This is a genomic window from Achromobacter aloeverae (assembly GCF_004121055.1).
GTDB lineage: Bacteria > Pseudomonadota > Gammaproteobacteria > Burkholderiales > Burkholderiaceae_B > Bordetella_C > Bordetella_C aloeverae.
The window spans coordinates 56,532-169,103 of record NZ_PYAL01000010.1 but is presented as its reverse complement, the minus strand read 5'-3'; the positions used below and the strand labels follow the sequence as shown (position 1 = coordinate 169,103).

General features: G+C 67.1%; 105 protein-coding genes, 1 pseudogene and 1 riboswitch (2 of these 107 running past the window's edge). Of the genes and pseudogenes, 53 read left to right on the top strand and 53 right to left on the bottom strand.

Going from position 1 to position 112,572, the window contains the following annotated elements:
• The 4 genes from C7R54_RS28105 to C7R54_RS28090 form a co-directional block, all read right to left on the bottom strand.
• Positions 1 to 694, bottom strand: partial view of a Bug family tripartite tricarboxylate transporter substrate binding protein gene (locus tag C7R54_RS28105; RefSeq protein ID WP_129154220.1) — the 5' portion only. It extends 272 nt beyond the left edge of the window; the window shows 694 of its 966 coding nt (coding positions 1-694); it begins with the start codon at positions 692 to 694; its stop codon lies beyond the left edge, outside the window.
• A 228-nt stretch (positions 695 to 922) separates the two neighbouring features.
• On the bottom strand, positions 923 to 1,255 hold the full coding sequence (locus C7R54_RS28100) for a four-helix bundle copper-binding protein (RefSeq protein WP_129154219.1): 333 nt from the start codon (positions 1,253 to 1,255) through the stop codon (positions 923 to 925).
• Positions 1,256 to 1,288: 33 nt separating this feature from the next.
• Positions 1,289 to 1,780, bottom strand: a complete 492-nt coding sequence (locus tag C7R54_RS28095; protein WP_129154218.1) for a YciE/YciF ferroxidase family protein — start codon at positions 1,778 to 1,780, stop codon at positions 1,289 to 1,291.
• Positions 1,781 to 1,919: 139 nt separating this feature from the next.
• Positions 1,920 to 2,513 (bottom strand): diguanylate cyclase, encoded by a 594-nt coding sequence (locus C7R54_RS28090; RefSeq protein ID WP_129154217.1) that lies wholly within the window; start codon positions 2,511 to 2,513, stop codon positions 1,920 to 1,922.
• Positions 2,514 to 2,646: 133 nt separating this feature from the next.
• On the opposite strand from C7R54_RS28090, the gene C7R54_RS28085 reads away from it, so the two are divergent.
• On the top strand, positions 2,647 to 3,228 hold the full coding sequence (locus C7R54_RS28085; RefSeq protein WP_158021291.1) for a DUF4142 domain-containing protein: 582 nt from the start codon (positions 2,647 to 2,649) through the stop codon (positions 3,226 to 3,228).
• 13 nt (positions 3,229 to 3,241) lie between these two features.
• Here C7R54_RS28085 and C7R54_RS28080 read toward each other — a convergent pair whose 3' ends face one another.
• The 11 genes and pseudogenes from C7R54_RS28080 to C7R54_RS28030 form a co-directional block, all read right to left on the bottom strand.
• Positions 3,242 to 3,430, bottom strand: a complete 189-nt coding sequence (locus C7R54_RS28080) for a hypothetical protein (protein WP_129154215.1) — start codon at positions 3,428 to 3,430, stop codon at positions 3,242 to 3,244.
• A 114-nt stretch (positions 3,431 to 3,544) separates the two neighbouring features.
• Positions 3,545 to 5,353 (bottom strand): chloride channel protein, encoded by a 1,809-nt coding sequence (locus tag C7R54_RS28075; protein WP_129154214.1) that lies wholly within the window; start codon positions 5,351 to 5,353, stop codon positions 3,545 to 3,547.
• 20 nt (positions 5,354 to 5,373) lie between these two features.
• Positions 5,374 to 5,784 carry a MarR family winged helix-turn-helix transcriptional regulator gene (locus tag C7R54_RS28070; RefSeq protein ID WP_129154213.1) on the bottom strand — a complete coding sequence of 137 codons (411 nt, stop codon included), beginning with the start codon at positions 5,782 to 5,784 and terminating at the stop codon, positions 5,374 to 5,376.
• Between the two features lie 131 nt (positions 5,785 to 5,915).
• Positions 5,916 to 7,073, bottom strand: a complete 1,158-nt coding sequence (locus C7R54_RS28065; protein WP_129154212.1) for a thiolase — start codon at positions 7,071 to 7,073, stop codon at positions 5,916 to 5,918.
• Position 7,074: 1 nt separating this feature from the next.
• Positions 7,075 to 7,476, bottom strand: coding sequence for a Zn-ribbon domain-containing OB-fold protein (locus tag C7R54_RS28060; protein ID WP_129154211.1), 402 nt, complete (start codon positions 7,474 to 7,476; stop codon positions 7,075 to 7,077).
• On the bottom strand, positions 7,473 to 7,943 hold the full coding sequence (locus tag C7R54_RS28055) for a MaoC family dehydratase (RefSeq protein ID WP_192903758.1): 471 nt from the start codon (positions 7,941 to 7,943) through the stop codon (positions 7,473 to 7,475). The genes C7R54_RS28060 and C7R54_RS28055 overlap by 4 nt, the downstream gene beginning before the upstream one ends.
• A gap of 14 nt (positions 7,944 to 7,957) precedes the next feature.
• Positions 7,958 to 8,929: an NAD(P)H-dependent flavin oxidoreductase gene (locus C7R54_RS28050; protein WP_129154210.1), complete on the bottom strand. Its 972-nt coding sequence runs from the start codon at positions 8,927 to 8,929 to the stop codon at positions 7,958 to 7,960.
• 125 nt (positions 8,930 to 9,054) lie between these two features.
• Positions 9,055 to 9,726: pseudogene (locus tag C7R54_RS28045) on the bottom strand (3-oxoacid CoA-transferase subunit B); the annotation flags it as partial.
• The gene (locus C7R54_RS28040; RefSeq protein WP_129154208.1) at positions 9,723 to 10,391 is read right to left on the bottom strand and encodes a 3-oxoacid CoA-transferase subunit A; all 669 of its coding nucleotides are present in this window, start codon (positions 10,389 to 10,391) and stop codon (positions 9,723 to 9,725) included. The gene C7R54_RS28040 and the pseudogene C7R54_RS28045, both read right to left, overlap by 4 nt.
• A gap of 3 nt (positions 10,392 to 10,394) precedes the next feature.
• The gene (locus C7R54_RS28035) at positions 10,395 to 11,294 is read right to left on the bottom strand and encodes an SDR family oxidoreductase (protein ID WP_129154207.1); all 900 of its coding nucleotides are present in this window, start codon (positions 11,292 to 11,294) and stop codon (positions 10,395 to 10,397) included.
• Positions 11,295 to 11,465: 171 nt separating this feature from the next.
• Positions 11,466 to 12,437, bottom strand: a complete 972-nt coding sequence (locus tag C7R54_RS28030; protein ID WP_240039756.1) for an enoyl-CoA hydratase-related protein — start codon at positions 12,435 to 12,437, stop codon at positions 11,466 to 11,468.
• A gap of 302 nt (positions 12,438 to 12,739) precedes the next feature.
• Here C7R54_RS28030 and C7R54_RS28025 point away from each other — a divergent pair, with 302 nt between their 5' ends.
• Both C7R54_RS28025 and C7R54_RS28020 read left to right on the top strand, forming a co-directional pair.
• Positions 12,740 to 13,615, top strand: a complete 876-nt coding sequence (locus C7R54_RS28025) for an IclR family transcriptional regulator (protein WP_129154206.1) — start codon at positions 12,740 to 12,742, stop codon at positions 13,613 to 13,615.
• A gap of 91 nt (positions 13,616 to 13,706) precedes the next feature.
• The gene (locus tag C7R54_RS28020) at positions 13,707 to 14,687 is read left to right on the top strand and encodes a Bug family tripartite tricarboxylate transporter substrate binding protein (RefSeq protein WP_129154205.1); all 981 of its coding nucleotides are present in this window, start codon (positions 13,707 to 13,709) and stop codon (positions 14,685 to 14,687) included.
• Between the two features lie 70 nt (positions 14,688 to 14,757).
• Here the strand turns inward: C7R54_RS28020 and C7R54_RS28015 are convergent, their stop codons facing one another.
• Positions 14,758 to 15,072: a hypothetical protein gene (locus tag C7R54_RS28015; RefSeq protein WP_192903757.1), complete on the bottom strand. Its 315-nt coding sequence runs from the start codon at positions 15,070 to 15,072 to the stop codon at positions 14,758 to 14,760.
• A 104-nt stretch (positions 15,073 to 15,176) separates the two neighbouring features.
• On the opposite strand from C7R54_RS28015, the gene C7R54_RS28010 reads away from it, so the two are divergent.
• From C7R54_RS28010 to C7R54_RS27980, 7 genes are all read left to right on the top strand, one after another.
• Positions 15,177 to 16,145 carry an aldose 1-epimerase gene (locus tag C7R54_RS28010; protein ID WP_158021290.1) on the top strand — a complete coding sequence of 323 codons (969 nt, stop codon included), beginning with the start codon at positions 15,177 to 15,179 and terminating at the stop codon, positions 16,143 to 16,145.
• 17 nt (positions 16,146 to 16,162) lie between these two features.
• Positions 16,163 to 16,786: a DUF2946 family protein gene (locus C7R54_RS28005; protein WP_129154203.1), complete on the top strand. Its 624-nt coding sequence runs from the start codon at positions 16,163 to 16,165 to the stop codon at positions 16,784 to 16,786.
• 30 nt (positions 16,787 to 16,816) lie between these two features.
• Entirely contained in the window at positions 16,817 to 17,731 is a 915-nt protein-coding gene (locus tag C7R54_RS28000; protein WP_129154202.1) for a LysR family transcriptional regulator, read from the top strand.
• Positions 17,728 to 18,306, top strand: coding sequence for an NUDIX hydrolase (locus C7R54_RS27995; protein WP_129154201.1), 579 nt, complete (start codon positions 17,728 to 17,730; stop codon positions 18,304 to 18,306). Before C7R54_RS28000 ends, C7R54_RS27995 begins: the two co-directional genes overlap by 4 nt.
• Complete coding sequence (aat, locus tag C7R54_RS27990; protein ID WP_129154200.1) at positions 18,303 to 19,067, top strand: leucyl/phenylalanyl-tRNA--protein transferase; 765 nt, start codon at positions 18,303 to 18,305, stop codon at positions 19,065 to 19,067. The genes C7R54_RS27995 and aat overlap by 4 nt, the downstream gene beginning before the upstream one ends.
• Positions 19,068 to 19,116: 49 nt before the next feature.
• On the top strand, positions 19,117 to 19,863 hold the full coding sequence (locus tag C7R54_RS27985) for an arginyltransferase (protein ID WP_129154199.1): 747 nt from the start codon (positions 19,117 to 19,119) through the stop codon (positions 19,861 to 19,863).
• Positions 19,864 to 20,039: 176 nt separating this feature from the next.
• Positions 20,040 to 21,089 carry a quinone-dependent dihydroorotate dehydrogenase gene (locus C7R54_RS27980; RefSeq protein WP_129154198.1) on the top strand — a complete coding sequence of 350 codons (1,050 nt, stop codon included), beginning with the start codon at positions 20,040 to 20,042 and terminating at the stop codon, positions 21,087 to 21,089.
• A gap of 225 nt (positions 21,090 to 21,314) precedes the next feature.
• Here the strand turns inward: C7R54_RS27980 and phaP are convergent, their stop codons facing one another.
• On the bottom strand, positions 21,315 to 21,905 hold the full coding sequence (phaP, locus tag C7R54_RS27975; RefSeq protein ID WP_129154197.1) for a TIGR01841 family phasin: 591 nt from the start codon (positions 21,903 to 21,905) through the stop codon (positions 21,315 to 21,317).
• 474 nt (positions 21,906 to 22,379) lie between these two features.
• Between phaP and C7R54_RS27970 the strand changes: the two genes are divergently transcribed.
• Positions 22,380 to 23,360: a tripartite tricarboxylate transporter substrate-binding protein gene (locus C7R54_RS27970; RefSeq protein ID WP_129154196.1), complete on the top strand. Its 981-nt coding sequence runs from the start codon at positions 22,380 to 22,382 to the stop codon at positions 23,358 to 23,360.
• A gap of 84 nt (positions 23,361 to 23,444) precedes the next feature.
• Here C7R54_RS27970 and C7R54_RS27965 read toward each other — a convergent pair whose 3' ends face one another.
• The 3 genes from C7R54_RS27965 to C7R54_RS27955 all read right to left on the bottom strand — a co-directional run bounded on the left by C7R54_RS27965 (position 23,445) and on the right by C7R54_RS27955 (position 26,141).
• Complete coding sequence (locus C7R54_RS27965) at positions 23,445 to 24,302, bottom strand: IclR family transcriptional regulator (RefSeq protein ID WP_129154195.1); 858 nt, start codon at positions 24,300 to 24,302, stop codon at positions 23,445 to 23,447.
• A gap of 108 nt (positions 24,303 to 24,410) precedes the next feature.
• A complete protein-coding gene (locus C7R54_RS27960) occupies positions 24,411 to 25,217 on the bottom strand; it encodes a competence/damage-inducible protein A (protein WP_129154194.1) in 807 nt (268 codons plus the stop codon).
• A gap of 114 nt (positions 25,218 to 25,331) precedes the next feature.
• Positions 25,332 to 26,141, bottom strand: a complete 810-nt coding sequence (locus C7R54_RS27955) for an EI24 domain-containing protein (protein WP_129154193.1) — start codon at positions 26,139 to 26,141, stop codon at positions 25,332 to 25,334.
• Between the two features lie 166 nt (positions 26,142 to 26,307).
• Here C7R54_RS27955 and C7R54_RS27950 point away from each other — a divergent pair, with 166 nt between their 5' ends.
• The gene (locus C7R54_RS27950) at positions 26,308 to 26,727 is read left to right on the top strand and encodes a thioredoxin family protein (RefSeq protein WP_129154192.1); all 420 of its coding nucleotides are present in this window, start codon (positions 26,308 to 26,310) and stop codon (positions 26,725 to 26,727) included.
• 11 nt (positions 26,728 to 26,738) lie between these two features.
• On the opposite strand, the gene C7R54_RS27945 is transcribed toward C7R54_RS27950, so the two are convergent.
• The 3 genes from C7R54_RS27945 to C7R54_RS27935 form a co-directional block, all read right to left on the bottom strand.
• Positions 26,739 to 28,223: a DEAD/DEAH box helicase gene (locus C7R54_RS27945; protein WP_129154191.1), complete on the bottom strand. Its 1,485-nt coding sequence runs from the start codon at positions 28,221 to 28,223 to the stop codon at positions 26,739 to 26,741.
• A 136-nt stretch (positions 28,224 to 28,359) separates the two neighbouring features.
• Entirely contained in the window at positions 28,360 to 28,722 is a 363-nt protein-coding gene (locus tag C7R54_RS27940) for an AzlD domain-containing protein (RefSeq protein ID WP_240039755.1), read from the bottom strand.
• Positions 28,722 to 29,402: an AzlC family ABC transporter permease gene (locus C7R54_RS27935; protein ID WP_192903764.1), complete on the bottom strand. Its 681-nt coding sequence runs from the start codon at positions 29,400 to 29,402 to the stop codon at positions 28,722 to 28,724. The genes C7R54_RS27940 and C7R54_RS27935 overlap by 1 nt, the downstream gene beginning before the upstream one ends.
• 209 nt (positions 29,403 to 29,611) lie before the next feature.
• Here C7R54_RS27935 and C7R54_RS27930 point away from each other — a divergent pair, with 209 nt between their 5' ends.
• The 4 genes from C7R54_RS27930 to C7R54_RS27915 all read left to right on the top strand — a co-directional run bounded on the left by C7R54_RS27930 (position 29,612) and on the right by C7R54_RS27915 (position 32,441).
• A complete protein-coding gene (locus tag C7R54_RS27930) occupies positions 29,612 to 30,532 on the top strand; it encodes a branched-chain amino acid transaminase (RefSeq protein WP_129154190.1) in 921 nt (306 codons plus the stop codon).
• Positions 30,533 to 30,620: 88 nt separating this feature from the next.
• Positions 30,621 to 30,836, top strand: coding sequence for a zinc-finger domain-containing protein (locus tag C7R54_RS27925; protein WP_088599889.1), 216 nt, complete (start codon positions 30,621 to 30,623; stop codon positions 30,834 to 30,836).
• Positions 30,837 to 30,901: 65 nt separating this feature from the next.
• Positions 30,902 to 31,324: a YybH family protein gene (locus tag C7R54_RS27920; RefSeq protein ID WP_129154189.1), complete on the top strand. Its 423-nt coding sequence runs from the start codon at positions 30,902 to 30,904 to the stop codon at positions 31,322 to 31,324.
• A 16-nt stretch (positions 31,325 to 31,340) separates the two neighbouring features.
• Complete coding sequence (locus C7R54_RS27915; RefSeq protein ID WP_129154188.1) at positions 31,341 to 32,441, top strand: YheT family hydrolase; 1,101 nt, start codon at positions 31,341 to 31,343, stop codon at positions 32,439 to 32,441.
• 413 nt (positions 32,442 to 32,854) lie between these two features.
• On the opposite strand, the gene C7R54_RS27910 is transcribed toward C7R54_RS27915, so the two are convergent.
• Positions 32,855 to 34,372, bottom strand: coding sequence for a beta-barrel assembly-enhancing protease (locus C7R54_RS27910; protein ID WP_129154187.1), 1,518 nt, complete (start codon positions 34,370 to 34,372; stop codon positions 32,855 to 32,857).
• 72 nt (positions 34,373 to 34,444) lie between these two features.
• Between C7R54_RS27910 and galU the strand changes: the two genes are divergently transcribed.
• The gene (galU, locus tag C7R54_RS27905; protein WP_129154186.1) at positions 34,445 to 35,290 is read left to right on the top strand and encodes a UTP--glucose-1-phosphate uridylyltransferase GalU; all 846 of its coding nucleotides are present in this window, start codon (positions 34,445 to 34,447) and stop codon (positions 35,288 to 35,290) included.
• Positions 35,291 to 35,408: 118 nt separating this feature from the next.
• Here the strand turns inward: galU and C7R54_RS27900 are convergent, their stop codons facing one another.
• The 4 genes from C7R54_RS27900 to C7R54_RS27885 form a co-directional block, all read right to left on the bottom strand.
• Positions 35,409 to 36,281 carry a cytochrome c oxidase assembly protein gene (locus C7R54_RS27900; protein ID WP_129154185.1) on the bottom strand — a complete coding sequence of 291 codons (873 nt, stop codon included), beginning with the start codon at positions 36,279 to 36,281 and terminating at the stop codon, positions 35,409 to 35,411.
• 123 nt (positions 36,282 to 36,404) lie between these two features.
• Complete coding sequence (locus tag C7R54_RS27895) at positions 36,405 to 37,418, bottom strand: porin (protein WP_240039754.1); 1,014 nt, start codon at positions 37,416 to 37,418, stop codon at positions 36,405 to 36,407.
• Positions 37,419 to 37,603: 185 nt separating this feature from the next.
• Positions 37,604 to 37,939: a hypothetical protein gene (locus tag C7R54_RS27890; RefSeq protein WP_129154184.1), complete on the bottom strand. Its 336-nt coding sequence runs from the start codon at positions 37,937 to 37,939 to the stop codon at positions 37,604 to 37,606.
• 512 nt (positions 37,940 to 38,451) lie between these two features.
• Complete coding sequence (locus C7R54_RS27885; RefSeq protein WP_129154183.1) at positions 38,452 to 39,462, bottom strand: sodium:calcium antiporter; 1,011 nt, start codon at positions 39,460 to 39,462, stop codon at positions 38,452 to 38,454.
• A 96-nt stretch (positions 39,463 to 39,558) separates the two neighbouring features.
• A riboswitch (yybP-ykoY riboswitch) is annotated at positions 39,559 to 39,685 on the bottom strand.
• Between the two features lie 333 nt (positions 39,686 to 40,018).
• Between C7R54_RS27885 and C7R54_RS27875 the strand changes: the two genes are divergently transcribed.
• The gene (locus tag C7R54_RS27875; RefSeq protein WP_129154182.1) at positions 40,019 to 41,365 is read left to right on the top strand and encodes an aminopeptidase P N-terminal domain-containing protein; all 1,347 of its coding nucleotides are present in this window, start codon (positions 40,019 to 40,021) and stop codon (positions 41,363 to 41,365) included.
• A 36-nt stretch (positions 41,366 to 41,401) separates the two neighbouring features.
• Here the strand turns inward: C7R54_RS27875 and C7R54_RS27870 are convergent, their stop codons facing one another.
• On the bottom strand, positions 41,402 to 41,851 hold the full coding sequence (locus tag C7R54_RS27870; protein WP_129154181.1) for a hypothetical protein: 450 nt from the start codon (positions 41,849 to 41,851) through the stop codon (positions 41,402 to 41,404).
• A gap of 250 nt (positions 41,852 to 42,101) precedes the next feature.
• On the opposite strand from C7R54_RS27870, the gene C7R54_RS27865 reads away from it, so the two are divergent.
• From C7R54_RS27865 to ruvA, 11 genes are all read left to right on the top strand, one after another.
• Positions 42,102 to 43,385 carry an FAD-dependent monooxygenase gene (locus C7R54_RS27865; RefSeq protein ID WP_129154180.1) on the top strand — a complete coding sequence of 428 codons (1,284 nt, stop codon included), beginning with the start codon at positions 42,102 to 42,104 and terminating at the stop codon, positions 43,383 to 43,385.
• 164 nt (positions 43,386 to 43,549) lie between these two features.
• Positions 43,550 to 44,575 (top strand): tRNA dihydrouridine synthase DusB, encoded by a 1,026-nt coding sequence (gene dusB / locus C7R54_RS27860; protein WP_129154179.1) that lies wholly within the window; start codon positions 43,550 to 43,552, stop codon positions 44,573 to 44,575.
• A 47-nt stretch (positions 44,576 to 44,622) separates the two neighbouring features.
• Complete coding sequence (locus tag C7R54_RS27855; protein ID WP_057656244.1) at positions 44,623 to 44,862, top strand: helix-turn-helix domain-containing protein; 240 nt, start codon at positions 44,623 to 44,625, stop codon at positions 44,860 to 44,862.
• A gap of 61 nt (positions 44,863 to 44,923) precedes the next feature.
• Entirely contained in the window at positions 44,924 to 46,513 is a 1,590-nt protein-coding gene (gene purH / locus C7R54_RS27850) for a bifunctional phosphoribosylaminoimidazolecarboxamide formyltransferase/IMP cyclohydrolase (RefSeq protein WP_129154178.1), read from the top strand.
• On the top strand, positions 46,513 to 47,058 hold the full coding sequence (gene ruvC, locus C7R54_RS27845; RefSeq protein ID WP_129154177.1) for a crossover junction endodeoxyribonuclease RuvC: 546 nt from the start codon (positions 46,513 to 46,515) through the stop codon (positions 47,056 to 47,058). The genes purH and ruvC overlap by 1 nt, the downstream gene beginning before the upstream one ends.
• 284 nt (positions 47,059 to 47,342) lie before the next feature.
• A complete protein-coding gene (locus C7R54_RS27840; protein ID WP_129154176.1) occupies positions 47,343 to 48,206 on the top strand; it encodes an STAS domain-containing protein in 864 nt (287 codons plus the stop codon).
• 4 nt (positions 48,207 to 48,210) lie between these two features.
• The gene (locus tag C7R54_RS27835) at positions 48,211 to 48,594 is read left to right on the top strand and encodes an STAS domain-containing protein (protein WP_129154175.1); all 384 of its coding nucleotides are present in this window, start codon (positions 48,211 to 48,213) and stop codon (positions 48,592 to 48,594) included.
• On the top strand, positions 48,594 to 49,007 hold the full coding sequence (locus tag C7R54_RS27830) for an anti-sigma regulatory factor (RefSeq protein ID WP_129154174.1): 414 nt from the start codon (positions 48,594 to 48,596) through the stop codon (positions 49,005 to 49,007). Before C7R54_RS27835 ends, C7R54_RS27830 begins: the two co-directional genes overlap by 1 nt.
• Positions 48,992 to 50,005, top strand: coding sequence for a SpoIIE family protein phosphatase (locus C7R54_RS27825; RefSeq protein WP_129154173.1), 1,014 nt, complete (start codon positions 48,992 to 48,994; stop codon positions 50,003 to 50,005). Before C7R54_RS27830 ends, C7R54_RS27825 begins: the two co-directional genes overlap by 16 nt.
• Positions 50,002 to 51,687: an ATP-binding protein gene (locus C7R54_RS27820; protein ID WP_129154172.1), complete on the top strand. Its 1,686-nt coding sequence runs from the start codon at positions 50,002 to 50,004 to the stop codon at positions 51,685 to 51,687. Before C7R54_RS27825 ends, C7R54_RS27820 begins: the two co-directional genes overlap by 4 nt.
• A 164-nt stretch (positions 51,688 to 51,851) precedes the next feature.
• Positions 51,852 to 52,424 (top strand): Holliday junction branch migration protein RuvA, encoded by a 573-nt coding sequence (ruvA, locus tag C7R54_RS27815; protein WP_129154171.1) that lies wholly within the window; start codon positions 51,852 to 51,854, stop codon positions 52,422 to 52,424.
• Here the strand turns inward: ruvA and C7R54_RS27810 are convergent.
• Both C7R54_RS27810 and C7R54_RS27805 read right to left on the bottom strand, forming a co-directional pair.
• Positions 52,421 to 53,350, bottom strand: a complete 930-nt coding sequence (locus C7R54_RS27810) for a complex I NDUFA9 subunit family protein (protein ID WP_129154170.1) — start codon at positions 53,348 to 53,350, stop codon at positions 52,421 to 52,423. The two genes, ruvA and C7R54_RS27810, sit on opposite strands and share 4 nt — an antisense overlap.
• Positions 53,351 to 53,439: 89 nt before the next feature.
• On the bottom strand, positions 53,440 to 54,405 hold the full coding sequence (locus tag C7R54_RS27805) for a threo-3-hydroxy-L-aspartate ammonia-lyase (RefSeq protein WP_129154169.1): 966 nt from the start codon (positions 54,403 to 54,405) through the stop codon (positions 53,440 to 53,442).
• A gap of 212 nt (positions 54,406 to 54,617) precedes the next feature.
• On the opposite strand from C7R54_RS27805, the gene ruvB reads away from it, so the two are divergent.
• Positions 54,618 to 55,685, top strand: coding sequence for a Holliday junction branch migration DNA helicase RuvB (gene ruvB, locus C7R54_RS27800; protein ID WP_129154307.1), 1,068 nt, complete (start codon positions 54,618 to 54,620; stop codon positions 55,683 to 55,685).
• A 135-nt stretch (positions 55,686 to 55,820) separates the two neighbouring features.
• Here ruvB and recQ read toward each other — a convergent pair whose 3' ends face one another.
• Both recQ and C7R54_RS27790 read right to left on the bottom strand, forming a co-directional pair.
• Positions 55,821 to 57,647, bottom strand: coding sequence for a DNA helicase RecQ (gene recQ / locus C7R54_RS27795; protein WP_129154168.1), 1,827 nt, complete (start codon positions 57,645 to 57,647; stop codon positions 55,821 to 55,823).
• Positions 57,648 to 57,750: 103 nt separating this feature from the next.
• On the bottom strand, positions 57,751 to 59,214 hold the full coding sequence (locus C7R54_RS27790; protein ID WP_129154167.1) for a fimbria/pilus outer membrane usher protein: 1,464 nt from the start codon (positions 59,212 to 59,214) through the stop codon (positions 57,751 to 57,753).
• A gap of 297 nt (positions 59,215 to 59,511) precedes the next feature.
• Between C7R54_RS27790 and C7R54_RS27785 the strand changes: the two genes are divergently transcribed.
• Together C7R54_RS27785 and C7R54_RS27780 are read left to right on the top strand one after the other, a co-directional pair.
• A complete protein-coding gene (locus C7R54_RS27785) occupies positions 59,512 to 60,219 on the top strand; it encodes a response regulator (protein ID WP_129154166.1) in 708 nt (235 codons plus the stop codon).
• Between the two features lie 61 nt (positions 60,220 to 60,280).
• A complete protein-coding gene (locus C7R54_RS27780) occupies positions 60,281 to 61,891 on the top strand; it encodes an ATP-binding protein (protein ID WP_129154165.1) in 1,611 nt (536 codons plus the stop codon).
• 32 nt (positions 61,892 to 61,923) lie between these two features.
• On the opposite strand, the gene C7R54_RS27775 is transcribed toward C7R54_RS27780, so the two are convergent.
• Together C7R54_RS27775 and C7R54_RS27770 are read right to left on the bottom strand one after the other, a co-directional pair.
• The gene (locus C7R54_RS27775; protein ID WP_129154164.1) at positions 61,924 to 63,069 is read right to left on the bottom strand and encodes a cytochrome d ubiquinol oxidase subunit II; all 1,146 of its coding nucleotides are present in this window, start codon (positions 63,067 to 63,069) and stop codon (positions 61,924 to 61,926) included.
• Positions 63,066 to 64,409 carry a cytochrome ubiquinol oxidase subunit I gene (locus tag C7R54_RS27770; protein ID WP_129154163.1) on the bottom strand — a complete coding sequence of 448 codons (1,344 nt, stop codon included), beginning with the start codon at positions 64,407 to 64,409 and terminating at the stop codon, positions 63,066 to 63,068. Before C7R54_RS27770 ends, C7R54_RS27775 begins: the two co-directional genes overlap by 4 nt.
• Positions 64,410 to 64,654: 245 nt before the next feature.
• On the opposite strand from C7R54_RS27770, the gene C7R54_RS27765 reads away from it, so the two are divergent.
• Positions 64,655 to 66,421, top strand: a complete 1,767-nt coding sequence (locus C7R54_RS27765) for a glutamine--tRNA ligase/YqeY domain fusion protein (RefSeq protein WP_129154162.1) — start codon at positions 64,655 to 64,657, stop codon at positions 66,419 to 66,421.
• Between the two features lie 28 nt (positions 66,422 to 66,449).
• On the opposite strand, the gene C7R54_RS27760 is transcribed toward C7R54_RS27765, so the two are convergent.
• The gene (locus C7R54_RS27760; RefSeq protein WP_129154161.1) at positions 66,450 to 66,716 is read right to left on the bottom strand and encodes a hypothetical protein; all 267 of its coding nucleotides are present in this window, start codon (positions 66,714 to 66,716) and stop codon (positions 66,450 to 66,452) included.
• A gap of 150 nt (positions 66,717 to 66,866) precedes the next feature.
• On the opposite strand from C7R54_RS27760, the gene minC reads away from it, so the two are divergent.
• From minC to minE, 3 genes are all read left to right on the top strand, one after another.
• Positions 66,867 to 67,919, top strand: a complete 1,053-nt coding sequence (gene minC, locus C7R54_RS27755) for a septum site-determining protein MinC (RefSeq protein ID WP_129154160.1) — start codon at positions 66,867 to 66,869, stop codon at positions 67,917 to 67,919.
• Between the two features lie 131 nt (positions 67,920 to 68,050).
• Positions 68,051 to 68,866, top strand: a complete 816-nt coding sequence (gene minD / locus C7R54_RS27750; protein ID WP_129154159.1) for a septum site-determining protein MinD — start codon at positions 68,051 to 68,053, stop codon at positions 68,864 to 68,866.
• 3 nt (positions 68,867 to 68,869) lie between these two features.
• Positions 68,870 to 69,127, top strand: a complete 258-nt coding sequence (gene minE, locus C7R54_RS27745) for a cell division topological specificity factor MinE (RefSeq protein WP_129154158.1) — start codon at positions 68,870 to 68,872, stop codon at positions 69,125 to 69,127.
• Between the two features lie 441 nt (positions 69,128 to 69,568).
• On the opposite strand, the gene C7R54_RS27740 is transcribed toward minE, so the two are convergent.
• The gene (locus C7R54_RS27740) at positions 69,569 to 69,790 is read right to left on the bottom strand and encodes a glycine zipper 2TM domain-containing protein (protein ID WP_129154157.1); all 222 of its coding nucleotides are present in this window, start codon (positions 69,788 to 69,790) and stop codon (positions 69,569 to 69,571) included.
• Between the two features lie 720 nt (positions 69,791 to 70,510).
• Positions 70,511 to 72,184 carry an energy-dependent translational throttle protein EttA gene (gene ettA / locus C7R54_RS27735; RefSeq protein WP_129154156.1) on the bottom strand — a complete coding sequence of 558 codons (1,674 nt, stop codon included), beginning with the start codon at positions 72,182 to 72,184 and terminating at the stop codon, positions 70,511 to 70,513.
• Positions 72,185 to 72,379: 195 nt separating this feature from the next.
• Here ettA and C7R54_RS27730 point away from each other — a divergent pair, with 195 nt between their 5' ends.
• The 4 genes from C7R54_RS27730 to C7R54_RS27715 all read left to right on the top strand — a co-directional run bounded on the left by C7R54_RS27730 (position 72,380) and on the right by C7R54_RS27715 (position 77,140).
• A complete protein-coding gene (locus tag C7R54_RS27730) occupies positions 72,380 to 72,913 on the top strand; it encodes a hypothetical protein (protein WP_129154155.1) in 534 nt (177 codons plus the stop codon).
• 131 nt (positions 72,914 to 73,044) lie between these two features.
• Positions 73,045 to 74,190 (top strand): ABC transporter substrate-binding protein, encoded by a 1,146-nt coding sequence (locus tag C7R54_RS27725; RefSeq protein WP_129154154.1) that lies wholly within the window; start codon positions 73,045 to 73,047, stop codon positions 74,188 to 74,190.
• A 67-nt stretch (positions 74,191 to 74,257) separates the two neighbouring features.
• A complete protein-coding gene (locus C7R54_RS27720; protein WP_240039753.1) occupies positions 74,258 to 76,126 on the top strand; it encodes a branched-chain amino acid ABC transporter ATP-binding protein/permease in 1,869 nt (622 codons plus the stop codon).
• Between the two features lie 78 nt (positions 76,127 to 76,204).
• Positions 76,205 to 77,140 carry a LysR family transcriptional regulator gene (locus tag C7R54_RS27715; protein ID WP_129154153.1) on the top strand — a complete coding sequence of 312 codons (936 nt, stop codon included), beginning with the start codon at positions 76,205 to 76,207 and terminating at the stop codon, positions 77,138 to 77,140.
• A 261-nt stretch (positions 77,141 to 77,401) separates the two neighbouring features.
• On the opposite strand, the gene C7R54_RS29405 is transcribed toward C7R54_RS27715, so the two are convergent.
• From C7R54_RS29405 to C7R54_RS27700, 4 genes are all read right to left on the bottom strand, one after another.
• On the bottom strand, positions 77,402 to 77,530 hold the full coding sequence (locus C7R54_RS29405; protein WP_255361982.1) for a hypothetical protein: 129 nt from the start codon (positions 77,528 to 77,530) through the stop codon (positions 77,402 to 77,404).
• 203 nt (positions 77,531 to 77,733) lie between these two features.
• Entirely contained in the window at positions 77,734 to 78,660 is a 927-nt protein-coding gene (locus C7R54_RS27710) for a sugar kinase (RefSeq protein ID WP_129154152.1), read from the bottom strand.
• Positions 78,653 to 79,306, bottom strand: a complete 654-nt coding sequence (locus tag C7R54_RS27705) for a bifunctional 4-hydroxy-2-oxoglutarate aldolase/2-dehydro-3-deoxy-phosphogluconate aldolase (protein WP_129154151.1) — start codon at positions 79,304 to 79,306, stop codon at positions 78,653 to 78,655. The genes C7R54_RS27710 and C7R54_RS27705 overlap by 8 nt, the downstream gene beginning before the upstream one ends.
• Positions 79,307 to 79,364: 58 nt before the next feature.
• Positions 79,365 to 80,135: an IclR family transcriptional regulator gene (locus tag C7R54_RS27700; RefSeq protein ID WP_129154305.1), complete on the bottom strand. Its 771-nt coding sequence runs from the start codon at positions 80,133 to 80,135 to the stop codon at positions 79,365 to 79,367.
• Between the two features lie 217 nt (positions 80,136 to 80,352).
• Between C7R54_RS27700 and uvrA the strand changes: the two genes are divergently transcribed.
• The 3 genes from uvrA to C7R54_RS27680 are packed head-to-tail and all read left to right on the top strand — an operon-like array spanning position 80,353 to position 88,207.
• The gene (gene uvrA / locus C7R54_RS27695; protein WP_129154150.1) at positions 80,353 to 86,118 is read left to right on the top strand and encodes an excinuclease ABC subunit UvrA; all 5,766 of its coding nucleotides are present in this window, start codon (positions 80,353 to 80,355) and stop codon (positions 86,116 to 86,118) included.
• A 28-nt stretch (positions 86,119 to 86,146) separates the two neighbouring features.
• Positions 86,147 to 87,487: an aminodeoxychorismate synthase component I gene (gene pabB, locus C7R54_RS27685; RefSeq protein WP_240039752.1), complete on the top strand. Its 1,341-nt coding sequence runs from the start codon at positions 86,147 to 86,149 to the stop codon at positions 87,485 to 87,487.
• 45 nt (positions 87,488 to 87,532) lie between these two features.
• On the top strand, positions 87,533 to 88,207 hold the full coding sequence (locus tag C7R54_RS27680) for an aminotransferase class IV family protein (protein ID WP_240039751.1): 675 nt from the start codon (positions 87,533 to 87,535) through the stop codon (positions 88,205 to 88,207).
• A gap of 11 nt (positions 88,208 to 88,218) precedes the next feature.
• Here the strand turns inward: C7R54_RS27680 and C7R54_RS27675 are convergent, their stop codons facing one another.
• From C7R54_RS27675 to baeS, 8 genes are all read right to left on the bottom strand, one after another.
• Positions 88,219 to 88,875, bottom strand: coding sequence for a thiopurine S-methyltransferase (locus C7R54_RS27675; RefSeq protein WP_129154149.1), 657 nt, complete (start codon positions 88,873 to 88,875; stop codon positions 88,219 to 88,221).
• Positions 88,876 to 88,880: 5 nt separating this feature from the next.
• Positions 88,881 to 90,185 (bottom strand): UDP-N-acetylglucosamine 1-carboxyvinyltransferase, encoded by a 1,305-nt coding sequence (locus C7R54_RS27670; protein WP_129154148.1) that lies wholly within the window; start codon positions 90,183 to 90,185, stop codon positions 88,881 to 88,883.
• Positions 90,186 to 90,266: 81 nt separating this feature from the next.
• Complete coding sequence (locus tag C7R54_RS27665; RefSeq protein WP_129154147.1) at positions 90,267 to 90,974, bottom strand: GntR family transcriptional regulator; 708 nt, start codon at positions 90,972 to 90,974, stop codon at positions 90,267 to 90,269.
• A gap of 29 nt (positions 90,975 to 91,003) precedes the next feature.
• Entirely contained in the window at positions 91,004 to 91,993 is a 990-nt protein-coding gene (locus C7R54_RS27660; protein WP_129154146.1) for a Bug family tripartite tricarboxylate transporter substrate binding protein, read from the bottom strand.
• A gap of 131 nt (positions 91,994 to 92,124) precedes the next feature.
• Complete coding sequence (locus C7R54_RS27655; protein WP_129154145.1) at positions 92,125 to 92,883, bottom strand: class II aldolase/adducin family protein; 759 nt, start codon at positions 92,881 to 92,883, stop codon at positions 92,125 to 92,127.
• Positions 92,884 to 93,082: 199 nt separating this feature from the next.
• On the bottom strand, positions 93,083 to 93,931 hold the full coding sequence (locus C7R54_RS27650) for a tRNA threonylcarbamoyladenosine dehydratase (protein WP_129154144.1): 849 nt from the start codon (positions 93,929 to 93,931) through the stop codon (positions 93,083 to 93,085).
• Positions 93,932 to 93,986: 55 nt separating this feature from the next.
• A complete protein-coding gene (locus C7R54_RS27645) occupies positions 93,987 to 94,655 on the bottom strand; it encodes a response regulator (RefSeq protein WP_129154143.1) in 669 nt (222 codons plus the stop codon).
• The gene (baeS, locus tag C7R54_RS27640; protein ID WP_129154142.1) at positions 94,652 to 96,217 is read right to left on the bottom strand and encodes a sensor histidine kinase efflux regulator BaeS; all 1,566 of its coding nucleotides are present in this window, start codon (positions 96,215 to 96,217) and stop codon (positions 94,652 to 94,654) included. Before baeS ends, C7R54_RS27645 begins: the two co-directional genes overlap by 4 nt.
• Before the next feature lie 312 nt (positions 96,218 to 96,529).
• Here baeS and C7R54_RS27635 point away from each other — a divergent pair, with 312 nt between their 5' ends.
• The 5 genes from C7R54_RS27635 (at position 96,530) to purU (ending at position 100,615) form a co-directional block, all read left to right on the top strand.
• A complete protein-coding gene (locus tag C7R54_RS27635) occupies positions 96,530 to 97,726 on the top strand; it encodes an MFS transporter (protein WP_377812924.1) in 1,197 nt (398 codons plus the stop codon).
• Between the two features lie 35 nt (positions 97,727 to 97,761).
• Positions 97,762 to 98,412, top strand: a complete 651-nt coding sequence (locus C7R54_RS27630) for a gamma-glutamylcyclotransferase (protein WP_240039750.1) — start codon at positions 97,762 to 97,764, stop codon at positions 98,410 to 98,412.
• Positions 98,413 to 98,549: 137 nt separating this feature from the next.
• Positions 98,550 to 99,179, top strand: coding sequence for a pyridoxamine 5'-phosphate oxidase (gene pdxH / locus C7R54_RS27625; RefSeq protein ID WP_129154140.1), 630 nt, complete (start codon positions 98,550 to 98,552; stop codon positions 99,177 to 99,179).
• 49 nt (positions 99,180 to 99,228) lie between these two features.
• Positions 99,229 to 99,741 carry a flavin reductase family protein gene (locus C7R54_RS27620; RefSeq protein WP_129154139.1) on the top strand — a complete coding sequence of 171 codons (513 nt, stop codon included), beginning with the start codon at positions 99,229 to 99,231 and terminating at the stop codon, positions 99,739 to 99,741.
• Positions 99,742 to 99,760: 19 nt separating this feature from the next.
• A complete protein-coding gene (purU, locus tag C7R54_RS27615; protein ID WP_129154138.1) occupies positions 99,761 to 100,615 on the top strand; it encodes a formyltetrahydrofolate deformylase in 855 nt (284 codons plus the stop codon).
• Between the two features lie 205 nt (positions 100,616 to 100,820).
• On the opposite strand, the gene C7R54_RS27610 is transcribed toward purU, so the two are convergent.
• The 3 genes from C7R54_RS27610 to C7R54_RS27600 form a co-directional block, all read right to left on the bottom strand.
• The gene (locus tag C7R54_RS27610; protein ID WP_129154137.1) at positions 100,821 to 101,123 is read right to left on the bottom strand and encodes a DUF4148 domain-containing protein; all 303 of its coding nucleotides are present in this window, start codon (positions 101,121 to 101,123) and stop codon (positions 100,821 to 100,823) included.
• A gap of 273 nt (positions 101,124 to 101,396) precedes the next feature.
• Positions 101,397 to 102,134, bottom strand: a complete 738-nt coding sequence (locus C7R54_RS27605; RefSeq protein WP_129154136.1) for an amino acid ABC transporter ATP-binding protein — start codon at positions 102,132 to 102,134, stop codon at positions 101,397 to 101,399.
• A gap of 257 nt (positions 102,135 to 102,391) precedes the next feature.
• Positions 102,392 to 103,294 (bottom strand): LysR substrate-binding domain-containing protein, encoded by a 903-nt coding sequence (locus C7R54_RS27600; RefSeq protein WP_129154135.1) that lies wholly within the window; start codon positions 103,292 to 103,294, stop codon positions 102,392 to 102,394.
• A 258-nt stretch (positions 103,295 to 103,552) separates the two neighbouring features.
• Between C7R54_RS27600 and C7R54_RS27595 the strand changes: the two genes are divergently transcribed.
• The 5 genes from C7R54_RS27595 to C7R54_RS27575 form a co-directional block, all read left to right on the top strand.
• Positions 103,553 to 105,238, top strand: coding sequence for a thiamine pyrophosphate-binding protein (locus C7R54_RS27595; protein ID WP_129154134.1), 1,686 nt, complete (start codon positions 103,553 to 103,555; stop codon positions 105,236 to 105,238).
• A 150-nt stretch (positions 105,239 to 105,388) separates the two neighbouring features.
• A complete protein-coding gene (locus C7R54_RS27590) occupies positions 105,389 to 106,582 on the top strand; it encodes an acyl-CoA dehydrogenase (protein ID WP_129154133.1) in 1,194 nt (397 codons plus the stop codon).
• A 277-nt stretch (positions 106,583 to 106,859) separates the two neighbouring features.
• Complete coding sequence (locus C7R54_RS27585; RefSeq protein ID WP_129154132.1) at positions 106,860 to 108,440, top strand: hypothetical protein; 1,581 nt, start codon at positions 106,860 to 106,862, stop codon at positions 108,438 to 108,440.
• Between the two features lie 127 nt (positions 108,441 to 108,567).
• The gene (locus tag C7R54_RS27580; RefSeq protein ID WP_129154131.1) at positions 108,568 to 109,401 is read left to right on the top strand and encodes a hypothetical protein; all 834 of its coding nucleotides are present in this window, start codon (positions 108,568 to 108,570) and stop codon (positions 109,399 to 109,401) included.
• 137 nt (positions 109,402 to 109,538) lie between these two features.
• Positions 109,539 to 112,572, top strand: partial view of an autotransporter outer membrane beta-barrel domain-containing protein gene (locus tag C7R54_RS27575; protein WP_158021289.1) — the 5' portion only. The gene runs 155 nt beyond the window's last position; only the first 3,034 of its 3,189 coding nucleotides appear in the window; its start codon is at positions 109,539 to 109,541; the stop codon falls past the right edge of the window.

The following is a 112,572-nucleotide window of genomic DNA, read 5'->3' as shown; positions in this document are numbered from 1 at the left end:
AGGCGCTGGGCTGGGGGCTGCTCACCGCGAGGGCCTTGACGCTGTGGGCACGCACGGGCCCGAGCACGATGCCGCTGGGCGGCATCGCAACCTCCAGCCGCCCGCCCAGCAGGTCGGTGAGCATGGGTTCGTCGCCCTTGTAAGGCACGTGCTCCATCTTGATGCCGGCGCTGCGGGCGAACAGTTCCATCGACAGGTGATCGGTGCTGCCTATGCCGGCGGAGCCGAAGTTGACCTCGCCAGGATGCGTCTTGGCATACTGGATCAACTCCGGAACGGAGTTGACGGGGAAGGCGGAATTGGCGATCAGGACATGCGGCAAGGAGGCCACGGTGGTGACGGGGACAAAATCCTTGATGAAATCGTAGGCCAGCGTGTCGTAGATGGCCGGCGCGATGGTGTGCGCCGTCGTGGCCAGGAACAGCGTGTAGCCGTCCGGCTTGGCGCGCGCGACATAGGCCGCGCCCAGCGTGCCGCCGGCCCCGGCGCGGTTGTCGACGACCACGGTCTGGTTCAGTTGCTTGCCCAGGGTGGAGGCCAGCAACCGGCCTATCATGTCGGTGGATCCGCCGGGCGGAAAGGGGACGACCAGGGTAATCGGCCGGTCGCCCGGCCATCCGGCCTGCGCGGCAGGGCCATGTGACAGACCCAGGCAGGCGAAGAGGCCCGCCGCCAGCAAATGCGGAAATTTCATTTTTGTCTCGCTCCGCCTTCAGGCTGTTTTTAGCGTGGTCGCGGACGCGTCCGTGGCCATCCTGCTCCCTGGTAACGCGGCATCGCGCCGGGGAGCAGACAGCGCTTCCGAAGTATTGATTCGGAAGGAAGCGAGGACAATTTCCTTGCGGTAATAGGTTTATAGCGGCCCGGAATGAATGCCGGCAGCGGGAAGACGCCCCGCAGGGGCGTCCCCCAACCCCGTGGTTCACACCGCGGCCATGGCGGAACACAGCGCCGCGCAAGCGCGGCAGGCTTGCGCGCACTGCTTGCAATGATCCTCGGCATGCCGCCCACACTCGGCGCCGCAAGCATTGCAGACTTCAGCGCACAGCGCGCAGGCGCGCTCCGCATACTCGGTGCCGCGGGCCATCACGCCGGCCGCGTACCGGCAACTCGCGCCGCACTCGATATCGAGTGCGACGCAGCGCGCCATCTCGGCGGCATGCCCTTCGGCCAGGCAAGCCGCCGCGCAACGGTCGCAAGCCTCCGCGCAGGCGTAGCAAGCGCGTATGCATTCACCAAAGCGACGATCGGTCATCGGCGTATCTCCCGGGATCTGGTCCCCATGCCGCTATGCGTTCAGGGCCTCGGCGTTCACCGATTCGGCAAGCTTCGAAAGTTTCTCGTCCGTCGATTTCTCTTCCGCCAGTGTCGCCTTCAACAGCTCCACCGCCTTCGGCTTTTTCAGCAACTTGCCCAGCACGCACAGCGTTCCGTATGTGGCGATTTCGTAGTGCTCGACCTTCTGCGCGGCGGCAATCAAGGCGGCATCCAGGACCGGACCCTTCTCGATTTCCTCGATCACTTCCTTGCCCTCTTCCACCAGGCCCTCCATTGCCGCGCATTTCATGCGTTTGAGCTTGAGGCCGGTTTCCTCGACCACCTGGTCGATGCGCTCGATCTGGCCTTGGGTTTCCTCCAGATGCTGGGTGAATGCTTCGGCCAGCTGGGGATCGGTAGCCGCGCGGCGTAGCCCCGGCAAGGCCTTCACGATCTGTTTCTCCGCGCTATACACATCCGATAGGGCATGCACGAAAAGGTCTTCTAGGGTTTTGGCAGTCATACAAATCTCCTGGTCAATGGGAGTATGCGAGAGGCACAAGGGTGCGATGAACAGCCGGAGGAATTCCGCGGCTCGGTGCGGGGTCAGCAACCAGTATGCCGCGGCGGAGCATGCACGCCGTGTAACGTCCGTCGGCCCCTCAGCCGGGCGCGGCCCCGCGCCGACGGGCGCCCCGGCCTGCCTGCCATCCCCGCCACAACTCCTCCAGGTAGGGAATGATCTCCATCACGACCGCGGCGGCCAGGATGCCTATGACTTCCGCCGCGGGCAGGGGATCGGCCTTCATCCGAAGACGCCATTCGGCGGTCTCCTGTCCCAGCCCCCACATGGCGAGGAACTGGCCCCAATGCCGGACCGCGAGCAACAGCGTGGCCGCCAACGGCAGGATTTCCAGGAAACTGTGGACGTGCTGCTCGAAGGTCGTGATGCGCCGCCGGCGTCCCGCATAGCTGACGTCCCATAAGGCCGTCGCCTCATGCAGAAAAAAACACACCACGATCAGCAGGAATACCGACGCGTTGATTTCCAGGAACAGGCAGGCCAATAGCGGCACGGCAATTTCACTGAACATGAGAAGGTGCAGCAGCGATTCGCGCATACCGGCCGTGTGAGCGATATCGCTGCGACGGTGGCACAACCAATCCGCGAAGCCCGCCAGCAACCATAGCGGCAGCACCAGATACAGCAGAAGCGCAAGAACGGGGTCGTTGGCAAGCGTTGCACTGTCGGACATTTCTGTCTCCCTCGTGGATACTGCCGCTGGAAGAAAGCGACGGGAAGGGCCAGGAACGCAACTACTCATGCATGGCACCTCCCTTGCGCGGCCCAGGGCGACCCCCATGGGCAACGTTCCCAGGAGATACGCCATGCGCATCACGCCCGCCGGCCTGATATTGCTCGCTTGCTACCTACTTGCACCGGCGCCCTCGCCCGCGCTCGCCCAGCTGCCGCCCGGCAGCGCCAAGCCGCAACATACCCAGCTCGACAAGGACGACCAGGGTTTCCTGGAGAACGCCATGCGTTCCGGCCTGTTCGAAATCCAGGCAGCCAAGATGGCCCCGCAGAAATCACGCAGCCCGGACATCAAGGCCTATGCCGACAAGATGATCCAGGATCATGCCGCGATCAACGCGGCGCTCACCAGGCTGGCCGTCACCAAGGGCTACGATCTGCCCAGCGAGCCATCCATCGAGCAGAAGTTCGAGTTGAAGACGCTAGACGTGTCGGACACCAGTTTCGACAGCAAGTACATACAGCGCATGGGCGCCACGGCGAACCACGACGCGGTCAACCTGTTCGACCAGGCCACCAAGCGGTCCAAGGATCAGGACGTCAAGGACTTCGCCACGGAAACATTGCCCAAGCTGGAAGCGCATTTGAGCGAGGGCCGGGCCCTCGAAGCGCGGGTGATGCGCGCGCCGGCCGGACGTCCGGACACGCCTCGTTGAACGGCGCCGGCGATCACGCCAGATCGATCGGGCCGATATTCTTTGCCTTCTGCTCATCCACGTCCTCCTTCGGGGGAGGATTTTCCTTGTCCGCGGGGTAGACGTCGGGGTCCTCCGGCAACGGATCGGGCATCATGCCGGGAACGATAGGATCAGTACCCAATACATCCGGGTTGTCGGGTTTGCGATGCTGGGCAGCCATGACAGCCTCCTTGGAAGTTGCACTTTTTGGGGTCGCGTTTTCGCGGTAACCGCGCCGCCAATGGCGGCACCTTCGCCCGCTCCGCAATCCCGGTGCCCGACAATGGCGCCCGCGTCACTTGCCTTTCGGCGTCATCGCGTAATCGTTCCTGGCGACGATGGCGGCATGCTTGCGCCGCAGCCAGAAGCGCTCCCGCTTGTGCTCCTCGTCGAAATGGCTGGCGGATGGCTTGAGCAGGTCGCTGCGCGTGACGATGCCCAGCAGGCGGCGGCTGACCAGGTCGTCGACCACGGCGACGCGCTCCAGCCCGCGCGACGCGAGCCGCGTGGCCACCTGGCGGCAGGTCTCCTGCGGCAGGGCCAGCGCAAGGTCGCGCGGCTCCAGCACGTCGCCGATACGTTGGCCCAGGCCGTCCAGGCCCACCCGCGCCTGGATGGCCAGCACCGCCGCGCGATCCACCAGTCCCAGCACGACGCCGTCCGCCATCACCGGATAGGCGCGCCACTGCTGGGTCGCGCCGAATGGGCCTGCCATCACCTCGCGCAGGGTCATCGACGCATCGATGGCGGCCGGGTCCGCGGTCATGACCTCGTCCACGTGGTGACGCTCCAAGGGATCCACGCCGTACTCGCGAAAAATATGATGTCCGCGGCGCGCGATTTTCTCGGTCATGATGGAACGGCGCATCGTCACGGTGACGAAGCCGTGGGCCGCCAAGGTCGCCGTCAGGAGCGGCAGGAAGGCATTGCCGTCATGCGTCACGCCAAAGGCGAAGACGATGGCCGTCAGGGGCGCGCCCAGCGTGGCGCCCAGCGTGGCGGCCATGCACACCAGCGGCCACAGCGTGGCGTCGCCGCCGGGCAGGATGGGGCTGAGCACCACCCCCAGGCCCGCGCCCAGCATCAGCAGCGGCGCCAGCACGCCACCGGACGTCCCGGACCCCAGGGCGACGACCCAGATCACGGCCTTCACCGCCAGCAGCGCCAGGGCCGTCCGCAACACGATATGCTGGTGCAGCAGGTCGTTGATGACGTCGTAGCCCACGCCCAACGCGCGCGGTTCCAGCAGGCCGCCGACGCCGATTACCACGCCGGCCAGCGCGGGCCACCACATCCAGTGCACATGAAGGCGGCCGAACGTATCCTCGGTCTTGTACAGGGCCAGCGACAAGCCCGCAGCCAGCGCGCCGGACAGCAGGCCCGCCACCAGGCAGGACAGCAGCGCCGTGGCGCCGGGCATGGCGGTCTGCAAGGCGAATAGCGGCTCGGAACCGAACACCAGCATGCGCGCGAAACCCGCCACGGCGCAGGCCAGGGCCACCGGCAAGAGGCTGCGCGGACGCCATTCGAACAGCAGCAGTTCCACCGCCAGCAGCACCGCCGCCACCGGCGTGCCGAAGACCGCGGTCATTCCCGCCGTCGCGCCCGCCACCAGCAAGGTCTTGCGCTCGGCCGCCGTCAGCGCCACGCATTGGCCGATCAGCGATCCCAGCGCGCCTCCCGTCATGATGATGGGGCCCTCCGCGCCGAAAGGTCCGCCGCTGCCGATCGCCACGCCGGAGGACAAGGGCTTGAGTATCGCCACCTTGGGCGACATGCGGCTCTTGCCGAACAGGATGGATTCGATGGCTTCCGGGATGCCATGCCCACGGATCTTGTCGGAGCCGAAGCGCGCCATCAGGCCCACGATGAGGCCGCCGGCCACCGGCACCAGGACGACCCAGCCGCCCAGGGTGTTCAATGCCGGCGAGCGCTCGGCGAAGGAGAAGGTGCCGTAGAAGAATAGGTTGGTGCACAGATGGATCAGGGACAGCAGCACGAATGCCGCCCCGGTGGCCAGCGCGCCGATCAGCACGGCCAGGCCCATCATCAAGGGCAGCCGGCCGTTGACGGCGAAATCACGTTTATGGGTATGGGAGTTCATGATGGACCGACGATTGCGGATCAAAGATCGAGCTGCGGCACCGAGAACGTGCCGCTCAAGGATTTGAGTTCGGCGCGATGCAGCGCCGCCAGCCGGACGAGCAGGCGCTCTCCCGCCTCAAGCAGGTGCACTTCGACCTGGCGGCGATCGTGCGCCCCCGGCCGGCGCTCGACCAGTTTGTGGCCTTCGCAGCGCGTGACCAGCGCCACCACGCCATGGTGCTGCGCCTGCAGGCGTTCCGCCAGTTCTCCCACGGTCGCCCAGTCGCGGCCCGGGAAGCCCTTGATATGCAGCAGAAGGAGATATTGCAGCGGCGTAATCCCGGCGTCCTGCGCCGCCCGCTCCGAAAAACGTTCGAAGCGGCGCATCTGGTAGCGGAATTCGGACAACTGTTCGAAGTCGGCCTTGCGTAGCGTGGGCGGGGCGGTCATGAGGCGGGGCAGCGGGAGCGCCGGTTCCGGTCGAAACGACGAATATATCACAACGTGATATATATTTCCCACCGGCGCGTAGGCCCGCCGGACTGGATGGGCGGACGGGCGCGCAATGGCGCCGTTGACCGCTAGACGGTATCCGCGCCGCCGAGGATCACCGTGTACTGTGAGGACAACACCCCGCCGTTGCCATGCGCCAGGGCGATCTCCGCGTCCGCCACCTGGCGCGCCCCGCATTCCCCCCGCAACTGGCGCACGGCCTCGATCAACAGGAACAAGCCGTACATGCCTGGATGGCAGTAGGAGAGCCCGCCGCCATTGGTATTGACGGGAAGTCCGCCTCCCGGCGCGATATGACCCCCGCTGACAAAGGCGCCGCCCTCCCCCTTGGCGCAAAACCCCAGGTCCTCCAGGAACAGGATCGTATTGATCGTAAAAGCGTCGTAGACCCCAACCACATCGACATCGCGCGGGCCGATGCCCGCCTGCGCATAGGCCAGTTCGCCAGCGCGGCCGGCGCCCGTGCGCACCAGGTCCGGCATGTTGGAGATCGCCAGGTGCGTCGTCGCGTGCCCGGCGCCCAGCAGGTGTACGCCCGCCTTGCGCAGGCCGCGCGCCCGCTGCGCCGCGGTGATCACCAGCGCGCCGCCGCCATCGCTCACCAGGCAGCAGTCGCGTATCGTCAAGGGATGGCTGACCATGCGCGAGGCCAGCACGTCCTGGACCGTCAACGGCGCCTTCTCCCAGGCCACGGGGTTGAGCAAGGCCCATTGCCGCGCGGCGACGGCCACTTCCGCCAGTTGTTCGCGCGTGGTGCCGAACTCGTGCATGTGGCGGGCGGCAGCCAGCGCGTAGGCGGTCGGCGGCAGGAAGGGCTTGAAGGGCGCTTCATAAGGATTGCGTTCGCCTGGACTGGTGTTCTTGCGCCCCAGGGAGCGCTGCGTGCTGCCGTAGGCAACCACGGCCACCTGGCAGACGCCCGCCTCCACCGCCTGCACGGCGCGCGCCAGGTGCCCCATGAAGGACGATCCGCCCGTGGACGTGGAATCGATATAGGCCTCGGGCAGGCGCAGGTACTCCGCCAAGGCCAGCCCGGCCATCCGGCTTTGCGTGGTGGCGCAGAACAGGCCGTCCACGTCCCGCAGGGACAGGCCGCAGTCGGCCAGGGCGCGCTGCACGCCCTGCGCCATCAGGTCGATAGGTGAAAATCCCGGGCCGACCTCGCCCAGGTCGGACTCGGCCACGCCGACGATGGCCGCACGGCCGCGTTGCAGGGATAGCGTCATGTCACTCCGCCGGAATGAATACAGGATAGGGGTCGTCGTCTTCGGTGTCGGGAGCGTGCACGCGCAAGCGCACGCGCAGGCCGATGGCGACATCGGTGGCGGGCACGCCTTCGACGCGGCTCATCAGGCGAAAGCCTTCATCGCAATCGACCAGCGCGACGTTGTAGGGATCGCCCTTGCGGGGATACACGACCGACGTGCTGTACACCGTCCCCATGCCGGCGCTGATACGCCAGTCCAGGCAGTCCTCGCCGGTATACGGGCACAGCACGCGCGGAAAGAACACCGCCTTGCCCGCGGCGCGGCTGTACTGATAAGCCAGCCTCCCCGCGCGCAGGTGCTCGACGTAGACGGAGTAAGGAGACCGCCCGCCGGCGCCTCCACCCTGGGCCGGCGCCATCATGCCGGCTCCGTCTTCGCGTACATCACCGAAATCGTCTCGGCCACCATCGCCGGGCGCGCCTCGCCTTCGATCTCGATGCGATTGCCAAAGGTCAGCCGCGCGCCTCCCTCGACGGGGTCGTAGGCCTCCAGGGTGCGATGCAGGCGTATGCGCGCGCCGCAGGGCACCGGCGCCGTGAAGCGCACCTTGTTGGACCCATAGTTGATGCCGCGCGAACGCTGCCGCACGCGGCAGATCTTCCCGCCAAGAAAAGTGACCAGCGACAACGTCAACAGGCCATGCGCGATGGTCTTGCCGCCCGGCAGTTCACGCCGCGCGCGCTCCACGTCGACGTGGATCCAGTTGTCGTCGCCCGAGACCTGCGCAAACGCGTCGATGCGCGCCTGGTCGATCTCCAGCCAGTCGCTCGTGCCCAGCAACTGGCCCACGTAGCCTTGCAGATCGTAGGGTGTGTCCACTTCCAGCATGATGCTCCTCCTCGTTATCGGTCCACGAGCGCGAGCAAGCGCTCGCGCACCAGGTTTTCGGCCTGGCTCATGATGCGCGCCACCAGGGCCTCGCAGGTCGGCACGTCGTCGATCAGGCCCTGCACCATGCCCACGGTCCAGATGCCCTCCTCGACATCGCCTTCCTCATAGACGCGCCGCCCCTTGCCGCCCGCCACCTTGGGCCCGATCTCCGCGATGCCCAGGCCGGCCTGCTCCATCTCCACCACGCTGCGCGCCAGGGACGTGCGGGCCACGCGGCTGCTGTTGCGCAGGCTGCGTAGGATCAGGATGGTGTCGGCCTCGGTGTTGGCGACGATGGTCTGCTTGATGTTGTCGTGCACGGGCGACTCCCGCGTGCACATGAAGCGGGTTCCCATGTTGATGCCTTCCGCGCCCAGCGCCAGCGCCGCCACCAGGCCGCGCGCATCGCCGAAGCCGCCCGATGCGATCACCGGAATGCCGACCTGGGCCACCGTGGCCGGAATCAGGATGAGGCCGGGGATGTCGTCCTCGCCGACATGGCCCGCGCACTCGAAGCCGTCGATGCTGACGGCGTCCACGCCGATCTGCTCGGCCTTGCGGGCATGACGCGGCGTGGTGCACTTGTGGATGACCTTGATGCCCGCCGCCTTGAACGCCGGCATGTGCCCCACCGGATTGTTGCCGGCCGTCTCGACGATCTTGACGCCGCTGTCGATGATGACGTCGCGGTAGGCCTCGTAAGGAACAGGCTTGAGCGTGGGCAGCATCGTCAGGTTGACGGCAAAGGGCCGGTCCGTCATCGACCGCACGCGGGCGATCTCCTTGGCCAACGCTTCCGGCGTGGGCTGGGTCAGGGCAGTCAACACGCCCAGTGCGCCCGCATTGGAAACCGCGGCCACGAGCTCCGCGCGCGCGACCCACTGCATGCCGCCCTGCACGATGGGATGCTCGATGCCGAGCAATCGGGTAATCGCGGTCTTCAACGGCCGCCTCCTTGATCATGATGTCCGGCCGCGGCCGGACGATTTCCTTCTTCATGGCGTGCAATGCGCGCCCCACTGTCCAAGCCCGGCGGCACGGAGGCCGGCTCATACGGACCGCAATCCGGCGCCAGCGACAGCCGCGCCCCGGTCACGGCCTGCAACGACGCCAGGTCCATGCCCTCCAGCAGGCGGCTGACCACCAGCCCGCCCGGCGTCACATCGATCACCGCCAGGTCGGTATAGATCCGGTCCACGCAGCCGGCCGCGGTCAAGGGATACGTGCAGCGATCCAGGATGCGCGGCTCGCCCGATTTCTGCACATGCTCCATCAACACCCAGACGCGGGCCGCGCCGGCGGCCAGGTCCATGGCGCCGCCCACGCCGGGGATCTGGCCCTCGGCGCCGGTGCTCCAGTTGGCCAGGTCGCCATTGGCGGCGACCTGGAAGGCGCCCAGGCAGGCGATATCGATGTGGCCGCCGCGCACCATCAGGAAGGAATCGCTGTGGCTGAATACCGATGCGCCCGGCAGCAGCGTCACGAACTGCTTGCCGGCGTTGAGCACGTCCGGGTCCTCCTCGCCCGGCCCTGGCGCCGGTCCCAGGCCCAGCAGGCCCTGCTCGCTGTGCAACAGCAGTTCGCGGCCGGCCGGGACGTAGTCGGCGATAAGCGTCGGTACGCCTATGCCCAGGTTCACGCAGCTGCCTTCCGGAATGTCGTGCGCGGCGACACGCGCCATGTCCTGGCGGCTCAGGCCCTTGCGCCCGGCCACCGCGTCTTTTGCATGGTCTGTCCTCATGACCGGACCTCCACCAGGCGATCGATGAAATTGGCGGGCGTCACGATGTGCTCGGGATCCAGCGCGCCCAGTTCGACAACTTCGCTGACCTGGGCAATGGCCAGCTTCGCCGCGCCCGCCATGACGGGATTGTTGATGCGCGCGCCACGGTGATAGACCAGGTTGCCCCAGCGGTCGCCGCGCAGCGCCTTGATCAAGGCCGCGTCGCCGCGCAGGGGTTTTTCGAACACGTATTCCTGGCCGTCGATGATGCGCGTCTCCTTGCCCTCGGCCAGGCGCGTGCCGGCGGCGGTGCGCGTGAAGAACCCGCCGATGCCGGCAGCGCCGGCGCGGATGCGTTCGGCCAGCGTGCCTTGCGGCACCAGCTCCAGTTCTATCTTGCCGGCGGCGTAGAGCTCGTCGAAGATCGTCTTGCCTTGCAGGCCGCGCGGAAAGGAACACACCATCTTGCGGATGCGACCCGCCCGCATCAGGTCGCCGACGATGTCCTGTCCGATGGTCGCGTTATTGGCCACGATGGTGAGATCGCGCACGCCCAGTTCCAGCACGCCCTGCATCAGTTCCGCCGGCCGTCCCGAGGTCCCGAAGCCGCCCACCAGCAGCACGTCGCCATCCTTGATGCCTGCCACCGCCTCGGCGATGGCTTTCATGCGTTTGTCTATCATCGTTCAATCCAGGTCGTGTCCCTTCATGTCGGCATTGCGGCGGGCGCGCCGCGCCAGGTCCAGCAGGACGGGACCGATGCGCTCGGGGTCGTCCACCGGCGCGGCCTCCGGCCCGCGATGCCAGCCCTCCATCGCCGACAGGTGGCCGCCGCCCACCTCGAACACCCGGCCGGTCACCTCGGCGCTGGCGGTGCTGGCCAGCCAGACCACCACGGGCGCGATCCAGCGGGGATGCCGCGCGGCGATCTCCTCCGGGGTACGCTCGCGCAGGTTTTCCGTCATGCGGGTCTGCGCATGCGGCGAGATGGCGTTGACCGTCACGCCATAGCGCTTGAGCTCGCGCGCCGCGATGACGGTCAACGCGGCGATGCCGGCCTTGGCCGCGCCGTAGTTGGCCTGGCCGATGTTGCCGTAGAGGCCGGACGACGACGATGTATTGATGATGCGCGCATCGACCGGCTCCCCCGACAGCTTCTGCAGGCTGCGCCAGTGGACGGCGGCATGGTGCGCCGGCGCGAACGTGCCCTTGAGGTGCACATTGATCACGGCGTCCCATTCGCCCTCTTCCATGTTGACCAGCATGCGGTCGCGCAGGATGCCGGCGTTATTCACCAAGGCATGCAGGGCGCCGTAGTGCGCCACCGTGCTTTCGATCATGTGGCGGGCGCCCTCCCAGTCCGCTACGTCGTCGCCGTTGACCATCGCCTCGCCGCCGGCGGCGTGGATTTCATCGACCACGGATTGCGCCGCCGACAGGTCGCGGCCCATGCCGTCGCGCGACACGCCCAGGTCGTTGACCACCACCTTGGCGCCGTGCGCCGCCAGCGCCAGCGCGTACTCGCGGCCGATGCCGCGGCCGGCGCCCGTCACGATGACGACACGGCCGTCACATAGCTTGCTCATTCCTTCCTCCTGGAAAATTCATGGTTGTCCTGCACGGACACGGTCCGTGGAATGCGTTCATGCCCTTGCGGTCCAGGGCTTTTGGTTGAGAGCTTTTGGGTGAGTGCCTTTTGGTTTTCGTTCTGCGCGTGACCGTTCTGCGCATGCCCGTTCGGTGCATGCCCGTTCGGTTCAGGTTCCTTCCGGCGCCCCGAACCGGGGCGGCCGCTTTTCCACGAAGGCCGCCACGGCCTCGCGGTGGTCGACGGTCTGGGTACAGCGCACATGGCGCCAGCACTCGCGATCCAGCATCTCCGGCAGGGACAGGCTGGCGGCGTCGTTCAGGTTCGCCTTCATATGCGCGATGGCGGTGCGCGGCCCGTCGGCCAGTCGACGCGCGATGGCCATCGTCCGATCCGCCAGCGCAGCCCCGTCGAACACGGCGGTGACGAGTCCCAGCGCCAGCGCCGCTTGCGCGTCCAGCATGGGCGAGGTCAGGTACAGCTCGCGCGCCTTGGCCATGCCGACCAGCCGCGGCAGGAAATAGTGGCCGCCGAAATCGCCGGACAAGCCGACATCGATGAAACCGGTGCGCATGCGCGCCGTCGTATCGGCGTAGCGCAGGTCGCAGGCCAGCGCCAGGCTCAAGCCCGCGCCCACCGCCGGGCCGCGCATCATCGCGATGGTGGGTTTGGGCATGGCGTGCAACAGTTCGCAGATGCCCGTGCGCTGGCGCAGGCCGGCCATCTTCTGTTCGAAGGACAGCGGCGTCGCCGCGTCAGTAGCCTTGCCGGCGTCCGCCATGCGCGAGACATCGCCGCCCGCGCAAAAAGCCGTCCCCGCGCCCGTCAGCACCACCGCCCCCACGCTGTCGTCGATGGCCGCCGCGCCCAGCGCGCGCAGCAGCGCGGCATAAAGTCCGGGGCTGAGCGCATTGCGGCGCGCCGGCCGGTTCAAGGTCAGGACGAGAAGACGCCCCTCATGCGTTTGCAGGAGCTCCCCGCTGTCCGCCGCATCGACCTGAGCGGGGCCCGCGTCGCGGCCCGCCGTAACGGCCTGGCCGGATCCTGCATCGTCGCCCGCCGCAAGGGCCCGGCCGGATTCCGCATCGCCGCCCGCCGTGGCGCGCCTAGCGTCGGCCTCCCTGTCCTTGGTGTGATTCACATCGTCTCCCTGCCCTGTTGTGTCTTCGTACCGCGCATGCCCCCCGTCCGAATCGCCGAGACGTGGAAGCGCACCGCCGCCGCAGACGCGGCGCAATGCATGGGGTCTTTTTTTATCCTAGGGGAAGACGCCGATGGCGTGCACGGCGGCGACGCATTTAAACGTCCACATATCGAGATATCGCCCCTCGCCCCTCCGCCACCACGCGGAATTCCGGCTAAAAATCACACCAGGCCGGCCGTTGGCCGAGTCCAACATATAGAAGAAGCGCATCGCCATCGTCGCGGGCGCGGAGACAAATCATGAGTCCCAGCATTCCCACGCCCTCGGCCAGCGCGGCCGCCGGCACCCAGACCCTGCATCGCGCGGTCTCGCTGCTGCGCCTGATCACCGCCAACAATCGCAGCGGCAGCCGCCTGGTCGACCTGTACCGCCGCACGGGCCTGGAGCGCCCGACCGCGCACCGCATTCTGCAAGGGATGATCGCCGAACAGCTGATCCGCCAGGACAGCCGCAGCAAGCGCTACTACCTGGGGTCGCTGCTGTACGAGATGGGGCTGGCCGCCGCCCCCAAGCTGGCCTTGCGCGACATCTGCCATCCCTACCTGGAGACGCTTGCCGAACAGACCGGGGACACCGTCTTCATGACCGTGCGATCCGGCTTCGACGGGGTCTGCGTCGCTCGCGCGGATGGCTCCTTCCCGATCAAGATGTTCGTGCTGGATGTGGGCCGCCACCGCCCCTTGAATGTCGGCGCGGGAGGCCTTGCGGTGCTGAGCGCGCTACCCGACGACGAGATCCAGCGCATCTGCCGCGTCAACGTGGCGCGCACCCAGCGCAAGAATCCACGCTTCACCGACGCACAGCTGCGCGCCAGCATCGCCGCCACGCGGCGCCGGGGCTATGCCAGCAACAAGGTCATGGACAACCCGCCCGTGCATTCCGTCGGCCTGGTGGTCCGCTATCCGGACGGTTCACCCGCGGCGGGCATCAGCGTCTCGACCTTGGCGTCACGCCTGGGCAAGGACCGCCTGGAAATGGTCGTGCGCTGCCTTGGCGACGCGGTGGAGTCTATCGAGGCCGACTTGCGCAGGCACCTTGCGCGCGAGGGAAAAGTCCAGTTTATGGACTTGAATTTGCCCCCCGAACCGCGGCCCCCCGTTCGCGGCCGGTCGTAACTCCTTAGACTTTTTTCGAGCCCCGCCGCCGCGGGAACGAAGCCCATACCCAAAAGAAGATACCGCCCCTTGGGGGCGGTGGAGGACGACTATGACACCCCTTATTTCCCGACGCTGGGTCCGCGTGGCCGCGAGCGTGGCCCTGGCCTTGTGCGGCGCGGCCGCGCACGCCGAGTATCCCGACCACCCCATCCAGGCCGTATCGCCCTATGCCGCCGGCGGCGCCAACGACTTCCTCACCCGGCTGATGGCGCAGCATATGGGCACGGCGCTGAAGACCACCATCGTCGTCGAGAACAAGGCGGGCGCCAATGGCATCGTCGGCGCCGGCTTCGTCGCCAAATCGGCGCCGGACGGCTACACCCTGCTCATGGGCAATAGCGCGACGCATGGCACCAACCCGACGCTTTACAAGCAGATGCCCTACGACCCCGACAAGGACTTCGCGCCGGTGGGCATGGTGGCATCGGTCCCCATCGTCCTGGCCGTCAACGCCAAGCTGGGCATCAACAATATCGAGGAGCTGCTGGCGTACGCAAAGTCACATCCGGGCAAGCTGGCCTTCGGCAGCAGCGGCGTGGGCGGCACCGGCCATTTGTGCGGCGAGGCCTTCAAGGCGGAGACGGGACTGGACATGGTCCACGTTCCCTACAAGGGCGATGCGCCGGCCGTCGCCGACGCCATGGGCGGGCAGGTGCCAATGGCCTTCGTCGGCGTCGCCTCGGCGGCGCCGCTGCTGGCATCGGGCAAGATCAGGATCCTGGCCGTGGCCAGCGCCCACCGCTCTGGCTCGCTGCCCAATGTGCCGACCATGGCCGAGGCCGGATACAAGGACATCCAGTTTGCCCAGTGGTATGCGCTGGTCACCCGAGCCGGAACGCCGGCGCCGGTGATCGCGAAACTGAACGAGGCGACCAAGGTCGCCCTGGCGCGCGACGATGTGAAGAAGAGCCTGGCGACGCAGGGCGCCGATCCGGAGTACATGACGCCCGAGCAATTGCGCGCTTTCTACCAGTCCGAGATCAAGCGCTTCGCGGAAATCATCACGCGCCTGGGCATCACCGCGGAATAAGCCATCCGCTAGATGAGAGGGCAGGCGGCCGGGCCAGGATGCGTGCGCCCCGGGGCACGGCGCGCACGCCTCAACCTTGCCGTTGGGCCCCCGCACCGTGCTCCAGGCGCGCGAGCACTCCGCTCATCGGCAAGGCGGCAAGTCGGGACAATCGCCGCGCCAGGCGCCGCATCCGCACCGGCCGAGGGTCCGCGGGCGGATCGCCGGCAGGCGGCTCGCCGGGCGGCGGATCGCCCTCCGGCGGCGGCGTGTCATCCGGGTCGGGCGGCGGACTCTGCGGACCGCCGGGCGGCGGCACGCCGGGGTCGGTGCCGGGCGGTTCGGGCGTGATATGGGCGTAACGCGGGACGGACGGGGGGTCGGCGGGTAGCAGCAGGCTCATCATTGCGGGCAAGGATCCGGTCGGGCAGCGTTTTGTCGTTGCGGACCCGCGGCGGAGCAAGCGCCATGCCGCCGCGCCTTCCCCGCGCCTATCCCTATAATCCAGCGATGACCGATACCGCTGCTCCCCTGCGCCTGACCACAGGCCCCGCCATGCTGGAATTGCTGCCCGCGCTGGGCGGCACGATCCTGCGCTACGACTGGCACGGCGTCCCCGTGCTGCGCCCCACCGAAGGCATGCCCACGGCAGCGCGGGTGACGGCCTGCTATCCCCTGGTTCCTTACTCCAATCGCATCGCGGACGGGCGGCTGGCCTTCGGCGGCAAGTCATGGCCCATCGCGCGCACCGCGGACAACCATCCGCTTCCCATCCACGGCCTGGCTTGGCAGCGCCCCTGGACCGTCACGCGCCAGGACGCGACGCACGTGCTGATGGAACAGCGCTACGAGGTCCCCGAAGCCCTGGCGCCGGAGGCTGCCGTGCCCTGGCCTTTCCCTTTTCATGCGACGCAATCCTTCGAGCTGGGTGAGGATGTCTTGCGCATGACGCTCACGCTGCGCAATACCGGAACCACGGAACAGCCGGCCGGGCTGGGCTGGCATCCCTATTTCCCGCGTACGCCGCAAACCCGCGTGCGCGCGCAGGTCAGCCATATGTGGATCAACGACGACCAGAGCCTGCCCCGGGAACGCATCGATACCGGGGGCGCCGTGGACGACGGCTTGCCCGTGGCCCAGGTCGACCTGGACAACGTCTTCGACGGCTTTGCGGGAACGGCCAGCGTCGCGTGGCCGGAACGGGGCATGGCGGTGGACATGGAGGCACATGCGCCGCTGGGCCACCTGGTGATCTTCACGCCGCCGGGCAAGCCCCATCTCGCGGTGGAACCCGTCAGCAACATGACCGACGCCTTCAATCGCTACGCCCTGGCCACGGCCGCGGCCCATGAGCAGGCCCATGAGCTGGCCGACCTCGCGCCCGGCGTGCGCCAGGACCGCGCCACCGGCACCCTGCTCCTGGCCCCGGGCGCGCAGGCTGCCGCGACGCTGACCCTGCGGCCGCGCCGCCTGCGCTGACCGCAGGGGGACCACGCATGGACGACGCCGTTCTCGCCGCGATCAAGCGCTGGCCCGATGTGCCGGCCGTTTCGGGCTGGCTGTCGCTGGACGAGCGCGGCCGCTGGCGGCTGCACCCCAACGGCGACGCCGACCAGGGCGGCCCGGGCGAGGGCATAGGCAGCGACGCGATCCTGGGTTTCATCGACCGCAACTATGCGCGCGACGACGACGGCCGCTGGTTTTTCCAGAATGGCCCCCAGCGCGTCTATGTGCGGCTTGATGCCGCGCCCTACATCCTGCGCGTGGGCGCCGACGGCGCCGGGCTGCAGACCCATACGGGGCTGGCGGTGCGCCGGGTGGCCGCCTGGTGGCTGGACGAGGACGGCCGGCTCTATGCCGATACCGACGCGGGCCCCGGCATGGTAGCCGGACGCGACATGCCGCGCGTGCTCGACGCCCTGGTGCTGGAGGACGGCAGCCCGGCCCTGGATAGCCTGGCGGCCCTGCCCGCCGGCGCCACGCTGGCGGTGTCCTACCAGCCGCCAGGGCATGCCCGGGCCGGGCTCCTGGCCCCTGTCCCGCTGACACCGCCGACACCGCTGACCCACGCCACCCGTGCCCGCATCGCCCAGGCGCTGGGCTACGCCACGGGCCGCTGAGCCGCGCCCGCCTCCGGACCAAGGACATCCATGGACACGCACAGCGCGATGCGCACTTTCGCCAAGGTGGTCGAACTGGGCTCGTTCGCCGCGGCCGCGGCCAAGCTGGACCAGGCCCGCTCCGCTGTCACGCGCCAGGTGGCCTTCCTCGAACAGCACTATGGCGTGCGCCTGCTCAACCGCACCACGCGCAAGCTGGGGCTGACCGACGCGGGCCAGGCTTTCTACGACCGCATCCGCCCCATCCTGGCCGACCTGGACGACCTGGAGCAGGCGCTCCAGGCCGAGGACCGCCGCCCCAGCGGCCGCCTGCGCGTGGCCGCACCGGTGTCCTTCGGGGTGCGCCACCTGGGGCCCACCATTGCCGACTATATCGCCGCCTATCCCGATGTCTTCATCGACCTGGACCTCAACGACCGCGTCGTCGACCTGGTGGAGGAAGGCTACGACGTCGCCGTGCGCATCGGCACCCTGCCGGACTCCACGCTGGTGGCGCGGCCGCTGGCGCCGCAGGCCCTGAAGGTCTGCGCGTCGCCCGCCTATCTGGCGGCCCACGGGGAGCCCCTGCATCCGGAGGACCTCAAGCGCCATCGCTGCCTGCAATATGCTTATTCCCGCAACGGCAACGAATGGCGCTTCGAGAAAGATGGGCAGACCCATGCCGTGCGGGTGCCCACGTCCCTGCGCGCCAACAATGGCGACATCCTGCGCACGGCGGCCGTGGCCGGCCATGGCATCGTCCTGCAACCGGGTTTCCTGGTCGACGCCGATATCGACGCCGGCCTGCTGGTGCCGCTGCTGCGCGACTACACCCACGCCCCCATCACCATGTACGCCGTCTACCCGCACCGGCGCTACCTGGCGGCCAAGGTGCGCACCTTTGTCGCCTTCCTGGAGGCGCGTTTCACCGCGCCGCGCGCCACCCCGTTAGAATCGGCACCATGAGTGCAAAGCCCATCACCTATTTCCCCGCCCCGCGCCTTGCGCGCTACTGTAGCCAGTGCGGCACGCCTGTCGTCCGGCGCGTGCCCGAAGGCGACAACCGCGAACGCGATGTCTGCGACAACTGCGGCGCCATCCACTACCAGAATCCGCGCGTGGTGGTCGGCACCGTTCCCGTATGGGAAGGCCGCATCCTGCTGTGCCGCCGCGCCATCGAGCCGCGCTACGACACATGGACGCTGCCGGCGGGTTTCATGGAGCTGGGCGAGACCACCGCACAGGGCGCGACGCGCGAAACCCTGGAAGAATCCGGCGCGCGGGTCAAGCTGGGCGGTATCTACACCATCATCGATGTGCCGCAAGTGGACCAGGTGCACATCTATCACCTTGCCGAGGCGCTCGGCCCAGAACTCGATCCCGGTCCGGAAAGCCTGGAAGCGCGCTACTACGACGAGGCCGAGATCCCCTGGGACAATCTCTCCTTCCGTACCGTGGTGACCACCCTGCGGCACTACCTGGAAGACCGTCGGCGCGGCGGATTCGGGCCGCATTACTATTCGCTCGACACCCCGCATTGAAACTGCCCTGGCTGGAACCCGATACGCCGCTGCCGCCCGCCGCGTCCGCCCTGCGCGAACCCGACGGCCTGCTGGCGGCAGGCGCCGACCTGTCCGTGGCGCGCCTGCGGGAAGCCTATGGCAAGGGCATTTTCCCCTGGTATTCCGATGGCGAGCCGGTGCTCTGGTGGAGCCCCGATCCGCGCATGGTGCTGGCCTGCGCCGACTTCGTCGAATCGCATTCCCTGGCCAAGCGCCTGCGGCGGATGGCGCGCGAGGAAGGCACGCCCGCGGCGACCGTCGAGGTCCGCGTCGACACGGCCTTTGAAAAGGTGCTGCTGGCCTGCGCCGCCCCGCGCGGGCAGCAGGGCGGCACCTGGATCACGCCGGAAATGCGGGAAACCTACCTGGCCTGGCATCGCGACGGCGCCGCGCATAGCATCGAAACGTGGATCGACGGGCAGCTGGGCGCCGGCCTGTACGGCATCAGCCTGGGCGCGATGTTTTTCGGCGAGTCGATGTTCACGCACGTCACCGACGGCTCGAAAATCGCGCTCGCCCACCTGGTGCGCTTCCTGCGGCGCCACGACGTCCCCTGGATCGACTGCCAGCAGCAGACCCGCCATCTCGCCAGCCTGGGCGCGCGCGCCATCCCCCGAGACCGCTTCGTCAGCGAAGTGCAACGGTTGACGGGCCTGGCCCAGCCGCCGTGGCGGCCGGGACGCCTCGACACGCTAGGCCGGTTACATCCGTACTCCGCGCCTGCGGGCACCCTCGTTTAGGCGTTATCATGTCCGCTCGCCTTCCGCTACAAGCCGATGGCGACCGCACATGAGCCAGCTCAAGGAACTCCCGTTTTCCACCCTGCAGTTCTATGCGACAGCGCCCTATCCGTGCAGTTATCTGTCCGGACGCCAGGCCCGCTCGCAGGTGGCCGCCCCTGGCCACCTGATCAATGCCGGCACCTATTCCCAACTGGTTGAGCAGGGGTTCCGCCGCAGCGGCCTGTTTACCTACCGACCGCATTGCGACGGCTGCAACGCCTGCATTCCGGTACGCATAGACACCGCGGGGTTCGCGCCGAACCGCAGCCAGCGACGCGCCTGGCGCGACCATGGCGACCTGCAATCCTTCGTGGCCGAGCTGGCCTGGTCGCCGGAGCACTACGCCCTGTACACGCGCTATCAACAGGGTCGCCACCCAGGCGGCGGCATGGATGAGGACAGCCGTACCCAGTACGCGCAGTTCCTGTTGACCAGCCGCGTCAACACCCGGCTGGTGGAGTTCCGCACGCCGGCCGGCCATCTGGCGATGGTCTCCATCATCGACGTGCTGGATGAAGGCCTGTCCTCGGTCTATACCTTCTACGATCCCGACATACGGGGCAGCCTGGGCACCTACAGCATCCTGTGGCAGATCGAGCAATGCCGCAAGCTGGACCTGCCCTGGCTTTATCTGGGCTACTGGATCGAGGCCAGCCGCAAAATGGCGTACAAGGCCAATTTCCAGCCCGCCGAGCTGCTGCGCGGCGGGCTGTGGCAGCCGGCTCGGGAAGAGGACGACGCACCGAGGGCATAGTTCCATGGTTCAACGCCCTGAACCGCGGCGGCGAAACCGGGTGCCGAAGCCGGGCCCCGAATCTCAGCCCCGAATCTCAGCACCGGATCTCAGCACCGGATCTCAGCCTCGAATCCCAGCGCGGAATCGCGGCCGTGGCTCGCCGAGATCGCGCTCTGCCTCTACAATTCGCCCCCATGTCTATCCTCTTTCACGCCTACCCCCTGGCCCGCGCGGCGCTGTTCGCCATGGACGCGGAAACCGCGCATGAAGTGACCTTGAAGTCGCTGCAACGCGCCTACGAATGCGGCGCCACGCGGTCGCTGCTGCATGCCGCCCCGCTGGCGCCCGTCGACCTGATGGGGCTGCGTCTCAGCAACCCCGTCGGCCTCGCCGCGGGCCTGGACAAGAACGGCGCGTATGTGGACGCGCTGGGCAACCTGGGCTTCGGTTTCATCGAAGTCGGCACGGTGACGCCACGTGCCCAGCCGGGCAATCCCAAGCCGCGCCTGTTCCGCCTGCCGCGCGCCGAGGCGCTGATCAATCGGCTGGGATTCAACAACCAGGGCCTGGAGGCCTTCATCGCCAACGTCACGCGCAGCAAATGGCGCGCGGATGGCGGCATCCTGGGCCTGAATATCGGCAAGAACGCCGACACGCCCATCGAGCGCGCCGCCGACGACTACCTGATCGGCCTGTCGGGCGTCTACCCGCATGCGGATTATGTGACGGTGAATATTTCGTCGCCCAATACCAAGAACCTGCGCGCCCTGCAGAGCAGCGACGAACTGGGCGGCCTGTTGGCGCAACTGCAGGAACGCCGCAAGCAGTTGGCGGACACGCACGGTCGCCACGTGCCATTGGCCGTCAAGATCGCGCCGGACCTGACAACCGAGCAAGCCGACGCCATCGCCGACGTGCTGCCCCGCCACGGCGTGGATGGCGTCATCGCCACCAACACCACCCTTTCCCGCGAGGCCGTAGCCGGCCAGCCACACGCGCAGGAAGCGGGCGGCCTGTCGGGGCCGCCGGTGCATGAGCTGTCCCTGGCGGTCATCTCCCGCCTGCGCGAGCGGCTGGGCAAGGACTTCGCCATCATCGGCGTGGGCGGCATCGTCTCCGGCCGCCAGGCCCGCGAAAAAATGGCAGCGGGCGCCAACGCGGTGCAGATCTACACCGGCCTGATCTACAAAGGCCCCGCCCTGGTCCGCGAATGTGTCCAGGCCGTCGCCGTGGGCGGCGCCTGAATCCGGACACCAGGAAGGGGAAAGCAGGGGGTCGGGAGCTGTAAACGCTTTTACCTTGGACCCTCGCAAGGCCATGGGCCCCCGAGATTATGGGTCCCCGAGGCAAAAAAGGGGCCGCCCTAAGGCGGCCCAATTTCCAGCTCTGCTCAAACTGTAGAAAGCATACCCCTGCTTAAGCGTCCGGCCAAGCGCGGATGACCCCTACCCGGCCGGTGTAAACCCTGCTTAAGCTGCGGCGGCAGCACGGCGGCTGCGGGGCGTGGCGACCTTGTTGGCGGCGTCGGCGGCATCCGAGGCGGCCTTGAAAGTCGCGTTGGCGGCGGCATTCAGGTTGGACTCGGCCACTTCGGCAGCCTGCTTGGCGGCCTTGGTGAGCGAATCGTAGGCGCTGGTCGCGGTGGCCAGCGAGGACTTGATCAGGGCGACAGCGCCTTCCGAACCCGTCGGAGCGTTCTTGGACCACTGGTCGATGGCGTCCGAAATCTGCGTCTGGCTTTCGGCGATCTGCTCTTCGCCCAGCTTGACCAGCTCGGTCTGCACGCCGGCGACGATGTCATAAACATGCTTGCCGTAGGCCAGGGCTTTTTCCGCGCCCGGTTGCACCAGGCCGGTCGAGAAGGCAACGGCTTCCTGGGCGTCCTTGACGTCACTGGCTTGCTGCGAACGCAGGGCCACTTCGTCCAAGCTGGCCTTGACGACCTTCAGGTTCAGATCGACCAGCTTTTCAAAACCCGAAAACAGCGCGGTTTGCGCCGCGATGAAGGTGTTCAGCTGAGCTTTCTGGCGGGCCAGAACTTGTTGCGGAATGGCGGTCATGAGCGAATCTCCTGAGTGGGACACTTGGGTCCCTAATGGGTGTAGGTGGCGTCTTGGTTCGCGTGTAGGGCACACAAACAAAATCCAGACAAAACAACTACTTGGGTACTACGTAGCCATCGAGGGGTGGCACCCCGTGACCCGCGCCCTACTGCCGGCGGAGCCGTCTGCTGCACTGCACAATTGCCATTTTAAGCAGCTTCGATTTGATGTCAAGCACATTTTGTGCGGCGCAACAAAAGAAACAACACCGCTGTGCAGGCTATTCCCGCACGCTTGAGGTTACGCGGGGTTTGTTACGGCTCTGATGCAACATGGGGAAACACCTGGGATGACGCCGTTGCCTTTCTTACTTAGACTCCGGCATCGGTACTAAATATAAAAAGCGAACCAGGCAGGCCGGCATGACGGAGACGACTCCGGCATGGACGGTCCGCCCGCAGCGAACAACGATATAACCCCGAGGAGACGTCAATGGTTTTTCGTGCCCGTCCGGTTTCCGCGCTGCTTGCGGCGGCTGCTTTCTGTTGCATGGCTGGCGCGGCGCATGCCGCCTATCCGGATCACGTCGTCAACATGGTTGTTCCATTCGCCGCGGGCGGCCCCACGGATAACGTGGCGCGGTCGCTGGCCGAAGCCATGCGTCCCACGCTGGGGCAGACGGTGATCGTTGAAAACAAGGGTGGCGCGGGCGGCACCATCGGGACGACCTACGTGGCTCGCGCCGAAGCGGACGGATACACCGTGCTGTTGATGCACGTGGGCTTTTCCACCGCGCCGTCGCTGTACAAGAACCCGGGCTACGACGCGCTGAAGAGCTTCGAGCCCATCGGGCTGGTGGTGGACGTGCCGATGACCGTCATCGCACGTGACAATTTTCCGCCCAACACCATCCAGGAGCTGGCCAAGTACGTCAAGGAAAACAAGGACAGCGTCACGCTGGCCAATGCCGGCATCGGCGCCGCCAGCCACCTGTGCGGCACGATGCTCAGCGAGGCCTTCGGGGTGCAGCTGCTGACCGTGCCGTACAAAGGCACCGCGCCGGCGATGAACGACCTCTTGGGCAAGCAGGTCGACCTGATGTGCGACCAGACCACCAACACCACGCAGCAGATCGCCGCCAAGAAGGTCAAGGCCTATGCCGTGACCAGCCTGCAGCGGGTACCCACCCTGCCCAACATGCCCACCATGAACGAGTCCGGCTACAAGGGCTTCGAGGTGGGGATCTGGCACGGCATGTGGGTACCGAAGGGCACGCCCAAGCCGGTCGTCGACAAGCTGGTGCAGAGCCTGCAGGCGGCGGTGAAGGATCCCAAGTTCCAGGAACGCATGAACGGCCTGGGCGCCACCGTCCTCGTCAAGGATGCCAATCCGAAGGCGCTGGAAGACAAGGTCAAGCAACAGGTGCCGCAATGGGCGGAGCTGTTCAAGAAAGCGGGTGTAGAAAAACAATAAACCCGATCAACGGCCCTTCACCGGGCCGTGTGGAAAGCCCGGCCTCGCCGGGCTTTTTTTTGGGGCGCAGCGTGGGGGCAACAATCACGCCGCTTGCGCGCCGTTGGAGGCCAGCGCCAGGTCCGCGGGGCCGGCCGTGGCCGCTTCGAAACCCAGGGACTCGGAAATCTGGGCGGCGGTGTCCTTCAGCCGCTGTATCCACTCATCCTGCAAGCGCTCGGCCGGCGCCGAAATCGACAGGCCGGCCACCAGCTTGCCGGTGTCGTCATAGATACCCGCGGCGATGCAGCGCACGCCCAGTTCCAGCTCCTCGTTGTCCCGCGCATAACCATGCCGGCGCACCAGCGCCAGTTCGCGCTCCAGTTGGTCCAGCTCCGTCAGGCTGTTGCGGGTATGGCCCGCCAGTCCCGTACGCAGCGCATAAGCGCGCACCTGGCGCGCATCGATGGTGGACAAAAACAACTTGCCCGTGGACGTGAGGTGCAGCGGCGCGCGGCCGCCGATGGCACGCACCACCTGCATGCCGGAACGCTCGCTCCAGGCACGATCGATATAGACGATTTCATCACCCTGCTGCACCGACAGGTTGACCGTCTGCCCGGTCAGCCGGTGCAGCGCACGCATGGGCGACAGCGCGGCCTCCCGCACGTTCAACCGTCCCTTGACCAGCGAACCCAACTCAAGCAGGCGCATGCCCAATTGATAGACGCCGTTATCCACGCGCTCCACATAGCGCCCGACGACCAGGTCGTTGAGTATGCGGTGCGCGGTGGACGCGTGCAGCCCGGTCGTGGCCGCCAGTTCCTTCAGGCTTACCGGCTCCGGTTGGGCCGCCAGGGCGTCGAGCAGGGACATGGCCCGCTCCAGAACCTGGATGGCAATAGTGGTATGGACGCCCGCCACGGGCGCCGTCCCGGTGCTATCAGTCAAAGAACGCCTCATGGAGTCCACACTCTTCTTACGCGGAGATCACCACAAAGGGATTTTGCGGCGTCGCAGCATTTTTATCGTTCCCGTATTGTGAAATACGAACGGGCTTTTGACAACCGCTCAATCCGGGGCGGTCATCTGTCCCCCAAGGCGTTGCGCTTCGCTGCGCAGGAAAGCCAGGGCCTGCGCCGCCGCAGCCGGTTCCCCCTTCACGCCCAATTCGATATGCGGGCGCTGGCCGCGCTCGCCCACGCTGGGCAGGCTGAACGCGCGCACCTGGGGCCACCGGGCCTGCACGGCCTCCATGGCGGGCGTGATGCGGGATTCCGGCAGGCCATAGACCAGGAAAGAATGCTCGGCATGGCTGACCTGGTGGTGCAGGTCGCGATAGCGGTTGTCCAGGGTCCATTCCAGCATGGGCCACGCCATGACCGGGAACCCGGGGACGAAGGTGTGGTCGCGGATGAAAAAGCCCGGAATGCGGTTATAGGGATTGGGCACGATTTCGCTGCCGGCGGGGAATACGCCCATCTGCAGCCGCTGCTGGTTTTCCGGCGTGCTCATGTCGGCGCTGCCGCGCCCCTCCGCCGCCATGTCGGCGCAGCGCAGGGCTATCTGCTCGGCGGCCTCGGGATGCAGTTCCAGGGGAACGTCCAGCGCGGCGGCGGCCGCCTGGCGGGTGTGATCGTCCGGGGTGCCGCCGATGCCGCCGCAGGAAAAGACGATGTCGCCGGTTGCGAAGCTGTGCCGGTACGCAGCCACCAGGGCGTCTCGGTCGTCGGACAGGATCTGCGCCCAGGCCAGCTTCAGGCCACGCGCCGACAGCAGTTCGACGACCTTGGAAAAGTGCTTGTCCTGGCGCCTTCCGGAAAGGATTTCATCGCCGACGATGATCAGTCCGATGCGCCGCGCGCTTGCTGTCGCCATGTGAGTACCCCGAAGTAAGGACGCGAAGTTGGAGCCAACTAAAAATTAGAGAGCCGAAGACGAGAGAGCCGAAGACAGGAGAACCGAAGGACGCAAGTCCGAATGGACCGATGCTCAGCCCTCGATATCGACGACGCTTTCCTGCCGCAGCCGTTGTAGCGCATCCAGTCCGTAGTGGGCGAACACCAGCGCGGAAAACACGGGCAGGAATACCCATGCCGGCGGCAGCAGGTTGATCAGCGCGCAGATGAAGCCCAGCGACCAGAATCCCAGGTTGTGACGCCCCAGCAGCAGGCGGCGCTCCGTGGGCGTGGCGTGCTCGACGATGGCGTCGATGCGCATCATGCGGGAAAAGGCAAAGGCCCACCAGAAGATGTGCAGCAGCAGCGCCATCGGCGGCACCAGCCACAACGGCAGGGTCAGTACCCAGCCCACGCCGAAGGCCACGCTGACCCACAAGGCGTTCCATACGCTGACGGCAGTGGCATGGCGGCCTTGATGCGCCACCGCCTTGTACTCGCGCGCGCCGACATGGCGCAACACCAGGGGCATGACGAAGACCGCGGCGATCGCCAGCCCCAGGATGCCGGACACCGGCAGCAATATGGCCGCGGCGAGCACCGGGACCAGGTAGACCTTCAGCGAGAACAGGCCGACGCTGATCAGCCAGTTGTCGACGCTGTTGATCACGCTCCATTGCGACGCCTCCTGGCGCAGCCAGTCGGTCAAGGGCGTCCAGCCGAACCACAGCAGCAGGATCGCACCGGCGAGCGTGATAAGGAAAGGCAGCAGGACCGCGAAGAGCATGCTGGGATGGCATTGCGACACCGCGGCGCGCTTGAAAGCGCGCGCGACCCCGGCCATGCCGGCGCTGGGCGCCGGCGCGCCAAGGCGGACGGGCACGGGGGATGAGGGTCGGGTCATAGGGGCTGGGTCACTGGCTGGGTCATGGACAGGTCACGAACGGCTCACGAACAGTTCATGAAGGATTATGGGCGGGATCACGATCAGCGTGGGCGCCGGGCCGGCGCACGGCAAGCCTCGCCGGAGATCGCGGGTATGATAGGCCAAGCTTCGAACCCTTGCCGATATGTCCGTTCACCCGACCTCCACCGCCCCCCTGCCCGCCCCGGCCAGCCTGGCCCACGAACCGGACCATCCGTCGTTGCGCGAACGGCTGCGGGACGACGGTGTCGGCCTGGTTGCCTGCTTCTGCGCCGCCTGGTGCGATACCTGCCGGGAATACCGGCCCAAGCTGGATGAGCTGGCGGCGCTATGGCCGCAATTCGCCTTCGCCTGGATCGATATCGAGGATCACGCCGACCTGCTCGGCGACGAGGATGTGGAGAATTTCCCGACGATACTGGTCCAGATCGGCGGACGAACCGTCTTCTACGGACCGATGCTGCCGCATATCGGTCACCTGGAACGCCTGCTGGGCACGCTGGACGCCGGCAGCCCGGTGGTGCCGACCCAACTGCCCGACGTACGCGCGCTGCTGGGGCGCTGAACCGCCGTCCCTCAGGACGGCTTGCGACTGCCGCCCAACAGCACGGCCACCTTGCGCTTGGGCGCCGCCGTGCGTTCGTCGGCCTCCGGCTTGGCGGCGTCGGCCTGCAGGGCCGCGGGACTGGGCTCGTAGGGGCGGAAAAAGAAATCATCCACCGGCGGCCGCGCCGGCGCATCGTTGTACCGGCGCCGGCCGGACGAGCCGCGGCTATCCCGGTCTTCGTACCGGTCGCGGCTGCCGCGACGTTCCCGCCCGCTGCTTTCCGGTTCGCCGCCCCGGCCGTGGCTGCGCGCCAGCAGGTCGGCCGGCACGTCCAGATGGCCGCGCGGCACCTGGCGCTTGATCAGCTTTTCGATATCCAGCAGGAATTTTTCCTCGCTGGGCGTGTACAGGGCAATGGCCTCGCCCGACGCGCCGGCGCGCCCCGTGCGGCCGATGCGGTGCACGTAGTCTTCCGCGTTGTACGGCAGGTCGTAATTGATGACGCAGGGTACGCCGGCCACGTCCAGGCCGCGCGCGGCGACGTCGGTGGCGACCAGCACTTCCAGCTCGCCGGCCTTGAAGGCTTCCAGCGCCTTCATGCGGTCGGCCTGGCTCTTGTCGCCATGTATCGATTCGGCGCGCACGCCATCGCGCTCCAGCTGGCGCGCCAGGCGGGCGGTGCCGATCTTGGTGTTGGAGAACACGATGACCTGGCTCAGGTTGCGCGATTTCACCAGGTGCACCACGGCTGCGCGCTTGCCTTCCGAGGTCATCGGATAGGCGATCTGCGTAACCGTGTCGGCCGTGGCGTTGCGCGCCGCGACTTCGATTTCCACCGGATTGTTCTGGAAGGAACGCGCCAGCTTGCGGATATCGTTGCTGAAGGTGGCCGAGAACAGCAGGTTCTGGCGCGCCTGGGGCAGCAGGCGGATGATGCGCTCCAGATCGGGCAGGAAGCCCATGTCCAGCATGCGATCCGCCTCGTCGAGCACCAGCACGGAGACCTGGCCCAGGTTGACGTTCTTCTGTTCGACGTGGTCGAGCAGACGGCCGGGCGTGGCCACCAGCACCTCGCAGCCGTTGCGCAGCGCTTCCTTCTGCGGGCCGATATCGACGCCGCCGAAGACGACCGCCGCGCGCAGCGGCGTGCGCGCGCTGTAGCGCTTGACGTTTTCGAAGACCTGGTCGGCCAGTTCGCGCGTGGGGGTGAGCATCAACGCCCGCACCGGATGGCGCGCTGGCGAGGCGCTGGTGTTGGCCTGCGGCATCAGGCGATGCAGGATGGGCAGCGTGAACGCGGCCGTCTTGCCCGTGCCGGTCTGCGCGGCGCCCATGACGTCCCGGCCCGACACGACCACTGGAATGGCCTCCGCCTGGATGGGCGTGGGCGTGGTGTAGCCCGTGTCGGCGATGGACTGCAACAACATCGGGTGCAGGCCGAAGTCCGAGAAAGTGGGCGCGGGCGTGGCCGCGTCTGCCGGCGTAGGCGCGGCGGGAGAGGTGGATTCAGTCATTAGGGATAGGCGATACCGGGCCACGTGCAAGGCACGAAACTGGCAACAGGTCAGGCCCGGATTGCTGTGGAATGCGTAATTTTAGCGCAGGTGGGCGTTTCTGCCGCGCCGGGGGGTCCGGACCGGGGTTCCGGCCCTATCCCGCCACCCAGCGCAGCCCCCACAGGGCCAGCATGCCGCTGATGATCACCAGCACCGCGCTGCGCGTGCGGAAATAGACCAGGACGGCGATGACCGCCGCAAGCAGGCGGACGTCGAACCGGGGGCCCTCCCCGGGCGCCCAGGGCAGGATTTCCGGCACGATGATAGCGGTCAGCGCCGCCACCGGCGCGAAACGCAAGGCCCGCCGCAGGCTGTCGGGCAGGGGCAGATAATCGCCAAATACGGCGAAACCGGCACGCGTCACCAGGCTGCAGACGGTCAGCAGCCCGATCGCGGAGTAGACGTACAACTCGTAGGGCGACAGGCCCAACCACAGGTCCAACGACAGGTCCGGCATTACGTCCGCCTCCGCAGATGGCGTTCCGCCAGCATGCCGGCCGCCACGCCCGCGATCACCGCCAGGGCCAGGCCCAGGCGCAGGGGCAGCACCTGGCCGCACCAGGCCACCACCCCGGCGGCCAGCATGGCCACCAGCATCGGCCGGGCGCCGGCCAGGGGGATGGTCACCGCCAGCAGGGCCAGCACGGCGGCGAAATCCAGCGACCAGTTCGTCGGGACCATGGCGCCCAGGTAGATACCCACGATCGACGCGAACTGCCAGGATATCCAGCCTGGGGCGATGACGCCGATGAAGAACCAGAGCTGTTCCCGCGTGCCCCTTTCGGTGGCGTCGCCATAACGGGGCATGAACAGGACGAACCCCATGTCGGTGGTGAAATAGCCCAGCGCCAGGCGGCGCGGCCAGCTCAGGTGGCGGATATAGGGCTGCAGGGCGGCGCCGAAAATGACGAAACGCAGGTTGACCACGCAGCCGGCGGCGAAAATCAGCCACAACGGGGCATGGGTGGCGATCAGCGGCAGGGACGTGAGCTGCGCCGAGCCGGCATAGAGCAGCAGGGTCATGGCCAGGGCCATGGACTCGGTCAGCCCGGCCTTGACCATGGCCACCCCGGTCACCAGCCCCCAGGTCCCCGTGGCGATCAGCGACGGCATGACGGCGCGCACGCCCTCCCGCATGGCCGCCAGCCGCTCTTGTCGGATCAGCGCGATGTCAGGGTCGGAAAACACCGGTTCGGAGGACAACTGACTACCCGTGGCAGGAGGAATTCCGCCTCGTGCGGAATATGATCGAGATGGTGCATGGGCGTGCAAGCGTGCACCGGAACAGGGCGTATTGTAGCCGCGCCAGTTGATACAATACGGCCCATTCTTTGTGGAGAGCTACCATGTCGATGGCGGACCGAGACGGTTTCATCTGGTATGACGGCAAGCTGGTGCCCTGGCGCGACGCCACCACCCACGTACTGACCCACTCCCTCCATTACGGCCTGTCGGTCTTCGAAGGCGTGCGCGCCTACAAGACGGACGAAGGCACCGCCATCTTCCGCCTCAAGGAACACACGCGCCGGCTGTTCAACTCGGCGCATATCTACCAGATCCCCATGCCGTACGACCAGGCCACCATCGAGGCCGCGCAATGCGAGGTCGTGCGCGCCAACAATTTGGAGTCCTGCTACCTGCGGCCGCTGGTCTTCTTCGGCGCGGAAAAACTGGGGATATCGCCCAAGGGCGCCAAGGTGCACGTGGCCATCGCGGCCTGGCCCTGGGGCGCCTACCTGGGCGAGGAAGCCCTGGCCCAGGGCATACGGGTCAAGGTCTCGTCCTTCGCGCGCCAGCACGTCAACGTGACCATGCCGCGCGCCAAGGTCGCCACCACCTATGCCAACTCCATCATCGCCAATGCCGAAGCCTTGCAGGACGGCTATGACGAGGCGCTGCTGCTGGATACCGAAGGCTTCGTGGCCGAAGGCGCCGGCGAAAACGTCTTCATCGTGCGCGATGGCGTGCTGTGCGAACCGGAAATCGCTTCAGCGCTGACCGGCATCACGCGCTCCACCATCCATGCGCTGGCCGCCGACCTGGGCATCCCGGTCCGGACCAGCCGCCTGACGCGCGACGACATCTATATCGCCGACGAAGCCTTTTTCACCGGCACCGCCGCCGAGGTCACGCCCATCCGCGAAGTCGACAACCGCAAGATAGGCAACGGCCGCCGCGGCCCCATCACCGAACGCTTGCAGAAGGCCTTCTTCGACGTCGTCCAGGGGCGCGATCCCAAGCACAAGGACTGGCTCACCAAAATCTGACCTGGCGGCCCGCCCATGGGCCGCCTTCTTGAACCGGCGCGCGTCGCGCGCCCCACAACGGCTTTGCCTTTACCACTCAGGAAACATCATGACCGCCGCCGCCGCAACCGCCCGCCAGCACGAAACCATCGAGGTCGGTGCGGAAGACCTGCCCGTCTTCTGTCCCGGCCCCAAGGCCCCGTTGTGGAGCATGCATCCGCGCGTCTTCCTCGACGTCGCGCACACCGGCAGCGCCCGCTGCCCCTACTGCGGCGCCGAATACCGTGTCAAGCCCGGCACGGTGCTGACCGGCCACGGCCACTGATTCGTTCACCGGAGCACTGGACGACGCGCGCCGCGCGCCCCGCGGCCCATTGTTTTGGATAGCTCATGTTCGCCACGCCCGACGAAGCTGAACACGCATTCTATGAAGCCCTGGAGCAGGCGGACCCCGTGCGCCTGATGCAGGTGTGGGCCGACGACGAGGAAATCGTCTGCATCCATCCCGGCGGTTTGCGCGTGGTGGGCCACGATGCGGTGCAGGAGTCGTGGCAACAGATTCTGTCCTCCGGGCCGCTGCGGGTGCGTCCGATGCGGCCGCTCGTCCTGCTTAGCATGATGAGCGCCGTGCACGTGCTGATCGAACAGATCGCCACATCGGGACACCCGGGCGCATCGTTCGCGAACTGCTACGTGACGAATATCTATCACAAGGGCCCCACCGGCTGGCGCATGGTCATGCACCATGCCTCGCCGGCGCCCGCCGAGGCCGGCGTGCTTGACCTGCACGACGTCCCGGACATGCTGCACTAGACGAACGGAATCGCCATTGGCAAACGCTCGCCTGGACACGACGCCCTGCCCGGTGCCCGCCTGGCTGCCCGACGGGCATAGCCAGACCCTCTACGCCGCCACGCTGGCCCAGTACCACCGTATCGCCTTCGTACGCGAGCGGGTGGAGACGCCGGACGGCGACTTCGTCGATTTCGACTGGACGGGGCCTGGCCTGTTTCCCCACAAGGCCCCGGACAGCCCCGGCGGCATCGCCACGCCCCCCGTGGCCAGCGTGCCCACCGCCGCGGCCCGCTGGATCACCGAGTCGGACTGGGCCTCGCTGCCGCAGACCCCGGGCACGCCGGCGCTGGTGTTGTTCCACGGATTGGAAGGCGGCAGCATGAGCCGCTACGCCCAGTCGATTTCGCATCACTTCCGCGCGCGCGGCTGGATCGTCGCCATCGCCCATTTCCGGGGCTGCTCGGGCGTGCCCAATCGCCTGGCGCGGGCGTACTACTCCGGCGACTCGGACGAAGTGGGCTTCATGCTGGACAGCGTGCGCGCCCGCGTGCCGCACGCGCGCTGGCATGCCGCGGGCGTGTCGCTGGGCGGCAATGCCCTGCTCAAGTACATCGGCGAACAACAGCAGCAGGTTGGGTGGCTGGCCGCGTGCGCGGGGATTTCGGTGCCGCTGGACCTGGTGGCGGGCGGCAAGAGCCTGTCCAAGGGGTTCATCAATCGCCGCATCTACAGCGCCTACTTCCTGCGCACCATGAAGCACAAGGTGCTGGAGAAGGCGCGGCGTTTCCCGGGTTCGATCGACGTCATGCGTATTGCGCACGCGCGCGACCTGCGCGACTTCGACGACGCCTATACCGCGCCGATGCATGGTTTTCGCAATGCGCTGGACTACTGGACGCGGGCGTCGAGCAAGCCGTGGCTGGCCAGCGTCGCCGTACCGACCCTGGTCCTGAACGCGCGCAACGACCCTTTCTTCCCGGAACCGGCGCTGCCGGGACCGGCCGACTGCTCGCCCCTGGTGCTGCTGCACCAGCCGGCCACGGGTGGACACGCGGGCTTTCCGTCCGGCGCGTTCCCGGGGCACCTGGGTTGGCTGCCCCAACGCCTGGGCCGTTTCTTCGAAACAGGGCAATAGAGGCCCCCCCCCTACCGCGCGGAGCGCGGCCCCCCAGGGGGCGAAACCGGCGGACCGGGGGACCCGGATCCGCGGTTTCCTCGATCGGGCCGAGGTTTTTAAGGACGTCTTTTGGTTGTGCGGAGCGCGGCCCCCCACGGGGCGAAACCGGCGGACCGGAAGGAGGACCCACCCCAGCCACGCTACGCGTGGCTCCCTCAAGGGGCGAAACCAGCGGACCGGAAGGAGGACCCACCCCGGCCACGCTACGCGTGGCTCCCCTCAAGGGGCGAAACCAGCGGACCGGGGGACCCGGATCCGCGGTTTCCGCGATGGGGCCCGAGGTTCTTGAGGGCGTCTTTTGGTTGCGCGAACGCGGCGCGCAGGCGGCTGCCTGCCCGCGTGAGGGCGATACCTTGGGTGCTTACCGGGGGCTAGCCCTTGAAGCGCTGGAGGAGGCGGCGTTGCTCTTCCAGGCTGTCGCGGACCTCCTTGATCTGGACGTCGATCTGCGACTGCTCGTAGAAATCGCGGGAGATGTCGCGCGCCTGGCGCAGTTGCGCCTCGGCCGCGGGCAAGGCGCCGATGGCCACGTAGTAGCGCGCCATTTCACGACGCGCCCCCACCCGGTCGCCAGTGCTTTCCTCACTCTGCGCCAGCATCTGATAGAAGGCCGGCTCGCCGACACCCCATTGCTTGATGCGGTCGCGCAGGAACGCCTGCGCCTGGTCGTGGCGCCCGGCATTCTGCAGTGCCTGCACATAAACCATGCCGATCGCGTAACGGTCCGGATACTTTTTCCACGCCGCCTCCGCCAGGGATAGCGCGCGCGGCGCATCCTTTTGCGCCACCGCCAGGTCTATGGCCAGCTTGGCCAGCTCCGGCGACGAACGTCCATCGGCACTGGCCTGGTCCAGGTTCCTGGCGGCCGACGCCAGGTTGCCGCGCTGCAGGTCGCCATAGGCCAGCCCATAAAAGGCCGCCGACTGCCGCACTCCCGTCAGCGTCCTCGATTCGTCCTGCAGCAGTTGCGTGGCCGTACGCAGGCTGGTCGCGTCGCGCCCCTGCACCACCCGCATCTTGGCGCGCAGATACCAATAATCGTCGCTATCCACATGACGCACGGCAGGCAGGCCGCGCACCCGGTTCTGGATATCGGACATACGCTCGATGGACAAGGGGTGGGTCGACGCCCACGCCCCGCCGCCCGTCCCCTCGTTCAGGCGAGAGGCATTCATCAACCGGCCGAACATGCGCGACATACCCGCCGGATCGAAACCGGCGCCAGTCAGCATCTGGAAACCCGCGCGGTCCGCCTCGCGCTCCGCATCGCGCGAGAAGCCCAATTGGCGATCGATGGCGGCCGCCTGGCCGAACGCGGCCACGCCCATCGCCAGGTTGCCGCCACCGCCGGCAAGGGCCGCAAGCAGGGCGGCGGCGACCGATGCCATCGCGATGGCGCCGCTCTGGCTCTGCTGTGTCATGCCGCGCGCGATGTGACGCTGGACCACGTGGCCGATTTCATGGCCCAGCACCGCGGCCAGTTCAGACTCGCTGTCCGTGGCGACGATCAGGCCGGTATTCACGCCGATATAACCGCCAGGCATGGCGAATGCATTGATCTCGGGATCGCGCACGCCAAACAGTTCGATGTCCGGCACCGAGCCCGGTGAATATTGAGCGAGCTTGCGACCCAGCGAGGTCAGGTATTGGTTCAGCTCGGCGTCATTAATGTAGGTGGGATCACGCCGTCCCTCCGCCATGATGGCCTGGCCCAGCTGTTTTTCGACATAGGGGGAAAGGTCGGCGGCCGATGCGGCGCCCATCGAGGGCAAGCCGACAGGCTGGGCACATACGGCCGTGACCGAACCGACCGCGACTGATGCACTAAGCAACAGGATTAACGGCTTGAATGCCCAACGAAGGGTCGATGTTTTATCCCAGCGTCTCATGCGATTATCATAGTCGAGCCAATCAATATACCGCTTTCCTTTAACAGATCGGATTATCACTTCGAGGTTCCAATGCGCCCTATTAAAAAAGCCGTGTTTCCCGTTGCAGGGATGGGCACGCGTTTCCTGCCGGCAACCAAGGCCATGCCCAAGGAAATGCTGCCGGTCGTCGATAAGCCGCTCATCCAATACGCCGTCGAGGAAGCCGTCGCAGCGGGCATCACTGACCTGATTTTTGTGACCGGGCGAAACAAGCGCGCCATCGAAGATCACTTCGATTCCGCGCCCGAACTCGAATCCGACCTGGAAAAGAAGGGCAAGGTCGAGTTGTTGAATATGGTGCGCGGCATTCTGCCGGCCGGGGTCAATTGCATTTATATCCGCCAATCGGCGCCGCTGGGCCTGGGCCACGCCGTGCTCACGGCCGCCCCGGCGGTGGGCAACGAGCCCTTCGTGGTGGTGCTGGCCGATGACCTGATCGACGCCGACACCCCCGTGCTCAAGCAATTGGTCAACACCGCCATCAAGTACGACGGCAGCGTGCTGGGCGTCCAGGACGTGCCGCGCGAAGAGACCAAGAAGTACGGCATCGTGGCTGCCACGCGCGTGGACGACCGTACCGAGCGTGTCGACCATATCGTCGAAAAGCCCGAACCCGCCGATGCCCCGTCGACCCTCGCCGTGGTGGGCCGCTACGTGCTGGAAGCCGAAATCTTCGACCACTTGCGTTCGACCAAGATGGGCGCCGGCAATGAGATCCAGCTGACCGACGGCATCGCTTCGCTGATGCGCGAGCGCGCGGTGTTCGCCCATCGCTACGAAGGCACCCGCTACGACTGCGGCAACAAGTCCGGCATGTTCCAGGCCACCGTGGCGCTGGGCCGCAAGTACCATGGCCTGACGCCCGACGACAAGTAAGCCCGCTGCGGCAGGTGTAGGCAACGCGGCGGAGCGCCCGCCCGGACGCTCAGGCGCGTTGTCTTGCGCATGCCCGCCGCATTGCCTCCTGCGCGCCCACTGGGCGCAGTGGGTTCTACTACGCGCCCGCCGGGCGCGTTGTCTTTTTTCCGGCCGGCTGCCGTACGGGGCGGCGTTTGCGTTCCGGCAAGCGGTGCTTGCCCGACAGCCGCATCAGGGTACCCAGGGCGATCAGCAGGCCCACCACCTCGACCAGCGCGGCCGGGATCCACATGGTCAGGCCTCCTATGCTCTGGTCCATCAGGGCCGGCATGGGAAGCGCGCGGCCGCACAGGTCGAACAAGGGATAGAGATCCCGCCCGGTCAAGGCGATATAGGCGCCCGCCACCATCTGCGGCGCCATGGTGAACACAGGCGAGAGCACCCGCCCGCCTGGGGACATGCGAGCGGGCGGGCTGGGGCGGCGGTCCAGGATCAGGTTCCAATACAGGAACCCGCTGACCACCACGGACCAGTTCATCAGCCGGTAAAGGCGCCAATCCAGCATGGAATAGAACTGCACCGCGGGCAACAGCCAGACCAGCACCAGGAAGACGAACAGGACGGGGATCAGGTATTTGTGCGTCAGGACGGCGACCAGCGCACGGCCCATGGGTCCGGCATTGAAGCGGCGCAATGCCGCGCGCCAGGCCAGCGGCAGTCCGGCGCGCATGGCCGATCCCGGATAGGCCCCCATCAATAACAACGGCCCCAGGTGATGCAGCACCAGATGCTGGGCGCGATGAATGAAGAACATCCGTTCGGCGTAGTAGTCCAGGCGCGTGTGCAGGGACAGGTAAAGCAGGACCCAGCCGGTCCAGAACAAGGCCTTGCGCGCGACGGTGACACGATGCACGCGTCCGCCGCGCACGAACAGCACCGCGGCGACCAGGAACAAGGCCACCAGCGTGGGGGAAAACTCCCAGGGCACCAGCCAGTCCAGCAATTCCATGAAGATCCTTGCCGATCGGGCGGCGAACCGCCGCCACCCCGAGCCGGGGCGACGCCGGACCACCCAGGCGGCCCGCAAGACGCGGTCCGCTGCCGGACGATTGTAGACCGGGCGCCGCCGCGATCAGAAGCGATGCTGCATGCCGACGACGACGCGGGTGGTGTGCGACCCGTCCGGATCGAACTGGTTATCCACCGTGTAGCGCGACGCATAGCCCACGAAACCGTACAGGCTGGTGCGTGGGGACAACACGTGGATATAACCCAGCGTGCCCAACTGGGCGTTGCGGGCGCGTTGCCCGTTGTCCCAGGTCCAGGACGGCCGCATCGGCGACCATTGCAGCACGATGCTGTCCTGGCCCACCGGCACGGTCACCCCCAGGAACCAGGCATCGACATGGCCGCCGTCGACAAAGGGCCGCGGCCCGGCCGCCACCCCCAGGTCATCCGGGTCCGCCCCGTCCAGGCCGACATAACCATTGCTCTGCCGCGACCAGGCCAGCGCCACCTTGGCGACCTCGAAGTCGTAGGACACGCCCAGTTGCACGGCACGCGGCCGTGCCTGCGTGGGTACGGCACTGCCCAGCCGCATCTGGTCCCAGGTGGCCACGGCCAGCCACGGACCCTGCTCATACTTGAGACCGGCGCTGACGGCCCGGTTGTTGGCATTGGTGGCGTAGCTGTCCGGTTTGGCGGCGTCGAAGGAATACCCCACGCCCAGCGTCCATCCGCCGACGGACGGCGACACATAGTTCACCAGGTTGTCGAACTGGAAGTTGTCCGACGCCTTGAACGTGGCGCCCAAGCCCATTTCCTTCCAGCCCGCCTGTTCCAGCTGGTTGCCGAAGGACTGCCCGATGGTGTACTGCCGGCCAAAGGTGAGGCGCCCGTACGCGTCATGGGCCAGGCCCACCCACGACTGGTAGTTGAACAGCCGGCCGTCCTGGTCGTCCACCTGGCCATTGCTGGGCGTGAAGCCGGTTTCCAGCTTGAACAGCGTGCGCCAGCCTTCGCCCAGGTCTTCCTGCCCGCGCAGTCCCCAGACGGAATCGGTGTTCCCGCCATTGACCAGGCCGTTGTGGGTGCCGGTTCCCGACACGTGCGTGGTGCCCACGCCCAGGTCGATGATGCCGTACATCGTCACGCCGGGTCCATCGTCGGCGCGGGCATGGCCGCAGGCAAAAAAAACCGCTCCGCAAAAAAGCGGAGCGATCTGTCGAACGTGTCGAACGGACTTTCGTTTGGACGGCTTGGACAATCTGGCGTTAGGCAATTCGGCGGCTCCGTGAGCGGCGCCTCGTCACATGAACAATCACCTGAACGTCATGCAAGGGCGCCGCGTTGATCTCCGAAACGTACGGAACGGATTGCCGGATTGTCTCTCAACTGCCTGGCTTGCGACATGAGGACTTGGCGCATGTCCGCCGGGCAATTCACGGTAATGCAAGCCGAAGCCAGCGCCCGGTCATGTCCATGATCCACCTGCATCTGCGCGACGCTCAGGCCGGCCGCCTTGAAATCGAGGCAGATTTGCTTGCGCACGGCGCCCAAGGCATCCCGCGCGCAAACCACGGTCAGCCTGGAGCTCGCGCGCCGTCCGGCCAGCGTGGCCGGACGATCGACGCCGGCACGACGAAGAAACAAGTCGAATATACGCATGATGACCTCCTCTCGCACGAGCGGGATGGCATACGTCAATAACCAGCCTGGCCTGACTGGAGGACGTCGCGCGCGCAAGGCATGCGGGACCGGCAGGCGGGCAAGGCGGAAACTCAGGCGGAATGGCGCGGAGGAAGTGGTCGCGAAACGTTGTCTGGCTGCGCGCGCATGGCTACGCGCGCGGCTTCGCATACGACTTTAAAGACACCGCACCCTGCGAAACAGGGCGCGGCAGAGGTGAATCTGCGTAAACCCTGTCAGGCAGCGACGTCGACCCTAGGTCGACTATTACTGTCGCCGGAATCGGTATTCACGTAGCAACCCCTGGATATGAAGAAGCCAGCAGTTTACGCGGGTTTATCCCTACAAACAAGACAGATGCGGATTAAAAGCATGAAAAAACAAGGTCATACAACACATGACGCAACATGACGCGCCACGGCCCAACGCGTCCGGTGGCATGCGGCGCCGGGCGCTCCTTGCCGGGAGGCACGGCCCCGCGCATGGATAGGTCAAGGATGCAAGTGCCAGCCCACGTACCCGGCGAATATCGCATACAGGCCGCCCACCGCGGACAGGGCCCTCAGGTTCATGGTCTCGCGGCGGAAGCGCAACCACAGCAGGCCGATCGACAGCATGGTGACCAGGCCAGCCACGAGCAGCGTATCGTCCAGCATCCAGGGGGTCATCATGATCCCCATGGCGCTGGGTATGGTGGCCTGGATCATCATGGCGCCCGAGATATTGGCCAGGGCCAGCCTTTCCTTGCCCTGCCGCACCCAGATCAGCGCATTCATGATCTCCGGCAGCTCGGTGGCCACGGGCGCCAGCAGCAGCGCCGCCACGTGGGGGGTCAAGCCCAGCATCGTCCCGATGCCCTCGATCTGCGTCACGAAGACTCGGGATGCGCCGGCGATCACGGCCAGGGCCAGCAGCGTCTGCAGGCAGGCCCAGCCCATGCCGGGCTCGGCGGTGCGCGGGCGCAGCTTGAGCGGCTCCAGGTCCTCGGCGTCGGCGCGATCGTCGTCGGCCAGCAATTCGCGCCTCACGTAGAGGCCGTAGGCGGCCAGGAAGGCCAGCCCCAGCCAGGGCTTCCAGGCGAACGCGACCACCCCGAGTGCCAGCTTGAAGATGAATATCCCCATGAACCAGCCCTGGTCGCGGGCCAGCTTGCGCTGGTCCGCGTTCATACAGGTCACGCACTCCGCCGCGGGCTGGCGCCGGCGCTGCCGTATCAAGCCCAGTCCCACCACCGCGTAGGCGACCGTGGCGAGCACCAGCGGGCCGCCCATGGCGGCGCCCACCCCGATATCCCTCTGGTCCGGCGTGCCGCCAAAAGCGACGGCCATGAAGGTCACGGCGCTTTCGGGCAAGGCCGTGCCGAAGGCCGCCAGCACGGTGCCGACGGCGGTCGCGCCCAGGTTCAGGCGCTGGCCAACCCATTCGACGCCGTTGACGAAATATTCGCAGGCCAGGTAGATGATGGCGGCCGAGGCGAAGAACAGCAGCAATGTAGACAACATGGAAATAACAGCAGCCGGACGAGCGGATTACCCATGGCGCGACGACGCGGCTCGCCCGGCTGGGTAGCGCGTCGTGGCCAAAGGTCTCGCCTGGCTGGGCCGGCCGCGGACGGGGAAAGTCCCGTAGCGGATGGCTGCCGTTTGCGCCATGGGGTCTAGGACCGCCAAGTATGTTGACGCAAACTCCTGGGGATAAGGATGGCTACTCCCCAATGAACACGGCGCGCATTGTAAACAGCCCCGTTAGGACGCGTCCAGGGAAAATTGCCCCACGCCGAGCGGCTGCGCCGCTTGCTGCCCCCCGTGGGGGCCGCCTTTTTGCCTTGGGGCGGCCCGGCGGAAGGGAGTGCCCCCACGCCGCGCGGCTGCGCCGCTTGCTGCCCCCCGTGGGGGCCGCCTTTTTGCCTTGGGACGGCCCGGCGGAAGGGAGTGCCCCCACGCCGCGCGGCTGCGCCGCTTGCTGCCCCCCGTGGGGGCCGCCTTTTTGCCTTGGGGCGGCCCGACGGCAAAAAAACAGATAAAGTTACCCCACCCCTTCTTTTGCCGCGTCCACGACATGAGCCTACCTCCCGTCGACCTCACGCCCCATATCGAACGGCGCCAGCGCCTGCAGGACTATATGCGCTCGCTCGGCGGCGGCATCGCCGTGCTGTCGACGGCGCCGGAAACGGTGCGCAGCCGCGACTCGGAATTCCCCTATCGCTTCGACAGCGATTTCTTCTACCTGACCGGATTCACCGAGCCCGAGGCCTGGCTGGTAGTGCTGGCCGGCGAGCGCGAGGCCAGCATCCTGTTCTGCCGCGAACGCCACGAGGAACAGGAAACCTGGACCGGCCACCGCTGCGGCCCCGACGCCGCCGCGGCTCGCTTCGGCTTCGACGAAGCCTATGCCGTGGAACGCCTGGACGACCTGTTGCCGGCCCTGCTGCTGAACCAGCCCACGCTCTTCGCCCCGCTGCAGGCAGGCGGCGCCCTGGGCGAACGGCTGGCCCGCGCCCAGGAAACAGCCCGTCAACAAGCGCGCGGACAGCACCAGCTGCCCACCCGCCAGCGCGATCCGCGGCCCCAGCTGGCCGACATGCGGCTGGTCAAGGACGCGACCGAAATCGCCCTGATGCGCCGCGCCGCCCGCATTTCCGCCGGCGCCCACGCGCGCGCCATGCGCCACGTGCGCCCCGGCATGCACGAGTACGAGATCGAGGCCGAACTGCTGCATGAATTCCGCCGCCATGGGGCGCAATCGGTGGCCTACAACAGCATCGTCGCCGCCGGCGCCAACGCCTGCACGCTGCACTACCCGGCCGGCGACGCCGTCCTGCGCGACGGCCAGCTCCTGCTGATCGACGCCGGCTGCGAGTACGACGGCTATGCCGCGGACATCACCCGCACGTTTCCCGTCAACGGCCGCTACACCGGGCCGCAGCGCGCCCTATACGACCTGACGGTGGCCGCGCAGGACGCGGCGTGCGCCGCCATCCGGCCGGGCGCCAGCTTCAACGACGGCCACGAAGCCGCCGTGCGCGTGCTCGCGCAAGGCATGATCGACGAAGGCCTGCTGCAAGGCTCGCTGGACGGCGTGCTGGAATCGAAGTCCTACAGCCGCTTCTATATGCATCGCACGGGCCATTGGCTGGGCCTGGACGTGCACGACGTCGGCGACTACCGCCAGCCGGACAGCACGGGCATCGAAGGCGAGCGTCCCTGGCGCACGCTGGAACGCGGCATGATCCTGACGGTGGAGCCCGGCATCTACGTGCGCGGGGCCGCCGACGTGCCAGAGGCCTTCTGGGATATCGGCATCCGCACCGAGGACGACGCGCTGGTCACCGACGAAGGTTGCGAACTGATCACGCGCGGCGTGCCGGTGCATGCCACGGAGATCGAGGCATTGATGCGGGAGTGAGCGCGCAGCGCGGCCGCGGCATGGCTGCGGCCAGGGCTACAACACGTAGCCGTCCAGCCACCCCATCGCGGACCATACATACACCACCACCATGGCGATGCCGAACATGGAGCAGATCGCCCCGACCAGGGTGGCGGCGATGGCAAGCAGCACTTCGCGCCAGCCCGTCCGCGACGATGGCGCCAACCCCGGGTTGTAGGCGCGGTCGAAATTTTCGTCACTGCGCAGGCAGAACACGACACTCTCGATGAACCCGTCGATCATGGGGATGAACAGCAGGAAGAAGGCCGGATTGTCGTACCACTTGGGAAACAGCCCCGTGGCGGCCAGGCAGGCCAGCGCATAGGCGGTCACCCACGCCGCGCCGCGCCGGCCCAGGTACCACCAGTGCGCCCCCAGGAACCCCAGCAACAACGCCAGGGTAGCGGCGCGCACCTTGGTGCGCGGACGGGGAGCGGGCGCACGCAGCGCGATCTCGTCGGTCATGGTCGGTTCCGATACTGGAGCACAGGAAATACGGTGTCGTTGCAGGCGGAGCATTGCACCAGGTCCCGCGCCTGGAAGAGGTTGGCACGAATGACGTAGCGCGAGGCACCGCCAGCGCGGCGTACAGGGCCGGCGAATGCGGGCGCCACGCGCGCTCCGCGGGCAGGCAATGACGGACGCCTCGCCGGGAAATCCGCGCGCCGCCGCCAACCGTGCGTGGAGTGTAGAGCCGCGGCGCTAGAATCGCCACATGAGCAAACCCGATTTCTCCATTGCCATCCTTGGGGCCGGCCCCGTGGGCTGCGCGCTGGCGCTGATGCTGGCGCGCCATGCCGCCGATCCGGCCGACATCCTGCTGGTTCGCGGCGCGCCGCCCGCCGGCCGCGCCGCACCGTCAGCGCCGGGGATCACGCCGCCCCCGGCGTCGGTGATCGCGCCCATTCCGGCGCCCGCCACCGCGCCGCTCGCCGCGCCCGCGGTGCCCGCCCTGCCGGCCCGCCCCCGGGCGGCGGCGCCGGAGGCCGACGTCCGCGTCCTGGCCATGAACCACGGCAGCCGCGTGCTGCTGGAATCGCTTGGCGCCTGGCCGCGCGGGACCGCCAGCATCCATACCATCCACGTATCCCAGCGCGGACGGCTGGGTCGCACGCTGATCCGCGACACCGATTTCGACGTGCCCCAGTTGGGCGCCGTCACGGCGTACGCCGCCTTGCATGCCGCGCTGATGCGGCAAGTGGAGCAGGCCGGCATCACGGTGCGCGCCCTGCCCGGCGCGCGCCTGGCGGCCCAGGACGCCGACGGCGTCACGCTGGCCGATGCCGACGGCGACAGCCTGCGTTGCGGCGTGGCGGTGCAGTCGGACGGCGCCGGCGCCGACGACATCCGCCGCGAATATGGCCAGCATGCGGTGCTGGCCACCGTGCGGGCCGCGCTGCCCCGCGACGGCTGGGCGTTCGAGCGTTTTACCCGCGAAGGGCCGCTGGCCCTGTTGCCGCACCCCGCCGCCCCGGACACCTATGCCGTGGTCTGGTGCTGCGCGCCCGAGCGCGCCCAGGCCCTGGCCGCGCTGGACCAGGCCGCTTTCTCCACGGCGCTGCTGGAAGCCTTCGGCGACCGCCTGGGCATGCTGGCCTGCCTCGCGCCGCGCCATGTTTTCCCGCTCTTCCTCAGCGCCCGCCGCGCCCTCGTGCATGGCCGCACCGTGGCGGTGGGCAATGCCGCGCAGACCTTGCACCCGGTCGCGGGCCAGGGGCTGAACCTGGGCCTGCGCGATGCCGCGCGGCTCGCGCAGTCGCTGGCCTCATGGCTGGGGCGGCCCGCCGGCGCCCCCACCGAAGCGCTGGCTGCCTACACCCGCGCGCGACGCGGCGATCGCTGGCTGACGGCCGGCTTGACGGACCTGATGCCCCGCGCCTTCGCCACGGGCCTGGCGCCGCTGGAACATGCGGGCGGGCTGGCGCTGCTGGGCCTGGACCTGCTGCAGCCCCTGAGGGCGCCGCTGGCACGACATCTATTGCAAGGGCTGCGCGCCTGAGCGGCCGGCCCGGCGGAGCCGGGCGGCGCCAGTACGACGTCCAGTACGACGTCCGGTACGACGTCCGGTACGTATGCCCGATACGACGTCGAATACGACGGTTTTCATACGGCTTTGACACCTCCTAATATGGGGTCGGATCGGGGCGGTTAAAATCCCGCCCCATGCGCATCGGCCCCTGGACTCTTCCCAATAACGTGCTGGTCGCGCCCATGGCGGGCGTGACGGACCGGCCTTTCCGGCAGCTTTGCAAGCGGCTGGGGGCCGGCTATGCCGTCTCGGAAATGGCCGCCAGCAATCCGCGCCTGTGGGACAGCGTCAAGACCTCGCGCCGCCTGAACCATGAGGGCGAAATCGCCCCGGTCGCGGTGCAGATCGCCGGCGCGGACCCCGCCATGATGGCCGAGGCCGCCGTTTTCAACGCCTCCAAGGGCGCGCGCATCATCGATATCAACATGGGTTGTCCGGTCAAGAAGGTGTGCAATGTCGCATCGGGCTCGGCCCTGCTGCGCCATGAAGACCTCATCGCGCGCATCCTCGAAGCCGTGGTGCGGGCCTGTCTTCCGCTGGGCGTGCCGGTGACGCTGAAGACCCGCACCGGCTGGGACCGCGAGCACCGCAACGCCCTGCGCATCGCCCGCCTGGCCCAGGACAGCGGCATCGCCGCCCTGACCTTGCACGGGCGGACCCGGGCTGACATGTATACCGGCCAGGCCGAATACGACACCATCCGGGAAGTCAAGGCCGCCATCGACATTCCGGTGGTCGCCAACGGCGATATCGACAGCCCGGAGAAAGCCCGGCGCGTTCTCGACTACACTGGCGCCGACGCCGTCATGGTCGGCCGCGCGGCTCAGGGCCGGCCGTGGATTTTCCGCGAGATTGACTACTACCTGCGTACGGGCGATAAACTTCCGCCCCCGACCTACGGCGAAATGCGCGACCTGCTGCTGGAACACCTGGACGACCACTACCGGTTCTACGGGGAGCACACCGGCGTACGAACGGCGCGCAAGCACATCGGATGGTATATCGACGGCCTGCCTGGCGCCGACGCCTTCCGCGCTCACATGAACCAGATCGACGGCACCGGCGCGCAAGCAAGCGCCGTGGCCACCTGGTTCGATCATTTCGCCCGCGATGCCCGGCCCGCCGAGACCTTCGGCGAGCCAGCCTTGCTGGCGGCCTGATCGAACCCTATCCCGCCGTTTCACATAAACAAAAAAAGTTGTGCATGATGAGTAAAAAAGATGTCCTGGAAGAATGCGTGCGCGCCAGCCTGGAGCGCTACTTCGAAGACCTGGGCGATTCCGAGCCCCACGATATGTGGGAGATGGTGATGCGCTGCGTTGAACGCCCGGTCCTCGAAGTCGCGCTGCAACGCGCGGGCGGCAACCAGTCGCGCGCATCGGAAATGCTGGGCATCACCCGCAATACGCTGCGCAAGAAGCTGCTTGCGCATAACATCCAGGTCTGAACCGCTTTCCACCCATCCTTGTAACGGATCCGCCGCGGCTCGCCGCGCGCCCCGCCCGACCATGAAAATCGAAACCGCCCTGCTCTCGGTCTCCGACAAGACCGGTATTGTTGAATTCGCCCGCGCCCTGGCTACGCGCGGCGTGCGCCTGCTGTCCACCGGCGGCACCGCGAAGCTGCTGGCCGAATCCGGCCTGACCGTGACCGAAGTGGCGGCGCATACCGGCTCGCCGGAAATCCTCGATGGCCGCGTCAAGACCCTCCATCCGAAGATCCACGGCGGCCTGCTGGCGCGCCGCGACAGCGCGGAACACCTGGACACCATCGCCAAGCATGGCATCGACCGCATCGACATGCTGGTGGTCAACCTCTACCCCTTCCGTGAAACGGTGGCCAAGCCCGACTGCACCTTCGCCGACGCGGTGGAGAACATCGACATCGGCGGCCCGGCGATGCTGCGCGCGGCCGCCAAGAACCACGGAACCGAAGCCGGCGGCGTAACGGTGGTCATCGACCCCGCCGACTATCCCCGCGTGCTGGCCGAACTGGACGCCACCGGCAGCACCTCCTACGCCCTGCGCCTGAACCTGGCGACCAAGGTGTACGCCCACACGGCCTCCTACGACGGCGCCATCGCCGCCTACCTGAGCAGCCTCGCCGAGGCCGCCCCGGCCCAGGACGCGACGCCGGCGCGCAAGGAATGGCCCGATACGCTGACCATCCAGATCAAGCAGGAACAAGCCCTGCGCTATGGCGAGAACCCGCACCAGACCGCGGCCTTCTACGTCGACCCGCAGCGCCAGGCCGGCCTGCTGGGCAACTACCGCCAGTTGCAGGGCAAGGAACTGTCCTACAACAACATCGCGGACGCCGACGCGGCATGGGAGTGCGTGCGCAGCTTCGACAGCGCCGCGTGCGTCATCGTCAAGCATGCCAACCCCTGCGGCGTTGCCGTGGCGCCGCATGCGCTGGACGCCTATCGACAGGCCTTCAAGACCGATCCCACGTCGGCCTTCGGCGGCATCATCGCCTTCAACCGTCCGGTCGACCTGGCCACGGCCGAGGCCGTCAGCGAGCAATTCCTGGAAGTACTGCTGGCGCCTGCCTATGACGGCGCGGCCCTGGCGCTGCTGGCCAAGAAGAAGAACGTGCGCGTGCTGGAAGTGCCCGCCGGCGTCGGCCAGAACGCCTTCGACGTCAAGCGCGTGGGCGGCGGCTGGCTGGTGCAGTCGCCCGACACCGGCAGCCTCACCGAGGCGGACCTGAAGGTCGTCACCAAGAAGCAGCCCACCGAGCAGCAGCTCAAGGACCTGCTGTTCGCCTGGAAGGTGGCCAAGTACGTCAAGTCCAACGCCATCGTGTTCTGCGCCGACGGCATGACCCTGGGCGTCGGCGCCGGCCAGATGAGCCGCATCGACTCCGCCCGCATCGCCTCGATCAAGGCCGAGAACGCCGGCCTGTCGCTGCAGGGTTCGGCGGTGGCGTCGGATGCCTTCTTCCCGTTCCGCGACGGCCTGGACGTGGTCGTGGCGGCGGGCGCGGGCTGCGTCATCCAGCCCGGTGGCAGCGTGCGTGACGACGAGGTGATCGCCGCCGCGGACGAGCATGGCATCGCCATGGTGCTGACCGGCATGCGCCACTTCCGCCACTGATGCGCATCCTCGGCGTCGATCCCGGCCTGCGCCGCACTGGCTTCGGCGTTATCGACACCGATGGCGCGCGCCTGCGCTACGTCGCCAGCGGCACCATCGTCGTGCCGCCGGCGGCAGCGCTGGCGCAGCGCCTGAAAGTCATCCTCGACAACCTGCGCGAGGTCGTACGGGACACGCAGCCGGACGTGGCCGCGCTGGAAATCGTCTTTCTCAATACCAATCCCTCCTCCACCCTGCTGCTGGGCCAGGCCCGCGGCGCCGCCCTGTGCGCGCTGGCCGACTGCGGCCTGGACGTGCACGAGTACACCGCCTTGCAGATCAAGAAATCGGTGGTAGGCACCGGCCGCGCGGCCAAGGAGCAGGTGCAGGCCATGGTGCGGCACCTGCTGGCGCTGGACGGCCTGCCGGCGCCGGACTCCGCCGATGCGCTGGCCTGCGCCATCTCCCACGCCCATGTCGGCCCCCTCGCCGACCGCCTGCTATTGATGAGCAAGAAGGGCAAGAGCGGCCGGGCGCGGCTGCGCGGCGGCCGCCTGGCCGTCTGAGGCGAACGCAAGGCTCGCTGCAGGCGTCGCTACCCTCCGCCGCCACGCCCGTCAACCCGTTGCCCACCTTTCCAGGGGCTCCGCCTTGATGTGGGTCAAAAGCGCGCAGCGATTTCAAAGACGGACAGCTGCATTCCCTGTATCCTCTCGATCACTTTCGCGAGCCGGACCCAGGCCATCGTCCACGCCTGGTCCGGTTTGCGCGCTTCTTATTCATGGCCTGCCCGTGGCATCGGCGCACATGCAGCATATGAAAGCCTACTTCTTCGACCTTGGAGCCAGTTGTGAGCGAATCCGCCACCCTCTCTACCCTCATCCGTGAAAACCAGAAAGAGATCCTCAAGGAATGGCTGGAACTGCAGGTCGCGGAATCGAACAACAAAGGCCTGATCAAGGAAACGGAACTGCGCGCGCAGTCCAGTAATTTCCTCGGCACGTTCGCGGCCGCCGTGAACGAAGGTATGGACGGCAAGCTGGCGGGCGCCGGCTGGGACGATGCCCGCGCCTTCCTGGCCACGTTGTCGCGCAATCGCGCGCTGCAAGGTTTTTCGCCGTCGGAAACGGCGACCTTCGTGTTTTCCCTGAAACAGCCTGTCCTCGGCGTCCTGCGCAAGCACTACGGCAAGGACCCCGCCCGCCTGGCGGACGAGTTCTGGAAGCTGACGCTGACCCTGGACGCGCTGGGCCTGTATACGGTCGAACAGTACCAAAAGGGCCGGGAACAAGTCATCCAGCGCCAGCAACAGGAATTGCTGGACCTGTCCACGCCGGTCGTCCAGCTGTGGGAAGGCATCCTGGCGCTTCCGCTCATCGGCACGCTGGACAGCGAGCGCACCCAGACCGTCATGGAAACCCTGCTGGAGGGCATCGTCGCGCAGGAAGCCACCATTGCGATCATCGACATCACCGGCGTGCCGACCGTCGACACGCTGGTCGCGCAGCACCTGCTGAAGACCGTGGCGGCCGCGCGCCTGATGGGCGCCGAATGCATCATCAGCGGCATCCGTCCGCAGATCGCCCAGACCATCGTGCACCTGGGCGTGGACCTGGGAGACGTCGTCACCAAGTCCTCGTTGGCCGAGGCGCTGCGCCTGGCCCTGCGCAAACGGGACCTGGTGGTGGCAGCCGCAACGGGAGCCAAGGCCTGAGCTCATGGACCGCATCCCCATCCTCCGTCTGCAGGACTACCTGCTGGTGACCATCCAGGTCGAATTACACGATCAACTGGCCGTCACGCTGCAAGACGACCTGACGCAGACGCTGTCGCGCACGCACGCCAAGGGCGTGCTCATCGACATCTCCGCCCTGGAGATCGTCGATTCCTTCATCGGCCGCACCCTGGCGCATATCGCGTCCATGGCGCGCGTCATGGACGCGAACACGGTCGTCGTCGGCATGCGTCCCGCGGTTGCCATCACCCTGATCGAACTCGGCATGACGCTCAGCGGCATCAATACCGCGCTGAATGTGGATAAAGGCATGACCTTGCTGCGCAGCCTGGAAGCGGACGAGCCGCCCCGGCCGGAAGCTGCATAATGACCAGCCGCCGGCAAGCCACCCTGGACCTACGCAGCCAGGACCAGTTGGCGCTGGCTCGCCGCACGGTCCAGGAATGGGCGACGGCGCTGGGCTTCGGCACGCTGGAACGCACCAAGCTCGTGACCGCGGCCAGCGAGATCGGCCGTAACACGCTGGTGCATGGTGGCGGCGGGCAAATGATCATCGCGGAAGTCACCAACGACAATATGCAGCAAGGCCTGCGGCTGGTCTTCGAAGACCACGGACCAGGCATCGCGGACATCGAACAAGCGTTGACCGATGGTTATTCGACAGCCAAGAGCCTGGGGTTGGGCTTTGGCGGCGCCAAGCGCCTGGTCAGCGAATTCGACGCCCGCTCCGAGCCTGGCGCAGGCACCACTGTCACGCTGACGCAATGGAAACGCCGCTAGTCATCCAGGAACTCAGCCAGGTGGCGCAAGCGCGGCAGCATGCCGCGCTTGTCGCGCAGACGCACGGTTTTTCGGAAGCCCTGAGCGCCAAGGTGGCGCTCATCGTCACCGAGGCGGCCACCAACCTGATCAAGTACGCAGGCGGCGGCACCATCCTCACGCGCCCCTATGCCGAGATCGACCACGTCGGCCTGGAAGTACTCGTGCTGGACCGAGGTCCAGGCATGGCCCATCCGGAAACCAGCGCACGGGATGGTTACTCCACCGGCGGTACGCTGGGCCTGGGGCTGGGCGGTATCGCCCGTGCCTCGTCCTTCCATGAAATCTATACCAGTGAAAAGCTGGGCACGGCGATCCTCGCCCGCGTACGGAGCGACCAGCCCGTGGAACCCGCCGGCCGGCCAGGCCAATGGCTGACGGTCAGCGGGCTCTCCGTGCCCAAGGCCGGCCAGGAATCGTGCGGCGACGCATGGGCGACACGCTGGGTAGCCGGCGCGCTATGGGTCACGGCGGTGGACGGTCTCGGCCACGGGCCGCAGGCGGCCCGCGCGGCACATGAAGCCATACGGGTGTTCGAACAGGCCGACGCTTCGGCCACTCCCTACGACGTCATACGCAACGCCCATGTCGCGCTGAAGGCGACGCGGGGTGCGGTGATGGCGGTGGCGGTCATCCGACCGGTGCTCGGCAGCTTCGAGTTCGCCGGCATAGGCAATATTTCCACGCTATTGATCACGCCGGAGGAAGTGCGCCGCCTGCCGTCCACCGATGGCACGGTGGGCTACAGCGTGCGCACGATACGGGAGCAATCCTATCCCTGGGTACCGGGATCAGTGCTTGCCCTGAGCACGGACGGCCTGTCCACGCGCTGGAACCTGGCCGGGCATCCGGGCTTGCAGCAGCGCCATCCGGCGCTCATCGCCAGTGTGATACACCGGGATTTCTGGCGCGCCAGCGACGATGCCACCATCGTAGTCGTGAAGGATGAACAAGCATGATCCATAGATTGCTGTCGGCGCGCATCGAGAACGACCAGGCCCTGGTCCGGGTACGCGACCGGACACGCCAGGTCGGCGACATGTTCGGCCTGGACAACCTGCAGCGCACCCGCCTGATCACGGCAGTGTCTGAAATCGCCCGCAACGTCGTCCAGCATGCCGGCACGGGAAGCATCGTGTTCTTCTTTCGCGATGAGGATGAGCAGGCGCCGCAAGCCATCATCGTCCGTATCGCCGACGACGGCCCCGGCATGGACCCGGCAGCCCTGCCGGCCAACGGCCAGCGCGCCGACGGCAAGATCATGCTGGGCATCGCCGGCAGCCGGCGGCTGGTGGACCACTTCGACCTTGCATCCAGCCCGGGCAGCGGCACGCGGGTGACGCTGGAAATGCATCGTGGCAGCGCCCAGCCCATCATCGGCCGCGCCGAACTGGCCCCGCTGATCGACCAATTGGCCCGCCGCAAGTCGCAGACGCCGGTCGAGGAGCTGGAACAGCAGAACCGCGAGATGCTGCTCACGCTGGAAGAATTGCGGCTGCGCCAGACCGAACTGGAAAAGGCCGATGAACGCAAGGACGAGTTCCTGGCCATGCTTGCGCATGAATTGCGCAACCCGCTCTCCGCGATCGGCACGGCGATCGAATTGCTGAAACGCAAGCGCAACGCCAGTGAGGCGGACTTCCTGCGCCTGGGCGACCTGGTCGCGCGGCAGACAGCGCAGTTGACGCGCCTGGTCAACGACCTGCTTGATGTCTCGCGCGTGACGCGCGGCAAGATCGACCTGGCGGTGGCGCCGGTGCTGCTGACCGACCTCATCGATCATGCGCTGGAGACCACGCACGGCGCGATCACGGCCAAGCATCACACCCTGGACTACGAGCCGCCCGCCGAGGAGATCTGGATCAGCGCGGACAACCTCCGCTTCCGCCAGATACTCAGCAACCTGCTCCACAATGCCGCGCGCTACACGCCCGAATCCGGACGCATCACCATCCGGGTGACACGCGAGGAAAACCAGGTCGCCATCTCGGTGGCAGACAACGGCATCGGCATAGACGCCACCATGCTGCCGCATGTGTTCGACCTGTTCGCGCAGGCCAATACCAGCCTGGGACGCCAGGATACCGGCCTGGGCATCGGCCTGACGCTGGTGCAGCGTCTGCTGCGGCTGCACGGCGGCAGCGTCAAGGTGGACAGCGCCGGCCTGGGCAAGGGCAGCCGCTTCACCGTCTACATGCCGGTGCTCGCCCACGATGCGGCGGCGCGGACGCCACAGGACGAAACCGTGCAGCCGGCGCGGCTGCCGCAGCAGCAGGCGGCGGCCGGTTCGCGCATCCTGCTGATCGACGACAACGTCGACGCGGCGCACACCCTGCGCCAGCTGCTCGAAGACGCAGGCCATGTCGTGGCCGAAGCGCATACCGGTGAACGGGGCGTGGCGGTAGCGAAGTTGTTCGCGCCCAACGTGGTGGTGATCGATATCGGCCTGCCGGGGATCGATGGTTTCCAGGTGGCGCAGGAAATCCGGGCCCAGCCGGCGACATCGGCCAGCCTGCTGGTCGCGCTGTCCGGCTACACCTCGGATGCCATGCGCCAGCGTGGCCACGATGCCGGTTTCGACCGGTATCTGACCAAGCCCGCCGACATCGATACCCTGGAAGAAATGATCCGGATTCGTTGAACCCGTTGAACCCGTCGAAGCCTCTTGCGCGCCAGGCGGCACCCGCGCCTGGCGGCCGATGCCCCGCTTGCCGGCGGGCCGCCGGCCGCGACGGTAGAATGCTCGACTGACAGCGGCCCGCGCTTGCCGGCCTCCCCCTCCCTCACTCGCATGCCATCCGCAACATGATCGGAAGACTCACCGGCACCCTGGTCGAAAAAACACCGCCGACGATCTGCGTCGACGTCAACGGCGTCGGCTACGAGGTCGACGTGCCCATGAGCACGCTGTATGCCCTGCCCGAACTGGGCGCGCGCGTCAGCCTGCATACCCATCTGACCGTGCGCGAGGACGCGCATCTCCTGTACGGTTTCGCGAGCCTGGCCGAACGCGCCACGTTCCGCCAGTTGATCAAGGTCAGCGGCATCGGCGCGCGCACCGCGCTGGCGGTGCTGTCCGGCCTGTCGGTGGCGGATCTGGCGCAAGCCGTGACGCTGCAGGAATCCGGCAGGCTGACGCGCGTGCCGGGCATCGGCAAGAAAACCGCCGAGCGGCTGCTGCTGGAACTGCGCGGCAAGCTGGGCGCCGACATCGGCGCGAGCCCGCAACAGGTGCCCGACAGCCAGTCCGACGTGCTCAATGCCCTGCTGGCGCTGGGCTACTCGGAGAAGGAATCGCTGGCCGCGCTCAAGGGCTTGCCGGCGGACGTGGGCGTGTCCGAAGGAATCAGGCTGGCGCTGAAGGCGCTGGTGCGCTAGAAATACGCGCCCGCGCGGCGTCCCAGGTATCCCGGCACCACGGCATCCATCGATGCCGGCACCACGCCCAGTTCGGGCGCCATCGGCCCCGACGCGACGTTGTCCGCCCGCAGGCTGTCCAGGTTGTCGGGCGTCATCAGCGGCGTGCCGGGCAGCATGGCCAGGAAACCCGCCTGTAGACGGCCCAGGCCGTCCGGCATGCGGCACACCGGACGCGGATGGCCGCTCCAGCGCGCGCACAAGGCAGCGACTTCACCCAGCGTGTAGACCTGCGGCCCGGCCAGTTCATACGTCCTGCCCGCGGCATGCGGATTGGCGACCATGGCGGCGATGGCGGCCGCCACGTCCTCCACGTGCACCGGCTGCACCCGCGCTTGCGCGCCCGCCAGGGGCAGCACCGGAAAGATGCGGGCCAGGCGCGCGAACAAATTCGTGAAGTTGTCGTCGGCGCCGAAGATCACGGACGGCCGCACCAGCGTCCAGGCGGGCTCGGTATCGGCCCAGGCCTGGCGCACCGCCGCCTCGCCATCTCCCTTGGAACGCAGGTACATGCTGGGGCCGGCGCTGTCCGCGCCCAGGGCGCTCATCTGCACGAAGCGCCGTACCCCCTGGCGCCGGCAACTGGCGGCGGCGCGCTGGGGCAAGGTGACATGGGCGCGCGCGAAGGCCGCGCCGTAGGGCTTGCCGCGGTCGCCATGCAGGATGCCGACCAGGTTGACCACGGCGTCACAGCCCTGCACCAGGCGGTCCAGCGTGGCATCGTCGTGGATATCGGCCTGGAACAGCGTGACCGTCGGCAGCACCAGCAGGTCACGCCCGTGCGCGTAGCCGCGCGTCGGCACCCGTACCTCATGGCCGGCCTTGGCCAGCGCCGCCGCGAGGTGACGGCCCACGAAACCCGTACCGCCCAGAATCAGAATACGCATCGTCGCTCCACCGGTGGAAGGAGGATAGAGGTGTCGCCCAGGCTGCCAGCCAGCCTTCCGGCGCCCTCCGGCAATGCCGCCGGACTGCGTCAGCTTGCCAGATAGCCGCCGTACGCTTTCAGGTCCACGTTGCCGCCGCTGATGATGACACCGACACGGGCGCCGGCGACCGGATGCACTTTTTGCAGCACCGCCGCCGCGCCCAGGCAACCCGTCGGCTCGACGACCATTTTCATGCGCTCGGCGAAGAACTTCATGGTCGTCACCAGCTGGGCATCGCTGACCGTCAGGATGTCCTTTACCTTGTCCTGGATGATGGGAAACGTCAAGTCGCCCAGAAAGGGGGTCAAGGCGCCGTCGGCAATGGACTTGGGGGTCTGGATCGCGATGATCCTGCCCGCGCGCAGGGACTGCTGGCCGTCATTGCCCGCCTCCGGCTCGACCCCGTAGACCTGGCAGGCGGGGCTCAGCGCCGCCGCCGACAGCGCGGAGCCGGACAGCAGGCCGCCGCCGCCCAGGCAGACGAACAGGTAGTCCAGCTGCCCGACGTCCTCGAACAACTCCTTGGCGGCGGTGCCCTGGCCGGCAATGACGTCGGCGTGGTCGTAAGGCGGGATCAGCGTCGCGCCGGTCTCGGCCTGCATGCGCTTGGCCACCTCTTCGCGATCCTCCTTGTAGCGGTCATAGGTGACGACCGTGCCGCCATAGCCCTCGGTCGCCGCGCGCTTGGCGGCGGGGGCGTCCAGCGGCATGATGATCGTGGCCTTGACGCCTTGCAGCTTGGACGCCAGCGCGATCGCCTGGGCGTGGTTGCCCGAGGAAAACGTCAACACGCCCTTCGCGCGCTGCTCGGGCGTCAGCCGGGCGATGGCGTTGTAGCCGCCGCGGAACTTGAAAGCGCCCATGCGCTGGTAGTTCTCGCACTTGAAGAACAGCTGGGCGCCGGCGATGGCGTCCGCGGTGGAGGACGTCAGCACCGGCGTGCGATGGGCGACCCCCTGGAGCCGCTCGCTGGCGGCGATAACGTCATCAAAGGTAGGCAAGGCAGTGGGCATGGCGATTCCTGGACAGAGGCGGTGACGGCAAGCGCCGGGCGGCATGGCGCCGGGTGGCGCGAACAAGCGGATGCCGGTGGCAACGGCGGCATGGCCGCCAGACGGCGCGGGGACACGGCATGATAGTCCACCCGGGGCCGGTCCGGCGCACCGAGCCCCTTGCCGCCCGGCCCCTGATGGTACGATTGGACGGCTTTCCATCCGCTCGCACCATGGCCATCCAGTCCGATTCCCTCAGTTCCCGTCCCGACGCCGCCCGCCTGGTCGCGCCGCAGCCCGTTTCGCCCAACGAAGAGTCGGTCGAACGCGCCCTGCGGCCCAAGATCCTGCAGGACTACGTCGGTCAGGCGCGGGCGCGCGAACAGCTGGAGATCTTCATCGCCGCCGCCCGCCAGCGCGGCGAGGCGCTGGACCACGTGCTGCTGTTCGGGCCGCCCGGCCTGGGCAAGACCACGCTGGCCCACATCATCGCGCATGAGATGGGGGTGCAGTTGCGCCAGACCTCGGGCCCGGTACTTGAGCGCCCGGGCGACCTGGCGGCGCTGCTGACCAACCTGGAAAAGAACGATGTGCTGTTCATCGACGAAATCCATCGCCTGTCGCCGGTCGTCGAGGAAATCCTCTACCCCGCGCTGGAGGATTTCCAGATCGACATCCTGATCGGCGAAGGCCCGGCCGCGCGCAGCGTCAAGCTGGACCTGCAACCGTTCACCCTGGTCGGCGCAACCACGCGCGCCGGCATGCTGACCAATCCGCTGCGTGATCGTTTCGGCATCGTGTCGCGCCTGGAGTTCTACAACGCCGAGGACCTGGCCCACATCGTCACGCGCAGCGCGTCGCTGCTGCAGGCAACCATCACGCCCGACGGCGCCAAGGAAGTCGCGCGCCGCGCGCGCGGCACGCCCCGCATCGCCAACCGCCTGTTGCGCCGCGTGCGCGACTATGCGGAAGTGAAGGCCAAGGGTGTCATCGACGGCAAGGTGGCCAGCAGCGCCCTGTCCATGCTGGAAGTCGACCCGCAGGGCCTGGACCTGATGGACCGCAAGTTGCTCGAAGCCATCGTGCACAAGTTCGACGGCGGCCCCGTGGGCGTCGACAGCCTGGCGGCCGCCATCGGCGAGGAACGCGACACCATCGAGGACGTGATCGAACCCTACCTGATCCAGCACGGCTACCTGCAACGAACCCCGCGTGGCCGCATGGCCACGCAGACCACGTGGCGGCACCTGGGCCTGACGCCGCCCGCGGGCACGGCCGCGGCGACCGGGGATCTTTTCTAAGCCCCCGGACACGGATGCGCGGCCACCGCCGCCCTCCGGCACCGTCCGCCGTTGCGAGACAAACCAGAAGGGCCCTCATGGAGAGGGCCCTTCCGTTTTTCCGGTGGAGAGGACGACGCGCGGCGCCGGCCGGGGTCACCCGGCGGCGTGCGCGGCAACCCGCTCCAGGATGTCTTCGCCGTACGCTTCCAGCTTGCGGGCGCCCACGCCGCTGATATGGCCCAGGGCGTCCAGCGAGTCGGGTTCCGATAGCGCGATTTCGCGCAAGGTGGCGTCATGGAAGATGACGTAGGCCGGTACGCCATGCTCGCGCGCCACCTCGCCGCGCCACGCGCGCAGGTCCTCGAACAACGCCTGCGCGGAAGCCGGCAACTCGACGGCCTGCGGCTTGGCGCGGGTACCGCGCGCGGCGCGCGCCGCCTTGGGCGATTCGCGCCGCAGCATCAACTGGTATTCGCCCTTGAGCACGGCGCGGCTGCCTTCGGTCAAGGCCAGCGTGCCATAGCCGTCATGGTCGACCTGTAGCAGTCCCTTGGCCAGCAGCTGCCGCAGCACGCCGCGCCAGGCCGATTCCGACAGGTCCGCGCCGACGCCGAACACCGACAGGGATTCGTGCCCGTATTGCGCCACGCGCTCGGTCGATTTGCCGCGCAGGATATCGATGATGTGGCCCGCGCCATAGCGTTGGCCGCGCTCCTTGGCCAGGCGGTAGACCGCGGACAGCACCTTCTGCGCCGCCACCGTGCCGTCCCACGCCTCCGGCGGTTCCAGGCAGACATCGCAATTGCCGCAAGCGCTGATGGTCTGCCCAAAATAATTCAACAGGCGCACGCGTCGGCACTCGACGGTTTCGCACAGGCCCAGCATGGCGTCCAGATGCTGGCCCAGCCGGCGCTTGAAGGTTTCATCCCCCTGCGACTCGTCGATCATGCGGCGCTGCTGCACCACATCCTGCAGGCCGTAGGCCAGCCAGGCCGAAGCAGGCAGGCCGTCGCGCCCGCCCCGGCCGGTCTCCTGGTAATAGCCCTCCACCGACTTGGGCAGGTCGATATGCGCGACGAAACGCACATCGGGCTTGTCGATGCCCATGCCGAACGCAATGGTCGCGACCATGACGATGCCATCCTCGCGCAGGAAGCGCGATTGGTTCTCGGCGCGCACCTGGGGGCTGAGGCCGGCGTGGTAAGGCAAGGCGTTGATGCCCTGGTGGCAGAGGAAGTCCGCGGTTTCCTCGACGCGGGCGCGCGACAGCGCGTACACCACGCCGGAGTCGCCCATGTGCTCGGCGCGGATGAATTCCAGCAACTGCTTGCGCACCTCGTTCTTCTCGACGATGCGGTAGCGGATATTGGGACGGTCGAAGCTGGCGACGAAATGCTCGGCTTCGTCCAGCTTCAGGCGTTGCGCGATTTCGGCACGGGTGTGTTCGGTGGCCGTGGCCGTCAGCGCGATACGGGGCACGTCGGGCCAGCGTTCGTGCAGCAAGGACAGCCCCATGTATTCCGGCCGGAAGTCGTGCCCCCATTGGGAAACGCAGTGCGCCTCGTCGATGGCGAACAGCGCGATGCGGCCGCGATCGAGCAGTTGCTGGCAACGGTCGGTAAGCAAGCGCTCCGGCGCCACGTACAGCAGGTCCAGCTCGCCGTTGACGAACGCCTGTTCGACCTCGCGTGCCTCGCGCCAGTCCTGGGTGGAGTTCAGGAACGCGGCGCGCACGCCCAATTCGGTCAGCGCGTCGACCTGGTCCTGCATCAACGCGATCAGCGGGGACACCACCACGCCTGTCCCCGCGCGCACCAGCGAGGGCACCTGGTAACAGAGCGACTTGCCGCCGCCGGTCGGCATGAGCACCAGCGCGTCGCCACCGGCGATCACGTGATCGACGATGGCCCGCTGGTCGCCGCGAAACGATTCGTAGCCGAACACGCGCCGCAGCACTTCCAGGGCGCGCGGGTCAGACATGGGAAAAAGCCGGGAGCATCATGGGGGGCATTCTAATGGATGCAGGGGACTCAGGTTTCCACGGGGACAAAATCGTCGCCCCGGCACCGCGGCGCCAGGGACTTCAGCGGCCAAGGGGCAGGGACAGGTTCATGTTGACGGCATACTCGCCCGTGATCACGTCCCGGTCCGCGCCGAGGGCCAGGCGGACATTGGGCGCCAGCAGCATGCTTTGGGACAGGCCGAAGTGGCGCTCGGCCATGACGCCGTCGGCATCGCGGACACCGTAATAGGTGCCGGTAAGCGTGCCCCAACTACCCATGGGCAAGCCGGCAGAGAGGGTATTGCGGGACTGGCGCGTGTCGATGGGACCGCTGGAATAGGTGGACAGGTCGTTATATCCCGCCTGGGTCTGCTCGTTGGCGTAGCCCAGCGTGATGCCGGACCAGACATCGACCTTGTAGCCCAGCCGGTAGCGCCAGCTGTCTGTTTCGTCATAGCGGCTTTGCGTGGCGCCGGCGTTCAGCGTGCCCCATTGCCCGATCGAATAGATGGACCCCAGTCCCGTGGCGCTCATGGCGCGCGCGCTCTGCGCCTGCCCTTCCAGCGTCCAGTCCTTGGTGACGCCATAGCGCAACGCGCTGCTGCCGGCCGCCGACCCGTAGTTGATACCGCCCTGGGTAGCGGAGGTGTCGGTGTAGTCCAGGTGGCCGAACATGGATGAATAGCCCAGCTTGCCCTCCGCCACCGGCCTGTCGGCGGGGACGGCCAGGTTGGAGAAGCCGAAGCCGCCGATGGTCGCGGCGCTGCCCCAGGCGGGCGTGTATGTCGACTGCGACCCCAGCGACAGGGACGGGCCGTCGACAGTGCGGTAGGTCAGGCTGCGATCCCCTTCCTCCATGCCGCCAACCGTGGCGATGCCGGAGAACCAGGGCTTGGGGGCGCCCAGGGGCCGCGCCCATTTGACCTTGCTGGGCGTGCCGGGCAGGGGCGGCACGTACTCCAGCGCGTAGCTGGGGGCGCTGGACGCCAGCAGGTCATCGGGCAGCCTGTCCTGGGCATCCGCGGCAACGCTGCGGCATTGCACCGGACTGGCGACCGGCGCGGCGGCGAGGTCGACCGGCTTGTCCGCCAGGCCAGGATCGGGCCGGCCCAGCACCGCGGCCAGCGGGTCGTCCGTCTGGGCGGTCGCAGGGGTCGAGGACGTAGTAGACGTAGTGGATGCTGTGGGCGCTGTGGACGCAGCGGTCCTGGCAGCCTCGGCGCCCACGGCTGCCTGGGTCCCGCCGGGCATCGTGATCTGTCCGGGCCCGGCGTCGGACCCGGCCCCATTCACCGCCGCGGCCACCGATTCGTTCGTGACGTCGGCAGCCGGCGCGCACGGCGGCAGCTCCGCCGTCAGCATTACCGAGTTGCCGACCTGGACGGGCAAGGGCTGGGCCGGCGCCAGGCTGCCGATGTTGGCGGCGGCGTACTGGGGCGGCGCGGCGTCCGACAGCGAGGGCGCGGCCAGGGCCAGGCCGCCGGCCAGGAGGACCAGCCGCGTGCGCAGGAAACGGACGGGTGCGTACGCAGGGCGATGATGCATGGTGGATGTAACAGAGTGGCGTCAGGATGACCGCGAATGACCGCCGCGACAGAAAAAGGACGACAGGGCGAAAGCGAACAGGCAAGGCCGCGAAACCGGATTTTAGGCTCCATGCCGCGCCGCGGAAATGCCGGCGGCCCGGATCGTCGGAAACAAACCATGACCGTGTCGCGGCCTCGCCACCATGGCGACCGGGCCCCAAGCCGCAGGGCTGCGAGGAAGGAGGCCGGATACCGTATATTTCAATCGATTTCCCGCCCCTTGCGTGCGGGACGGGAGCATAACAATATGGGCGCCATGGATACGTCTACCCCCCACACCAAGCTGTTGGTTGTCGATGACGACCCGGCCCTGCGCCAATTGCTGGCCGATTACCTGAACCGGCACGGCTATGACACCCTGCTGGCGCCGGACGCCAGCGACCTTTCGGCGCGCATCGCGCGCTACGCGCCCGACCTGCTGGTGCTGGATCGCATGATGCCGGGCGGCGACGGCGCCGACGCCTGCCGGCGCCTGCGCGAACAGGGGGAGGACATCCCCGTGATCCTGCTGACCGCCCGCGACGAGGCGGTCGACCGCATCATCGGCCTGGAGGCCGGGGCGGACGACTACCTGGGCAAGCCGTTCGACCCGCGCGAGCTGCTGGCCCGCATCGAGGCCGTGCTGCGCCGCAAGCGCGGCCCCTCCGCGCTGACGCGCGACGCGCCCGTGACCTTCGGCCCCTTCACCTTCGATCCGACCACGCGCCAGCTGCTGCGCGAGGACGCGGTGGTCAAGCTGACAGGCGGCGAAATCAATCTGCTGGAAGCCCTGGTGCGCAACGCCGGCAAGCCCTTGTCGCGCGAGCGGCTGCTGGCCCTGGCGCGCGACGACGATGCCGGGGAACGCAACGACCGCGCCATCGACATCGCCATCCTGCGCCTGCGCCGCGCCATCGAGGACGATCCCAAGCAGCCTCGCTGGATCCAGACGGTATGGGGCATCGGTTATCGTTTCTCGCCATGATGCGTGCGGGCCCTGCAGGCTGCCCGGCCCGCCCTTCGAGACACAAGCTACGTGCTCACGCATGTCCTTTTCACTCCGCAAGCTGCTGCCCCACTCCCTGCGCGCGCGCCTGACGCTGCTGGTGCTCGGCTGCGTGCTGCTGGCGCAGGCCGCCACCCTGGTGATCGGCGCCCACTACCGGGACCGCTACCTGGAAGAGGTGGGACTCGATTACATCGCCACCACGATACGCACCTTGCGCGCGGCGCTGTCGGAAATCCCGACGGAAGACCGCGCGGATTTCGTGCGGGACGCCTCGCAAGGCCAATGGCACCTGTGGGCGCGCACCTTGCCCGCCGAGGCGCAGATACAGCGCTTCAACTGGGGCGGCCTGCCCCCTCCGCCGCCTCCCCCGCCTGAACTCGATCCGCGCGGCGCCCCCAATGCCGGCGGCTTGCCGGGCACGGGGGACGGCAGCGGTCCGGGTCGCGGCCCGGATCGCGGCGCGGGGACCGGCGCCAACAGCCAGGGCGGCCCCGGCGGCGGCCAGGGGCCTCGTCCGACTGGGAATACGAACGCCAACGCCGATGACCGGGGCGGCCGCGATCGCTTCCGCGACCGCCGGGGCGGCCCGCAGGAAAATACCCGCAAGGACCTGCGCGAACTCGTGCGCCAGCTCAATCGGCGTCTGAACGATGGCACCCGCGTCGCCCTGTCGCGCGGCCCCACGCCCGAAGTGTTCATTTCCCTGGCCAACAACCCGTCCAGCGAGGATGCGCCACGCCTGCGCGAATGGCTGGTCATTCCCGTCGACCGCCTGGACCCGCCGACGCCGACGCCCCTGATCGTGGCCTGGCTGGGCGGTCTCGGCCTGGTGCTGCTGCTGGCGGCGGGGTTCTCCTGGACCATCACGCGCCCCATCACCCGCCTGGCCCATGCTGCCGACCAGCTGGCGGCGGGCCAGCCGCAGCGCGTGGAGCCGTCCGGGCCCCACGAAACCCGCGTCCTGGGCGAACGCTTCAACGCCATGCTGGATGCCCTGGCCGAATCGGAATCGGTGCGCCGCACCCTGCTCGCCGGCCTGCCTCACGACCTCAAGGGACCGCTGTCGCGCATGTGGCTGCGCATCGAGATGGCCGACGATCCGGTGCTCAAGGAAGGACTGCGCAAGGACTTGCAGGACATGCAGCACATGGTGGACCAGTTCATCGGTTTCGTGCGCGGCACCGACCCGGCCGGCTATCGCTACGCGCCCATCCCCTTCGCGGAATGGGTCGTGGAACGGGTGCAGAACTGGGAGGGCGCCGGGTCGCCGGTGCATCTGGCCATGGCGCCGGAAACCGCGATGACGCTGCAAGGCGACGCGGTGGCGCTGGCGCGCCTGCTGGACAACCTTATCAGCAATGCCCTGCATCACGGCGCGCCGCCGGTCGAAGTGAGCCTGGAAGCGCGCGGCGGCGAGGCCATCCTCACCGTCGCGGACCATGGCGCGGGCATTCCCCCCGAACGGCGCGCGGAAGCCTTGCGGCCTTTCGCGCGGCTGGACGACGCCCGCACCCGCACCGGCAACGTAGGCCTGGGCCTGGCGCTGGCCGAGGCCATCACGCGCGCCCACGGCGGCCGGTTGACCCTGGGCGCGGCGCCCTGGGGCGGATTGAGCGTGGAAATCGCCCTGCCGCTGCAGGCGGGGTGAGCCGCGCCCGCCGGAAGCAGGGAGCCAGGAAACTAGGACTTGCCCGTCACGGGCGCGGCCGCCTGGGCGGCAGGGCTGGAAACCCCGGCCGTCGCGCCTGGCGTGGCGGCCGCCGCCCCGCCCCCGGCCGGCAAGGCCAGGCTGGGCGTTTTTTCCTTGCCGAACACGGAGCGGTAGGAAAGGATGTTGAACACCAGGATCAGCGGAATCGCCACCACCGCGCCGGCAAGCACCAGCCGCAGGGATCCGGGCGCGGCGGCGCCGTCCCAGATCGTCATGTCGTCGAGGATCAGGTATGGGAACAAGCTGTAGGCCAGGCCGCCCATCATCAACAGGAACAGGCAGACGCACAGGACGAACGGCACCCAGCTGAAGCGTTCGGCCCGCGTCGGCAAGCGCGCCAGGACCATCTCGGTCATCACGAAACCCAGCAGCATGGCGCCCCAGGTGGACACGGCAAGGCCCAGGTGCGACAGGTTGCTCCACTTGTAGAAAATGCCGGCGTTGGCCAGGCCCAGCGTGACCGCGATCGCGACCATGCCTGCCGCGGTCCAGCGTATGGCATGCCGGGCCCAGTTCACGGCCCGCCGCTGCAAGTCGCCCTCCACCCGCATCACCAGCCACGTCGACCCCAGCAGCACATACCCCGCCACGGCGCACAGCCCGACGAACAGCGAAAAGAAGGTGTAGCCCGGCAAGCCCTGGTAGTTCGTGGCGATGCGCCCCAGCACCATGCCCTGGCCGAAGGCCGTCATCAGCGAACCGATCCAGAAAGCGAGCAGCCAGCGCGGCTTGTGCTCGTTACGGGCGCGGAAGCGGAACTCGAACGACACGCTGCGCAGCACCGCCCCCAGCAACATCAGGGTCAGGGGCGTGTAGAGCTGCCCCAGCACCACCCCCCAGGCGAACGGAAAGGCCGCGGCGAACAGCCCCACGCCCAGCAGGAGCCAGAACTCGTTGGCGTCGCGCCAGGGACTGAGCAGGGTCATCATGCGGCCACGCTCCGACGGCGGCGCCAGTTGCAGCAGCATGCCGACGCCAAGGTCGAAACCATCGAGCACCGTACCGGCCAGGATAAGGATGAACAGCATGGCCATGAAAGCCAGCGGCATCCAGAAGCCGGGGTCATCCGGGCTCAAGCCCAGGGAAGCGGCAAGCGAAGTGAAGGCGGCGATCATGCGGCGGCCCTGGCGAATTTGCGTATCGGCACCACCCCGTAGCGCGCGGCATGGAACAGCATGCTGACGAAGGCCCACAGCAGCAGGCCATAGAGCAGCACGTAGCCCACGGTGCCGTACAGAAGGCCGCGTCCGGTGGCCGGGCCCAATACCTCGGTCTGCGTGACCGCGCCGTTGACGATATAGGGTTGGATGCCCACGAGGGTCAGCACCCAGCCCGCCAGCAGCACGATGGCGCCGGAGAACGTCAGCGCGCTGAGGACCCGCAGCCAGGCGCGCGGCAGCACGGACGGATCGAGCCCGCGCTTGCGCAGGCGCAAGAGCGTGGCCCAGGCAGCCAGGAACATCAGCCCGGACATGATGACCATCAGCCGCAGCGACCAGAACGTAAGCGCGACCGGCGGCTGCATGCCGGAATAATTCTCCAGCGCCAGCAGCTTGCCACCGGCGTCGCGGCCCAGCCAGCGCCCGGCGGCGCCGGGAATGGACACGCTGGCCAGGTTGCTGCTGGTCTGCGCATCGGGCAGGGCGAACAGGACCAGGTCCGGGCTGTCGCTGTCATGCCAGAAGCCGGCCGCGGCGGCGGCCTTGGCCGGCTGATAATGAGCGATCATGTGGGCGGCCTTCAGGCCGGCCGGGACCAGGGCCACGATGGCCAGGCACGCCACCACCAGGGCCGCGCGAAAGCCTAGCCGCTCGCCGTCATCCAGCGGGCGCCGCAGGGCCTGCCAGGCGGTGATCCCCATGACCATGAAGGACACGGTCAACGCCGCGCACAGCACGTTGATGCCCAGCGTCAGCTTCAGCGAGGGGTTGATCAGCACCGCCATCCAGTCGAATACCTGGTAACGGCCATCCAGCGCCACCGCGCCATCCGGCGTCTGCATCCACGACACCAGCGCCAGCACCCAGAAGACCGCCACCAACTGGCCCAGGGCCACCATGAAGACGGCGAGGGTGTGCACCGCCTCGGAAACGCGCCGCTGGCCGAACAACATGACGCCCAGGAAGCAGGACTTGAGCGCGAATACCGACAAGACGGCGAATCCCAGCAGCGGACCGGCCACATTGCCGATGCGGTCCATCAGGCCGGACCAGATGGTGCCGAGCTGCACCAGCACCGGCACGGCCGCGGCCAGGGTCAGCACGAAAGCCAGCGCGAAGATGCGCACCCAGAAGCGATACGCGGCGGTCCAGCCGGCATTGCCGCTGAAACGGGCCTTCAACTTGAAGAACAACAGCAGCCAGGACAAGGCCAGCCCCAGGGCCATGAAAAACGCCAGGAAACCGAGGCAGACCGTGAATTGAACCCGGCCCAGGAGTAAAGGGGGAAGGATCATGATGCGCGCTAGTTTAGAGCCACTTGGCGTCAACGGCGCGGACGGGGGTCTGACGGAGCGTTTCGGGCTGTTTCATGACCCGGGACGCTGGCCCGCCGTCCCCCCTGGCCCCTCGCGCGACGGGGCCCGGGGGCCGGATTTGCGCCCGCCAGGGCGAACGATTCAAGCTCGATTCGAGCCCGGCCAGGCTCCCAGGGCGCGGACGTGGCAAAATTGTCCCTTTGCCGCCGCCTCGACGTAACAGCATGACCACCGCCCCGACCACTCCTGCCGCCCCGAATTTCCTGCGCCACATCATCGAAGCCGATCTGAAGGCAGACCGGTTCCAGGCCAAGCGCTGGGCCGGCGTGCCCGGGCCGGCCAGCGTGCAGGCGGGCGGGCAGCCGGATCCGGCGCGCATCCGCACCCGGTTCCCGCCGGAACCCAACGGCTACCTGCACATCGGCCATGCCAAGAGCATCTGCCTGAATTTCGGGCTGGCGCGCGACTATGGCGGCACCTGCCACCTGCGTTTCGACGACACCAATCCGGAAAAGGAAGACCAGGAATACGTCGACGCCATCATCGAGGCAGTGCGCTGGCTGGGTTTCGACTGGAAGGCCAGCGACGGCGCCGAGCAGCTGTATTTCGCCAGCGACTATTTCGACTACATGTACGACTTCGCCCAGGCCCTGATCCGGGCCGGCCATGCGTACGTCGACCAGCAGAGCGCCGAGGAAATCCGCGCCAATCGCGGCACCCTCACCGAGCCCGGCAGCAATTCGCCGTGGCGCGGCCGCCCCGTCCAGGAATCGCTGGACCTGCTGGAGGAAATGCGTGACGGCAAGCATCCGGACGGCAGCCTGGTGCTGCGCGCCCGCATCGACATGGGCTCGCCCAACATCAACTTGCGCGATCCCGTCCTCTATCGCGTGCGCCATGCCACCCATCACCGGACCGGCAACAAGTGGTGCATCTACCCCATGTACAGCTGGGCCCATCCGGTGGAAGACGCGCTGGAGGGCATCACCCACAGCATCTGTACCCTGGAATTCGAGGACCAGCGGCCGTTCTACGACTGGACCCTGGCGCGCCTGGCGGAGCTGGGCAAGCTCGCCCAGCCGCTGCCGCACCAATACGAATTCGCGCGCCTGAACCTGAGCTACGTCGTCACCAGCAAGCGCAAGCTGCTGCAACTGGTGCGCGAAGGCTACGTCGACGGCTGGGACGATCCCCGCATGCCGACGCTGTTCGGCATGCGCCGGCGCGGCTATCCGGCGTCGGCCATCCGCCTGTTCTGCGACCGCACCGGCGTGTCGAAATCCGATTCGCGCATCGACTACAGCCTGCTGGAAGCCGCCGTGCGCGACGAGCTGGACCCCGTGGCGCCGCGTTCGGTGGCCGTGCTGCAGCCGCTCAAGCTGGTCATCACCAACTACCCGGAAGGCCAGGTCGAGACCTGCACGGCGCCGCGCAACCCGCACGACCCGGCCCAGGGCCAGCGGGAATTCCCGTTATCGCGGGAATTGTGGATCGAACAGGATGACTTCCGCGAAGAACCGCCGAAGAAGTACTTCCGCCTTTTCCCCGGCAACCTGGTGCGCCTGAAGTACGGCTACGTGGTGCGCTGTACCGGTTGCACCAAGGACGCCGACGGCAACGTCGTGGAAGTCCAGGCCGAATACCTGCCCGAAACCCGCAGCGGCACGCCGGGCGCGGACAGCGTCAAGGTCAAGGGCAACATCACGTGGATCAGCGCCGCGCATGCCGTCGCCGCGCAGATCCATCTGTACGACCGCCTGTTCGCCGATCCGCATCCGGATGGCGGCGACAAGGACTTCCTGGCCGCGCTCAATCCGGACTCGCGCCGTACGGTGCAAGCCTGGATCGAACCGGGCACCGACCTCGCGTCCGGCGCCACCTGGCAGTTCGAACGCCTGGGCTATTTCGTGGCGGACAGCCGGACCTCCACGCCGCAAGCGCCCGTGATCAACCGCGTGGTAACGCTGAAGGACTCCTGGGGCCAGGGCTGAAGCCCGGCCGGGCCCGGGCTGGTCGGCCTCACGGTCCGGGATCGTCCTCGTCCGGGTCGTCCAGGGGCGGCGCCACGGTGCCGCGGCGCGGCAGCAGGCCCTTGTCCTCCGCGTCCAGCAAAGGCCGGCGACGGGCCAGGGACGGCGCTTGCGGGTCGGACGGCGCATGGGCGTCCGGCGGGGGTTCGGGCAAGGCGCTGGCGTCGGCGTCGTAGCCTTGCTCGCGGGCGCGCAGGTCTTCCTCTTCCTGGCCGCTGAGGCCGGTCGGACGTTGCGGTGAGCGGGAATGGGTCATGGCGGGCTCCTTGCGTCGGCTTGGGACCAAGCTCCACGATAAACGAATGTCCGCGGGATGTCCGCGCAAACTAGTCGATGACAGGGAAGGCCTCGGTTATCATTGCCCGCTATTCCGCAAACCGGGGCCTTGCGCCCGGTCTCCAAAGAAATGAATAGCGCACCCCTAGCCCTCGACTTCAAGAGCGCCACGCTTTATGCCGTGCGCGTCGTCCTGCACAATGCCGACCTGGCGCAACTGACCGCCGCGCTGGACAAGCGCATGGCGGACGCCGGCAGCTTCTTCGAAAACGAACCCGTCGTCATCGACGCCAGCCGCGTGGAAGCCCCGGTGGACTGGACCGCCCTGCTGGCCGCCTTGCGCGCCCACAAGCTGCCGCCCATCGGCGTGGTCGCGGAAGGCGAGAACCTGCGCGCCGCGCAGGCGGCCGGCCTGGCCGCCGTCGAATTGTCCACGCCGCCGGCCCGCGCCGCCCAGCCAGCCGATACCGGCGGCGCGCCGCCACCGATGCCGACCCAGCCCGCGGCCGAACTGGTGGCCGCCCCCGAGCCCACCGCCACGCCCGCCGAAGCCGAGACGGCCGCCAAGGTCATCAGCGGCACCGGCGCGCCCGCGGCCAGCCCACCGGCTGCGGCCGATGGCAAGAGCGCCGATGAAGCGTCGGCCCAGCCTGCCCCGTCCAAGGACGAGACGGCCCGCCAGGGCAAGGAAGGCGCGCCGCGCAACGGCAAGAACGCGAATGCGGGTCAGGGCAGCAACGGAACCAATGGCGGCCTGCCCGCGGCGCCCGCTCGCCAGCCCATTCCGGAACGCGCCGCGCGCAGCACCACGTCAGCCGCCGCGCCGACCGCCGCCGACCCCCAATCGTCCTCGGCCCTGGTGATCACGCGCCCGCTGCGTTCGGGCCAGCGCGTCTACGCGCGCCATTCCGACCTGGTGGTGATCGGCATGGTCAGCCAGGGCGCCGAAGTCATCGCCGACGGCAATGTCCATGTCTATGGTCCGCTGCGCGGCAAGGCCATGGCGGGCGCGCGCGGCGATACCACGGCGCGTATTTTCACCACGCACCTGGATGCGGAACTGCTGGCCGTGGCCGGCGTCTACCGGGTGATAGAAGACAAGCTGGATGCCTCGCTGCATGGCAAGCCGGCGCTGGTGCGCCTGGAAGGCGATACCCTGCGCCTGGAGGCATTGAAGTCCTAGGCAAGAAGGGACGGCCAGCGCACGCCATGACCGTTCCCTATAACTTGTAAGAAGCATCCACTGCCGGCGAGGCCGGCGGTTTTTTGCATTACGATACTGCGATTTGTTCCGAACATAAGGGCTATTGAGTCATGACGCGTATAGTTGTGGTCACTTCCGGCAAGGGCGGGGTTGGCAAGACGACCACCAGCGCCGCCTTTTCCTCCGGGCTTGCCATGCGCGGCCATAAGACCGCGGTGATCGACTTCGACGTCGGTCTGCGTAATCTGGACTTGATCATGGGCTGCGAACGCCGCGTGGTCTACGATTTCGTCAATGTCATCCAGGGCGAGGCCTCGCTGAAGCAGGCGCTGATCAAGGACAAGCAGCTTGAAAACCTGTTCATCCTGCCTGCGTCGCAGACCCGCGACAAGGATGCGCTGACCCAGGAAGGCGTGGGCAAGGTAATCGACGAGCTCAAGGAAATGGGCTTCGACTACGTGGTCTGCGACTCCCCTGCCGGCATCGAAACCGGCGCGTTGATGGCCGCGTATTTCGCCGATGACGCCCTGGTGGTCACCAATCCGGAAGTTTCCTCGGTGCGCGACTCCGACCGCATCCTGGGCATCCTGGCCGCCAAATCCCGGCGCGCCGTGCAAGGCGACGAGCCGGTCAAGGAATATCTGCTGCTGACCCGCTACAACCCCAAGCGCGTGTCCGAAGGCGAAATGCTTTCGTTGCGCGATATCGAAGACATCCTGCGCATCAAGCTGATCGGCGTCATCCCCGAATCGGAAGCGGTGCTGCAAGCCTCCAACCAAGGCCTGCCGGCCATCCATTTGAATGGCACCGATGTGGCCGAGGCCTACAAGGATGTCGTGGCGCGTTACCTGGGCGAAGAGAAGGAGCTGCGTTTCACCGAATACAGCAAGCCGGGTTTCCTCAAGCGTATTTTCGGAGGAAAGTAAGCAATGTCCCTGTTGTCGTTTCTGCTCGGCCAGAAGAAGAACACGGCAAGCGTTGCCAAGGAACGTTTGCAGATCATCCTGGCCCATGAACGGTCCGGCCGCGATGGCGCCTCGCCCGACTATCTCCCGCAGCTGCAGCAGGAGTTGATCGCGGTCATTTCCAAGTACGTGAAGATCAATCCGGATGACATCAAGGTGAACCTGGAACGTCAGGACACCTTGGAGATCCTGGAAGTAAAAATCGAAATGCCGCAGCCGTAGGACGCCCCCCCCTACCGCGCGGAGCGCGGCCCCCCCAGGGGGGCGAAACCGGCGGACCGGGGGACCCGGATCCGCGGTTTCCCCGAATGGGCCCGGGTTCTTTATAAGAGGTTGTCCTATCGCGCGGCTGTACCATCGCGCGGAGCGGGGCCCCCTCAAGGGGGCGAAACCGGCGGACCGCGGGGGACCCGGATCCGCGGTTTCCCCGATGGGCCCAGGTTCTTTATAAGAGGTTGTCCTATCGCGCGGCTGTACCATCGCGCGGAGCGCGGCCCCCTCAAGGGGGCAAAACCGGCGGACCGCGGGGGACCCGGATCCGCGGTTTCCCCGATGGGCCCGGGTTCTTTAGCTGGTGGGCTTGCCTCGGTGGGGCAGGCTAGGATGTGCCCATCAAACAAAAAAGGCCCGTCAGGGCCTTTTTTGTTTGTTGGGGCGGAGCGGTCAGCGGCCGACCTGGTTGCCGATCACGCCGCCGATGGCGGCGCCGCCTACGGTGCCGAGGACGCCGCCGTTGGTGATGACGGCGCCGGCGACGCCGCCGAGGCCGGCGCCGGTCACGGTGGCTTTTTGCCTATGGTTCATGCTGTCCCAGGTGGAACAGCCCGACAGGGTGAGCGCCAGCATGGCCAACGCACAAGCCTTGCGCAAGGGGATCCGTTTCATGATTATTCTCCTTTGCCCGCGGAGATCGGCGCGCGAGGCGTGGGTCTGACGCAAAACCCCGGCCGGACGCGGTGCGAGTGTTGATGACGCTTCCAGAATCGCGCAAGCCGCCCGCCCGCGCTGTGAGGATTGCCCTAAGGTTGTGTCAATTGGTAGACGCCTCGCGATAGACCTCCTCGCTCCCCCTCCAGCCCTGTCGCCCGCCGTCCCAACGCTGACGTTACGTAACACGCCGCTGTAACACCCGAAACACCTTTGCTGCATCCAAACGACAAACAAAAAGGCCCTGGCGGGCCTTTTTGGTTTCACGGCGCCGAATCACACCCCCGGATCGGCCAAAGAACGTCGCCATCGGAGCATCGAGCCTGAACCCACCAACGTAAAGAGACCCGACACCCGACCGTGGAAGCCGCGGATCCGGGTCCCCGGTCCGCCGGTTTCGCCCCTTGGGGGCAGCGCTTCACGCGCTAGGAGCGCCTCTTGTAAAAGAACCCGGGCCCATCGGGGAAACCGCGGATCCGGGTCCCCCGGTCCGCCGGTTTTGCCCCCTTGAGGGGGCCGCGCGCAGCGCGGTAGGGGGTGGGGCCCTCCTTCCGGTCCGCCGGTTTTGCCCCCTTGAGGGGGCCGCGCGCAGCGCGGTAGGGGGTGGGCCCTCCTTCCGGTCCGCCGGTTTCGCCCCCCTCGGGGGGGCCGCGCTCCGCGCGGTACGGGGGGGGGGCCTTACTTCAATGGTTTGTAGCGCAGGCGCTTGGGCTTGGCGCCCTCCTCGCCCAGGCGGCGCTTCTTGTCCGCTTCGTATTCCTGGTAGTTGCCATCGAAGAAGACCACTTGCGAATCGCCTTCGAAAGCCAGGATGTGCGTGGCGATACGGTCCAGGAACCAGCGATCGTGGCTGATGACGAGGACGCTGCCGGGAAACTCCAGCAAGGCGTCTTCCAGGGCACGCAAGGTTTCGACGTCGAGGTCGTTGGACGGTTCGTCCAGCAACAGGACATTGCCGCCGGCGATCAGCGTCTTGGCCATGTGCAAGCGACCACGCTCGCCGCCCGACAACTGGCCCACGACCTTGTTCTGGTCGCCGCCCTTGAAGTTGAAGCGGCCCAGGTAAGCGCGCGAGCTCATTTCGAACTTGCCCACCGTCAGGATGTCGGCGCCATCGGCCACCGCATCGAACACGGTCTTGCCGTCTTCCAGCGCGTCGCGCGACTGGTCGACATACGCCAGCTTCACGGTCTTCCCGATTTCCACTTCGCCCGAGTCCGGCTGCTCGCGTCCGGCGATCATGCGGAACAGCGTCGACTTGCCCGCACCGTTGGGACCGATGATGCCGACGATGGCGCCGGCCGGAACGCGGAAGCTAAGGTTGTCGATCAGCAAGCGATCGCCATAGGCCTTGCTGACATTCTTGAACTCGATGACTTCATTGCCCAGGCGCTCGCCCACGGGAATGAAGATTTCCTGGGTTTCGTTGCGTTTCTGGTATTCGTACGAAGACAGTTCCTCGAACCGCGCCAGGCGCGCCTTGGCCTTGGCCTGGCGCCCCTTGGGATTCTGCCGCACCCACTCCAGTTCCTTCTTGATGGTTTTCTGGCGCGCGGACTCGGACGACTCTTCCTGCTTGAGGCGGTCTTCCTTCTGCTCCAGCCAGGAGCTGTAGTTGCCCTTCCAGGGAATGCCATGGCCGCGGTCCAGTTCCAGGATCCACTCGGCGGCGTTGTCGAGGAAGTAGCGATCGTGCGTCACGCCGACCACGGTGCCCGGGAACTTCTGCAGGAAATGCTCCAGCCATTCCACGCTTTCCGCATCCAGGTGGTTGGTGGGTTCGTCCAGCAGCAGCATGTCGGGCTTGGACAGCAGCAGGCGGCACAGCGCCACGCGGCGCTTTTCGCCACCGGACAGCTTGTCGACCTTGGCATCCCAGGGGGGCAGGCGCAGCGCATCGGCGGCGATTTCCATCTGGTGCTCGATGTCGTCGGCGCCGCTGGAAGCGGCAGCGGCGATGATGGCCTCGAGTTCGGCCTGTTCCGCGGCGAGCTTGTCGAAATCGGCATCCGGCTCCGCATACGCCGCATAGACCTCGTCCAGCCGCTTGCGGGCGTTGACCACCGCTCCCAGGCCCTCTTCGACGGCCTGGCGCACGGTGTGCTCGGGATCGAGCTGCGGCTCCTGCGGCAGGTAGCCGATGTTCAGGCCGGGCATGGGCACGGCCTCGCCTTCGATTTCCTTGTCGACGCCGGCCATGATTTTCAGCAGGGTCGATTTACCGGACCCGTTCAGGCCAAGCACGCCGATCTTGGCGCCGGGGAAAAACGACAGCGAAATATCGCGCAGGATCTGCCGCTTGGGCGGCACGATCTTGCCCACGCGATTCATGGTGTAGACGTATTGGGCCATGGATATCAGGAAGTGAGGAGAGTCAAACCCCGATTGTAGCCAGCCCGCGCGCCGTCCGATGTTTGCGCTCCTCCCCCTCGGAGGACGACAATAAGACGATATTGCTTGCAAGCGACTTTCGTTATGCTTGTAGCCCACGATAGCGACTCCGCCGTATGGCCGAGCCGTCGCGCAGATATACCAGGAATCACCGCCATGTCCGCCTCCGCTACCCCTCCCGCCTCCGTCTCCCGTTTCCAGTCCGGGGAACTGGACATGCTGGCCAAGACCGCCGACGCGCTCAGCGCCTACCTGGGCAAGCCCGTGCTGGCCGAAGTCGACGCCACCGAGGAAGGCCTGGAATGGGTGACCTTCGGCATTCCCATGGAAGAAAACGCCTCCCGCGACGGCGAGGATCCCGTGCGCGTGCAAATGGGCGGCCCCGGTTCGCGCCTGCTCGGCAATCGCGGCGGGCTCGACCATACCGATGAGGACGTGTACGACTGCCTGTACCTGTGGGCCATCCAGATCACGCTGACCGAAGGCGAGCGTTTCGTGAAGCTGGACCAGGACGGCGAGGAGGCGGCATGGTCCGACACCCTGGCCGATGTCCTGCCGTTTGACTTGACGGATGAAGACCTGTCCGCGTTGGATGATGAAGACGACGAGGATGAGGATGAGGATGAGGACGACGGCGATGGCGCTCCCGGCGGCGCCGGCGGGGGCCACGACGGCGTGCATCGCCATTGAAGGCACGACCGGCGAGCCGCCCCCTCGCCTGGTGCATGAACCTAGTGCATCGACGATGCGCCATGGACGATGCGCCACGGCGACGCGCGTGGTTCAATAGGGACATACCGCCCACCCGGAGCCGCACCCCCATGCTGTTGAAAACCGCCGGCACGCTGCTGGCCGCCGCCCTGCTGGCCACAGGTCCCGTGCAAGCCCAGATGAAGGTGGGCGTGATCACTTCGTCCACCGGGCCCACGGCCATGGTGGGCATCCCGCAAAAAAATACCGTGCCGCTGTTGCCTGCCAGGCTGGGCGACCTGACGGTGGACTACATCACGCTCGACGATGCCAGCGATCCCGCGAAATCGGTCGCGGCCGCCCACAAGCTGATCGACGAGGAACACGTCGACGCCATCATCGGACCACCCGGCACGCCCAATACCCTGGCAATGATTCCCTTCGTCGCGGAAGCCGGCGTGCCCCTGCTGGCGCCCGTGGGATCGGCGACCGTGGTGCAACCCATGGACGCGCAGAAGAAATGGGTATTCAAGACCACGCAGAACGACGACATCATCGCCCAGGCCCTGGTCGGACACATGGCCGCCAATGGCGTCAAGACGGTGGGATTCATCGGCCTGGGCGATGCCTATGGCGAGAACTGGTACAAGGTGTTCAGCGCGCTGGCGGCCGATCACGGGCTGCGCATCGTGGCGCAGGAACGCTATCAGCGCAACGATAGCTCGGTCACCGGCCAGACCCTGAAGCTCCTGGCCGCGCGGCCCGATGCCGTCCTGGTGGCGGCTACCGGCGCGGCCGCCGTGCTGCCGCAGGTCACGCTGGTGGACCAGGGCTACAAGGGGCGTTTCTACCAAACCCACGGCGCCGCCTTGCCCGACTTCCTGAAGCTGGGCGGCAAGAAGGTGGAAGGCACCGTGCTGGCGGCCAGCCTGATGCTGGTGCTGCCGGAGATGCCGGACACGCATCCCTCCAAGCCCGTCGCGCAACGCTACATCGACGCCTACGAACAGCGCTACCAGACCCTGCCAGCCACCTTCGGCGCCAATGTCTACGATGCGGGCCTGCTGCTGCAACAGGCGGCGCCGCCGGCCGGGCACGCGGGCCGGCCGGGCACGCCGGCGTTCCGCGCCGCGCTGCGGGATGCGCTGGAACAAACCCATGACCTGGTCGGCACGCAAGGCGTGTACAACATGACGCCGCAGGATCACAGCGGATTCGACGCCCGTGGACGCGAATTGATCGTGGTCCGCGACGGCCGTTGGAAACGCCTGCCCTGAGCGCGGCCGGGTAAACGGCGCCCGGGACCGATGCCGGACGCCAACGCGGGATCGAGGAGGAAGCGCCATGACGCCGTGCCCACCGCCTGCCAGCCCCTCCCGCGCCGCCGGACCGGCGCTGCGGCCGCGCCATCTGCTGTATGTCCTGCTGGCGCTGCTGGCCATCGCGCCCGCGCTGCTGCCCACGCGCTACGTGCTGCTGCTGGACTACGTCGGCGTGGCCGCCCTGGTGGCGCTGGGCGTGGTCCTGCTCACCGGAATCGGCGGTCTGCTCAACCTCGCGCAGGCGGGCTTCGCGGGCGTGGGCGCCTATGTCACCGCCCTCTTCACGACACAAACGGACGCACTGCCTGGCGGGCTGGCCTGGCTGGGCGGATCGCCCTGGCTGGCGCTGGCGGCCGGCCTGCTGCTGACCCTGGCACTGGCCGCCCTGCTGGGCGCGCTGACCGTGCGCCTGCCGGGCCCCTACCTGGCCCTGTGCAGCATCGCATGGGGACTGGCGCTGCCCTATGCATTCGGCGTGCTGGGAGGGCATGGCATCGACGGCATTGCGCCCATCCGGGTCGCCGGCGTGGCGCTGGACACGGCGGACCGCATGTATTACCTGATCTGGCCCGTGCTGCTGGTAGTCCTTTGGGCCCAGCGCAATTTGCTCGACTCCAGGCAGGGCCGCGCCATGCGCGCCTTGCGCGGCGGCTGCGCGATGGCGGAGTCGATGGGGGTGAACAGCGCGCGGCTGCGCTTCGCGATCCTGCTGATCGCCGCCGCCCAGGCGTGCATCGCGGGCTGGCTCTATGCCCACCTGCAACGCCACGTCGACCCAGGGCCGTTCAGCCTGCGCATGGGCATCGAGTACGTGTTCATGGCCCTCGTCGGCGGCGCCGCGCATGTCTGGGGCGCGCTGCTGGGCGCGGGGCTCTTCACGGCGACCGGGCAATGGCTGCGCGACACGCTGGTCCGCCTGCAATGGCCGTTCGCGGGGGACGGCGCCTATGGCGACCTTGGCCGATATGGCGGCCTCGACATCGCGCTGTTCGGGCTGGTCGCCCTTGTGGTGCTGTCGCGCGCGCGCGATGGCTTGTGGCCCATCCTGGCGCGCCGCCTGCCGCTGGACCGCGAGGACGGCAAGGTCAACATGGCGGCGGAGCCGCTGCCCAAGCGCCCCCTGCCGCCGCGCGGCGACATCATCCTGGAAGCCTTGCGCGTGACGCGCCGGTTTGGCGACCGGCCCGCCAATCACGAGGTCAGCCTGTCCGCCGAGGCGGGCAGCATCCTGGCGCTGATTGGCCCCAACGGCGCCGGCAAGAGCACCTTGCTGGACCTGCTGTCCGGCGTCGACACCCCCAGCTCGGGCGCCATCGTCTTCATGGGCGATGCCGTGACGGGCCGCGGCCCCCGTCATTACGCCGAGCTCGGCCTGTGCCGCAGCTTCCAGCAGGCCTGCCTGCTGCCCGAGCGCAGCGTGCTGGATAACACGGCCTTGGGCGCGCACCTGCGCGGCACGCACGGAATCGCGGCTTGCGCCGGACATGCCGACCGCCGCGAGGAAGCCCGGCTGCTTGCCGAAGCCACTCGCCAACTGGAGCGGGTCGGACTGGGCGACTGCCTGCACCAGCCCGCCGCGTCCTTGCCGCCGGGACGCCGGCGCCTGCTCGAAATCGCGCGCGCCCTCGCGGCCGATCCCTGCCTGCTGCTGCTGGATGAACCGGCGGCCGGCCTGCGGGCAACGGAAAAAACGGAACTGGCCGCGTTGCTGCATAAATTGCGCGCGGGCGGCATGACCATACTGCTGGCCGAGCACGATAGGGATTTCGTCATGGAACTGGCCGACCAGGTGCTGGTCATGGACGCGGGCGCCATCACCGTGCGCGGCACGCCGGCCGAAGTGCGAGCGCATCCCGCGCTGCGGGCGGCGTATGTCGGCAGCGTGCGATAGGGGCACGCGGGGGCATGCGAAGAACACGCGACGCGTGCCCCGCGCAGTAGAATGCGAAATCCTTTTTCTGGATCCCGCATGGACGCCGCCAACGTTCAACTGAACGACATCGCCTTGTTCGTCGAAGTCGCCCGGCGCAAGAGCTTCAGCCTTGCCGCGCGCGCGCTCGACATGCCCACCTCCACACTGTCCCGCCGCATCAGCGAACTGGAAAGGGCGGTCGGCATGCGGCTGCTCAATCGGAACACGCGCCGCTTGGACCTCACCGATGCGGGCCAGGTGTATTTCGAACGCTGCCAGGGCCTGGTGGATGAAGCCCGCTTCGCCCACGAGCAGTTGCTGTCCATCTCCTCCAGCCAGCCGCAGGGAAAACTCATCGTCTGCATGCCGGACAGCCTGGCGTCGCTGCTGCTGTCGGACACGCTGGAGGAATTTACCGACCAGTATCCCGACCTGGAATGCGAGCTGGACCTCAGCCTGCGTGCGGCCGACCCGCATGCCGCGCCCTTCGACGTGATGCTGCGCATGGGCGAACCCAGTACGCCGAACAACGGCATGGAAGTGCGCGAAGTGCTATCGCTCACGCGGCATCTCTATGCCTCCGACGAATACGTGGCGCAGCGGGGCGAACCGAAGACGCCGGCCGACCTGCGCGAGCACGAGTGCCTGCGGGGCTATGCCAACGAGGCCGCGTCGAGCTGGCTGCTGACACGCGGCGACACGGAAGAACGCGTGGTCGTCGATGGCCGCGTCACGGCCAACAACATGGGCTTGCTGAGCGACTTCGTCAGCCTGGGCATGGGTATCGCCCCCCTGCCCGTCTACGCCGCCACGCAGGGCCGCATGGCGCGCGACCATTCCCTGCGCCGCGTCCTGCCCGAATGGTCGGCCGCCCCCATGCCGCTCTACGCCGTCTTTCCATCGCGCATCATGCCGGCCAAAACGCGCGCCTTCATGGACTTCATCGTCCCCCGGCTGGCAGCCGCCAACGGCCAGACGGACGAAGGCGCCTGAGCAAGCCGCAGGCAACTACGCCGGCGCCAAAAAAGCAAAAAGGCCCGAAAGGGCCTTTTTCGAGCACAAGCACGCCAAAACCACCAAACGCACCTGAAGAATTCCCCCACCGGGGGCACAGCGGATCCGGGTCCCCCGGTCCGCCAGTGCCGCCCCTTGAGGGGCGCGCGCGCAGCGCGCTGGGGTGGGTCTTTCCTTCCGGTCCGCTGGTGTCGCCCCCCTGGGGGGGCCGCGCTCCGCGCGGTAGGGGGGGGGGGTCTATTACACCCGCTTAATCTTTTCCAGCATCTTGAACACGCCCTTGGGCGAGTTCACGAACAGGCGCTTGAAGGCCTTGCCCAGGCAGCGGCGTTCCAGGGTGTTGCGGCGGGTGCGTTTGCGTTCAGCCATGACGATTCTCCGATCAGCGATGGTCCACTGACGGACACATCAAAAGGTTAGCGAGCACATTGAAGTGCGGAAAAGGCCCGCGCAACGACTGGAGGAACCCAGGCTGGCGGCAACTTAGGAAAACCCGGCATTCTACCCGGAATTTCGGCGTGCTGCTCAGCGATACCCGTCCCCGTTTCAGCGTGGCCACAAGCCCCCGAACCCTAGGCCCGCGCCAACAAGGCCCGCACATCCTCCGGCCTGGGCAGCGGTTGGACGGCGCCATAGCCCTGCGTGGACAGCGCCGCCGCCGCGTTGGCGTAGCGCACCGCGTCGGCCCATGCATCCCCTTGCGCGCGGCGCGCCAGCAGACTGCCGGCGAAGCAGTCGCCCGCGCCCGTGGCGTCCACCGACGCGACCCGCAGGCCGACGATGGCCCGGCGATGCTCGCCGTCGTCCAGCACCGCGCCCGACTTCCCCAGCTTCAGCACCACGACCCCGCGCGCGCCGGCATCGCGTATCCAGTCCAGCGTGCGCGACGGATCCTCATGCCCGGTGAGATGCTGCATGTCGTCCATGCTGGGCAGGAACACATCGGTCAACCCGATGGCCTCGCGCAGGATGGCGCGTGCCCGATCCACGGGCCACAGGCGCAGCCGCAGGTTGGAATCCAGGCAGACCTGGACGCCGGCAGCGCGGGCCAGCCCGATCGCGGCAAACACCGTATCGCACGCGCTGGCGCTGATGGCCATGCTGATCCCGGACACATGCAGGAAGCGCGCCCGCTGCACCAGGCCATGCGCGAGGTCGCCGGGCTGCATGCGGCTGGCGGCGGAATCGCGCCGCATATAGCTGAAGACATGTCCCTGCGGACCGTGCTGGACGAAGTACAGGCCGGTATGCGCCTGGGCGTCGACCAGCACGCCACCGGTGTCGACGCCTTCCGCGCGCCACAGCGCCAGCAACTGCTCGCCGAAGGCATCGGCGCCGACCCGCGTCAGGTACGCACAGCGCGCGCCCTGGCGCGAGGCCGCGATCACGGCATTGGAGGTATCGCCGCCATAGCCCTGCAGGAACTCCGGTACGCCGGGGCGCGTCTGGTTGAACTCCAGCAAGGGTTCGCCCAGCGCCACGATATCGAAATCAGCCATGAGCCGCCCCGCGCGTGCGCTGGATCTGCGCCACCAGCGCCGCCGTGTCGCGCGCCTCGAAGGCCGCCTTGTCGTACAGATTGCCGCCGATGCCGACCAGGCCGGCGCCGGCCTTGAAATAGGCCCCCATGTTCTGCGCGGTCACGCCGCCGGTGGGGCAAAACACGGTATCGGGAAAGACCGACTTCAAGGCGGCCAAATGGCCCGGGCCGCCCGTCTCGGCCGGAAAGACCTTGACCACGTCGGCCCCCGCCTGGCGGGCCCGCAGCACTTCGGTCGGCGTGAAGGCGCCCGGCAGGCACAAAGCGCCGGCGGCGTGGGCCAGGGGCACCAGCTCGGGCAACACGGCCGGCGACACCAGGAAGTCGACGCCGGCCACCAGCGCGTCGTGGGCCTGGCGCTCTTCCAGCACCGTCCCCAGGCCCAGCAGCAGCGTTTCGCCGTGCTTGTCTCGCAGTGCGCGCACCAGGTCGACGACGCCGGGTATGGTCCAGGTCAGTTCCAGCGTGGTGCAGCCCGCGGCGATCGCCACTTCGGCCGCATACGCGGCGGTGGCGGCGTCGCCATAGCGCAGCACGGGCACGACACGGGCGGCCAGCAGCGTCGCCAGTTTGCGTTTGCGGATATCCAGGGAGGCGTCGCTCATAAATCCTCGGAGGTAGGTAAGGGTAAGGGCCGCCGCGGCGGCCAGGTTGCCTGCATGATCAGGAGGGCGCCGGCGCCATGGCATCCGTGCCCAGCGGCAGCGCCAGCCGCCTGCGCGCCATGTCACGCAGGCGCAGCAGCGGCGCCACATACCGAGCAGGCGGCACGCCTTGCTGGCGATAGCCGAGCGTACTGACGCTGACACAGGCCAGCGGCCTGCCGTCGGGCCCGGCAATGGCGACGCCGTAGCACACGATGCCGCGCTCGTTTTCCTCGTTGTCCACCGCGTAGCCCTGCTCGCGCACGCGCGCGAGTTCCGCGCGCAGGTCCTGCGGACGGGTAATCGTGTTCGGCATGCAGGGCGCCAGCACCAGCGCGTCCACCAGGGCATCGCTGGTGGCGAGCGGCAGCGCCGCCATGTAGGCCTTGCCCGCGGCGCTGCAGTGCAGGGCCAGGCGGCCGCCCACCCGCGACGCCATGCGCACGGGCCCCTGGCTTTCCAGCTTGTCGATGTAGATCATCTCCTGGCCGGCCGGCACGGACAGGTGCACCGTTTCGCCGGTTTCGTCGCGCAGCGCCCGCAAATCCTCCGCCAGTGCGCTGCGCAGGTCCAGTTGCGACCACGCGCGGCTGGCGAGCTGGATCAGGCGCGGTCCCAGGCGATAGCGGCCGGGCACGCCGGCCGCGACGGACGCCTCGGCCAGCATGCCCTGCTCCACCAGCGCGGCGACGATGCGATACACCGTGGGGCGCGGATAGCCGCTCAGGCGGACCAGGTCGGCCATGGACGGCGCGGCGGCGGCATCGGCCACCGCCTGCAGCACGGTCATGAATTTGGAGAAGGCCGCCGTTCCGGCGACGCCCGGCCTGGCCGGATCGTGCGTGTCCACAATATGGTCATCATTTCCACAATATAGTCGGATTATTCCACAGCTATGCTAGCCGCCTCAAACCCGCGATACGCCGCTATATGGCGACGGTCCCAATACCCACGCCGCCGACCCCGACGCGGCCGCCCCCTCTTGACGCACAGGCTACGATTACAGGATGACATCCGAAATTCGCATCGTTGGCGCACGCCAGAACAACCTGAAGAACCTGGACGTAACGTTCGCCACCGGCGAACTGGTCGTCGTCACCGGCGTCTCGGGCTCGGGCAAAAGCTCCCTGGCCTTCGACACGCTCTATGCCGAAGGGCAGCGACGCTACGTCGAAACCTTTTCCCCCTATGCGCGCCAGTTCCTGGACCGCATGGACAAGCCCCAGGTCGACCGGATCGAAGGCATTCTTCCCGCCATCGCCATCGACCAGACCAATCCCGTGCGCAGCTCGCGCAGCACCGTCGGCACGATGACGGAGCTCAATGACCACCTCAAGCTGCTGTTCGCGCGCGGCGCCCGGCTGTTCTGCCGCGGCTGTGGCCGGCTGGTGCGGCGCGACACCCCCGACTCCATACGCCAGTCGCTCGCCGAACGCAGCGCCGACGCGGGCGACCCGCGCCTGGTCGTGACGTTCCCGATCAAGGTGCCGGCGAATTTCACCGAGGACGAGGTCCGCGGCTTCCTGGACCAGCAGGGCTATACCCGCGTCCACGCCCAGGAAGGCGAGCCGGCCTCCGGGGCGGCCGAATCCAAGCCCGCCAGGGCTGCCAAGGGATCGAAGAAAACCAGGGACGACAAGGACGCCGCCGTGGCGCAGCGCGTGCTGCACGTGGTGCAGGACCGCTTCCGCTACGCCGGCGCCGAAACCGACCGCGTGATGGAAGCACTGGATACGGCGCTGCGCATGGGCGCCGGCCACCTGGCCGTGCACGTGCTGGATGACGAAGGCCGGGACGCCCAGGTCTGGAAGTACAGCGATCGCCTGCATTGCGCCGATTGCGACATCGAATACGCCGACCCGCTGCCCAGCTCGTTCTCGTTCAACTCGCCGCTGGGGGCGTGCGAAGCCTGCCGCGGCTTCGGCCGCGTCATCGGCATCGACTTCGGCCTGGTCATTCCCGACGAGAACAAGACCCTGCTGGAAGGCGCCATCAAGCCCTGGCAGACGGCCAGCTACAAGGAATGCCAGGACGACCTGCAGAAGTACGCGCCGCGCGCGGGCGTCCCCCTGTCCGTGCCGTGGAAGAGCCTGACGCCGCAGCAACAGGACTGGGTACTGCACGGCGACCCCGACTTCAAGGGCGGCAGCCAGGCCTGGAAGCACCAGTGGTACGGCGTGCAGCGCTTCTTCGCCTGGCTCGAAACCAAGGCCTACAAGATGCACGTGCGCGTGTTGCTGTCGAAATACCGCAGCTACACGCCCTGCCCCACCTGCCATGGCTCGCGCCTGAAGCCCGACGCCCTGCTTTGGCGCGTCGGCACCAAGGAAGAAGCCGATGCCGTCATGCCGTCGGAAGACGGCCGCTATCGCCGCTTCAAGCCGGTCCAGGCCAACTGGTCCGACGAACTGCTGTACCTGCTGGACGGCCTGTCCATCCACGACGTCATGCTGCTGCCCATCGAGCGCGTGCGCGTTTTCTTCGACAGCCTGCGCTACCACGGCGTGCTGGACGCCGCCACCGACCTGTTGCTGACGGAGGTGCGCGCGCGCCTGAAATTCCTCTGCGACGTCGGCCTGGGCTACCTGACCCTGGACCGGCAGAGCCGCACGCTGTCCGGCGGCGAAGTGCAGCGGATCAATCTCACCACCGCGCTGGGCACGTCGCTGGTCAACACGCTGTTCGTCCTGGACGAACCGTCCATCGGCCTGCACCCGCGCGACATGCATCGCGTGGTGGAGGTCATGCACCGGCTGCGCGACGCGGGCAATACGCTGGTCGTGGTCGAACATGACCCGCAAGTCATGGTGGCGGCCGACCGCATCATCGACATCGGCCCCGGCCCTGGCGAACGCGGCGGCAGCATCGTCTTCGACGGCACGCCGGCGCAGTTGCGCGCCGCGCGCACGCTGACCGGCGACTACCTGGGCGGCCGCCTGCGCGTGGAAGCGCCCCGTCCCATGCCCGTGGCGGCCAACACGCCGCGCCTGCTGCTGGAAGGCGTGAATGCCCACAACCTGAAGAATGTCTCGGTGGAAATTCCGCTGGGCCGCCTGGTGTGCGTCACCGGCGTCTCCGGTTCGGGCAAATCGACGCTGGTGCAGGACGTGTTGTATCCCGCCCTGCTCAAGCTCAAGGGCAAGCCGTCCGAAGCGCCCGGCGCGTTCGGACGCCTGCTGGGCGCGGAGCAGATCGCCGACGTGGTGCTGGTGGACCAGACCCAGATCGGCAAGACCGCCCGGTCCAACCCGGCCAGCTATGTCGGCGCCTTCGACGCCATCCGTAAGCTCTTCGCCCAGGCGCCGCTGTCGAAGGAACGCGCCTATACGGCGGGCACCTTCAGCTTCAACAGCGGCGACGGCCGCTGCCCGGTTTGCGGCGGCACCGGCTTCGAGCACGTCGAGATGCAGTTCCTGTCCGACGTCTACCTGCGCTGCCCGGACTGCGACGGCAAGCGCTTCCGCCCGGAAGTGCTGCAAGTTCGCGTCGAGCACCTGGGCAAGAGCGCGTCCATCGACGAAGTGCTGGAAATGACGGTGAGCGAGGCCCTGGATTTCTTCAAGGGCCTGCGCGATGTCCAGACCGGCCTGGCGCCGCTGGCCGACGTGGGCCTGGAATACGTGCGCCTGGGACAACCGGTGCCTACGCTCTCGGGCGGCGAGGCGCAGCGCCTGAAACTGGCCGGCCACCTGGCCGAGGCGGCCCGCAGCGGTATTTCCACCGCCAAGGTCGCCAAGAAGGGCAGCCTTTTCCTTTTCGACGAACCGACCACCGGCCTGCACTTCGACGACGTCGCGCGCCTGATGCGCGCCTTCCGCAAGCTGCTGGCGGCGGGCCATACCCTGCTGGTCATCGAGCACAACCTGGACGTGATCCGCGCCGCCGACTGGCTGCTGGACCTCGGCCCCGAGGGCGGCGACGCCGGCGGCCTGCTGGTGGGCACCGGCACGCCGCGCGACCTGATGGACAACCCCGCGTCGCACACGGGCGCCGCGCTGCGCGAATACGAACACGCCATCCTGCCGGCGGAGTCGGCAACGGCGCGCGTCGACGCGCTGGAGCTGGCGGAAGAAGCGCCTACCGCCGAATATGCCAAGAGCAATGCCGACAGCGACGCCAATGGCGACGGCACGCCCTTGCAGGCCGCGCTGCGCCGCCAGGCGCCGCTGTCGATCGAAATCCGCAACGCGCGCGAACACAACCTGAAGAACATCAGCGTGGAGATCCCACGCGACAAGTTCACCGTGATCACCGGCGTGTCGGGTTCCGGCAAGTCCACCCTGGCCTTCGACATCCTGTTCAACGAAGGCCAGCGGCGCTATCTGGAGTCGCTCAACGCCTATGCGCGCGCCATCGTGCAACCGGCCGGCAAGCCCGACGTGGACGCCATCTTCGGTATCCCGCCGACGGTTGCCATCGCCCAGCGCACGAGCCGCGGCGGCCTGAAGTCCACCGTCGCCACGATGACGGAGATCCACCACTTCCTGCGCCTGCTGTACGTCAAGCTGGGCGTGCAGTATTCGCCTGACTACAACGTGCCGGTCGAACCCCAGACGCCCGACCAGATCGTCGCGCGCATCCTGCGCGAACGCAGCGGCCAGCGCATCGGCGTGCTGGCGCCCCTGGTGACCGCGCGCAAGGGCTATTACACCGACCTGGCGAAGTGGGCCGGCGGCAAGGGCCATACGCACTTGCGGGTGGACGGCGTCTTCACGCCGGTCAGCCCGTGGCCGCGCCTGGATCGCTACAAGGAACACACCATCGAGCTGCCGGTGGCCGACGTCCTGGTCGATCCCGCCAACGAGGCCCCCTTGCGCGAAGCCGTGCGCAGCGCCCTGGACTACGGCCAGGGCGCCCTCAGCGTCCTGTGGCCGCTGGACGCCTTGCGCGAGAACCCCGACACCGTGCTGGAGCAGGCGCACTTTTCCACCAAGCGCACCTGCCCGATCAGCGGCGTCAGCTTTCCCGAGCTGGATCCGCGCATGTTCTCCTACAACTCCAAGCATGGCTGGTGTCCCACCTGCTTCGGCGCGGGGGTGGTCATGCCCGAGTTCGACGAGGAACAGACCGGCGAGGAAGCGGGCTGGAGCGAACGCTATGCGGGCGAAGCCGTGGTCTGCCCCACGTGCCACGGCCAACGCCTGAACCGCGTGGCCCTGCACGTGCGCTGGCGTGACCGGTCCATCGCCGAACTGGCCGCGATGTCCGTGAACGACGCGCATACTTTCTTCACCGGCCTGGTGGTGCGCGGCCGCGAAGCGGAGATCGCCCGCGATATCCTGGCGGAAATCCGCAGCCGCCTGAACTTCATGAAGGAGGTCGGCCTCGATTACCTGGCGCTGGACCGCGCGGCGCCCACGCTGTCCGGCGGCGAAGCGCAGCGCATCCGCCTGGCCGCGCAACTGGGTTCGAACATGCAGGGCGTGTGCTACATCCTGGACGAGCCCACCATCGGCCTGCACCCGCGCGACAACCGCATCCTGCTGGACGCGCTGGGCCGCCTGGAAGGCAACGGCAATACCCTGGTGGTGGTCGAGCATGACGACGACACCATCCGGCGCGCCGCCCACATCATCGACATCGGTCCCGGGGCCGGCGTGCGCGGCGGGCAGGTGGTGGCGCAGGGCACAGCGGACGACCTGATGAAAAACGAGAGGTCGGTGACCGGCCGCTACCTCGCGCAACCGCTACAGCACCCCTTGCAGGGACGCCGCGCGGTCGACAAGGACACGGCCTTCGTCGAGGTGCGCAACGCCCATCTGCACAACCTGCGCAATGTCAACGCACGCTTCCCCATCGGCCGCCTGAGCGTGGTCACGGGAGTGTCGGGTTCGGGCAAGTCGACGCTGGCGCGCGAAGTGCTGCTGGACAACCTGTTGCAGGCGGTCTCGCAGGGCGCGGCGCCCAAGTGGCACGGCTGCACGGGCATCAACGGCTGGGAAGCCCTGGACCGCGTGCTCGAGGTGGACCAGACGCCCATCGGCAAGACGCCGCGCTCCTGCCCCGGCACCTATATCGGCTTCTGGGACGACGTGCGCAAGCAGTTCGCCGAAACGAAGGAAGCGCGCATGCGCGGCTGGACGGCGGCCCGCTTTTCGTTCAATACCGGCGACGGCCGCTGCCCCATCTGCGAAGGCCAGGGCATGCGCACCATCGAAATGAACTTCCTGCCGGACGTGAAGGTGCCCTGCGATGCCTGCAACGGCGCGCGCTTCAACGTCGACACGCTGTCGGTGCAAATGCGCGGCAAGCATGCCGGCGAGGTCCTGTCCATGGAGGTCGACGATGCGCTGGAATACTTCGCCGCCCATCCCAAGGTCCGCCGCCCCTTGCAGCTGATGCAGGACGTCGGCCTGGGCTACCTGACGCTGGGCCAGCCCTCGCCCACCCTGTCCGGCGGCGAGGCGCAGCGCATCAAGCTGGTGGCCGAGTTGTCCAAGGCCAGGCTGACCGACGGTGTCATCACCACCGGCCGCGCGTCGCGCATCCCGCACACGCTGTACGTGCTGGACGAGCCGACGGTGGGGCTGTCCATGGCTGACGTGGAGAAGCTCATCCATGTGCTGCACCGCCTGGTCGAGGCCGGCAACACCGTGGTGGTCATCGAACACAACCTGGACGTGATCGCCGAAGCCGACTGGCTGCTGGACATGGGGCCGGAAGGCGGCAGCGGCGGCGGCCAGCTGGTGGCCCAGGGCACGCCGGAAGATGTCATGGCCCTGCGCGAAACGTCGCATACGGGCCGGGTGCTGGCGGAGTTCCTGCGACAATAGATGACCGTGCTGCCGTTTCGACACCGTCATGTATTGCCGTTTTGAAGACCGCCTGGCAGGCCAGGCACTGGAGCTGGTGGGTTTCCGCCGGCGCATCGACGCCCGCACGCCCCAGGAGCTGCCGGCGGCGCTTGCGGCCGTCGAGACCGCCCGGCGCGACGGGCATTGGGTGGCCCTAATGCTGGATTTCGAGTTGGGTGAGTGGCTGCTGCCCGAGGTCGTCGCCAACCAGGCCCAAGCCCAGGCCCAGGCCGATGGCCAGCCTTCCCGCGCCGATACGCCGGGCCGCAGCGCCATAGGGCGGGCCGCCGGGCGCAGTGGGGCCGGCGGCGTACAAGCCATGGCCGCCATGACGGGCGCCAATAGGGCAATCGCGCCGGACTCCCAGGATGACCGGCCAGCTTGCGCGGAGGCGACGTCGGCATCGGCAGGCGGAGCGGCTTGTGGACCCGGTACGAAGCCGGGGCCTTCACGCCCGCGCCCGCGCCTGCGGGCGCTGGTCTTCGACGGGGTCGTGCGGGGCCAGCCGTGGCCCACGCCGGCCGACGCCGGCAGCCGCATCACGGATGTGCGACCGCGCACCCCGCACGCGGAATACCTGGCGCAGGTCGACGCCATACGCGCCGGCATCGGCCGCGGCGACTACTACCAGGTCAATTACACCCAGCCCGTTGACCTGCGCGTGCAGGGCGACCCGCGCGAGCTCTATGCGCGCATCGCGGCCGCCAACCCCGTCGCGCACGCCGCCTATATCGAGGACGGGACCCAGAGCATTCTTTCTTTTTCTCCTGAACTGTTCGTGGCCCGCCATGGCGCCACGCTCACCGCCCGGCCGATGAAGGGCACGGCGCCGCGCGACCCCGATCCGGAGCGCGACGAAGCGCTGGGCCGCGACCTGCATGCCAGCGCCAAGAACCGGGCCGAGAACCTGATGATCGTCGACTTGCTGCGCAACGACCTTGGCCGCCTGGCCGAACCAGGATCGGTCAAGGTGGACGCCCTGTTCACGCTCGAACGCTACCCCACCGTCTGGACCATGACATCGACCATCAGCGCGCAGGCCCCGCACGCCGCGTTGGGCGACGTGCTGGCCGCCCTGTTTCCCTGCGGGTCGGTAACCGGCGCGCCCAAGATCGCCGCCATGCGCCAGATCCGCCGCGCGGAAACGGCCCCACGCGGGCTATATTGCGGCAGCATAGGGTGGCTGGCGCCGGACGGCGATTTCTCCCTGAACGTCGCCATCCGCACGCTGGTGCTGGACGCCGACGGCCACGGCGTCTATGGCGCGGGCGGCGGCATCGTCTTCGATTCCGAGCCCGAGGCGGAATGGCAGGAGTGTTTGTGGAAGGCGCGTATCCTGGCGCATTGACAGGCGAGGGACTGCCGGACCGCCGGACTGCAACACAAGGACTTCATGACGATGACCGATAGCCAGCCTTCTCTCATAGAAACCATGCGCGTCGAACCCGATGGCCGCATCCTGCTGCTGGACCGGCACCTGGGCCGCCTGCAGGTGTCATGCGCCGCGCTGGACCGCCCCTTCCATGGCGAGGCCTTGCGCGAACAAGTTCTGACCGCCGCCGGCAAATCGCGCACGCCCGGCGCGCAACGGGTGCGCCTGCTGGTCGATGCCGACGGCCAGGCCACGGTGCGGGCCACGCCGCTGCCCGACCTGCCGCCCTTGCCCGCGGTGCGCCTGTGGCCCACGCGCCTCGATTCGCGGGAACCCCTGCTGCGCTACAAGACCACGCGGCGGCACTGGTACGACGCGCCCACCGCCTGGCTGGCCGAGCACCCGGCTTTCTTCGATGTCCTGTTGTGCAATGAGCGGGGCGAGTTGTGCGAAGGCAGCCGCAGCAATGTCTACCTGCAACTGGGCGGAAAGTGGTTCACGCCGCCCATCGACTGCGGTTGCCTGCCCGGCGTGCAGCGCGCGGAACTGCTGGAAGGGGGATGGGTCGAGGAGCGCCTGCTCTACGAGGACGATTTCCCGCGCGCGCGCGGCATCCGCCTGTCCAACGCCTTGCGCGGCTGGTTCGACGTGGAATGGGTGCGCACGCCCCCGGCCGACAACGGCGACGCCGGCTAGGGGGCAAGCGTTCAGCGTTTTTCCAGCGCGTAGACCAGCGTATCCAGCCAGGTCAGCCCGCGCTCGGCGAACTTCGGTTCCTTGTCCAGCATGGCGCGGCGATCCAGCTGCCGCACTTGCGTATGGCCTTCATACAAGGCCTGCACCTCGGCGTCGCCGACCGAGAACGGCGGCCCGGGCATCTGGTCCTGCTCATAATCCAGCGTGATCAACAGGCCGCGCGCGCCCGTGGGCAGGCTCGCATAGACGTGCGCTGCATACCGCTTGCGCATCTCCGGCGGCAGGGCGATCAACGCCGCGCGGTCGTACACGCCCGCGCAGCCGGCCAAGGCCTGCGCATCCAGCGCGAAGATGTCGCCGCACAGGATCTCGATATTGCCGGCGCTGTACAGGTCGCCTGCCGCGGTGGCCCGCACGCTGGGCGTCAGGCCGTTCCCCGTGAAGAACTGCTCGACCGCCAGGGGCGACAGCTCCACCCCCAGCACGGAATATCCCTGCTGCGCCAGCCACGCCATGTCCAGCGTCTTGCCGCACAGCGGCACCAGCACGCGGCCGCCGGACGGCACGCCCAGCCCCGGCCAATACTTGGCCAGCAAGGGCGTGACACGTTCCTGATGAAACCCCGTGATGCCTTCGCGCCAGCGATCGAGCCAGAATTGCGCTTCCATGTAAGCTATTCCTCCGCCGTCCATTCCACCTGCACGCCCAGGCTGCGCAGGTTCTCGACAAAATGCGGGTGCGCGCGCCGGATGGGCGTCGCGTTGCGAATTTCCGAACGGCCTTCGATGCTCGCCGCCACCATGAACAGCGCGATGGCCACGCGAATGATGTAGGGACTTTCCACCACCGCCGGCCCCATGGGCGCCCCGCCGCCGAAGGTAATCAGGCGATGCGGGTCGGAAAGGAACACGTGGGCGCCGAATTTGGACAGTTCCGTGGTCCAGCCCAGCGCGCCGTCATAGACCTTGTTCCAGAACATGGCATTGCCCTGCGCGCGCACGCCCAGCGCGATGAAGATCGGCAGCAGGTCCACCGGCACGTAGGGCCACGGCGCGGCTTCCACCTTGGTCAGCACGTTGCTGGTGAAAGGCACCTGCACCTTCAGGGGCCCGGACACTGAAGCTCGCGACCAGCCGTCCTCGTGCGAGATGTGCACGCCGAACTTGGCGAAGGTGCGGTCGATCAGCGGGAAGTTGCCGGGCACGCTGTTGCGCACCACCACATCGCCGCCGGTGATCGCGCCCAGCGCCAGGAAAGTGGTGATCTCGTGGAAATCTTCCTCGAAGCGGAACTCGCCGCCGCGCAAGGCCTTGCCGCCCCGCACCGATAGACGCGACGTGCCCAGGCCTTCGATATGCGCGCCCATCATCGTCATGAAGCGGCAGAATTCCTGCACATGCGGCTCCGACGCGGCATTGTTCAGCGTGGAAAGCCCGTCGGCCGCCACCGCGCACAGCACGAAGTTTTCCGTCGTGGTGACCGAGGCATAGTCCAGCCAGTGGTCTGTCGCCTTGAGGCTGCCCGCGCGTCGCACCAGCAGCGAACCGTCCTGCCGCTCGATGGTGCCGCCGAAGCGCTGGAACACGTCCACGTGCGGATCGATCTCGCGCACGCCCAGCGTGCAGCCTTTTACGTTGTCTTCCAGGCGCGCGACGCCGAAGCGCGCCAGCAAGGGCGGCACCAGCATGATGGACGAGCGCATTTCCTCGGGCAGGTGATGATGCGCCGGGTCGAAGACCGTATCGCGATGGCACAGGTCCAGCGTGCGGGTCGCGGGATCGAGCGTAACCTGGCTGCCCAGGGTGCGGAAGATTTCCAGGATCTTGCGTACGTCGGTGATGTCCGGCACGCCGTGCAGTCGCAAGGGCTCGGACGTCAACAGGGTCGCGCAGAGGATGGGTAGTACAGCGTTCTTATTGGCCGAGGGCGTAATGCGGCCGCGTAGGGGCGTGCCGCCGTGGACGATGAGATTGGACATGGAACGTGTCTAAATGAAACAGGCGTATGAACGACCGCCATGCCGGCGTACCGGCATGAGGCCGATGGGAGTGGCAGCAGTTTACTCGCCTCGGGGCGAGGCGACCGTGCTCTGCACGTATATCTTCGCGTAGGCTTCGCGGATATACGCGCTGATCTGCTCCTGCCGCCGGTCGATATGCTTTTCCAGCACCGTCGCGCACGCATCGGCGTCACGCGACCGCAGCGCGGCGATGACGGCATCGTGGTCGTGCGGCACGCCGCGGCGCTGATCGGCGAGTTCGATATCGATCCATCGCACGAAGCGGATGCGCTCGTTGATATTGCGCAACACCTGCTGCATCTCGGCATTGCCGGACAGCGCCATCACCCGCTGGTGGAAGGCCTCGTCCAGCTCGGCCAGCGCCGGCGTGGACAAGCTGCTGGAGCCGGGCTTGGCGCGTTCCAGGAAATCGGCCAGTTCGGCGATGTCCGCGTCGCTGGCACGCGCCACGGCCAGGCGCACGGCGCCCGTCTCCAGGATCTTGCGCATTTCATACAGCGAATAGATCTCGCGCGCGTCCAGCGCGCGGCAAAAGAAACCCTTGCCCGGCGACGAGGTCAGCAGGCCTTCCGTATTGAGGCGGTGCAGGGCCTCGCGCAGCGGCGTGCGGCTGATCCCCAGGTGTCGCGCCAGCGCCGGTTCGTTGATGCGCTCGCCCGGCTTGAAGCGGTAGGACACCGCCATGACCTTGATCCGCTCGTAGGCGCGATCGACGATGCTGTCGGAAGGGGCGGCGCTGGCATGCATGCTTTTTTGCGACGATTCGTTTGCGATGACTAGTCCGCGACGATATGCGCGCGGTCGGCCACGGCTTTCCAGGTCGCGATATCGTCGCCGATCTGCTTGGCGAATGCCTGGGGCGTGCTGCCCATGGGCTCGACGCCCAGCCGCCCCAACACGGCCTTGCCTTCCTCCGAGCCGGCGAATTGAGCCACGCCCGCCTGGATCTTCTGGACGACAGCCGGCGGCGTGCCCGCGGGCGCCACGATGCCGTACCAGAACACCGCGTCGAATCCGGGGATGCCCACTTCCGCGAACGACGGCGTATCGGGCAGCAGGTCCGTCCGCTGCGTCACGGCCAGGGCCCGCAGCTTGCCGGCCTTGACGTACTCCGCGGACGCCACGGGGTTGTCGAAGAAGGCCTTGACCACGCCGCTCATCAAGTCCGTATAGGCCTGCGACGCGCCCTTGTAGGGCACGTGCGTCATGGACACCTTCTGGTCGAGCTCGAGCATTTTCGTAATCAGGTAACCCAGCGTGGTCGGCCCGACCGACGCGTATTCCACCGTCCCCGGATGCTGGCGCAGGTAGGCGATGAAGGCCTTCATGTCCGGCGCCGGAAAATTCGGCGTGATCGCCAGCACGTAGCCCGTGCTGCCGATCTCCGACACCGGCGCGAAACTGGTCAGCGGATTATAGGGGGTGTCCTTCATCAGGATGGCCGACGTCACGTGGGTGCTGGACGTTGCGATGCCCAGGGTATAGCCATCGGGCGGCGCCATCGCCACCACGTGGGACCCCAGCGTTCCGCCGGCGCCGGGCTTGTTCTCCACGACCACCGGCTGGCCCAGCGTCGTGCCGAGGGACTTGGCGACCGCGCGGGCCACCAGGTCGGTGCCGCCGCCAGGCGGAAACGGCACCACCAGGCGGATGGGACGCGTGGGCCAGTCGGCGGCCGCGGCGGTTCCGCAGGCCAGGCCCGCGAGACCCAAGGCAAGCAGGACGGCGGACAGGCGCCGGGTCCACTTCGTAGCGATGACGGACATGGAGGAGACTCCTTGCGATAGTTGGCCGGTGGTCGGCCAGTGGTCGGTCTATAGCTGGCCGGTAGTTGCCCGCCAGTTGGCCGGTAGTTGGCCTTTGAGGTAGTTGGCCCTTGAGTAAGGGCGACGCCGCGTCAGGACGACTTCTGTCCGCCGACCACGCTGGGATAGACGACGTCATCGCCGCGCGCGAACATCCACGCCATGTCCTCCTTGGACAGGTACTCCGGGCGCGTCTTGTGCAAGCCCGCCAGCGTCTCGACGATGATGTTGCGCTTCACCTCCGAGACCAGCACATTGGTGCGGTGATAGCACTCCGATACGTTGCGGCCCAGGACGGTAAAACCGTGGCGGCGCATGATGATGCAGTTGGTGTCGGCGATGAACGTCTTGATCGGCCCCACATCCTCCTCGACGTTCAGGCTGGCCGGAAGGTAATGGGCAGGCTTCTGCATCAGGTAGGAAAACGTCAGCGACGTGCTGCGTATCTCCTCGAAGCCGGCGGCCAGGAAGGCGATGGTCTCGTCGTGATGCAGGTGGATCACGCAATTCACGTCGGGCCGCAGCCGCAGGATTTCCCGGTTCATCTGGTGCCCCACCGTCGTCGGCCGGCCGCCATGCAGGATGCGCCCGCAGGGAATATCGGTGATGACCAGATCGTCCAGCGTCATCTCCTCCAGCGATACGGCCGACGGCTTGGCGTAGGCCACGCCGTCGGGGTAATCCGGATGCGGCACGCGGATCACCATGCCGCCCAGGGAACTCTGTACATAGCCGCGCGATACCAGCATGCCGGCGTACTTCAGGTAGGACTGGGCAATCTTCTCGTCGAAATGAACGTTGGGGTCGGGGGTCAGCTCATTGACGCGATAGGCGGGCGTTGCGGTAGTCATCGGGATCGACCTCGGCTCGGTGCGCTGCCGACGGGCCGGCAACGGGGTATAAATTCAGAATTCTGACGTGTATACACACTGGAATTCTGATTTGGCCGCTTCCGGCGCTCAATCGGGGTATACCCCCGGGCCGTTAATGGATCGCCCAAAGCCACGCGGGCGCCCTCAGGCGCCCGCGCGTGGGAAAAACAGGAAAGGATCAGGCCGGGGCCAGAATGCGCCGCAGCGCGCGGTCCGCCGCCGCCATGCCCATGGCCGCCGTAACAGTCACCACCGACCCGTAGCCGGCGCAGGACAGGCCTTGGGGCGCCGGGCCCGCCGCCACCTGGGCGCCCATGTCGTCCTCGGCCTCGTGCGCCAGCATCCAGGCGGCCGGCAGTATGGGCGGCTGGTCGAACCACAGGGCCTCGACCTGCATCTTGGGCACGCGCTTGCGGACCTTGCCGGCCTGGTCCGCCGCCTTGGGATAGCCATGCTCGCGCCGCAGCTTGTTGCGCAGCTTGGCCAGCAGGGCGTCATTGAGCGCGCTCGACAGGTCGCCGGCGCGCAGCGCCAGCGGGTCCGTCTTGCCGCCGGCGCCGCCGCAGACCAGCAGTGGACAGCCCAGGTGGCGGGCATGGCGCACCATCGCGATCTTGGCCGCGACCTGGTCGGTGCAATCGATGATCATGGCGTAGGGTCCCGGCAGGACCAGGCCCACGTTGTCCGGGGTGACGAAGTCATCCACGCAATGCACGACGCATTCCGGATTGATGCCGGCGATGCGATCGGCCATGGCCTGTATCTTGGCCGCCCCGAGCGTACCGGTCAGCGCATGGATCTGGCGGTTGACGTTGGATTCGGCGATATGGTCCAGGTCGATCAGCGTCAACGCGCCGATGCCGCAGCGCGCCAGCGCCTCGGCGGTCCAGGAGCCGACGCCGCCCAGACCGGCCACCGCCACATGGGCGGCGCGCAGCCGTTGCGGCGCCAGCGGTCCGTAAAGGCGGGCCAGGCCGCCGAAGCGCCGTTCGGCGTCGATATCGCAGGAAGGGAGAACCGTCGTCATGATGGCGCGATTTTCTCACGCCCCGGCCCGGTCCACATGCCCGGGCCCGCGCGCCTCAGTTCAATTCGAGCTTGTACCCCACGCCATAGATCGAGCGGATCAGGTCGTGCCCGGGCATCACCGCGTCGAATTTGCGTCGCAGGTTCTTGATGTGGCTGTCCACCGTGCGATCGGTCACCACGCGGTGGTCGGCATAGAGGTGATTGAGCAGGTGTTCGCGCGACAGGATATTGCCCTCCGCCGCCGCCAGCGCCTGCAGCAGGCGGAACTCCACCGGCGTCAACGACAGGACCTGTCCGTCCAGCTTGGCCGAGTGATGCTCGGGACGGATCTCCAGCAGGGACTGCGCGGGCAGACCGCTGCTCTTGGCGCGCGCCCGGCGCAGGATGGCCTTGACGCGCGCGACCATCTCGCGCGGGCTGAAGGGCTTGCAGATGTAGTCGTCGGCGCCCATTTCGAGCCCGATCAGGCGATCGATTTCCTCGACCCGAGCCGTCAGCATGATGACGGGCACATCGCTGAAGGTGCGCAGTTCGCGGCATATTTCCAGGCCGTCGCGGCCAGGCAGCATCAGGTCCAGCAACACCAGTTCCGGCTTCCTGGCGCGTATCGCCGCCAGCGCCTCGCGCCCATCGGCGATGTGCTCGGTCTCGAAATGCGCGGCCTGCAGATAATCGGTGACCAGGGAGGCCAGCTTGGGTTCGTCTTCTACGATGAGGATCATGGGATTCCCGCGAGTTCTATGTGATCGGCCCCTTCGGCCAGGGGAATTTCGATACGGACGGCCAGTCCGCCCAGGGGCGAAGGCATGGCCTTGATGGTGCCGCGGTGTGATTCAACGATGCGTTGGCAGATCGCCAGACCCAGCCCGGCGCCGCCGCTTTCGCGGCTGCGCGAGGCGTCGACACGGTACAGCCGGTCGAACAGGCGCGGCAAGTGCTGCGCCGGCACGCCCGGCGCCGAATCCTGGCACTCGACCACCAATTGCTGCCCTTCGGTGCGCACATCGACCTGGACGCGGCCGCCAGGATCGGTATAGCGCAGGGCGTTTTCCAGCAAGTTATTCATCAATTGCATCAGGCGCTGCCGGTCCCCCTCGATGGTCGCGCCCGGTTCTGCGACCGTGACCTCGATGGACAGGCCGCGCGCCCTCATGCGGTCATGGAAAGCGTCGGCGGCCATGGCGGCGATCTCACCCATGTCCACCGGTTCCATGCGATACGACAGCGCCCCCACGTCCGCCAGCGACAGGTCGTAGAGGTCGTCGATCAGCTTGCTCAGCAGGCCGACCTCCGACTGCAGCGACGCCAGCGCCGCCGGCGAGAACGACCGCACGCCGTCCTGCAAGGCCTCCAGTTCGCCGCGCAGCACCGCCAGCGGCGTGCGCAACTCGTGAGAAATATCGGCCATCATCTCGCGCCGCGAGGCTTCCGTACGTTCGAGCGCGTGCGCCAGCCGGTTGAAATCCTGGCCCAGCCGGCCCAGCTCGTCGGCCGAGGTGACATTCACCCGCGTGGCGTAATCGCCGGCCGACAGCTTGTGCGTGGCGCGCGCCAGCCGCCGCACCGGCGCCAGGAAGACCCGCGCCAGCAGAATGCTGACCACCGCCGCCAGCAAGGTAGACAGGATGCCGATGACCCAGGTCGCTTCCGATTGCTCCCGCTGGAAGCGCTGGTCCGACTCGTTGGGCAGGCGGTCCGGAAAAGGCGTGACCAGCCAGCCCACCGTCAGGCCATTGACGTTGATCGCGTGCCGCGGCGCGCTGGCCAGCGGATTGCCGCCCGCGACGACGCGCAACTGCGCATCCAGCAAGGTGAAGGGGGGCGTCAGGAAATCGTGTCCGCGCGGCGGCCCGTCCATGCCGTCGTCCGGCTCGAATGGGCCGCCGGGAGGCTCGTCCCGCTCGCCGGGGCTTCCTGTCCGCGGCCCCGGCCCCGGGCCCGGCCTGTGGGGCGGCCACAGGAAGCCGCCGAAGTCCGGAGGCAGGTCGAAGGGGCCACGCCCGCGATACGCGCGCGGCGGCATGCCTTCGTCCGGCGGCGGCAGGGTCAACAAATGGTTCCACAGTGAATCGTTGCCGCGCAAGGCATCCCAATCGCCGTCATCGCGATACACGTCCGCCAGGGTCTGGCGCAGACGCTCGATGCGACGGCCTTCGCGCTCCTTGACGTAGGAGAAGAAATGCCGCTCGAAGTTCCAGCGCACGGCCGCCCCCATCGCCAGGGTGACGGCCAGGCAGGTAGCCAGTATGGCCAGGAAAAGTTTGAAGGTGATGCCTAATTTCATGGCGGATAAAGACGCGCGTCCCGCGGCCGAATCGGCCTGTGCCGAGCGAATGTTAACCATGGCGAGCGGCCTGTGGCGCTAGTTTGCGTTGGGTTTCATAAAATCTACGCATTAGCTTTCATTCCGCACACAAGCAACATAAACGTGCGCTCCGTCAATACGCGCAGATAGGGACGGGTTAGCGGTGATTTGGAAAAGTTAGGCGACAAAGGGAGATATGCGCTCGCCAAGCCCCCCGGCATACGCTGGTTTTTGCTGCACCGCAACTCGACATAGCCGGGAGTACGGCACAAAATAGCAACAAATAACGCCGTGTCAGTTACTCCCCTTCCCCCCTCCGATGAAGCCGCAGTGCCCGCCATTTCCGGGGCGGCGCTGCTTTGCATCATCAATATGTTGAATCACGTGGCCCTCACCGGCGGCCGCGTCACCGTGTCCCTGAGCGCGCTGCATCTGGGCATGTCGACCTTCAAGGTCGGAGCGCTTATCGCGGTTTTCGCCATACTTCCCATGCTTTTCTCCGTAAAAGTCGGAAGATGGGTGGATCACGTGGGTATCGCCCGGCCCATGGCCTATGGCACGGGGCTGCTCATCTGCGGCACGCTGGCGCCCGCGCTGGTGCCCAGCCAGGTCACCCTGCTGCTGGCATCCAGCTGTATCGGCATCGGTTTCATGCTGCACCAGGTCGCCACCCAGAACATCCTGGGGATGGCGCCGCATCGCACCCGCCTGCGCAACTTTTCCTGGATGTCGCTGGCGCTGGGAGCGTCCGGCTTCAGCGGCCCGCTGTTCGGCGGCATCGCCATCGACCATATGGGCAACGACGCCGCCTTCGCCCTGCTGTCCCTGGGCCCCATCGGCGCCGCTGCGGGCCTCTACCATATGCGCGACCAATTGCGCAGCGTGCGGCCCAGCGCGGCGGGGGATGTCGCGCGGCGCAATATCCGGGAACTGATCGCCCTGCCCGCGTTGCGCCGTATCCTCTTCGTCAACACCATCCTCTCGGGCGCGTGGGACAGCCACCTCTTCATTGTCCCCATTTTCGGGGTGTCGATAGGGCTGTCGGGCACCACGATCGGCATCATACTGGCTTCGTTCGCGGCGGCAACTTTCGTCATTCGCCTGCTTCTTCCCCTTATCCAGCGGCGCGTGACCTCCTGGACCCTGATACGGATGGCCATGGGCACCGCAGCGGCGGATTTCATGATTTACCCGCTGTTCACCGATGTAGTCTTCCTGATCGGACTTTCCTTTGCCTTGGGCCTGGCCCTGGGGGTCAGCCAGCCCAGCATCCTGGCCCTGCTGCACCAGCACTCGCCGCCGGGACGCGCAGCCGAGACCGTGGGGCTGCGCATGGCCCTGATCAACGGCTCCCAGGTATCCCTCCCATTGACCTTCGGCGCGCTCGGTGCGGTAATCGGGGTAGCTCCACTGTTCTGGGCCTACGCCCTCGCCTTGATGGCGGGCGGTTGGTTCAATCGCAACCCGCCCACGGAAGCGGAGCGCTGAACCCCGTTTTTGCAACCCGCCTGAAGTGAATTTGCGTGAACGCCGCGACAACGCCATGCCCCCGCCCCTCCGACATTCCTTTCCGCCTCTGGACGCCGGACGAACGGCAAGCCTCGCTGGACGAGGCACTGCGTGACTGGCGGGAAGGCGAAGACGTCTGGGTTTTTGGGTACGGATCGCTGATCTGGCGGCCGGAGTTCGACTTCCTGGAACGGCGCAAGGCCATGCTGCGCGGCCATCACCGCGCCTTGTGCCTGTGGTCCCGGGTGAATCGGGGAACCCCGGAAACGCCCGGACTGGCGTTTGGCCTGGACCGGGGCGGCTCCTGCCAGGGCATGGTCTACCGCCTGCATGGCCAGGCCGTGCGCGAGCGCTTCACGGCGCTCTGGCAGCGCGAAATGTCCACCGGTTCCTACCTGCCGCGCTGGTTGCGCTGCGCCACCGACGACGGCCCCGTGCGCGCGCTGGTATTTGTCATGAACCGCGCCAGCCCGGCCTATATCGCCGCCCTCCCGGACGCGGAGGTGGTGGCGATCGTGCGCCGCGCCAGCGGCAAGTACGGCCCCTGCACCGACTACGTCATGCAAACCGCCCATGCGCTGCGGGAGGCCGGCATCCACGACCTACGCCTGCAACGCCTGGCGCGGCTGCTGGAAGCCGAAACGGAACCGCTGCCGGAATCCTGAGCCGGCCGTACGCGCGCGTAACCCGCGTAACGCGCGTCCCCCCTCCTGACCCAGCGCAAAGCCGTCCGGACGGCAACGGCGTTACACTGATCGGGTTTCTTTTGCATCGCGGCGCTTCCGCCGCCGCGCCCGCCATCATGAGCCTTGCCGATCTGCGCCAGACCTACGACAAGAACGAGCTGCTGGAATCCCAGGCGGCCGCGTCGCCCTTCGATCAATTCGCTGCCTGGTTCGACGAAGCGCTGGCCGCCGAAGTCCCGGAACCCAACGCCATGACCCTGGCCACCGTCGATGCCGCGGGCCAGCCGTCGGCGCGCATCGTGCTGGTCAAGGGCGCGGACGAACGGGGTTTCGTGTTCTACACCAATTACGAATCGCGCAAGGGCCATGACCTGGCCGTGAACCCGCGCGCCAGCCTGCTGTTCTTCTGGCAGCCGCTGGAGCGGCAGATCCGTATCGAGGGCCACATCGAAAAAGTCTCGCCCGAGGAATCGGACGCCTACTACAAGAGCCGCCCGCTGGGTTCGCGCATCGGCGCCTGGGCGTCGCACCAGAGCCAGCCGGTCACGCGCGAAGCCCTGGAAGCCAGCACACGCGAATTCGAGCAGCGCTATGGCGAAAACCCGCCGCGGCCGCCGCATTGGGGCGGCTATCGCGTGGTGCCGTCCCGCTTCGAATTCTGGCAGGGCCGGCCTTCGCGGCTGCACGACCGCCTGGTCTATGAACTCGATGCCAGGCAATGGCGACTGAGCCGCATCTCGCCCTGATTCCGGATTCTCGCGCCCTTGCGCACCTATCGCAGCGCCCTATCGCAGCATGCCCGCTTCTCCGCCCGCTTTCGACTCCACATATTTCCGCACGGCCCTGGGCCGCTTCGCTACCGGCGTGACCGTGGTCACCGCCATGACCGAAGATGGCCAACCGGTGGGCATGACCGTCAGCTCCTTCAATTCGGTTTCGCTCAATCCGCCGCTGGTCCTGTGGAGCCTGTCGCGCGACTCGTCTTCCCTGGCGGCGTTGCAGCACTGCCAACACTACGTCATCAACGTCCTGTCCGCGGACCAGCTTACGCTGGCCAAGCGCTTCGCGCGCGGCAGCACGCCCGAACGCTACGCGGGCGTGCCGACGCGGCGCGCGCCGGGCGGCACCTTGATGCTGGGCGACGAGTGCGCCGCCTGGTTCGAATGCCGCAACCGCAGCCGCTATGAAGAAGGCGACCACGTCATCATGGTGGGCGAGGTGGAACATTGCGGACACAGCGGCGCCCTGCCGCTGGTCTATCATGCGGGCGGCTTCGACCTGACACCGCAGCCGGAACAAACCCGCTGACGCTTACTCTTTCCTTGCCATGCTGCATAACGACTACATCCTGACCCTTTCCTGCCCGGACCGAACCGGCATCGTCTACCGCGTCAGCGGCCTGTTGTTCGAACTGGGCTGCAACATCCTGGATTCGCAGCAATTCGGCGACGAGGAGACCGGACGCTTCTTCCTGCGCGTGCACTTCGACCTGCCGGCGACCACCGGCGCCGACGCCTTGCAGGCGCGCTTCGACGCCCTGGCGCAGGACTACGGCATGGACATGCAAATCCATGATGCGCGCCGCAAACAGCGCCTGCTGATCATGGTCAGCAAGCAGGGACATTGCCTGAACGACCTTCTGTTCCGGGTCAAGAGCGGCCAGCTGCATGCGGAGATCGCGGCCGTGGTGTCCAACCACAATGACTATGCGGACCTGGCGACGTCCTACGGCGTGCCCTTCCATCACCTGCCGGTCAGCGGCCAGAACAAGGCGCAACAGGAGCGCGAGGTGCTCGACCTGGTGGCGCGCGAAGGCGTGGACCTCGTGGTCCTGGCGCGCTACATGCAGATCCTGTCATCGGACATGTGCCGGGCGCTGTCCGGGCGGGCCATCAACATCCACCACAGCTTCCTGCCCAGCTTCAAGGGCGCGCGGCCTTACCACCAGGCGCACCAGCGTGGCGTCAAGATCATCGGCGCCACGGCCCATTATGTGACGGCGGACCTGGACGAGGGCCCCATCATCGAGCAGGACATCGAACGCGTCGACCACACCATGACCGCGCAAGACCTCACCCAGGTCGGCAGCGACGTTGAATCGCTGGTGCTTTCGCGCGCCGTGCGCAGCCACATCGAACACCGCATCCTGCTTAACGGCGCCCGCACGGTCGTCTTCCGCTAGGGCGAACTGGGCAGCCGCACGGTAAAAGGCCCCGCCTGCGGGGGCAGGCGGGGCCGGGTACTGCTCACTTCTACTGCTTACTTCAACTGCTCACTTCTACTGCTTACTTCCCGGTACTCCACACGCGGCCGCTGTATAGCCGCCGCATGACGTCTTCACCATCATCGCGGCGCGCACGGGGGCGCCGCGACATCCTGCTTCTCCTTCAGCCCCCGAACGGCACGTTGTCGCTGTCGCCGAACGCGACCGCGCCGGGCTGCTGCGCCACTTCGGCGGCGACCTGGGCGCGCGACACGTCGGAGTCGGCTTGGGCGGTGAACGGGGCATTGTCGATGTCGCCGCGGGACACCAGGCCGTCATGCTTGGCTTGTTGCAGCTCGGCCTGGACTTGCGCGCGGCTCGTCGAACTGTAGGTCTTGCCGTAGACGCCTGGGAAAGGCGCATTGTCGGCTTGGGCAGCGCCGATCAGCGCGAACGAAATAATCAGCGAGGTGGCGATGGTCTTCATGGCAGTTCTCCTAGTCCTTGTCGTGGGACCAGACCGGTTCGGGTGATTCCGGGGCGGTCTGTTGCTGTTCCCGATGGACTGAATTCTGCGCGTCTCGACCTTAGGGATAAACCCTAGTCTATCGAAATAACTATTCCATATTTGATGGCAATCCGTTGATCTTCCTTGTCATGGCGATAAGGGCATCTTCGGATCGGAATTTGTGACGGCAGGCCCCGGGCGCCGCGGTATCGACAGGGGCGTCCCGCTCTCCAGGAGGAGACGCCATGCCGCTCAATGCACCAGGATCTTGGACAGGAACTGCCGGGCCCGGGGCGAGCGTGCCTCCGGATTGCCGAAGAATTCCTCCTTGGGGCTATCTTCGACGATATGTCCGCCAACATCCATGAAAACGACGCGATTCGCCACCTTGCGCGCGAACCCCATCTCATGGGTCACCACCATCATCGTCATCCCCTCGCGCGCCAGGTCCACCATCACATCCAGCACCTCGTTCACCATCTCGGGGTCCAGGGCCGACGTGGGCTCGTCGAACAGCATCGCGATCGGATCCATCGCCAGCGCCCGCGCGATCGCCACCCGTTGCTGTTGCCCGCCGGACAACTGGCCGGGGAACTTGTCCTTGTGCGCGCTCAGGCCCACGCGCTCCAGCAGGATCAGGCCACGCTCGCGCGCCTCGTCCTTGTCGCGTCCCAGCACCTTTACCTGGGCCAGCGCCAGGTTCTCCGTCACCGTCAAATGCGGGAACAGCTCGAAATGCTGGAAAACCATCCCCACGCGCGAGCGCAGCTTGGGCAGGTTGGTCTTCGGGTCGCCCACCGAAATCCCGTCGACGACGATCTCGCCCTTCTGGAACGGCTCCAGCGCGTTAACGGTCTTGATCAGGGTGGACTTGCCCGACCCGGACGGCCCGCAGACCACCACTACCTCGCCCTTGGCGACCGATGTGGTGCAGTCGTTGAGCACCTGGAAATCGCCGTACCACTTGCTGACTTTCTTGATTTCTATCATTACCTATACCCTTGGGGACGCCCGCCTCGATGGAGAGGATGGCCATGCGATGCCGTGGGGCCGCGAACAGCCGCGGCGCCATGAGGCAGACCATGGAATACACCAACGATGGCCTGCGGCACCATCGGGAAAACCCCGCGGAGTGGACGCGGCGCCGGTCGCACCGACCGCAGCGACCGCAGCGACCGCAGCGACCGCAGCGATCGCGCCACTCGTGCCGGTCGCGCCCATCGCCTCGGACGCACCGATCGCGCCGCTCAAGCGTGCGTATCGCCGCCCGCGACGGTTTGCAGCCAGCCCTGGAATATTTTCAGGGTTTCCCCCCGGCTGCCCGATTCGGGATAGCTGAAGTAATAGCCGTGCGGCACCCGCAATACGCCCGGACAGGCCTGCGCGACGCGGCCGGCATCCAGCGCGTCCTGCGCCAGGAAGCGCGGGACCAGTCCCACCCCCAGCCCGGCCTCGGCCGCGGCCAGCACCATGGTGAACAGCTCATAGCGCGGACCGCCGGCGGCATGCGGAGCGAAATCATGGCGATTCTGTCCGTACCAGTCGCGCCAGGCATCCGGGCGCGAGGACAGGTGCAAATGGGGCATGACGCCCAGCGGCCCTTCCCCTTCCCGGCGCGCGTCCGCCATCGTGGGCGCGCAGACCGGCACCAGTTCCTTCTCGCGGAACAGCAGCACGCCCCGGGTACCGGGCCACACATGGTCGCTGTGATACAGCGCGCCATCGAAAGGCTGGTCCTTGAACTGGAAGGGCAGGGTACGCACGGACAGGCTGACGGTGATGTCCGGATGGCGCCGGGCGAAATCCGCCAGGCGCGGAATGAGCCACGTGGTGGCAAGGGTCGGCACCACGGCGATATGCAGGCTGCGGCCCATTCCGGTGCGGCTGACCAGGCCAAAGGTGTCCTTCTCGATCTGGTCCAGGTGCTGGCGGATGCGGCCGGCGTACTCGGCGCCGTGGTCGGTCAGCACGATGCGCCGGCGCACCCGGGTGAACAGCTGCACGCCCAGCCGCTGCTCCAGGCTGGCCACCTGGCGGTAGACGGCGCTGTGGGTCAGCGACAATTCCTCGGCGGCCCGGGAGAAGGTGCCCAGGCGGGCCGTGGCCTCGAAGGCCTGGAGGGCGGTCAGGTTGGGGATGCCGGATCTCATGGCGGGCAGTGGACGAGCATGGCGGAGGAAGCGCGACGGAGGGAGCGTGGCGAAGGGCTGGTGACGAAGTGAGCGTGACTAGGTGAGCGTGACCAAGTGGCCGGCGCGGACGGGGTACGGCCTCCCGCTGCATTGCAGCATTACAAACTCGTGCGCGCGCCGCACTAGATTGTGCAATTTTATCAATTGCCATGTGCAGCCCAGGAACATTATTCTCGCCAATATCCCTGACTCCGTATCGACCTTCCCACAGCAGCCATGTCGAATTCGCAACAACCCCGCCTGGGCGGGCACATCCTCGTCGATCAACTCGTCGCCCATGGCGTAAAGCACGTCTTCTGCGTCCCGGGGGAAAGCTACCTCGCCGTCCTGGACGGACTGCATGACGCCAACATCGACGTCACGGTGTGCCGCCAGGAAGGCGGCGCGGCCATCATGGCCGACGCCCATGGCAAGCTCACCGGCGAACCGGGCATCTGCATGGTCACGCGCGGCCCGGGCGCCTCCAATGCCATGGCCGGCGTGCACATCGCCATGCAGGACTCCACGCCCATGATCCTGTTCGTCGGCCAGATCGAACGCGGCATGCGCGAACGCGAAGCCTTCCAGGAAATGGACTACCGCGCCGTGTTCGGCACGCAGGCCAAGTGGGTCACGGAGATCGACCAGGTCGAACGCATCCCCGAACTCGTGTCGCGCGCCTTCCATGTCGCGACCTCGGGCCGCCCCGGTCCGGTCGTCATCGCGCTGCCGGAAGACATGCTGGTGGAAACCGCCGCCGTCCCCGACGCGCCCCGCTACGAAGTCGTGGAAAGCGCGCCCACCCCGGCACAGCTGGCCGAACTGGAAATCCTGCTGGCGTCGGCGGAATCGCCCATCGCCATCCTGGGCGGCACGCGCTGGGACGCCAAGGCCGTTGGAGAGTTCGCCGCCTTCGCCGAGCGCTTCCAGCTGCCGGTCGCCGTGTCCTTCCGCCGCCAGATGCTGTTCCCCGCGAACCACCCCTGCTTCGCCGGCGACGTCGGCATCGGCCTGAATCCCGCCCTGCTCAAGCGCGTGGCCGAGGCCGACCTGGTGCTGCTGGTCGGCGGCCGCATGTCGGAAATGCCCAGCCAGTCCTACACCTTGTTCGACATTCCCGTGCCCCGGCAGAAGCTGGTGCACGTGCATCCGGACAGCGGCGAGCTGAACCGCGTCTACCGCGCCAACCTGGCGGTCAACACCTCGCCCATCGCCTTCGCGCGCACGCTGAAGGACCTGAAGGCGCCGTCGCGCACGCCGTGGGCGGTCGACACGGAAGCCATGCACGCCTCCTACCTGAAGTGGAGCGATCCGTCGGCCATCAAGACCGCCGGCGCGCTGCAGATGGGCCAGGTCATGCAATACCTGGAGGAACACCTGCCGGCCGACGCCATCATGACCAATGGCGCCGGCAACTACGCCACCTGGCTGCACCGCTTCCACCGCTTCCAGCAATACGGCACGCAGCTGGCGCCCACGTCCGGCTCGATGGGCTATGGCCTGCCCGGCGCGGTGGGCGCCAAGCGCGTGCATCCCAACCGCACGGTGGTCTGCTTCGCCGGCGACGGCTGCTTCCTGATGCATGGCCAGGAGTTCGCCACCGCCGTACAGTACGCCCTGCCCATCATCGTGCTGGTGATCGACAACGGCATGTACGGCACCATCCGCATGCACCAGGAGAAACACTACCCCGGCCGCGTCTCCGCCACCGAGTTGAACAACCCCGACTTCGCCGCGTATGCGCGCGCCTTCGGCGGCCATGGCGAACGGGTCGAAACCAGCGAGGAATTCGGTCCGGCCTTCGAGCGCGCGGTGGCCAGCGGCCGTCCCGCCATCCTGCACTGCCTGATCGACCCCGAGGTCATCACGCCCGCCACCACCCTGGAAAAAATCCGCGACGCCGCGCTCCAGGCCCGGAAGTAAGAAACGGCGGGCCGCGCGCTCAGGCACGCGAGCGAGCGTCCCGCCGGCGCCATGGTGGTGCCTGCCGCCCCCATGGCGCGGCGCGCCGCCGCGCCCGCCACGACAACCCCAAGAACACGCAAAACACGACTTTTTTACCGAGGTGACTCCATGTCTTCGACGCCGTCTTTCAACTGGCAAGACCCCCTGTTGCTCGATTCCCAACTGACCGAGGAAGAGCGCATGGTGCGCGACGCCGCCGCCGCGTACTCGCAGGACAAGCTGGCGACGCGCGTGCTCAACGCCTTCCGCAACGAGCAGACCGATGTCGCCATCTTCCGCGAGATGGGCGAACTGGGCCTGCTGGGTCCCACCATACCCACCGAATACGGCGGCGCCGGCCTGAACTACGTCAGCTACGGCCTGATTGCGCGCGAAGTGGAGCGCGTCGACTCCGGCTACCGCTCCATGATGAGCGTGCAGTCCTCGCTGGTGATGGTGCCGATCAACGAATTCGGCAGCGACGCGCAAAAGCAGAAGTACCTGCCCAAGCTGGCCAGCGGCGAATGGATAGGCTGCTTCGGCCTGACCGAGCCCAACCATGGCTCCGACCCCGGCGGCATGGATACGCGCGCGGTCAAGACCGCCAACGGCTACAAGCTGACGGGCAACAAGATGTGGATCACCAACTCGCCCATCGCCGACGTCTTCGTCGTGTGGGCCAAGGCGGTCGGCGGCGAGCACGACGGCAAGATCCGCGGCTTCATCCTGGAAAAGGGCATGAAGGGCCTGTCGGCCCCCGCCATCCACGGCAAGGTGGGCCTGCGCGCGTCGATCACCGGCGAAATCGTCATGGACGAAGTCGAAATCGGCGAAGAGCAGATGCTGCCCAAGGTCAGCGGCCTGAAGGGCCCCTTCACCTGCCTGAACTCTGCCCGCTACGGCATCGCCTGGGGCGCCCTGGGCGCGGCCGAATTCTGCTGGCACACCGCGCGCCAGTACACGCTGGACCGCAAGCAGTTCGGCCGTCCGCTGGCCGCCAACCAGTTGATCCAGAAAAAGCTAGCCGACATGCAGACCGAAATTACGCTGGGCCTGCAAGGCTGCCTGCGCCTGGGCCGCATGAAGGACGAAGGCACGGCCGCGGTGGAGATTACCTCCATCATGAAGCGCAACTCCTGCGGCAAGTCGCTGGACATCGCGCGCATGGCGCGCGACATGCTGGGCGGCAACGGCATCTCCGACGAGTTCGGCATCGCGCGCCACCTGGTGAACCTGGAAGTGGTCAACACCTATGAAGGCACGCACGATGTCCATGCCCTGATCCTGGGCCGGGCGCAAACGGGGATCCAGGCCTTCTCCTGAGCCTCCGATCGCCGGCATGGCGGGCGCGCATGCGTGCCCGCCAGAAAAATCCTAGACATTCGAACAACACCCCAAAGGTTGGACACGATCCGACCTTTGGGGTGTTTTTCTTGAGCGGCGTGGGGAAGTCCTCACTGGTGTCAGGCGCCGGACCCATTGCCGTAAGGTCCGGTTGCAGGATATTGCCTGTCGGGGGTTCCGTGGTTCATGCAGACTGCCTGAACCCTTACTCGCCTTGGCGCCATCGTGTCGCCAGGGCCTTACCACGGAGTACATCATGGCCAATACTTGGACCGTCACCTTCGCCCAGGGCGACGCACACATCTTCAGCGATAGCGTGAATGGCACCCAGATCGTGCCGCATATTACCGGTACCCAAAGCGCAAAAGGCAATAACCAGCTGACCTTCAGCTTGACATCGGATAGCACGGGCGCGACCGCCATCGATCCCCAAGTCGCCACCGTTTCCCCCACCACGGGACAGTCGACTAACTCAGGCGATATCAGCGTACCCCTGACCATTACCGTGCTGCAGCCGATAGTCGGTAAGCTATTTCTCAAAATTGCTGACACAGTTGACGATGGCACACTGGAGCTTGAGCCATACCTGCTGAACCCGGTCACGATAACGCCGACCCCCAACGCCTTGCGCGGCCCGGGCAACATCACGATGATCGCCCGCCCGTTCTCGACTGTCGATAACAAGCCCATCCCCCCGGGAATCACGCTCACCTGGACGCCGACGATAACGCCCGCCACAACCGACTATCCGAGCATCTTCACGGCAAAATCCGCGGATATCGCAACGAAAGCCGGCAGTACAAGCTATAACTGGGTGTCGAACAGCGTCACAACCGCTCAACTCAAGAAAAATGGCGCCGGTGCGATCCAGATGGCGTTGAAGATAGGCGACCCCACGCTCGGCATGTATGCGGGCAGCAGCGTAGCCGCGACTGTCCAGCCGCCACTCGACGCGCCCGTATGGGAACTAGCCTCGCTCTTTGGTACGGTCGTGACCCAGGAGCTGCACGATGCCTGCGCGCAAACGGGATATCCGGTCATTATCCCTATCGTCAGCAACGTCACCCAGATGAACGATGAAATTCTCCTTTATGCCTATGACCAGAACGATCCCGGGCGCACGGTCAAATATCCCCTGCAAGCCCATGTCGTGTCAGCCGCGGAGGCCGGGCACGAGATCTCCATGTACTTCCCGGTGGACACCCCCCCGTTCAATAGCAACGGCAACTACAACCTGGCCTATGCATATAAGAAAGGCGGCATTGGGGGCACGAATCTCGGCGATTCGCTGTCTACGCTCGTCACGGTGATGCTGGACAACCCCGATCCCTATGGTCCTATCGACAAGGGCCTGACCATGCCGGACGTGTCGCCCAACCCTTATTCCCTGGACAATGAAAACGCCCAGGACGACGTCACATTCTCCGTCAATTTCAACGGCTCGACCTCTCCACAGGTGGGTGACTCCATACAGCCCGCGTTCCACGTCGTCGGGTATACCAATGCCAACTATAACTGGGTGAACGACAAGACCTTGCCAGCCTATGTCATCACGCAGGACGACATAGACAAGCACGTGGCGGTGTTCACATTCCCTGATAAGACCTCCCTGCCGCCACGCACCACCTGGACGGCCGCGGACCTCGCCGGGATCGACGGCTCCAACGGGGGCATGTATTTCAAGTACCAGCCCGTCGGCGGGATGAAAAACTGGAGCTCTCCCGTGCGCCCCTGGACGGTAGACACGGTGGCGCCCTACTCGGGGCAGCAGCTTGCGCCGGAAATCCAGAAGGCGCGTGAAGGGTTGATGGACAAGCTCAAGGCGCTCAAGAAGTAGCCGTCGTGGGGCCAAGCACCGGAATCGGCCTTGCGCGCAAGCCGACGCAGCGATTCCGGCAGGTCGACAGCAGGGATCGGGCACAACCAGCGTTGTGCCCGCTGTTTCATTACTCGAGGACTGTTTCATGGAACTGGACAGCACGCCGCCCATACCCGCCCCGGAAATTGCCATGCAGGGTTTCGATGGCTTGATCGACGATCAATTCATCGCCGCTTGCAATAACCAGCTCCCCTTTTACTGGCCTCGGTACGTGGATTCGGTCGCCGGGGATCAAGTCTGCCTGTGGGCCAACGGCACGCTGATCTACCTGAGCCCACTGCCCGCATCCGCCCAAAGCGCATGGCAGGTATTCACGGTCGATGTCCATGATTTCTTTGACTACACGGGGAAGTGCAACCTGTATTTCGTGATCTACGATGTCAACACGCGCAACCCCAGGATATCCGAGTACCAGACCTATGTCGTGCAGCGCAACGCCTACCCCGCTCCCAGCAATCCCACGTTGACGAAACTGGCCGCGCCCGTCGTCGCGCCGCTGCAATACAACAAGGAAAAATATGACAGCCGCCTCCCGCTGTCCGTCCTGATCGCCTATGACGACATGAAGTCCAGCGATGTCGTGACACTCAAGTTCGAGCTGCGCAGAACGACATCCAACTACCGAGGCAAGGTTCCCACCTTCTACGACATACAGGACATTCCCGTTCCCATCACCCCCAGCCAGGCGCAAGCGGGCAAAGTTACGGTATCCGTCCCGGGCGGCGCATTCTGGAACGTCGACGAGAACATCGCCAGCGTCTATTACATCGTGCGCAGCATGCCCGTCGATCAAAGCGCGGCCTACCTGGATACGGAGTCCTACAGAAACCTGAGCTTCATGGTGGATGTCGTCCCGCCGTACAGCGGCGGAGACGCGCCGGGTCGGCCGGCGCCGGACGCTAAATTGCCACCTCGCTAAACGCCACACGGGTAAAACGCCGCGCTGGTAAATCGCCGAATCGCCAAACTTGTGTTACCGAAAGTTGCCTATGCCCTGATTTGCGCATGGGGCAGACTGCTCGTACTCCTAACCTTGGTACGACGGGAACATCAAACATGGCCACGAAACCGTTTCGCCTGAAGACCAGCGCGTACCTGGTGGGCCTATCGTCACTCCTGCCTTGGGCCGCGGCCCATGCGGTGCAAGACACCTGCCCCACCAAGTTGAACACCGGCGCCAAGATGGACACCGCTGACCATGTGGTGCCGCTCGGCGGCCAGACCCAGACGAGGCCCCAGGGTTGCCAGACCTGGGAAGCCGATGGCAATAACACCGCCGTCACCATCAGCAACGGCGGCCAGCTCGGCAACGTCATCCTGAACCTCGGCGCCGGCCTGCACGTCAGCGGCACCAGCGCCGGCGCGGGCGGCAGCGTGATCGGCTTTGTCGAGGCCGGCGGAGACTATAGTCCCGTCGCCGGCCCCTCGGGCCGCAAGGGCAGCCAGGGATTCATCACGATCGAGTCCGGCGGGGCCATCGGCTACGTACTCCTGGGGCCGGACTCGACGCTGAGATCCCTCAATACCGGCACCGACCCGGCCCGGATCGGCGTTGTCCAGACCGAAGGCACGGTCAACCTGGACAATGTGCGCCTGGACTATGCCCTGGTGCCGACCTATGCCGGCAGCCCCCCCGACTATGGCGTCATATTCCAACAGGGCGGCACGGTCACGCTCGCCAATTCGGTCGTCTCCGGCAACCACGGCGACGTCTTTGGCATGGGAATCTCCGCGAGCACGCCCCAGACGAGCAAGCTGCTCACGACGAACGTGTCCAACACCACGTTCGTCGATCTCAACGACTCCGCCTTCTGGATCTTCGAGGCCGCGGGCTACGTCGATTACCAGCTGAACCTCGTCAACAACACCGTCAACGCCGGCCCCGGCGACGCGGCGATACACATCTACCAGGCCGGCACCGCCAACCCCGGGCAACTTGGCAGCATTACCGCCGACATCAGCGGCGGCGCCTACACGGGACCGCAGGGCGCGGCCATCTACGCCAACGGAAAGAAACCCGTCACCCTCACGCTCAGGGACAATGTCGTGCTGCGCGGCGTTGCCGGCGGCCCGTCACAGGATAACGGCACCGGCCTGCTCATCGCCGGCCACGGCAATGTGGTCGCTACGCATAGCACCATCGACGGCGACACCTATGGGTTGAAAATCACCTCCGATCGAAACGCCCTCGTGGGCGCCACCGTGACGCTTTCCGACACGGCATTGACGGGCCGGGGCAACGCCGCCATCTATCTCACCAAGAATGCCAACGACACCGCCAGGCGCGCCAGCATCACCATCGGACAGGGCACGACGCTAAGCGGCGGCGATGGCAACATCATCAAGATGGACAACGGCGCCCTCGCCGATGTCACGATCGGCGGCGGCAACGCCAAGGTCGACCTCGCCGGCAATATCGACGTCGCCGGCGCCGGGACCGACCTGCAACTGGCCGTTGGGGATCACGCCACCGTGGCCGGCGGCCTGTCCGTCAACGACAGCGGCTCCGTCACCGCCACCTTCGGCGGCGCCGGCGCCACCCTGGCCAACGGCAACGGCGCGGCCATCGCGGTCGACAACGGCAAGGCCGCGGTCACCCTGGCCAACGGCGCCACCCTGGCCGGCAAGGACAGGCTGCTCGTCGATGTCAGCAATGCGGGAGAGGCCGCTGTCACCCTGGACAACACCGTGCAGGCCGGCGACATGCGCCGTGATGCGGACAGCACGCTGAACGTAACGCTGCAAAACGGCGCCCGCTACACCGGCAGCGCGACGGCCAGCGCCATGACGGTGAACAACGCAACCTGGGTCCTGGGCAATACCTTCCCCTCTTCGGCCGGCACCCTGTCCATGAATGGCGGCCTGGTCGATTTCAACGCCGGGACCGGCCCGTACAAGACGCTTACCGTGAACACGCTTGCCGGCACCGGCGGCACGTTCAACATGGGCGTCGACTTCAATCCCGGCGGCGCCAACGACCTCCTGGCGGTCAAGGCCCAGGCCAACGGCGCCCATCAACTGTCCGTGAACAACGGCGACCAAGGCATCCACGACCCGCGCAACAACATCCCCGTGGTCCAGACCGGCGGCGGCAAGGGCCAGTTCGCGCTGGCGGCCGGCGGCAAGGTCGATGCGGGTATCTACGTCTATTCCTTGCAGAAGACAGGCAACGATTGGCAGCTGGTGCGCGATGGCACGTCGCCGACCAACCCTACGGACCCGACCAATCCCACGGATCCGACCAATCCCACCGACCCCACCAACCCCACGGACCCGACCCACCCCACGAACCCCGATAACGGCGGCCCGACCAAGCCGCCCGGGCCCGATGACATGTCGCCGGCGGCCAAGACAGCGCTCAACCTTTCCAGCGCCTTGCCCTACGTGTTCTACGGAGAAATGGGCCTGCTGCGCCAGCGCCAGGGCGACCTGCGCATGAACAAGGCCGACAGCGGCGCCTGGGCGCGCAGCTTCTACAACCGCACCCAGATCAACCAGTCCGCCGCGCCGGGCTACGGGCTGGACCAGTATGGCGGCGCCATCGGGGCCGACAAGCGCTTGCTGCTATCGTCCGGCGACCTCTATGTCGGCGGCTTCGGCAGCTACAGCTACAACACCCTGGGCATAGACGGCGGCTCCAGCGGGCGGGTCAACAGCTACGGCCTCGGCGGCTATGCCACCTGGGTGCGCCCCGACGGCTGGTATGTGGACAGCGTGCTCAAGGCCAACAATTTCGACAACGAAGCCCGCGTGATCGGCAGCAACGGCCAGCCGGCCCGCGGCAAGTACAGCACGCCCGGCATCGGCGCATCGGTCGAAGTGGGCAAGCACATCGACATCGGCAACAAGGGTTTCATCGAACCCTATGCCCAGGTGGCCGGTTTCCAGGCCCGCAGCGCGAGCAAGGACCTGGACAGCGGTTTCAAGATCCGCACCGGCAACACCAAATCCGTCCAGGCGCAGGTAGGCATGCTGGCGGGGACGAATATCGAGGTCGGCAAGGGATACGTGGTACAGCCGTACGTCAAGGGCGCTTTCATCCGCGAGTTCATCAACGACAACAGCGTAACCTTGAATGGCACGCGCATCG

Coding starts and splice junctions, on each gene's coding strand:
- C7R54_RS28100 (WP_129154219.1), bottom strand. CDS start 1,255: ATGACCGATCGTCGCTTTGGTGAATGCATACGCGCTTGCTACGCCTGC.
- C7R54_RS28095 (WP_129154218.1), bottom strand. CDS start 1,780: ATGACTGCCAAAACCCTAGAAGACCTTTTCGTGCATGCCCTATCGGAT.
- C7R54_RS28090 (WP_129154217.1), bottom strand. CDS start 2,513: ATGTCCGACAGTGCAACGCTTGCCAACGACCCCGTTCTTGCGCTTCTG.
- C7R54_RS28085 (WP_158021291.1), top strand. CDS start 2,647: ATGCGCATCACGCCCGCCGGCCTGATATTGCTCGCTTGCTACCTACTT.
- C7R54_RS28080 (WP_129154215.1), bottom strand. CDS start 3,430: ATGGCTGCCCAGCATCGCAAACCCGACAACCCGGATGTATTGGGTACT.
- C7R54_RS28075 (WP_129154214.1), bottom strand. CDS start 5,353: ATGAACTCCCATACCCATAAACGTGATTTCGCCGTCAACGGCCGGCTG.
- C7R54_RS28070 (WP_129154213.1), bottom strand. CDS start 5,784: ATGACCGCCCCGCCCACGCTACGCAAGGCCGACTTCGAACAGTTGTCC.
- C7R54_RS28065 (WP_129154212.1), bottom strand. CDS start 7,073: ATGACGCTATCCCTGCAACGCGGCCGTGCGGCCATCGTCGGCGTGGCC.
- C7R54_RS28060 (WP_129154211.1), bottom strand. CDS start 7,476: ATGATGGCGCCGGCCCAGGGTGGAGGCGCCGGCGGGCGGTCTCCTTAC.
- C7R54_RS28055 (WP_192903758.1), bottom strand. CDS start 7,943: ATGCTGGAAGTGGACACACCCTACGATCTGCAAGGCTACGTGGGCCAG.
- C7R54_RS28040 (WP_129154208.1), bottom strand. CDS start 10,391: ATGATAGACAAACGCATGAAAGCCATCGCCGAGGCGGTGGCAGGCATC.
- C7R54_RS28035 (WP_129154207.1), bottom strand. CDS start 11,294: ATGAGCAAGCTATGTGACGGCCGTGTCGTCATCGTGACGGGCGCCGGC.
- C7R54_RS28025 (WP_129154206.1), top strand. CDS start 12,740: ATGAGTCCCAGCATTCCCACGCCCTCGGCCAGCGCGGCCGCCGGCACC.
- C7R54_RS28020 (WP_129154205.1), top strand. CDS start 13,707: ATGACACCCCTTATTTCCCGACGCTGGGTCCGCGTGGCCGCGAGCGTG.
- C7R54_RS28015 (WP_192903757.1), bottom strand. CDS start 15,072: ATGATGAGCCTGCTGCTACCCGCCGACCCCCCGTCCGTCCCGCGTTAC.
- C7R54_RS28010 (WP_158021290.1), top strand. CDS start 15,177: ATGACCGATACCGCTGCTCCCCTGCGCCTGACCACAGGCCCCGCCATG.
- C7R54_RS28005 (WP_129154203.1), top strand. CDS start 16,163: ATGGACGACGCCGTTCTCGCCGCGATCAAGCGCTGGCCCGATGTGCCG.
- C7R54_RS28000 (WP_129154202.1), top strand. CDS start 16,817: ATGGACACGCACAGCGCGATGCGCACTTTCGCCAAGGTGGTCGAACTG.
- C7R54_RS27995 (WP_129154201.1), top strand. CDS start 17,728: ATGAGTGCAAAGCCCATCACCTATTTCCCCGCCCCGCGCCTTGCGCGC.
- C7R54_RS27985 (WP_129154199.1), top strand. CDS start 19,117: ATGAGCCAGCTCAAGGAACTCCCGTTTTCCACCCTGCAGTTCTATGCG.
- C7R54_RS27980 (WP_129154198.1), top strand. CDS start 20,040: ATGTCTATCCTCTTTCACGCCTACCCCCTGGCCCGCGCGGCGCTGTTC.
- phaP (WP_129154197.1), bottom strand. CDS start 21,905: ATGACCGCCATTCCGCAACAAGTTCTGGCCCGCCAGAAAGCTCAGCTG.
- C7R54_RS27970 (WP_129154196.1), top strand. CDS start 22,380: ATGGTTTTTCGTGCCCGTCCGGTTTCCGCGCTGCTTGCGGCGGCTGCT.
- C7R54_RS27965 (WP_129154195.1), bottom strand. CDS start 24,302: ATGAGGCGTTCTTTGACTGATAGCACCGGGACGGCGCCCGTGGCGGGC.
- C7R54_RS27960 (WP_129154194.1), bottom strand. CDS start 25,217: ATGGCGACAGCAAGCGCGCGGCGCATCGGACTGATCATCGTCGGCGAT.
- C7R54_RS27955 (WP_129154193.1), bottom strand. CDS start 26,141: ATGACCCGACCCTCATCCCCCGTGCCCGTCCGCCTTGGCGCGCCGGCG.
- C7R54_RS27950 (WP_129154192.1), top strand. CDS start 26,308: ATGTCCGTTCACCCGACCTCCACCGCCCCCCTGCCCGCCCCGGCCAGC.
- C7R54_RS27945 (WP_129154191.1), bottom strand. CDS start 28,223: ATGACTGAATCCACCTCTCCCGCCGCGCCTACGCCGGCAGACGCGGCC.
- C7R54_RS27940 (WP_240039755.1), bottom strand. CDS start 28,722: ATGCCGGACCTGTCGTTGGACCTGTGGTTGGGCCTGTCGCCCTACGAG.
- C7R54_RS27935 (WP_192903764.1), bottom strand. CDS start 29,402: ATGCGGGAGGGCGTGCGCGCCGTCATGCCGTCGCTGATCGCCACGGGG.
- C7R54_RS27930 (WP_129154190.1), top strand. CDS start 29,612: ATGTCGATGGCGGACCGAGACGGTTTCATCTGGTATGACGGCAAGCTG.
- C7R54_RS27925 (WP_088599889.1), top strand. CDS start 30,621: ATGACCGCCGCCGCCGCAACCGCCCGCCAGCACGAAACCATCGAGGTC.
- C7R54_RS27920 (WP_129154189.1), top strand. CDS start 30,902: ATGTTCGCCACGCCCGACGAAGCTGAACACGCATTCTATGAAGCCCTG.
- C7R54_RS27910 (WP_129154187.1), bottom strand. CDS start 34,372: ATGAGACGCTGGGATAAAACATCGACCCTTCGTTGGGCATTCAAGCCG.
- galU (WP_129154186.1), top strand. CDS start 34,445: ATGCGCCCTATTAAAAAAGCCGTGTTTCCCGTTGCAGGGATGGGCACG.
- C7R54_RS27900 (WP_129154185.1), bottom strand. CDS start 36,281: ATGGAATTGCTGGACTGGCTGGTGCCCTGGGAGTTTTCCCCCACGCTG.
- C7R54_RS27895 (WP_240039754.1), bottom strand. CDS start 37,418: ATGTACGGCATCATCGACCTGGGCGTGGGCACCACGCACGTGTCGGGA.
- C7R54_RS27890 (WP_129154184.1), bottom strand. CDS start 37,939: ATGCGTATATTCGACTTGTTTCTTCGTCGTGCCGGCGTCGATCGTCCG.
- C7R54_RS27885 (WP_129154183.1), bottom strand. CDS start 39,462: ATGTTGTCTACATTGCTGCTGTTCTTCGCCTCGGCCGCCATCATCTAC.
- C7R54_RS27875 (WP_129154182.1), top strand. CDS start 40,019: ATGAGCCTACCTCCCGTCGACCTCACGCCCCATATCGAACGGCGCCAG.
- C7R54_RS27870 (WP_129154181.1), bottom strand. CDS start 41,851: ATGACCGACGAGATCGCGCTGCGTGCGCCCGCTCCCCGTCCGCGCACC.
- C7R54_RS27865 (WP_129154180.1), top strand. CDS start 42,102: ATGAGCAAACCCGATTTCTCCATTGCCATCCTTGGGGCCGGCCCCGTG.
- dusB (WP_129154179.1), top strand. CDS start 43,550: ATGCGCATCGGCCCCTGGACTCTTCCCAATAACGTGCTGGTCGCGCCC.
- C7R54_RS27855 (WP_057656244.1), top strand. CDS start 44,623: ATGAGTAAAAAAGATGTCCTGGAAGAATGCGTGCGCGCCAGCCTGGAG.
- purH (WP_129154178.1), top strand. CDS start 44,924: ATGAAAATCGAAACCGCCCTGCTCTCGGTCTCCGACAAGACCGGTATT.
- ruvC (WP_129154177.1), top strand. CDS start 46,513: ATGCGCATCCTCGGCGTCGATCCCGGCCTGCGCCGCACTGGCTTCGGC.
- C7R54_RS27835 (WP_129154175.1), top strand. CDS start 48,211: ATGGACCGCATCCCCATCCTCCGTCTGCAGGACTACCTGCTGGTGACC.
- C7R54_RS27830 (WP_129154174.1), top strand. CDS start 48,594: ATGACCAGCCGCCGGCAAGCCACCCTGGACCTACGCAGCCAGGACCAG.
- C7R54_RS27825 (WP_129154173.1), top strand. CDS start 48,992: ATGGAAACGCCGCTAGTCATCCAGGAACTCAGCCAGGTGGCGCAAGCG.
- C7R54_RS27820 (WP_129154172.1), top strand. CDS start 50,002: ATGATCCATAGATTGCTGTCGGCGCGCATCGAGAACGACCAGGCCCTG.
- ruvA (WP_129154171.1), top strand. CDS start 51,852: ATGATCGGAAGACTCACCGGCACCCTGGTCGAAAAAACACCGCCGACG.
- C7R54_RS27810 (WP_129154170.1), bottom strand. CDS start 53,350: ATGCGTATTCTGATTCTGGGCGGTACGGGTTTCGTGGGCCGTCACCTC.
- C7R54_RS27805 (WP_129154169.1), bottom strand. CDS start 54,405: ATGCCCACTGCCTTGCCTACCTTTGATGACGTTATCGCCGCCAGCGAG.
- ruvB (WP_129154307.1), top strand. CDS start 54,618: ATGGCCATCCAGTCCGATTCCCTCAGTTCCCGTCCCGACGCCGCCCGC.
- recQ (WP_129154168.1), bottom strand. CDS start 57,647: ATGTCTGACCCGCGCGCCCTGGAAGTGCTGCGGCGCGTGTTCGGCTAC.
- C7R54_RS27790 (WP_129154167.1), bottom strand. CDS start 59,214: ATGCATCATCGCCCTGCGTACGCACCCGTCCGTTTCCTGCGCACGCGG.
- C7R54_RS27785 (WP_129154166.1), top strand. CDS start 59,512: ATGGATACGTCTACCCCCCACACCAAGCTGTTGGTTGTCGATGACGAC.
- C7R54_RS27780 (WP_129154165.1), top strand. CDS start 60,281: ATGTCCTTTTCACTCCGCAAGCTGCTGCCCCACTCCCTGCGCGCGCGC.
- C7R54_RS27775 (WP_129154164.1), bottom strand. CDS start 63,069: ATGATCGCCGCCTTCACTTCGCTTGCCGCTTCCCTGGGCTTGAGCCCG.
- C7R54_RS27770 (WP_129154163.1), bottom strand. CDS start 64,409: ATGATCCTTCCCCCTTTACTCCTGGGCCGGGTTCAATTCACGGTCTGC.
- C7R54_RS27765 (WP_129154162.1), top strand. CDS start 64,655: ATGACCACCGCCCCGACCACTCCTGCCGCCCCGAATTTCCTGCGCCAC.
- C7R54_RS27760 (WP_129154161.1), bottom strand. CDS start 66,716: ATGACCCATTCCCGCTCACCGCAACGTCCGACCGGCCTCAGCGGCCAG.
- minC (WP_129154160.1), top strand. CDS start 66,867: ATGAATAGCGCACCCCTAGCCCTCGACTTCAAGAGCGCCACGCTTTAT.
- minD (WP_129154159.1), top strand. CDS start 68,051: ATGACGCGTATAGTTGTGGTCACTTCCGGCAAGGGCGGGGTTGGCAAG.
- minE (WP_129154158.1), top strand. CDS start 68,870: ATGTCCCTGTTGTCGTTTCTGCTCGGCCAGAAGAAGAACACGGCAAGC.
- C7R54_RS27740 (WP_129154157.1), bottom strand. CDS start 69,790: ATGAAACGGATCCCCTTGCGCAAGGCTTGTGCGTTGGCCATGCTGGCG.
- ettA (WP_129154156.1), bottom strand. CDS start 72,184: ATGGCCCAATACGTCTACACCATGAATCGCGTGGGCAAGATCGTGCCG.
- C7R54_RS27730 (WP_129154155.1), top strand. CDS start 72,380: ATGTCCGCCTCCGCTACCCCTCCCGCCTCCGTCTCCCGTTTCCAGTCC.
- C7R54_RS27725 (WP_129154154.1), top strand. CDS start 73,045: ATGCTGTTGAAAACCGCCGGCACGCTGCTGGCCGCCGCCCTGCTGGCC.
- C7R54_RS27720 (WP_240039753.1), top strand. CDS start 74,258: ATGACGCCGTGCCCACCGCCTGCCAGCCCCTCCCGCGCCGCCGGACCG.
- C7R54_RS27715 (WP_129154153.1), top strand. CDS start 76,205: ATGGACGCCGCCAACGTTCAACTGAACGACATCGCCTTGTTCGTCGAA.
- C7R54_RS29405 (WP_255361982.1), bottom strand. CDS start 77,530: ATGGCTGAACGCAAACGCACCCGCCGCAACACCCTGGAACGCCGCTGC.
- C7R54_RS27710 (WP_129154152.1), bottom strand. CDS start 78,660: ATGGCTGATTTCGATATCGTGGCGCTGGGCGAACCCTTGCTGGAGTTC.
- C7R54_RS27705 (WP_129154151.1), bottom strand. CDS start 79,306: ATGAGCGACGCCTCCCTGGATATCCGCAAACGCAAACTGGCGACGCTG.
- C7R54_RS27700 (WP_129154305.1), bottom strand. CDS start 80,135: ATGACCGTGCTGCAGGCGGTGGCCGATGCCGCCGCCGCGCCGTCCATG.
- uvrA (WP_129154150.1), top strand. CDS start 80,353: ATGACATCCGAAATTCGCATCGTTGGCGCACGCCAGAACAACCTGAAG.
- pabB (WP_240039752.1), top strand. CDS start 86,147: ATGTATTGCCGTTTTGAAGACCGCCTGGCAGGCCAGGCACTGGAGCTG.
- C7R54_RS27680 (WP_240039751.1), top strand. CDS start 87,533: ATGACGATGACCGATAGCCAGCCTTCTCTCATAGAAACCATGCGCGTC.
- C7R54_RS27675 (WP_129154149.1), bottom strand. CDS start 88,875: ATGGAAGCGCAATTCTGGCTCGATCGCTGGCGCGAAGGCATCACGGGG.
- C7R54_RS27670 (WP_129154148.1), bottom strand. CDS start 90,185: ATGTCCAATCTCATCGTCCACGGCGGCACGCCCCTACGCGGCCGCATT.
- C7R54_RS27665 (WP_129154147.1), bottom strand. CDS start 90,974: ATGCATGCCAGCGCCGCCCCTTCCGACAGCATCGTCGATCGCGCCTAC.
- C7R54_RS27660 (WP_129154146.1), bottom strand. CDS start 91,993: ATGTCCGTCATCGCTACGAAGTGGACCCGGCGCCTGTCCGCCGTCCTG.
- C7R54_RS27655 (WP_129154145.1), bottom strand. CDS start 92,883: ATGACTACCGCAACGCCCGCCTATCGCGTCAATGAGCTGACCCCCGAC.
- C7R54_RS27650 (WP_129154144.1), bottom strand. CDS start 93,931: ATGACGACGGTTCTCCCTTCCTGCGATATCGACGCCGAACGGCGCTTC.
- C7R54_RS27645 (WP_129154143.1), bottom strand. CDS start 94,655: ATGATCCTCATCGTAGAAGACGAACCCAAGCTGGCCTCCCTGGTCACC.
- baeS (WP_129154142.1), bottom strand. CDS start 96,217: ATGAAATTAGGCATCACCTTCAAACTTTTCCTGGCCATACTGGCTACC.
- pdxH (WP_129154140.1), top strand. CDS start 98,550: ATGAGCCTTGCCGATCTGCGCCAGACCTACGACAAGAACGAGCTGCTG.
- C7R54_RS27620 (WP_129154139.1), top strand. CDS start 99,229: ATGCCCGCTTCTCCGCCCGCTTTCGACTCCACATATTTCCGCACGGCC.
- purU (WP_129154138.1), top strand. CDS start 99,761: ATGCTGCATAACGACTACATCCTGACCCTTTCCTGCCCGGACCGAACC.
- C7R54_RS27610 (WP_129154137.1), bottom strand. CDS start 101,123: ATGAAGACCATCGCCACCTCGCTGATTATTTCGTTCGCGCTGATCGGC.
- C7R54_RS27605 (WP_129154136.1), bottom strand. CDS start 102,134: ATGATAGAAATCAAGAAAGTCAGCAAGTGGTACGGCGATTTCCAGGTG.
- C7R54_RS27600 (WP_129154135.1), bottom strand. CDS start 103,294: ATGAGATCCGGCATCCCCAACCTGACCGCCCTCCAGGCCTTCGAGGCC.
- C7R54_RS27595 (WP_129154134.1), top strand. CDS start 103,553: ATGTCGAATTCGCAACAACCCCGCCTGGGCGGGCACATCCTCGTCGAT.
- C7R54_RS27590 (WP_129154133.1), top strand. CDS start 105,389: ATGTCTTCGACGCCGTCTTTCAACTGGCAAGACCCCCTGTTGCTCGAT.
- C7R54_RS27585 (WP_129154132.1), top strand. CDS start 106,860: ATGGCCAATACTTGGACCGTCACCTTCGCCCAGGGCGACGCACACATC.
- C7R54_RS27580 (WP_129154131.1), top strand. CDS start 108,568: ATGGAACTGGACAGCACGCCGCCCATACCCGCCCCGGAAATTGCCATG.